The sequence below is a fragment of the Agrobacterium sp. 22-223-1 genome (assembly GCF_053522385.1).
On the sequence record NZ_JBNWCN010000001.1, the window covers coordinates 1,740,406 to 1,854,168 of the forward strand.

Annotated in this window: 109 protein-coding genes, 4 tRNA genes and 1 pseudogene (2 of these 114 cut by a window edge); 55 read left to right on the forward strand and 59 right to left on the reverse strand. The window is 58.1% G+C overall.

Features of this window, described 5'->3' with window-relative positions:
• A protein-coding gene (locus ACQZ60_RS08620; RefSeq protein WP_448735065.1) for a methylenetetrahydrofolate reductase crosses the window boundary here: on the forward strand, positions 1–371 show its 3' end. 550 nt of this gene lie to the left of the window's left edge; the window shows 371 of its 921 coding nt (coding positions 551–921); its start codon lies off the left edge, out of view; the stop codon is at positions 369–371.
• Between the two features lie 54 nt (positions 372–425).
• Here ACQZ60_RS08620 and ACQZ60_RS08625 read toward each other — a convergent pair whose 3' ends face one another.
• Positions 426–1,364 carry a LysR family transcriptional regulator gene (locus tag ACQZ60_RS08625; RefSeq protein WP_020810641.1) on the reverse strand — a complete coding sequence of 313 codons (939 nt, stop codon included), beginning with the start codon at positions 1,362–1,364 and terminating at the stop codon, positions 426–428.
• 126 nt (positions 1,365–1,490) lie between these two features.
• Here ACQZ60_RS08625 and ACQZ60_RS08630 point away from each other — a divergent pair, with 126 nt between their 5' ends.
• Together ACQZ60_RS08630 and ACQZ60_RS08635 are read left to right on the forward strand one after the other, a co-directional pair.
• On the forward strand, positions 1,491–1,709 hold the full coding sequence (locus ACQZ60_RS08630) for a hypothetical protein (protein ID WP_059760262.1): 219 nt from the start codon (positions 1,491–1,493) through the stop codon (positions 1,707–1,709).
• 271 nt (positions 1,710–1,980) lie between these two features.
• Positions 1,981–3,021, forward strand: a complete 1,041-nt coding sequence (locus ACQZ60_RS08635; protein ID WP_003523414.1) for a GlxA family transcriptional regulator — start codon at positions 1,981–1,983, stop codon at positions 3,019–3,021.
• Positions 3,022–3,281: 260 nt separating this feature from the next.
• Here ACQZ60_RS08635 and ACQZ60_RS08640 read toward each other — a convergent pair whose 3' ends face one another.
• Positions 3,282–4,757, reverse strand: a complete 1,476-nt coding sequence (locus ACQZ60_RS08640; protein ID WP_448735066.1) for an NAD(P)H-hydrate dehydratase — start codon at positions 4,755–4,757, stop codon at positions 3,282–3,284.
• 358 nt (positions 4,758–5,115) lie between these two features.
• Here ACQZ60_RS08640 and ACQZ60_RS08645 point away from each other — a divergent pair, with 358 nt between their 5' ends.
• From ACQZ60_RS08645 to hspQ, 4 genes are all read left to right on the forward strand, one after another.
• Positions 5,116–5,454, forward strand: a complete 339-nt coding sequence (locus ACQZ60_RS08645; RefSeq protein WP_003515720.1) for a P-II family nitrogen regulator — start codon at positions 5,116–5,118, stop codon at positions 5,452–5,454.
• Between the two features lie 71 nt (positions 5,455–5,525).
• Positions 5,526–6,935, forward strand: a complete 1,410-nt coding sequence (gene glnA / locus ACQZ60_RS08650) for a type I glutamate--ammonia ligase (RefSeq protein ID WP_003523416.1) — start codon at positions 5,526–5,528, stop codon at positions 6,933–6,935.
• A gap of 100 nt (positions 6,936–7,035) precedes the next feature.
• A complete protein-coding gene (locus tag ACQZ60_RS08655) occupies positions 7,036–7,956 on the forward strand; it encodes a DMT family transporter (RefSeq protein ID WP_448735067.1) in 921 nt (306 codons plus the stop codon).
• A gap of 88 nt (positions 7,957–8,044) precedes the next feature.
• Positions 8,045–8,374 carry a heat shock protein HspQ gene (hspQ, locus tag ACQZ60_RS08660; RefSeq protein ID WP_020809184.1) on the forward strand — a complete coding sequence of 110 codons (330 nt, stop codon included), beginning with the start codon at positions 8,045–8,047 and terminating at the stop codon, positions 8,372–8,374.
• A 92-nt stretch (positions 8,375–8,466) separates the two neighbouring features.
• Here the strand turns inward: hspQ and ACQZ60_RS08665 are convergent, their stop codons facing one another.
• Positions 8,467–9,123, reverse strand: a complete 657-nt coding sequence (locus ACQZ60_RS08665) for an invasion associated locus B family protein (protein WP_003523420.1) — start codon at positions 9,121–9,123, stop codon at positions 8,467–8,469.
• Between the two features lie 307 nt (positions 9,124–9,430).
• On the opposite strand from ACQZ60_RS08665, the gene ACQZ60_RS08670 reads away from it, so the two are divergent.
• The 5 genes from ACQZ60_RS08670 to ACQZ60_RS08690 all read left to right on the forward strand — a co-directional run bounded on the left by ACQZ60_RS08670 (position 9,431) and on the right by ACQZ60_RS08690 (position 14,939).
• Positions 9,431–11,278, forward strand: coding sequence for an extracellular solute-binding protein (locus ACQZ60_RS08670; protein WP_448735068.1), 1,848 nt, complete (start codon positions 9,431–9,433; stop codon positions 11,276–11,278).
• Between the two features lie 45 nt (positions 11,279–11,323).
• Complete coding sequence (locus tag ACQZ60_RS08675) at positions 11,324–11,992, forward strand: DsbA family oxidoreductase (RefSeq protein WP_003523423.1); 669 nt, start codon at positions 11,324–11,326, stop codon at positions 11,990–11,992.
• Positions 11,993–12,043: 51 nt separating this feature from the next.
• Positions 12,044–12,976 (forward strand): DMT family transporter, encoded by a 933-nt coding sequence (locus ACQZ60_RS08680; RefSeq protein WP_174056941.1) that lies wholly within the window; start codon positions 12,044–12,046, stop codon positions 12,974–12,976.
• 111 nt (positions 12,977–13,087) lie between these two features.
• Positions 13,088–13,915, forward strand: a complete 828-nt coding sequence (locus tag ACQZ60_RS08685; RefSeq protein WP_448735069.1) for an oxidoreductase — start codon at positions 13,088–13,090, stop codon at positions 13,913–13,915.
• Between the two features lie 85 nt (positions 13,916–14,000).
• Positions 14,001–14,939: an AraC family transcriptional regulator ligand-binding domain-containing protein gene (locus ACQZ60_RS08690; protein ID WP_448735325.1), complete on the forward strand. Its 939-nt coding sequence runs from the start codon at positions 14,001–14,003 to the stop codon at positions 14,937–14,939.
• Positions 14,940–15,273: 334 nt separating this feature from the next.
• Here ACQZ60_RS08690 and mfd read toward each other — a convergent pair whose 3' ends face one another.
• Both mfd and ACQZ60_RS08700 read right to left on the reverse strand, forming a co-directional pair.
• Positions 15,274–18,771 (reverse strand): transcription-repair coupling factor, encoded by a 3,498-nt coding sequence (gene mfd, locus ACQZ60_RS08695; protein ID WP_448735070.1) that lies wholly within the window; start codon positions 18,769–18,771, stop codon positions 15,274–15,276.
• 4 nt (positions 18,772–18,775) lie between these two features.
• A complete protein-coding gene (locus tag ACQZ60_RS08700; RefSeq protein ID WP_065115898.1) occupies positions 18,776–19,087 on the reverse strand; it encodes an FAD assembly factor SdhE in 312 nt (103 codons plus the stop codon).
• Between the two features lie 189 nt (positions 19,088–19,276).
• Here ACQZ60_RS08700 and recG point away from each other — a divergent pair, with 189 nt between their 5' ends.
• From recG to ACQZ60_RS08720, 4 genes are read left to right on the forward strand one after another with little or no spacing between them, the layout of a single operon-like run.
• Positions 19,277–21,382 carry an ATP-dependent DNA helicase RecG gene (recG, locus tag ACQZ60_RS08705; protein WP_448735071.1) on the forward strand — a complete coding sequence of 702 codons (2,106 nt, stop codon included), beginning with the start codon at positions 19,277–19,279 and terminating at the stop codon, positions 21,380–21,382.
• A 12-nt stretch (positions 21,383–21,394) separates the two neighbouring features.
• A complete protein-coding gene (locus ACQZ60_RS08710) occupies positions 21,395–21,667 on the forward strand; it encodes a hypothetical protein (RefSeq protein ID WP_020809193.1) in 273 nt (90 codons plus the stop codon).
• Positions 21,668–21,721: 54 nt separating this feature from the next.
• A complete protein-coding gene (locus tag ACQZ60_RS08715; protein WP_020809194.1) occupies positions 21,722–21,979 on the forward strand; it encodes a type II toxin-antitoxin system Phd/YefM family antitoxin in 258 nt (85 codons plus the stop codon).
• Positions 21,976–22,359, forward strand: coding sequence for a type II toxin-antitoxin system VapC family toxin (locus tag ACQZ60_RS08720; RefSeq protein WP_020809195.1), 384 nt, complete (start codon positions 21,976–21,978; stop codon positions 22,357–22,359). The genes ACQZ60_RS08715 and ACQZ60_RS08720 overlap by 4 nt, the downstream gene beginning before the upstream one ends.
• 1 nt (position 22,360) lies before the next feature.
• On the opposite strand, the gene ACQZ60_RS08725 is transcribed toward ACQZ60_RS08720, so the two are convergent.
• The 10 genes from ACQZ60_RS08725 to pcsA form a co-directional block, all read right to left on the reverse strand.
• Positions 22,361–23,029, reverse strand: a complete 669-nt coding sequence (locus ACQZ60_RS08725; RefSeq protein WP_020012801.1) for a DUF502 domain-containing protein — start codon at positions 23,027–23,029, stop codon at positions 22,361–22,363.
• 13 nt (positions 23,030–23,042) lie between these two features.
• Positions 23,043–23,546, reverse strand: a complete 504-nt coding sequence (locus tag ACQZ60_RS08730) for a GNAT family N-acetyltransferase (RefSeq protein WP_035263563.1) — start codon at positions 23,544–23,546, stop codon at positions 23,043–23,045.
• A complete protein-coding gene (glmS, locus tag ACQZ60_RS08735) occupies positions 23,543–25,369 on the reverse strand; it encodes a glutamine--fructose-6-phosphate transaminase (isomerizing) (RefSeq protein WP_448735072.1) in 1,827 nt (608 codons plus the stop codon). Before glmS ends, ACQZ60_RS08730 begins: the two co-directional genes overlap by 4 nt.
• A gap of 205 nt (positions 25,370–25,574) precedes the next feature.
• A complete protein-coding gene (glmU, locus tag ACQZ60_RS08740; RefSeq protein WP_448735073.1) occupies positions 25,575–26,936 on the reverse strand; it encodes a bifunctional UDP-N-acetylglucosamine diphosphorylase/glucosamine-1-phosphate N-acetyltransferase GlmU in 1,362 nt (453 codons plus the stop codon).
• A 223-nt stretch (positions 26,937–27,159) separates the two neighbouring features.
• Positions 27,160–27,897 (reverse strand): FadR/GntR family transcriptional regulator, encoded by a 738-nt coding sequence (locus tag ACQZ60_RS08745; protein ID WP_448735326.1) that lies wholly within the window; start codon positions 27,895–27,897, stop codon positions 27,160–27,162.
• 211 nt (positions 27,898–28,108) lie between these two features.
• Complete coding sequence (locus ACQZ60_RS08750; RefSeq protein WP_448735074.1) at positions 28,109–29,182, reverse strand: BMP family ABC transporter substrate-binding protein; 1,074 nt, start codon at positions 29,180–29,182, stop codon at positions 28,109–28,111.
• A gap of 35 nt (positions 29,183–29,217) precedes the next feature.
• Positions 29,218–30,138, reverse strand: coding sequence for an ABC transporter permease (locus ACQZ60_RS08755; protein WP_003523440.1), 921 nt, complete (start codon positions 30,136–30,138; stop codon positions 29,218–29,220).
• On the reverse strand, positions 30,138–31,229 hold the full coding sequence (locus ACQZ60_RS08760) for an ABC transporter permease (protein ID WP_448735075.1): 1,092 nt from the start codon (positions 31,227–31,229) through the stop codon (positions 30,138–30,140). Before ACQZ60_RS08760 ends, ACQZ60_RS08755 begins: the two co-directional genes overlap by 1 nt.
• On the reverse strand, positions 31,219–32,775 hold the full coding sequence (locus ACQZ60_RS08765; protein WP_020810305.1) for an ABC transporter ATP-binding protein: 1,557 nt from the start codon (positions 32,773–32,775) through the stop codon (positions 31,219–31,221). Before ACQZ60_RS08765 ends, ACQZ60_RS08760 begins: the two co-directional genes overlap by 11 nt.
• 211 nt (positions 32,776–32,986) lie before the next feature.
• A complete protein-coding gene (gene pcsA / locus ACQZ60_RS08770; RefSeq protein WP_269827566.1) occupies positions 32,987–33,712 on the reverse strand; it encodes a phosphatidylcholine synthase in 726 nt (241 codons plus the stop codon).
• A 209-nt stretch (positions 33,713–33,921) separates the two neighbouring features.
• Here pcsA and ACQZ60_RS08775 point away from each other — a divergent pair, with 209 nt between their 5' ends.
• Complete coding sequence (locus tag ACQZ60_RS08775) at positions 33,922–35,130, forward strand: UbiH/UbiF family hydroxylase (protein WP_196378656.1); 1,209 nt, start codon at positions 33,922–33,924, stop codon at positions 35,128–35,130.
• Here ACQZ60_RS08775 and ACQZ60_RS08780 read toward each other — a convergent pair.
• Positions 35,114–36,052 (reverse strand): AEC family transporter, encoded by a 939-nt coding sequence (locus ACQZ60_RS08780; RefSeq protein WP_269827565.1) that lies wholly within the window; start codon positions 36,050–36,052, stop codon positions 35,114–35,116. The two genes, ACQZ60_RS08775 and ACQZ60_RS08780, sit on opposite strands and share 17 nt — an antisense overlap.
• A 34-nt stretch (positions 36,053–36,086) precedes the next feature.
• Positions 36,087–36,833, reverse strand: a complete 747-nt coding sequence (locus ACQZ60_RS08785; protein ID WP_003523449.1) for a cytochrome c biogenesis CcdA family protein — start codon at positions 36,831–36,833, stop codon at positions 36,087–36,089.
• A 282-nt stretch (positions 36,834–37,115) separates the two neighbouring features.
• Here ACQZ60_RS08785 and ACQZ60_RS08790 point away from each other — a divergent pair.
• Positions 37,116–37,191, forward strand: a tRNA-Lys gene (locus ACQZ60_RS08790).
• A gap of 52 nt (positions 37,192–37,243) precedes the next feature.
• Here ACQZ60_RS08790 and ACQZ60_RS08795 read toward each other — a convergent pair.
• On the reverse strand, positions 37,244–37,435 hold the full coding sequence (locus ACQZ60_RS08795) for a hypothetical protein (RefSeq protein ID WP_448735076.1): 192 nt from the start codon (positions 37,433–37,435) through the stop codon (positions 37,244–37,246).
• Positions 37,436–37,640: 205 nt separating this feature from the next.
• Between ACQZ60_RS08795 and ACQZ60_RS08800 the strand changes: the two genes are divergently transcribed.
• From ACQZ60_RS08800 to ACQZ60_RS08815, 4 genes are all read left to right on the forward strand, one after another.
• Positions 37,641–38,045, forward strand: coding sequence for a hypothetical protein (locus ACQZ60_RS08800; RefSeq protein ID WP_448735077.1), 405 nt, complete (start codon positions 37,641–37,643; stop codon positions 38,043–38,045).
• Between the two features lie 57 nt (positions 38,046–38,102).
• On the forward strand, positions 38,103–38,363 hold the full coding sequence (locus tag ACQZ60_RS08805; RefSeq protein WP_059762697.1) for a hypothetical protein: 261 nt from the start codon (positions 38,103–38,105) through the stop codon (positions 38,361–38,363).
• A gap of 320 nt (positions 38,364–38,683) precedes the next feature.
• Positions 38,684–39,955, forward strand: a complete 1,272-nt coding sequence (locus tag ACQZ60_RS08810; RefSeq protein WP_448735078.1) for a hypothetical protein — start codon at positions 38,684–38,686, stop codon at positions 39,953–39,955.
• Between the two features lie 9 nt (positions 39,956–39,964).
• Positions 39,965–41,380 (forward strand): hypothetical protein, encoded by a 1,416-nt coding sequence (locus ACQZ60_RS08815; RefSeq protein WP_448735079.1) that lies wholly within the window; start codon positions 39,965–39,967, stop codon positions 41,378–41,380.
• A gap of 44 nt (positions 41,381–41,424) precedes the next feature.
• On the opposite strand, the gene ACQZ60_RS08820 is transcribed toward ACQZ60_RS08815, so the two are convergent.
• From ACQZ60_RS08820 to ACQZ60_RS08840, 5 genes are all read right to left on the reverse strand, one after another.
• On the reverse strand, positions 41,425–42,873 hold the full coding sequence (locus ACQZ60_RS08820; RefSeq protein ID WP_448735080.1) for a hypothetical protein: 1,449 nt from the start codon (positions 42,871–42,873) through the stop codon (positions 41,425–41,427).
• Between the two features lie 448 nt (positions 42,874–43,321).
• Positions 43,322–44,632, reverse strand: coding sequence for an HlyD family type I secretion periplasmic adaptor subunit (locus tag ACQZ60_RS08825; protein WP_236775682.1), 1,311 nt, complete (start codon positions 44,630–44,632; stop codon positions 43,322–43,324).
• Positions 44,629–46,359 (reverse strand): type I secretion system permease/ATPase, encoded by a 1,731-nt coding sequence (locus tag ACQZ60_RS08830; protein WP_448735081.1) that lies wholly within the window; start codon positions 46,357–46,359, stop codon positions 44,629–44,631. The genes ACQZ60_RS08825 and ACQZ60_RS08830 overlap by 4 nt, the downstream gene beginning before the upstream one ends.
• Before the next feature lie 96 nt (positions 46,360–46,455).
• The gene (locus ACQZ60_RS08835; protein WP_448735082.1) at positions 46,456–46,971 is read right to left on the reverse strand and encodes a toxin-activating lysine-acyltransferase; all 516 of its coding nucleotides are present in this window, start codon (positions 46,969–46,971) and stop codon (positions 46,456–46,458) included.
• Between the two features lie 79 nt (positions 46,972–47,050).
• Positions 47,051–53,230, reverse strand: a complete 6,180-nt coding sequence (locus ACQZ60_RS08840) for a M10 family metallopeptidase C-terminal domain-containing protein (RefSeq protein ID WP_448735083.1) — start codon at positions 53,228–53,230, stop codon at positions 47,051–47,053.
• A 511-nt stretch (positions 53,231–53,741) separates the two neighbouring features.
• On the opposite strand from ACQZ60_RS08840, the pseudogene ACQZ60_RS08845 reads away from it, so the two are divergent.
• Positions 53,742–54,156: pseudogene (locus ACQZ60_RS08845) on the forward strand (transposase family protein); the annotation flags it as partial.
• A gap of 57 nt (positions 54,157–54,213) precedes the next feature.
• Here the strand turns inward: ACQZ60_RS08845 and ACQZ60_RS08850 are convergent.
• The 3 genes from ACQZ60_RS08850 to ACQZ60_RS08860 all read right to left on the reverse strand — a co-directional run bounded on the left by ACQZ60_RS08850 (position 54,214) and on the right by ACQZ60_RS08860 (position 57,514).
• Positions 54,214–54,846: a hypothetical protein gene (locus ACQZ60_RS08850; protein ID WP_448735084.1), complete on the reverse strand. Its 633-nt coding sequence runs from the start codon at positions 54,844–54,846 to the stop codon at positions 54,214–54,216.
• A 796-nt stretch (positions 54,847–55,642) separates the two neighbouring features.
• Positions 55,643–56,917: a YcbK family protein gene (locus ACQZ60_RS08855; RefSeq protein ID WP_020810845.1), complete on the reverse strand. Its 1,275-nt coding sequence runs from the start codon at positions 56,915–56,917 to the stop codon at positions 55,643–55,645.
• A gap of 156 nt (positions 56,918–57,073) precedes the next feature.
• A complete protein-coding gene (locus ACQZ60_RS08860) occupies positions 57,074–57,514 on the reverse strand; it encodes a VOC family protein (protein WP_020810846.1) in 441 nt (146 codons plus the stop codon).
• Between the two features lie 192 nt (positions 57,515–57,706).
• On the opposite strand from ACQZ60_RS08860, the gene ACQZ60_RS08865 reads away from it, so the two are divergent.
• Positions 57,707–58,285 (forward strand): cold-shock protein, encoded by a 579-nt coding sequence (locus ACQZ60_RS08865; RefSeq protein ID WP_004442353.1) that lies wholly within the window; start codon positions 57,707–57,709, stop codon positions 58,283–58,285.
• Positions 58,285–58,767: a DUF192 domain-containing protein gene (locus ACQZ60_RS08870; RefSeq protein ID WP_448735085.1), complete on the forward strand. Its 483-nt coding sequence runs from the start codon at positions 58,285–58,287 to the stop codon at positions 58,765–58,767. Before ACQZ60_RS08865 ends, ACQZ60_RS08870 begins: the two co-directional genes overlap by 1 nt.
• A 60-nt stretch (positions 58,768–58,827) precedes the next feature.
• Here the strand turns inward: ACQZ60_RS08870 and ACQZ60_RS08875 are convergent, their stop codons facing one another.
• Positions 58,828–59,076: a BON domain-containing protein gene (locus ACQZ60_RS08875; RefSeq protein ID WP_003522642.1), complete on the reverse strand. Its 249-nt coding sequence runs from the start codon at positions 59,074–59,076 to the stop codon at positions 58,828–58,830.
• 213 nt (positions 59,077–59,289) lie between these two features.
• Between ACQZ60_RS08875 and ACQZ60_RS08880 the strand changes: the two genes are divergently transcribed.
• The 5 genes from ACQZ60_RS08880 to ACQZ60_RS08900 all read left to right on the forward strand — a co-directional run bounded on the left by ACQZ60_RS08880 (position 59,290) and on the right by ACQZ60_RS08900 (position 62,786).
• Positions 59,290–59,559, forward strand: a complete 270-nt coding sequence (locus tag ACQZ60_RS08880; protein WP_035262940.1) for a DUF982 domain-containing protein — start codon at positions 59,290–59,292, stop codon at positions 59,557–59,559.
• Between the two features lie 213 nt (positions 59,560–59,772).
• Positions 59,773–60,915, forward strand: a complete 1,143-nt coding sequence (locus tag ACQZ60_RS08885; RefSeq protein WP_035262967.1) for a ceramide glucosyltransferase — start codon at positions 59,773–59,775, stop codon at positions 60,913–60,915.
• A gap of 428 nt (positions 60,916–61,343) precedes the next feature.
• A complete protein-coding gene (locus tag ACQZ60_RS08890) occupies positions 61,344–61,781 on the forward strand; it encodes a hypothetical protein (protein WP_448735086.1) in 438 nt (145 codons plus the stop codon).
• Positions 61,774–62,262 (forward strand): helix-turn-helix domain-containing protein, encoded by a 489-nt coding sequence (locus ACQZ60_RS08895; protein WP_448735087.1) that lies wholly within the window; start codon positions 61,774–61,776, stop codon positions 62,260–62,262. The genes ACQZ60_RS08890 and ACQZ60_RS08895 overlap by 8 nt, the downstream gene beginning before the upstream one ends.
• Positions 62,262–62,786, forward strand: coding sequence for a hypothetical protein (locus ACQZ60_RS08900; protein ID WP_448735088.1), 525 nt, complete (start codon positions 62,262–62,264; stop codon positions 62,784–62,786). Before ACQZ60_RS08895 ends, ACQZ60_RS08900 begins: the two co-directional genes overlap by 1 nt.
• Positions 62,787–62,873: 87 nt before the next feature.
• Here the strand turns inward: ACQZ60_RS08900 and ACQZ60_RS08905 are convergent, their stop codons facing one another.
• The gene (locus ACQZ60_RS08905) at positions 62,874–63,200 is read right to left on the reverse strand and encodes a sunset domain-containing protein (protein WP_448735089.1); all 327 of its coding nucleotides are present in this window, start codon (positions 63,198–63,200) and stop codon (positions 62,874–62,876) included.
• Positions 63,201–63,349: 149 nt separating this feature from the next.
• Between ACQZ60_RS08905 and ACQZ60_RS08910 the strand changes: the two genes are divergently transcribed.
• Positions 63,350–63,844, forward strand: a complete 495-nt coding sequence (locus tag ACQZ60_RS08910; protein WP_421611426.1) for a hypothetical protein — start codon at positions 63,350–63,352, stop codon at positions 63,842–63,844.
• Positions 63,845–63,968: 124 nt separating this feature from the next.
• Here the strand turns inward: ACQZ60_RS08910 and ACQZ60_RS08915 are convergent, their stop codons facing one another.
• From ACQZ60_RS08915 to ACQZ60_RS08960, 10 genes are all read right to left on the reverse strand, one after another.
• Positions 63,969–64,733: a hypothetical protein gene (locus ACQZ60_RS08915; RefSeq protein WP_448735090.1), complete on the reverse strand. Its 765-nt coding sequence runs from the start codon at positions 64,731–64,733 to the stop codon at positions 63,969–63,971.
• A 44-nt stretch (positions 64,734–64,777) separates the two neighbouring features.
• Positions 64,778–65,209 carry a hypothetical protein gene (locus tag ACQZ60_RS08920; RefSeq protein ID WP_448735091.1) on the reverse strand — a complete coding sequence of 144 codons (432 nt, stop codon included), beginning with the start codon at positions 65,207–65,209 and terminating at the stop codon, positions 64,778–64,780.
• A 223-nt stretch (positions 65,210–65,432) separates the two neighbouring features.
• The gene (locus ACQZ60_RS08925; RefSeq protein WP_448735092.1) at positions 65,433–68,150 is read right to left on the reverse strand and encodes a D-alanyl-D-alanine carboxypeptidase family protein; all 2,718 of its coding nucleotides are present in this window, start codon (positions 68,148–68,150) and stop codon (positions 65,433–65,435) included.
• Between the two features lie 12 nt (positions 68,151–68,162).
• Entirely contained in the window at positions 68,163–69,791 is a 1,629-nt protein-coding gene (locus ACQZ60_RS08930; RefSeq protein WP_448735093.1) for a terminase large subunit, read from the reverse strand.
• The gene (locus ACQZ60_RS08935) at positions 69,791–70,183 is read right to left on the reverse strand and encodes a P27 family phage terminase small subunit (RefSeq protein WP_448735094.1); all 393 of its coding nucleotides are present in this window, start codon (positions 70,181–70,183) and stop codon (positions 69,791–69,793) included. The genes ACQZ60_RS08930 and ACQZ60_RS08935 overlap by 1 nt, the downstream gene beginning before the upstream one ends.
• Entirely contained in the window at positions 70,180–70,497 is a 318-nt protein-coding gene (locus ACQZ60_RS08940; protein WP_448735095.1) for a phage head closure protein, read from the reverse strand. Before ACQZ60_RS08940 ends, ACQZ60_RS08935 begins: the two co-directional genes overlap by 4 nt.
• A complete protein-coding gene (locus tag ACQZ60_RS08945) occupies positions 70,494–70,925 on the reverse strand; it encodes a DUF3168 domain-containing protein (protein ID WP_448735096.1) in 432 nt (143 codons plus the stop codon). Before ACQZ60_RS08945 ends, ACQZ60_RS08940 begins: the two co-directional genes overlap by 4 nt.
• On the reverse strand, positions 70,922–71,347 hold the full coding sequence (locus ACQZ60_RS08950) for an HK97-gp10 family putative phage morphogenesis protein (RefSeq protein WP_448735097.1): 426 nt from the start codon (positions 71,345–71,347) through the stop codon (positions 70,922–70,924). The genes ACQZ60_RS08945 and ACQZ60_RS08950 overlap by 4 nt, the downstream gene beginning before the upstream one ends.
• On the reverse strand, positions 71,337–71,639 hold the full coding sequence (locus ACQZ60_RS08955; RefSeq protein WP_448735098.1) for a head-tail connector protein: 303 nt from the start codon (positions 71,637–71,639) through the stop codon (positions 71,337–71,339). The genes ACQZ60_RS08950 and ACQZ60_RS08955 overlap by 11 nt, the downstream gene beginning before the upstream one ends.
• Entirely contained in the window at positions 71,636–72,160 is a 525-nt protein-coding gene (locus ACQZ60_RS08960) for a hypothetical protein (RefSeq protein WP_448735099.1), read from the reverse strand. The genes ACQZ60_RS08955 and ACQZ60_RS08960 overlap by 4 nt, the downstream gene beginning before the upstream one ends.
• 50 nt (positions 72,161–72,210) lie before the next feature.
• Between ACQZ60_RS08960 and ACQZ60_RS08965 the strand changes: the two genes are divergently transcribed.
• Positions 72,211–72,284 (forward strand) — tRNA-Thr (locus ACQZ60_RS08965).
• A gap of 45 nt (positions 72,285–72,329) precedes the next feature.
• Here ACQZ60_RS08965 and ACQZ60_RS08970 read toward each other — a convergent pair.
• From ACQZ60_RS08970 to ACQZ60_RS09000, 7 genes are all read right to left on the reverse strand, one after another.
• Positions 72,330–72,668: an HNH endonuclease gene (locus ACQZ60_RS08970; protein WP_142185263.1), complete on the reverse strand. Its 339-nt coding sequence runs from the start codon at positions 72,666–72,668 to the stop codon at positions 72,330–72,332.
• A complete protein-coding gene (locus tag ACQZ60_RS08975) occupies positions 72,665–73,282 on the reverse strand; it encodes a hypothetical protein (protein WP_448735100.1) in 618 nt (205 codons plus the stop codon). The genes ACQZ60_RS08970 and ACQZ60_RS08975 overlap by 4 nt, the downstream gene beginning before the upstream one ends.
• A 3-nt stretch (positions 73,283–73,285) precedes the next feature.
• Entirely contained in the window at positions 73,286–74,857 is a 1,572-nt protein-coding gene (locus tag ACQZ60_RS08980) for a phage major capsid protein (protein ID WP_448735101.1), read from the reverse strand.
• A complete protein-coding gene (locus ACQZ60_RS08985) occupies positions 74,854–75,192 on the reverse strand; it encodes a gene transfer agent family protein (RefSeq protein WP_448735102.1) in 339 nt (112 codons plus the stop codon). The genes ACQZ60_RS08980 and ACQZ60_RS08985 overlap by 4 nt, the downstream gene beginning before the upstream one ends.
• Positions 75,189–76,319 carry a phage portal protein gene (locus ACQZ60_RS08990; protein ID WP_448735103.1) on the reverse strand — a complete coding sequence of 377 codons (1,131 nt, stop codon included), beginning with the start codon at positions 76,317–76,319 and terminating at the stop codon, positions 75,189–75,191. The genes ACQZ60_RS08985 and ACQZ60_RS08990 overlap by 4 nt, the downstream gene beginning before the upstream one ends.
• A gap of 225 nt (positions 76,320–76,544) precedes the next feature.
• On the reverse strand, positions 76,545–78,098 hold the full coding sequence (locus ACQZ60_RS08995; RefSeq protein ID WP_448735104.1) for an integrase: 1,554 nt from the start codon (positions 78,096–78,098) through the stop codon (positions 76,545–76,547).
• A 91-nt stretch (positions 78,099–78,189) separates the two neighbouring features.
• Positions 78,190–78,266 (reverse strand) — tRNA-Pro (locus tag ACQZ60_RS09000).
• Between the two features lie 266 nt (positions 78,267–78,532).
• On the opposite strand from ACQZ60_RS09000, the gene ACQZ60_RS09005 reads away from it, so the two are divergent.
• Both ACQZ60_RS09005 and ACQZ60_RS09010 read left to right on the forward strand, forming a co-directional pair.
• Positions 78,533–78,838 carry an ETC complex I subunit gene (locus ACQZ60_RS09005; RefSeq protein WP_035262963.1) on the forward strand — a complete coding sequence of 102 codons (306 nt, stop codon included), beginning with the start codon at positions 78,533–78,535 and terminating at the stop codon, positions 78,836–78,838.
• 48 nt (positions 78,839–78,886) lie between these two features.
• Positions 78,887–78,963: transfer RNA gene (locus ACQZ60_RS09010), tRNA-Arg, on the forward strand.
• Between the two features lie 384 nt (positions 78,964–79,347).
• Here the strand turns inward: ACQZ60_RS09010 and ACQZ60_RS09015 are convergent.
• Entirely contained in the window at positions 79,348–79,986 is a 639-nt protein-coding gene (locus ACQZ60_RS09015; protein ID WP_448735105.1) for a hypothetical protein, read from the reverse strand.
• 74 nt (positions 79,987–80,060) lie between these two features.
• A complete protein-coding gene (locus ACQZ60_RS09020) occupies positions 80,061–80,216 on the reverse strand; it encodes a hypothetical protein (protein WP_080707327.1) in 156 nt (51 codons plus the stop codon).
• Positions 80,217–80,453: 237 nt separating this feature from the next.
• On the opposite strand from ACQZ60_RS09020, the gene ACQZ60_RS09025 reads away from it, so the two are divergent.
• Genes ACQZ60_RS09025 through ACQZ60_RS09035 form a run of 3 tightly spaced genes read left to right on the forward strand, consistent with a single transcriptional unit; the run spans position 80,454 to position 83,687 of the window.
• Positions 80,454–81,755, forward strand: coding sequence for an efflux RND transporter periplasmic adaptor subunit (locus ACQZ60_RS09025; protein ID WP_448735106.1), 1,302 nt, complete (start codon positions 80,454–80,456; stop codon positions 81,753–81,755).
• 14 nt (positions 81,756–81,769) lie between these two features.
• The gene (locus ACQZ60_RS09030; RefSeq protein WP_448735107.1) at positions 81,770–82,489 is read left to right on the forward strand and encodes an ABC transporter ATP-binding protein; all 720 of its coding nucleotides are present in this window, start codon (positions 81,770–81,772) and stop codon (positions 82,487–82,489) included.
• Positions 82,479–83,687, forward strand: a complete 1,209-nt coding sequence (locus tag ACQZ60_RS09035; protein WP_448735108.1) for an ABC transporter permease — start codon at positions 82,479–82,481, stop codon at positions 83,685–83,687. Before ACQZ60_RS09030 ends, ACQZ60_RS09035 begins: the two co-directional genes overlap by 11 nt.
• 68 nt (positions 83,688–83,755) lie before the next feature.
• Here the strand turns inward: ACQZ60_RS09035 and ACQZ60_RS09040 are convergent, their stop codons facing one another.
• A complete protein-coding gene (locus ACQZ60_RS09040) occupies positions 83,756–84,283 on the reverse strand; it encodes a DUF6714 family protein (RefSeq protein WP_448735109.1) in 528 nt (175 codons plus the stop codon).
• Between the two features lie 377 nt (positions 84,284–84,660).
• Here ACQZ60_RS09040 and ACQZ60_RS09045 point away from each other — a divergent pair, with 377 nt between their 5' ends.
• Positions 84,661–84,936: a hypothetical protein gene (locus ACQZ60_RS09045; RefSeq protein ID WP_448735110.1), complete on the forward strand. Its 276-nt coding sequence runs from the start codon at positions 84,661–84,663 to the stop codon at positions 84,934–84,936.
• 217 nt (positions 84,937–85,153) lie between these two features.
• On the opposite strand, the gene sufA is transcribed toward ACQZ60_RS09045, so the two are convergent.
• The 8 genes from sufA to ACQZ60_RS09085 form a co-directional block, all read right to left on the reverse strand.
• Positions 85,154–85,543: a Fe-S cluster assembly scaffold SufA gene (gene sufA, locus ACQZ60_RS09050; RefSeq protein WP_059760334.1), complete on the reverse strand. Its 390-nt coding sequence runs from the start codon at positions 85,541–85,543 to the stop codon at positions 85,154–85,156.
• 106 nt (positions 85,544–85,649) lie between these two features.
• Positions 85,650–86,033, reverse strand: coding sequence for an SUF system Fe-S cluster assembly protein (locus ACQZ60_RS09055; RefSeq protein WP_003522655.1), 384 nt, complete (start codon positions 86,031–86,033; stop codon positions 85,650–85,652).
• A 38-nt stretch (positions 86,034–86,071) separates the two neighbouring features.
• Complete coding sequence (locus ACQZ60_RS09060) at positions 86,072–87,322, reverse strand: cysteine desulfurase (RefSeq protein WP_425672459.1); 1,251 nt, start codon at positions 87,320–87,322, stop codon at positions 86,072–86,074.
• On the reverse strand, positions 87,315–88,586 hold the full coding sequence (gene sufD / locus ACQZ60_RS09065) for a Fe-S cluster assembly protein SufD (RefSeq protein WP_448735111.1): 1,272 nt from the start codon (positions 88,584–88,586) through the stop codon (positions 87,315–87,317). Before sufD ends, ACQZ60_RS09060 begins: the two co-directional genes overlap by 8 nt.
• Positions 88,587–88,608: 22 nt before the next feature.
• Positions 88,609–89,364 (reverse strand): Fe-S cluster assembly ATPase SufC, encoded by a 756-nt coding sequence (sufC, locus tag ACQZ60_RS09070; RefSeq protein ID WP_003522658.1) that lies wholly within the window; start codon positions 89,362–89,364, stop codon positions 88,609–88,611.
• A 114-nt stretch (positions 89,365–89,478) separates the two neighbouring features.
• Positions 89,479–89,820: a GIY-YIG nuclease family protein gene (locus ACQZ60_RS09075; RefSeq protein WP_448735112.1), complete on the reverse strand. Its 342-nt coding sequence runs from the start codon at positions 89,818–89,820 to the stop codon at positions 89,479–89,481.
• 58 nt (positions 89,821–89,878) lie between these two features.
• Entirely contained in the window at positions 89,879–91,348 is a 1,470-nt protein-coding gene (sufB, locus tag ACQZ60_RS09080; protein WP_448735113.1) for a Fe-S cluster assembly protein SufB, read from the reverse strand.
• A gap of 197 nt (positions 91,349–91,545) precedes the next feature.
• Positions 91,546–92,715, reverse strand: coding sequence for a cysteine desulfurase family protein (locus ACQZ60_RS09085; protein ID WP_448735114.1), 1,170 nt, complete (start codon positions 92,713–92,715; stop codon positions 91,546–91,548).
• Positions 92,716–92,926: 211 nt separating this feature from the next.
• On the opposite strand from ACQZ60_RS09085, the gene ACQZ60_RS09090 reads away from it, so the two are divergent.
• Entirely contained in the window at positions 92,927–93,604 is a 678-nt protein-coding gene (locus ACQZ60_RS09090) for an alpha/beta hydrolase (protein ID WP_035263309.1), read from the forward strand.
• Positions 93,605–93,837: 233 nt separating this feature from the next.
• Here ACQZ60_RS09090 and ACQZ60_RS09095 read toward each other — a convergent pair whose 3' ends face one another.
• The gene (locus ACQZ60_RS09095) at positions 93,838–94,965 is read right to left on the reverse strand and encodes an anhydro-N-acetylmuramic acid kinase (protein ID WP_448735115.1); all 1,128 of its coding nucleotides are present in this window, start codon (positions 94,963–94,965) and stop codon (positions 93,838–93,840) included.
• 148 nt (positions 94,966–95,113) lie between these two features.
• On the opposite strand from ACQZ60_RS09095, the gene tyrS reads away from it, so the two are divergent.
• Positions 95,114–96,367: a tyrosine--tRNA ligase gene (gene tyrS, locus ACQZ60_RS09100; RefSeq protein WP_269827537.1), complete on the forward strand. Its 1,254-nt coding sequence runs from the start codon at positions 95,114–95,116 to the stop codon at positions 96,365–96,367.
• Positions 96,368–96,606: 239 nt separating this feature from the next.
• Here the strand turns inward: tyrS and ACQZ60_RS09105 are convergent, their stop codons facing one another.
• Complete coding sequence (locus ACQZ60_RS09105) at positions 96,607–99,990, reverse strand: hypothetical protein (protein ID WP_448735116.1); 3,384 nt, start codon at positions 99,988–99,990, stop codon at positions 96,607–96,609.
• A 234-nt stretch (positions 99,991–100,224) separates the two neighbouring features.
• Here ACQZ60_RS09105 and ACQZ60_RS09110 point away from each other — a divergent pair, with 234 nt between their 5' ends.
• From ACQZ60_RS09110 to ACQZ60_RS09175, 14 genes are all read left to right on the forward strand, one after another.
• On the forward strand, positions 100,225–100,692 hold the full coding sequence (locus tag ACQZ60_RS09110; protein ID WP_020810868.1) for a peroxiredoxin: 468 nt from the start codon (positions 100,225–100,227) through the stop codon (positions 100,690–100,692).
• A 14-nt stretch (positions 100,693–100,706) separates the two neighbouring features.
• Entirely contained in the window at positions 100,707–101,531 is an 825-nt protein-coding gene (locus ACQZ60_RS09115; protein ID WP_003522668.1) for a ferritin-like domain-containing protein, read from the forward strand.
• A gap of 92 nt (positions 101,532–101,623) precedes the next feature.
• Positions 101,624–102,922: a M23 family metallopeptidase gene (locus ACQZ60_RS09120; protein ID WP_448735117.1), complete on the forward strand. Its 1,299-nt coding sequence runs from the start codon at positions 101,624–101,626 to the stop codon at positions 102,920–102,922.
• Positions 102,923–103,141: 219 nt separating this feature from the next.
• A complete protein-coding gene (locus ACQZ60_RS09125; RefSeq protein WP_003520451.1) occupies positions 103,142–104,638 on the forward strand; it encodes a DEAD/DEAH box helicase in 1,497 nt (498 codons plus the stop codon).
• A gap of 8 nt (positions 104,639–104,646) precedes the next feature.
• Positions 104,647–105,072, forward strand: coding sequence for an NUDIX domain-containing protein (locus ACQZ60_RS09130; protein ID WP_020810923.1), 426 nt, complete (start codon positions 104,647–104,649; stop codon positions 105,070–105,072).
• 771 nt (positions 105,073–105,843) lie between these two features.
• Positions 105,844–107,025 (forward strand): branched-chain amino acid ABC transporter substrate-binding protein, encoded by a 1,182-nt coding sequence (locus ACQZ60_RS09135; protein ID WP_448735118.1) that lies wholly within the window; start codon positions 105,844–105,846, stop codon positions 107,023–107,025.
• A 132-nt stretch (positions 107,026–107,157) separates the two neighbouring features.
• Positions 107,158–107,835 carry a ribulose-phosphate 3-epimerase gene (gene rpe, locus ACQZ60_RS09140; protein ID WP_448735119.1) on the forward strand — a complete coding sequence of 226 codons (678 nt, stop codon included), beginning with the start codon at positions 107,158–107,160 and terminating at the stop codon, positions 107,833–107,835.
• A 44-nt stretch (positions 107,836–107,879) separates the two neighbouring features.
• Complete coding sequence (locus ACQZ60_RS09145) at positions 107,880–108,377, forward strand: hypothetical protein (RefSeq protein ID WP_448735120.1); 498 nt, start codon at positions 107,880–107,882, stop codon at positions 108,375–108,377.
• Between the two features lie 90 nt (positions 108,378–108,467).
• Positions 108,468–109,775, forward strand: coding sequence for an adenylosuccinate lyase (gene purB, locus ACQZ60_RS09150; protein WP_020810926.1), 1,308 nt, complete (start codon positions 108,468–108,470; stop codon positions 109,773–109,775).
• Positions 109,776–109,856: 81 nt separating this feature from the next.
• Positions 109,857–110,420 carry an alpha/beta hydrolase gene (locus tag ACQZ60_RS09155; RefSeq protein ID WP_003520442.1) on the forward strand — a complete coding sequence of 188 codons (564 nt, stop codon included), beginning with the start codon at positions 109,857–109,859 and terminating at the stop codon, positions 110,418–110,420.
• Between the two features lie 203 nt (positions 110,421–110,623).
• Positions 110,624–111,388 carry a phosphoribosylaminoimidazolesuccinocarboxamide synthase gene (gene purC / locus ACQZ60_RS09160; protein WP_003520440.1) on the forward strand — a complete coding sequence of 255 codons (765 nt, stop codon included), beginning with the start codon at positions 110,624–110,626 and terminating at the stop codon, positions 111,386–111,388.
• A gap of 55 nt (positions 111,389–111,443) precedes the next feature.
• Positions 111,444–111,686 (forward strand): phosphoribosylformylglycinamidine synthase subunit PurS, encoded by a 243-nt coding sequence (gene purS / locus ACQZ60_RS09165; protein WP_003507918.1) that lies wholly within the window; start codon positions 111,444–111,446, stop codon positions 111,684–111,686.
• Positions 111,687–111,704: 18 nt separating this feature from the next.
• Entirely contained in the window at positions 111,705–112,376 is a 672-nt protein-coding gene (purQ, locus tag ACQZ60_RS09170) for a phosphoribosylformylglycinamidine synthase subunit PurQ (protein ID WP_003520438.1), read from the forward strand.
• Positions 112,377–112,453: 77 nt separating this feature from the next.
• Complete coding sequence (locus ACQZ60_RS09175) at positions 112,454–112,858, forward strand: hypothetical protein (protein WP_448735121.1); 405 nt, start codon at positions 112,454–112,456, stop codon at positions 112,856–112,858.
• A gap of 133 nt (positions 112,859–112,991) precedes the next feature.
• Here ACQZ60_RS09175 and ACQZ60_RS09180 read toward each other — a convergent pair whose 3' ends face one another.
• Positions 112,992–113,297 carry a DUF1127 domain-containing protein gene (locus ACQZ60_RS09180; RefSeq protein WP_020810369.1) on the reverse strand — a complete coding sequence of 102 codons (306 nt, stop codon included), beginning with the start codon at positions 113,295–113,297 and terminating at the stop codon, positions 112,992–112,994.
• Between the two features lie 93 nt (positions 113,298–113,390).
• Between ACQZ60_RS09180 and ACQZ60_RS09185 the strand changes: the two genes are divergently transcribed.
• Positions 113,391–113,763, forward strand: partial view of an aminotransferase-like domain-containing protein gene (locus tag ACQZ60_RS09185; protein WP_020810370.1) — the beginning only. The gene runs 1,046 nt beyond the window's last position; only the first 373 of its 1,419 coding nucleotides appear in the window; it begins with the start codon at positions 113,391–113,393; its stop codon lies off the right edge, out of view.

Genomic DNA, 113,763 nt, shown 5'->3' on the forward strand with positions numbered 1-113,763 from the left:
CACGTTTCATCGCCTGGGCGGAAGGACTTGCGGCGTCAGGCATCGAGCTTCCGGTGCATATCGGCGTTTCCGGCCCGGCCAAGATCACGACGCTCTTGAAATATGCCGCGCTTTGCGGCGTCGGCAATTCCATCGCCTATCTCAAAAAGAACGCGCTTTCGCTGACGACGCTTGCCAAGGGCCATTCGCCGGAAAGCATCGTCGGACCCATCGAGCGGCACTGGCAGGCCAATCCGCAAGGGCCGATCCGGCAAATTCACGTCTTCCCCTTCGGCGGATTGCAGAATTCGGCCGACTGGCTGGTCAAGCGTGGAAGCTGGCAAACCGGCGCAGCGGACCGTTCGGCATCGCCGGATTCGATGGCGGGCTAAAAACCGCGATTCTAACGGCGCGACGGTCCACGGCCGCCGCGCACTGCCAATATCTCAGGCCGCCTTGGCGACTTCGACAAAAGCGTTTCGAATGCTTTCAGCCACGGCAAGAACAGGGCGGGACGCCTTGTCACCCATGATCAGGCGGATATCGAAACAGCCGAGTTCCGGCAGTCCTTCCTTGTCGCCCAGAATGACCATGTCGTTCTGCACATAGGATCGCGGCAGCGGCGCGATGGCGAGATCGGCGGCAATCGCCGCGCGCTGCGCCATGGTATGGCCGCTGAGATAGGCGACGCGGAAATTGCGGCCGCGCTTTTCCAGCGAATGGATCGCTTCCGAGCGCCAGATGCAGCCCTCTTCCCAGATGGAGATCGGCAGCGGATCGCGCAGATAGGCGGTGCCGCATTTGGCGCCCGCCCAGACCAGACGCTCGCGCATCAGCACCTCGCCCGTATCCCGAAGGGGATGGGAGGCACAGTTGACGAGAGCAAGATCGAGCCTCTGCTCATCCATGCGCTTATAAAGATTGGAGCTGGAATCGATGGTGACGTCGATCATGATGCCGGGGAAAGCCTCGGCAAAACGCTTGAGAATGCCCGGCAGCAGGCCACGCTCGCCAATATCCTCCGGCGCGCCGAGCCGGACGACGCCGGAAAGCTCCGGCATGACGAAACGCGATACGGCCTCGTTGGACAGCGCAATCATGCGCCGCGCATAGGTCAGAAGCGTCTCCCCATGCGCCGTCAATGTCACCGAGCGGGCATCGCGCAGGAAAAGCGTCGTTTTCAGCTGCTCTTCAAGCTTCTTGATCTGCATGGAAACCGCAGACGGCGTTCTGAACACCACTTCTGCGGCGGTGGAGAAATTTCCCGTTTCCGCGATGGCGACGAAGGTTCTCAATATGTCGTTATCCAGCAACGGCAGCGGTTGGCGGAAAGTCACGGTCATGGCACGCACCTTCAAATATTTTGATTTATAGATGGATATCATTTCGTTTGATTGAATGTCAACAAGCGCGCACCATCCGGGACATCGATTGACGTGGCGGATTTAGCCTCGTCGGCAAGCGCATACCGAAGTCGCAAACAGGATCGTGGTTCAGGAAAGGATCAAGACATGACCATGATACATTATCTCCCCGTGGCGAACCGTTCCTCGCACCGTCCGTCATCCAGCGGCTGGCTTCATCGCCTGTCCGACCATGTTGCCGCCCGTTACGCCGCATGGCGCCGCGAAAAAATGCTTCGCGCACTGGAAGCATTGCCGCCTGAAACATTGAAGGATATCGGATGGCCGACGACGGACAACAGCCGCATAAACGTCATCCGCAGATGACATTCAACCGGTGGCTCGCAACGTTTCTGGACGTGCGAGCCATCCCTGCCCGTCCTTCGAATGGAAGGACAAGGGCGCAAAATAGCCTGCCTGTTTTACATGCGACACACCGCCTTTTTTAAAGGCTTGTCGCAAAATTTGCATATTTCAAAAGCTATTTTTTGACAGCCCCGATTCCACGGCGTATTTTTCGTTAAAGATGTCGTAAACAGGACATCCAGAAGACCAATTCCAAGGGAGGAATTGCGTATTCGCAACGGAGCACGGGCAAATGAGCAGAAACTCCCAGAAGAAGCGCTCAATCGTCTTTTTTCTCATTCCGCAATTTACCATGCTGCCATTCGCCGCAGCGGTTGAAACGCTTCGCATCGCCAACCGAATGTTGGGCTATCAGGCCTATGAGTGGCGCCTCTCCTCGCTCGATGGCCAGAAGGTCATGTCGTCAAGCGGCATCTGTCTTGAGCCCGACACCTGTCTTGCCGATGAGCGGCGCTATGTCAGCGGCGAAAACCGCCCTGAAATGGCGATCATCTGTTCGGGCATCGATGTGGATCAACACATCAACAAATCCGTCAATGCCTGGCTGCGCGAAGCCTATAATCGCGGCATCGCCATCGGCAGCCTCTGTACCGCCGCCCACATTCTCGCACAGGCGGGCCTTTTGAACGGCAAGCGCTGCGCGATCCACTGGGAAAACCTGCCCGGTTTTTCTGAAGCCTTCCCGCAGGTGGAAGTCTATGCCGACCTCTTCGAAGTCGACAGCAACATCTATACCTGCGCCGGCGGCACAGCCTCGCTCGACATGATGCTGAGCCTGATCGGCCAGGATTTCGGCGAAAACCTCGTCAACCGCGTCTGCGAACAGCAATTGACCGACCGGGTGCGCAGCCCCAATGACCGCCAGCGCCTGCCGCTGCGTGCGCGCCTCGGCGTGCAGAACAGCAAGGTCCTATCGATCATCGAATTGATGGAAGGCAATCTTGCCGAACCGCTGTCGCTGCTCGATATCGCCGACGCCGCCGATCTGTCGCGCCGGCAGGTGGAGCGTCTCTTCCGCCAGGAAATGGGCCGCTCGCCCGCCCGCTATTATCTCGAAATCCGCCTCGACCGCGCCCGCCACCTGCTGGTGCAATCGGCCATGCCGGTGGTCGAAGTCGCCGTCGCCTGCGGTTTCGTCTCCGCCTCGCATTTTTCCAAGTGTTATCGCGAAATCTACAATCGCACGCCGCAGCAGGAGCGCGCCGAACGCAAGCTGCTGATCAGTGCCTCACGGATGGCGACGGCGAGCCAGGCAGGCAAGGCCGCACATTGAATGCAGGCTCAATGCCGCAAACGCGACGGACTTGCTTCAGGGATAAACCTCTCCTCCATCATGCCGGACTTGATCCGGCATCCAGCCACGGCGCGTCTGCGCCGTGAGAAGAGTCTCTTGAGATCAGGGACGTGATCGCGCTGGATCCCGAAGCCCGGGGTGACGGGGTGCGGATGATAAAACTGTGGTAAGATCGCAGGTTCAGCGAGCGGCCAGCAAAGACCCGGTTCACAGGCCTGCCCCAACACAATCAGGCCAAGTCACCCAAACGGCCGAACCGCATGGGCAAGGTCTTCCGCCGTTAAGCCGTCTCCCGCCCGGTGGCCGGCCTCCCCATGCAGCCAGACCCCGGCTGCGGCCGCCTCGAAGGCGGGAGCTCCCTGCGCCAGCAGCGCGCCGATGATACCGGCCAGCACATCGCCTGATCCAGCCGTCGCAAGGCTCGCGGGAGCATTGGTGTTGACCAGCGCCCGGCCATCCGGCGCGGCAATCACCGTATCCGCGCCCTTGTAGACCAGTACAGCACCACTGCGCGCTGAGGCGACCTGCGCCTTCTCGATCTTGCTCAGCATCTTGTCGGCGGCAAGATCGGGAAACAGTCGTGCAAACTCGCCCTCATGCGGTGTCAGCACGAATTTGCCCGTGCCTGACGTGACATGCGCAAACAGGTCCTCCTTATGATCCCTGAAAGCGGTGATCGCATCGGCATCCAGCACGACCGCCTTATCTCCAAGCAGGGATACGAAGCGCCGCGCCTTTTCGAGATCGCCGAAACCCGGGCCGATAACGAAAGTGCCATGACGCCCATCGTCCAGCCACGACCGCAGATCGTCGGCATCGTCCACCGGTGCGTTCATCACCGCCGTCAGCGTGACGGAGAGCACGTCGAGCGCTTGCCTCGGCGCAGCGATGGTGACGATCCCCGCCCCCGCCTTCAGTGCCGAAAGCGCGGTCATGCGGCTTGCGCCCGTCGCATGGGCCGGGCCGGAAAAGACGGTCAGATGCCCGCGACGGAATTTATGGGTTTCCATATCGGCATGAGGCAAGGCATCCCGCCAGATCAGCGGATCATTTTCCGCCACCGATCCCGCATGGGCATCAAGGATGCGGGACGGAATGCCGATATCGAACACCTCGAGCGTTCCACAAAGCTCCCGCCCCGGCATCAGCAGATGACCCGGCTTGCGCGCCATGAAGGTCACCGTCCGCTCGGCCCTGAACGATGCCCCGAGAGGCACGCCCCGCCTGCCGCAGAGGCCCGAGGGCAGGTCGACGGCGAGAACCGGCACCTTCGCCCGCGTGACCGCCTCGATCACCCGTATGAGTTCCTGCGGAACATCGCGGGACAATCCGGCCCCGAACACCGCATCGATCACCACGTCGCCGGCAAGAGGCGAATAGCCCTCAAGCGGCAGCGGCGCCGCGCCGCTCCGCTCGAATGCCGTCCGTGCATCGCCCCTGAGTGCGCCGACATCGCCGAGATGATGAACCGCGACGACCGCCCCGCTCTGCAAAAGCGCCCGCGCCGCCACATAACCATCACCGCCATTGTTGCCGCCGCCGCAGAGCACGACGAAACGCTGCGCCTGCGGATAGTGACGCAGCACCGAGGCGGCGACCGCCTGCCCCGCCCGCTCCATCAGGTCATAAAGAGGAATGCCGGATTGCCCGGCCGCCGCATCGATGCGGGCCATGGCAACAGGGTCGATCAGGAAGAGGCGCCGGAGGGATTTCATGGCCCGATCATCCCTTCAAAACGCCGGAAAGGCAATCGATACAAAAATAAGCAAATAGCCATGTCTAAATAATAGACAAATGCATAAAATATAAACAAACAGCCATTGCTCTACTCACGCCTTTGCAAATATTCAAAAAAACTAAAATAATACAAATTCACAGAAATGCTGATGGATTTTTCGGGTTTCCGCGAGAAATTGGCTGGAAAAGCGCAAAAAGCGAATGCATTTTGTGTCGGAAAGCCGGGGGATCGAAGTTTTTTCTTCAAGCCCGCTTCCGATCTGGCACAATACGTGCATTCTTGTGGCAGAGCGGGAGTTACCTGCTTTAACGGGAGAAGCGGAGAGATATTTTCTCATGAAAAAGATCGAAGCGATCATTAAGCCTTTCAAGCTCGATGAAGTGAAGGAAGCCCTTCAGGAAGTCGGACTTCAGGGAATCACGGTCACGGAAGCAAAAGGCTTTGGTCGTCAGAAGGGCCACACGGAACTCTACCGCGGAGCAGAGTACGTCGTGGACTTTTTGCCGAAAGTGAAAGTCGAAGTCGTATTGGCGGATGAGAATGCGGAAGCCGTCATCGAGGCGATCCGCAATGCGGCGCAGACAGGACGTATCGGCGACGGAAAGATTTTCGTTTCCAATGTCGAGGAAGTCATCCGCATCCGTACCGGTGAAACAGGCGTGGACGCCATATAATCAAGAACGTCCCGAGCCGGGGAGGCTTGGGTTTTCACCTCGTCATCATCACACTCAAGGAAAACGTTTAAATGACGACCGCAAACGATATCTTGAAGCAGATCAAGGATAACGACATCAAGTTCGTGGACCTGCGCTTTACCGACCCCAAGGGCAAGCTGCAGCACGTCACCATGGATGTTGTCTGTGTGGACGAAGACATGTTCGCCGATGGCGTCATGTTCGACGGCTCCTCGATCGCCGGCTGGAAGGCCATCAACGAGTCCGACATGGTGCTGATGCCCGATCCGGCCACCGCCCACATCGACCCGTTCTTCGCCCAGTCCACCTTGGTCGTCCTTTGCGACATCCTCGACCCGGTTTCGGGCGAAGCCTATAACCGCGACCCGCGCGGCACCGCCAAGAAGGCCGAAGCCTACCTCAAGGCGTCGGGTATCGGCGACACCGTTTTCGTTGGCCCGGAGCCGGAATTCTTCGTCTTCGACGACGTGAAGTACAAGGCCGATCCCTATAACACCGGCTTCAAGCTGGATTCGTCCGAACTGCCGTCCAACGACGACACGGATTACGAGACCGGCAACCTCGGCCACCGCCCGCGCGTCAAGGGCGGTTATTTCCCGGTTCCGCCGATCGACAGCCTGCAGGACATGCGCTCCGAAATGCTGACGGTTCTGGCCGAAATGGGCGTGGTCGTCGAAAAGCACCACCACGAAGTGGCCGCCGCACAGCACGAGCTGGGTGTGAAGTTCGACACGCTGGTATCCAGCGCCGACAAGATGCAAATCTACAAGTACGTCGTGCACCAGGTCGCCAATGCCTATGGCAAGACGGCAACCTTCATGCCGAAGCCGATCTTCGGCGATAACGGCTCGGGCATGCACGTTCACCAGTCGATCTGGAAGGGCGGCAAGCCGACGTTTGCGGGCGACGAATATGCCGGCCTCTCCGAGACCTGCCTCTATTACATCGGCGGCATCATCAAGCACGCCAAGGCCATCAACGCCTTCACCAACCCCACCACCAACTCCTACAAGCGTCTGGTGCCGGGTTATGAAGCGCCGGTTCTGCTCGCCTACTCCGCGCGCAACCGTTCCGCATCGTGCCGTATTCCCTTCGGCTCCAACCCGAAGGCAAAGCGCGTCGAAGTCCGCTTCCCGGACCCGACCCAGAACCCCTATCTCGGTTTTGCGGCCATGCTGATGGCCGGCCTCGACGGCATCAAGAACAAGATCCACCCCGGCAAGCCGATGGACAAGGACCTTTACGACCTTCCCGCCAAGGAACTGAAAAAGATCCCGACCGTCTGCGGCTCGCTGCGCGAAGCGCTGGAAAGCCTCGACAAGGATCGCAAGTTCCTGACCGCCGGCGGCGTGTTCGACGACGACCAGATCGACTCGTTCATCGAGCTGAAGATGCAGGAAGTCATGCGTTTCGAAATGACCCCGCATCCGGTCGAATTCGACATGTACTACTCGGCCTGATCGGCCTTTGGAGCGCTCCCATCGGGGCGCTCCATCCATTCCGGCGGTTTTCCCTGGAAAGCCGCCGTTTTCTTTTGAAGCCCAGCCATCATTGCGAAGAATGTCGAACAAGCCAGCCTCTCAGCAAACCCGCCTTTCGGACTGGCTCATCTTTCTGGCGGTGCCGTTCTTTTTCTCCAGCAATGTCATTTTCGGCCGTGGCGTCGTCGGCGAAGTCTCGCCTTTCATCGCCGCCTTCATCCGCTGGATCGGCTCGACCCTCATCATCGCCCCCTTCATGATCGCCGACTGGCGCAACTGCCTTGCCTTCGTGCGGCGGAAAACGCTGCTCTGGCTCATCCTCGGCATTCTCGGCATGGGCATCTGCGGCGGCGTGGTCTATTGGGGGCTGACCATGACGACGGCCGCCAACGGCACGCTGATCTACACCACGTCCTCGCTGTTCATCATCCTGTTCCAGCGCGTCTTCCAGGGCCGCCCGATCCGGAAGCTGGAAGTGGCGGGCATGGTCATCGCCTTTGCCGGCGTGGCGGCCATCGTGCTCAAGGGCAATATGTCCGCTCTCTGGCACCTGAATTTCAACATTGGCGATTTCGCGATCCTGACGGCGGCCATTGCCTTTGCGGTCTATTCGCTGCTGCTGCGCGATCCCGCCGCACGGCAGATGGCCTCTTTCAGCCTTTTCGGCCTGATCGCCTTTTCCGGCGCGCTCGTGCTTCTGCCGCCGGCGGCGCTGGAACTGGCGCAGGGCGGCATGTTGCCTGCCACGCCAATGGCATGGGCCAAGATCGGCGGCATCATCCTGTTCGCCTCACTATTGGCCTTTTATTGCTTCACCCATACGGTGCGCGTCTTCGGTCCCGCCACGGCTGGCATCACGCTTTACATGATGCCGCCGGTCTCGATCCTCATGGCCACGCTGTTCCTGGGGGAGACTTTCGAGACCTATCACGCCATCGGCATCGTGCTGGTTACCGGCGGCGTCATCATCGCCACCGCGCCCATTGGCAGAAGGCGCTGAACGCTAACGGCAGACCGGCGCCAAAACCGCTAGGTCTTGATATTTCGCATTCCGATACCAACTAGTATTGGGAAAGGAAGTACATGCCATGAAACAAAGAAACGCAAAATTCACGCTTGGCGAAATCGTCCGCCACAAGGTGTTTCCGTTCCGCGGTGTGGTGATCGACGTGGACCCGGAATATGCCAATACCGAGGAATGGTGGAACGCCATCCCTGCGGAAATCAGGCCGGATCGCGACCAGCCCTTCTATCATCTTCTGGCTGAAAACGAGGAGACGGAATATGTCGCCTATGTTTCCGAACAGAACCTCGTCCACGACGAAAACGAGACGCCGCTTAGAAATCCCAATATCGGCCGCATCTTCGACAAGGCGCCGAACGGCGAATGGCGCCCGAAAATATCGACGGCGCATTGACGCCCGCCAACTTTCTCCCCTCCCTCCCAGGGGCATAAAAAAACCGGTCTGTCGCCAGACCGGTTTTCCTGTTTTTGGAGCTTACGCTGCGATCAGGGCTTCGGCGCGCCCTTGGCAGCGTCCTGTGCGGCTTCCAGCTTCTTGCGAGCCTCTTCAGCCTTCTTCTGCATGCCTTCCTGCAGGCTGCGCTGGCTTTCGGCAAGCTGCGACTGGGTGATCGCCGGGCCGTCATAGGCGCCGGTGAAGCCGGAGAGCGCGATCTTGATGGGGTTCGGCGCGCGGCGGAAGTTGATGGACGTGAAGACCACCTCGCTACCCTTCTTCAGGGAAGCAATCATGGCGTCCGTCAGCGGCACTTCGGCCGTGCACTTATCGGGAAGGCAAACGGCGTAATCGAGCTTCTGGCCCTTGCCGCCGTCGATCTGCATCATCACGCCCGGAGGAACGAGACGCGCGGTCGGAACGGAGACCTGCAGCAGCTTGCGGTTGACCTTGCCTTCAACGGTGATGAGGCCGACGGCGGTGATCATCTGGCCGTTCTGGGCAAGGACCACGTTCTGCACGACGCAGACATCGTTGTCTTCCTGCTTGGAGCAGGTCTTGAACCAGCCGAGCGGCGGAGCGCCAGCGCCCTGAGCGGCGGGCGCGGCATCCTGCGCCTGCGAGATGGCCGGAGCGGACATTGCGCCGAGAGAAAGGACCAGAGCGGACAGAGCCGTCCGGGTGAATGTGTTTGCCTTGTGCATCATAAGAGTTCCGTCTCCTGAATGTCTGCCAGAACAGAACCGCAAGATCCTGTTCGCCGATGGCGGTATCCTTCTGCCCGTTCAACTGTCGTTTAAATGAGGCAAATGCGTGACCCGTCTCTTCCGGTCCCCCTGTTACATGCCGATCGCGGCGATATCCAGCACTTCTTTAACTTTTTCTTGAGCTGACCCAAGATTTCCCGCCGTTGCATGGGTCATGCAATGTCCGTGTGCTACATATCTGCCAGAATCATGACGATAAACCGGTCAGGTCCACATATCGGACTGACCGTTGAGACAGGATAGTGACATGCGCAACCTTGCGGCCCTCATCCCCGCATTGTTCCTTCTGGGATCATCCCTGCTTCCCGCCGGAACCGCCCTGGCACAGCCGCTTCACGGCATTTCCATGCATGGCACGCCCGCCCTGCCGGCAGATTTCCGCCACCTCCCTTACGTCAATCCGGACGTGAAGAAAGGCGGCCGCATCTCCTATGGCGTCGTCGGCACCTTCGACAGCCTCAATCCCTTCGTTCTCAAGGGAATGCGCACCACCGCACGCGGCGTCTGGGACCCGGAATTCGGCAATCTTCTTTACGAACCGCTGATGCTGCGCTCCAGCGACGAGCCTTTCAGCCTTTACGGCCTGCTCGCCGAAACCGCGGAGTGGGATGAGGAGCGCAGCTTCGTCCAGTTCAACCTCAACCCGAAGGCAAAATGGTCCGACGGCGAGCCGGTGACCGCGGATGACGTGATCTTCACCTTCAATCTCCTGAAGGAAAAAGGCCGCCCACCCTTCAACACCCGCCTGGACGGTGTGGCGAAGCTGGAAAAAATCGGCGATCGCAGCGTGCGTTTCACCTTCAATGACAAGGCGAACCGCGAAACGCCGCTCATTCTCGCCTCCTCCACCCCGATCCTGCCGAAACATGCGATCGATCCGGAAAAATTCGAGCAAGCAGGGCTGGGGCCAGTTATCGGCTCCGGTCCATACCGAATCAAAACCCTGCGGCCGGGCGAACGAATCATCTGGGAGCGGAACCCGGACTATTGGGGCAAGGATATTCCGGGCAAGGTCGGCTTCGACAATTACGACGAGATCAGCGTCACCTATTTCCTTCAGGTCACCACCATGTTCGAGGCCTTCAAGAAGGGCGATATCGACATTTATCCTGAAGGCGACGCCATCAACGGCACTTCCGATACCTCCCACTGGGGACAGGCTTACAATTTCCCGGCCGTCCATCGCGGCGATATCGTCAAGGACGTCTTCCAGCCGCGCCTGCCCACCGGCATGTTCGGCCTCGTTTTCAACACCCGCCGCGCCGTCTTCGCCGACGAAAAGGTGCGCGAGGGCCTGTCCTATGCGCTCGATTTCGAATGGATGAACAAGAACATCCTCGGCGGCTCCTTCAAGCGCACGCAGAGTTACTGGCAGAACTCCCCGCTTGGCGCCTATGGCAATGCCGCCGACAAGCGCGAGCTTGCCCTGCTTGGCGACGCGGCGAAAACCATGCCGCCGGAACTGCTGGCGGGAACCTATGCCATGCCGACCACCGATAGCACCGGCGCGGACCGCAAAGTTCTGAAAATGGCCGTCGACAAGCTGAAAGAGGCTGGCTACAGCATCAAGAACGGCAGGATGTCCGACGCCAACGGCCGTCAGCTTGCCTTCGAAATCATGACGCAGAACCCGGCGCAGGAGCGCATCGCGCTTGCCTATCAGCGTTCGCTCAACCTGATCGGCGTCGCCATGGGCATCCGCTCGGTCGATGACGGGCAATATCAGGCCCGCTCGAACAGCTTCGACTATGATATGATCATCCGCTCCCTGCCCTCCTCGCTTTCGCCGGGGATGGAACAGCTCAACCGCTGGAGTTCGCTCTCGCGGGAAGCGCAGGGCAGCTTCAACTATGCGGGTGCCGCAAATCCCGATATAGACCGCATGATCGAGGCCCTGCTGCAGGCAAGGTCGACGGAGGATTTTCAGGCGGCGGTGCGCGGTTACGACCGCCTTCTCGTTGCCGGCCACTATGTCATTCCGCTCTATTATATCGGCGCGCAATGGGTGGCCCGCTGGAAATATATCGACCGCCCGGATATGACGCCGATATCCGGCAATCAGAAACAGACCTGGTGGGATGCGCGGGCGCAATAAACCGCACCGCACCCATCCCCGGCAGAGAAAAGGGAAGATAAAACCATGGAACGCATCGTTATCGACGTCGTATCGGATATGGTCTGCCCGTGGTGTTATCTCGGCAAGGCAAGGCTCGATCTCGCCATTGCCGAGGTGCAGGACGAAATCAGCGTCGACGTGAACTGGCGTCCTTACCGCCTCAACCCGGATTATCCGCCTGAAGGCGTCGACCAGAAAGCCGCTCTCGAGGAAAAGCTCGGCAAGGAACGCCTCGAACAGGCGCATGCCACGCTGGTACAGCTCGGCAGGGAAGTCGGCATCAATTACGATTTCGATGCGATCAAGATCGGCCCGAACACGCTCGACGCCCATCGGCTGTCGCTCTGGGCGCATTCCGAAGGCCGCGACGTTCAGGAAAAGGTCGTCACCGCCCTGTTCAAGGCCAATTTCGAGGAAGGGCGCAACATCGGCGATCACGCAGTGCTGACCGATGTGGCCGAAAAATCCGGCATGGACGCCAAGGTCGTAGCCCGGCTTCTGGCCTCGGATGCCGACAAGGATACCGTCATCGCCGAAATTGATGCGGCGCAGCAAATGGGCGTCGCCGGCGTGCCCTTCTTCATCATCGACCAGAAATACGCCATAAGCGGTGCACAAACGCCGGATGTATTGATTGCTGCACTGCGGGATATTGCAAAAATCAAGGCGGACGAGCATAGATCGATGAACTGACGGTCAAACCACCGGCGGTTTTCATCAACTCGATTTTTCGCCGGTGTTTCCGTGTCCGACCAGACCCTGAAAGGCATTCTGCTCGCCTTTGCCGCCTTCGCTGCCTACGCCTGGAGCGATGCAAGCGTTAAACTAATAGAAGGCCAGATTTCGCCGATCGAATCGGCCTTCTTCGGCGCCCTTTTCGGCTTTGCCGCCCTGCCCTTCATCCGCAAACGCAACGACCGCTGGGTGGATATCGTCAGAACGACGAACCGCCCTTTGTGGATCATCCGCTTTTTTGCCGCCGGTACCGGCGCAGTCGGCAGCGTGACCGCTTTCACCCATCTTTCCATGGCGGAAGCCTTCGCGCTGATCTTCCTGCTTCCTTCCTTCGTCACCATCATGTCGGTGGTGTTCCTGAAGGAACAGGTTGGCATCAAGCGCTGGTCGGCCGTCATCATCGGTTTCCTCGGCGTGCTGGTCATCCTGCGTCCGGGCTTCCGCGAACTGGGCGTCGGCCATCTCGGCGCCATCATCGGCGGCTTCAGCGGTGCACTAAGCATCGTCATCTTCCGCGCCATGGGACCGTCGGAAAAGAACGTCTCGCTTTATGGTGCCGGCGTACTCGGCTGTCTCACCATAAGCGGCATCGCCATGGTGCCGACTTTCGTCATGCCAGCCGGCGAGCAATGGCTGCTGCTGGCGGGATATGGCCTGCTCGGCGCGCTTGGCAACGTACTGGTCATGTATGCCGCCCAATATGCGCCCGCCGCCATGATCGGTCCGACCCAATATAGCCAGATGCTCTGGGCCATCCTGTTCGGTTACCTGATTTTCGGCGACCGTATCGACGGTTGGATGCTGGTCGGCATCGCCCTCATCGTCGGCTCCGGCCTGTTGACGCTGATCCGCGAGAAGCAGAGAAAAGTGCCGCTGCCCGCTTCGATCGCTGCCACCGACCAGAACGTTGCCGTCGGCATCACGCCGGAAAATCCCTCATAAGGTTGAAAGACGAGACCTGGCGGCTTGCACCATAAATATGGCGTGTTCCGCCACTGCGATGGCACGATGCGCGACCTATGTTGGCCCTATCCAAGAGCAAGAGGTGCCAACATGAACATACGAACCCAACCGACCGCCCTCGTTACCGGCGCATCATCCGGCATGGGCAAAAGCATCGCCAAACGCCTGATCGCCGATGGCTATCTCGTCTATGTCGCCGCGCGCAGCCTCGACAGGATGGCGGATCTGGAAAAGCTGGGCGCGATTGCGCTGCGCATGGACATCTCAAGCGACGAAGATATCGTCGCCACCGTTGCCGCGATTACCGCACGATCCGGTGGCGTCGATGTGCTCGTGAACAATGCCGGCTACGGGCTCTACGGCCCCGTCGAGGAGATTCCGCTCGACGAGGCGCGCTACCAGTTCGAGGTCAACGTCTTCGGCACCGCGCGCCTGACACAGCTCCTTATGCCGGCCATGCGCGCAAGGGGCAAAGGCACGATCGTCAACATCACCTCGATGGGCGGTAAAATCTACACCGTTCTGGGTGCCTGGTATCATGCGACCAAACACGCGCTGGAAGGCTGGTCGGACAGTCTGCGGCTGGAAGCCGAGCCATTCGGCATCCGCGTCGTGGTGATCGAACCGGGCCTGATCGAGACCGGTTTCGGCACGGCCGCAGCGCAGGGTCTCCTCGAACGCTCGGCAAACGGCCCTTATGCGAAGATGGCGCAGAGCGTTGCGGCTTCCATGGACCGAAGCTACGGTAAGGGTATGGGCACCGATCCCGAGGTCATTGCCGACGTGGTGAGCAAGGCGGTCAGGTCCGCCCGCCCGAAGACACGTTATGCGGCCGGCAAATACGCCCGGCTGATGATCAGCGTGCGCAAATGGTTCGGCGACCGGGCCTTCGACAGGCTGATCAGAAGTCAGATGTAGAAAAAAGGCCGGAGGTCGGATCATGAGCAGGGATTTGAGCGACAGGTGCAGGCTGCCCCAGGCTTTCTGGCGGGCGGCGGAGCGTATGGGGCTGCCTGCCCCGGCCCTGCTGCGGCAGGCGAAGCTTCCCGCAACGCTGCACATCGCCCCGGACGCATGGTTGACCACGGCGCAATATTTCGACCTGTGGCGGGCGGTCGAGGACCTGTCGCAGGATCCGGCCATCGGCCTCCGGATGACGGTCGAGACAGACACGGCGATGCATCCACCCGCCACCATGTCAGCCTTCTTCGCCCGCGACTATCGCGACGGGCTGCACCGGCTGGCCCGCTTCAAGCGGCTGTGCACCCCGGAAGAGCTTTCGGTAACGGAAAGCGGCGGCGAAGCCCGGATTGCCGTAAGATGGTTGCACACTGACGAGGCCGAGCCGGATGCTGCGGCCGACGTCACTTTCGCCGCCCTTCTCGAACTGGGGCGGCGGGGCACCGGCAGACATGTCACCCCGGTTCGAGTGGAGATGATTCGCCGTGGACCTGTTTCCGACGTCCATCGGAGTTATTTCAACGCACCCATCCGCACCGGCTGTCCGCAGAATGCCATGGTGCTGAAACGCGACGATCTCGATCTTCCATTCGCCGGGCATAATCCCGAACTGTTGGCCATACTGGAACCTGCACTTGCGGCCTCCCTTGGGGAGATCGAGGCGCAATCCTCGCTGCCGGAGCAGGTCAAGATTCTGATCAAACGCCGCATCGCAAGCGGCAAGCCGGAGATTTCCGAGGTGGCGCGCGAACTCGGCATGAGCGAAAGAACCCTGCAGCGTCGTATCACGGAACAGGGATCGAACTATCGAGCGCTCATTGAGCAGGCGCGGCAGGAACTCGGCCGCGACCTGCTTTCAGACAAACGCAACGGAATTGAAGAGATAGCCTTCCTGCTGGGTTTCCAGGACACAGGCTCGTTCTATCGGGCGTTTCGAACCTGGGAAGGCGTGACACCAGCCCAGTGGCGAGGGATGCACTGACATTGGACAGAGCGCCGCCAGCGACCCGGCCGAAGGCCGGAAGCTGCGTTTTGCTTTCCGCGTCGGTGTTGGCTTTGGGGAGGTTGTCCATTGACAGCGGACTGAGGCGCGTGGGGCTTTACCCCCCCTCTGCCCTGCCGGGCATCTCCCCCTCAAGGGGGGAGATCGATCTGCGGCAAAGTCTCGCACATCTCGAAGCTTGCAAATGAAGCGATGAAAGAGCCTCTTGCCGATCTCCCCCCTTGAGGGGGAGATGCCCGGCAGGGCAGAGGGGGGGGTAAAGCCCCACGCGCCTCAGTCCGCTGTCAATGGACAACCTCCCCAAAGCTCACATCTAGGACCGCGCCAGCTCCGCCAGCTGTGTCATGACCATCGCCGCGCCCGCCAGCCGCTTTTCCGGCGTCGGCAGGTCACGGGTCAGGAACAGGCTGTGATCCGGGCGGATCTTCGCCATCGTGCCCTGCTTGCCGATATAGGCGACAAGCGCTGCGGGGTTCGGGAATTCCTTGTTGCGGAACTGCACGACCACGCCCTTCGGCCCGGCATCCACCTTCTCGACATTGGCGGTGCGGCAGAGCGACTTGATGTAGACGATCTTGAGGAGATGCTGCACCTCTTTCGGCAGCGGGCCGAAACGGTCGATCATTTCCGCACCGAAACCATCGATCTCGCTGATATCCGCAAGCTCACCGAGACGGCGGTAAAGACCCATGCGCAGATGCAGATCGGGAACATAATCCTCCGGGATCATGACAGAGGTGCCGACCGAGATTTGCGGCGACCAGCCGCTATCCTGCACCTGCTCGTCGCCCTTCACTTCGGCCACCGCCTCTTCCAGCATCTGCTGGTAAAGCTCGAAGCCGACTTCCTTGATATGGCCGGACTGTTCCTCGCCGAGCAGATTGCCCGCACCGCGAATATCGAGGTCGTGGCTGGCCAGCTGGAAGCCGGCGCCCAGCGTATCGAGCGATTGCAGCACCTTCAGCCGCCGCTCAGCCATGGTCGTCAGCACCTTGTTGACCGGCAGGGTGAAGAGCGCGAAAGCGCGCACCTTGGAACGGCCGACACGACCGCGCAGCTGGTAAAGCTGGGCAAGGCCGAACATATCGGCGCGGTGCACGATCAGCGTATTGGCGGTCGGCACATCGAGGCCGGATTCGACAATGGTGGTCGACAGCAGCACATCATATTTGCCGTCATAAAAGGCATTCATGATGTCTTCCAGTTCGCCCGCCGGCATCTGCCCATGCGCCACCGCCACCTTCAGTTCCGGCACATCCGATTGTAGGAAGGCGTGAATATCGGCGAGATCGGCAAGGCGCGGGCAGACATAGAAGCTCTGGCCGCCACGATAATGTTCGCGCATCAGCGTTTCGCGGATCACCAGCGGATCAAACGGTGAAATGAAGGTGCGCACTGCCATGCGGTCCACCGGCGGCGTGGTGATGAGCGACAATTCGCGAACACCGGTCATGGCCAGCTGCAAGGTGCGCGGAATGGGCGTCGCAGAGAGCGTCAGCACATGCACGTCGCTCTTCAGCTCCTTCAGCCGCTCCTTGTGCTTCACACCGAAATGCTGCTCTTCGTCGATGATGAGCAGGCCGAGATTGGCGAAACTGATGCCCGCGCCGAGCAGCGCATGGGTGCCGACGACGATATCCGTCTTGCCATCGGCAACTTCCTTTTTCGTCAGCGTCAATTCCTTGGAGCCGACAAGGCGCGAAGCCTGCTGCACCCGGATCGGCAACCCACGGAAACGTTCCGAGAAGGTGCGGAAATGCTGGCGGGAAAGCAGCGTGGTCGGCACCACCACCGCCACCTGTACGCCGTTCATGGCGGCAAGGAACGCGGCGCGAAGCGCCACTTCCGTCTTGCCGAAACCGACATCGCCGCAGATGAGCCGATCCATCGGCCGGCCGGCACCCAGATCCTCGCGAATGGACTCAATCGCGTTCAGCTGGTCTTCCGTCTCGTCATAGGGGAAACGGGCGGCGAATTCGTCGTAAAGCCCATCCGGCGCCGTCAGCACCGGCGCATGGCGCACCAGGCGCGCGGCCGCGATGCGGATAAGCTCGTCTGCCATGTCCAGCAGGCGTTTCTTGAGCTTGGCCTTGCGCATCTGCCATGCGCCGCCACCAAGCTTGTCCAGCTGCGCTTCCGCCGCATCCGAACCATAACGGGACAGAAGGTCGATGTTTTCAACCGGCAGGAACAGCTTGGCGTCATCGGCATAGTGCAGTTCCAGACAGGCCCGCGGCGCGCCCGCCGCCTCGATTGTCCGCAGGCCGACGAAGCGGCCGATGCCATGTTCGGCATGGACGACCAGCGAGCCCTCATCCAGCCCCGCCACTTCCGAGATGAAATCCGCGCCGCGCTTGCGGCGCTTGGAGCGGCGCACCATGCGGTCGCCGAGAATATCCTGCTCGCCGATAACGGCCAGCGTTCCGGTCTCGAATCCCGCCTCAAGGCTCAGAACCGCCGAGGCCGCCTCGCCCTTGCCGAGTTTCTCCACCTCTTTCAGCGAGGTAACCGGCTTGATCTTCTCAAGCCCGTGCTCGTTCAGTACCTGCAACAGCCGGTCGAGCGAACCTTCCGACCAGCCTGTTATCAGCACCTTCCAGCCCTTGGCGCGGCGCTCGGCAATGTGCTTCACCGCCAGATCGAAAACATTGACCCGCTCCTCGCTCTCGCCTTCGGTTGGCGGGCGCGCCCAGCGCGGCCCGACATGGGCATCGAGCGTCGCGACCGGGCGACCTTCGCTGTCCTGTTCGTTGAAAGGGGTCAGACGCACGGCGTTAACGGCGGCGAGTGCGGCATCGAAGCTCTTGCCATCGAGATAAAGCTGGCCGGGGGAAACTGGTTTATAGGGCGCGCCCTGCGTCGAGCCCTTGGTTTCGCCGGAGCTGCGGCGCGCATCGTAATAATCGAGCACCAGCTTGGAGCGTTCTTTCGCCGCCTCCCGCGCCGTGTGATCGGTGACGATGCGGAAATCCTTCAGATAATCGAAGGCGGTCTCCAGCTGCTCGTAAAACAGCGGCAGCCAGTGCTCCATGCCGGCATAACGGCGGCCTTCGGAGACGGCCTGATAAAGCGCATCGTCTCGCGTCGCCGCGCCGAACAGCGACAGGTAATTCTTGCGGAAACGGCTGATCGTATCCGGCGTCAGCGTCACTTCGCTCATCGGGTTCAGATCGAGCGAGCGCGCCTGACCTATGGTGCGCTGGCTGGCCGGATCGAAGGTGCGGATGCTTTCCAGCGTATCGCCGAAGAAATCGAGCCGCACCGGCTCTTCCGTGCCCGGCACGAAGACATCGAGAATACCGCCGCGCACGGCGAATTCACCCACTTCACGCACCGTCGCCACCCGGTCGAAACCGTTGCGCTCCAGCCGCGCGGCAATCTCCTCCATGCGGATCTGGTTGCCGGGCTTCGCCGAAAAGCCGAGGCTTTCGATAATGTCGCGCGGCGCCATCTTCTGCAGCATGGCGTTGACGGTGACCAGCACGATGGCCGGATGCGGTTTCTTCGCATGGGCGATCAGACCCGAGAGCGCCGCCAGCCGGCGCGCCGAGGTATCGGCACTCGGTGACACGCGATCATAGGGCAGGCAGTCCCAGGCGGGCAGCGTCATCACCGGAATGTCAGGCGCGACGAAACCGAGGATCTGTTCGAGATCGGCGACCCGCTGGCCATCCGACATCACATAGGCGACCGACGTGCCCGCCCGCGCCATATCGGCAAGCAAAAGGGCTTCCATGCCGGAAGGCACGTTTCCGATGGTCAGCGGCGTATCGGCCGACGACACCAGCTTTGCATCGAATCCGGCTATCATATTCTCAGGCTTTCAGGGTGTCAGTGGTGACGAGATCGAAATCGGGACGGTAGGAGGCGATCTTCTCGAACAGCGGGGTCTGGAATTTTTCCGGTATGGCAAGCGCGCCCGTCACCATCTTGACGAGGTCGTTATCCTCTTCCGCCATGATGATCTCAAGCTCGTCGAGCTGGTCATCGGAAAGCCCGGCAATATTGTCTTCCGCGAATTGCCCGAGCACCAGATCCATCTCGCGAATGCCCCGGTGCCAGCAGCGGTAAAGAATCCGCCGGCGTCTCGGATCGAGGTCGGCACTCGTGCGCACCAGTCCAGTCATCGCATTCACCTTTCGGTTGGCTATTCAACAGGATGTTGACTGCGACCTCCTATAGAACAGGAGGCGAACGCTTGGGAACCGGTTTTTATCGAAATAATGCCACGGCGGTGAAAATCTGCCGGTGATAACCCGCCTTTGTGACCAGCGAAGTCTTGCATAAGCCGTCCCCTTCCCCGATTTTGCTGACCCATGCGCCCGGCCATTCTCGATCCGCTGTTTGCCTCCGTCTCCACCCTTGCCGGTGTGGGGCCGAAACTTGCCGATCTTCTGGCCAAGCTCTTGAGCCGGGAAAGCGCCGACGACACCCGCGTGATCGATCTCCTGTTCCACGCGCCATCCAACGTCATCGACCGCCGCAACCGCCCCGGCATTGCGCTGGCCGCACCCGGCGCCATTGTCACCATTCAGGGACGCGTCGACCGGCACCAGCCGCCACCGCCGGGAAACCGCAACGCGCCCTATCGCGTCTTCCTGCATGACGAGACCGGCGAACTGGCGCTAACCTTCTTCCGCGCCAAGGGCGACTGGCTGTCCAAGGCCCTACCCGTCGACGAAGAGGTTCTCGTCAGCGGCAAGGTGGACTGGTTCAACGGCCGCGCCTCCATGGTTCATCCGGATTTCATGGTGAAGCTTTCCGAGGCGGAAAACCTGCCTTTGGTGGAAGCGGTCTATCCCATGACCGCCGGTCTATCGCCCAAGGTGCTGCGGCGGGCAATCGAAGGCGGGTTGTCGAAGCTGCCGGTCTTTCCGGAATGGATCGATGAGACGCTCAAGACCCGGCAGGGTTTCGGCGATGTTGCCTCGAGCTTCCGCGAATTGCACGACCCGCGCGACAGCGCCGATATCGAGCCGCAGGCCCCGGCGCGCAGACGGCTCGCCTATGACGAATTCCTCGCCGGGCAGCTCTCACTGGCGCTGGTGCGCCAGCGGCTGCGCAAGGTGGCGGGCCAGCCGATCCGCGCCAAGGGTGACGTCGTCGCAAAAATCCTGTCGCAGCTGCCCTTCTCGCTGACGGCAAGCCAGAGCGCTGCGGTCAAGGATATCCTGACAGATATGGCCGGCGAAGACCGCATGTTGCGGCTGCTGCAGGGCGATGTCGGCGCGGGCAAGACGCTGGTGGCGCTGATGGCCATGGCAACGGCAGTGGAGGCCGGCGGACAGGCGGTGCTGATGGCCCCGACCGAAATCCTCGCCCGCCAGCATTACGCCACCATATCCAAACTCGCTCAGGCAGCGGGCATCACCGTCGAAGTGCTGACCGGCCGCACCAAGGGCAAGGAGCGCCGCGAGATCGAGGAATGCGTCGCTTCCGGCGAAGCGCAGATCGTCATCGGCACCCATGCGCTGTTTCAGGACAGCGTGAGTTACAGGAACCTCGTGCTGGCAGTGGTGGACGAGCAGCATCGCTTCGGCGTTCACCAACGCCTGCGCCTCACCGCAAAGGGCATCACGCCGCATATGCTGGTCATGACCGCCACGCCCATTCCACGCACATTGGTTCTGGCCGCCTTCGGTGACATGGATGTCTCCAAGCTCACCGAAAAGCCGGCCGGCCGCAAACCCATCCAGACGGTGACGATCCCCACCGAACGGATCGGCGATATTGTCGAGCGACTTCGTGCGGCACTGAAGGAGGGCAAGAAGGCCTACTGGATCTGCCCGCTGGTGGAGGAAACGGAAGAATCCGACCTGATGTCGGCGGAGGAGCGGCACGCGGTTCTCTCGCAGATGCTCGGCGCCAATATCGGCCTCATCCACGGCCGCATGAGCGGCCCGGAGAAGGATGCCGCCATGCTGGCCTTCAAGAATGGCGAAACCCGACTGCTAGTAGCGACGACGGTGGTGGAAGTGGGCGTCGATGTGCCGGATGCAACCATCATGGTCATCGAACATGCCGAACGTTTCGGCCTCGCCCAGCTTCACCAGCTGCGCGGCCGTGTGGGCCGCGGCGACGAGGCCTCCACCTGCATCCTGCTCTATAAAGGCCCACTCAGCGAAAACGGCCGTGCCCGGCTCTCCATCCTGCGTGACAGCGAGGACGGCTTCCTAATCGCCGAGGAGGATTTGAAGCTGCGCGGCGAAGGCGAGCTGCTCGGCACCCGGCAATCGGGCACGCCAGGCTTCCGCATCGCCAGCCTCGAGGCCCATGCCGACCTTCTGGAAATCGCCCGCAAGGACGCGGCTTACGTCATCGAACGTGACCCCGAACTGACAGGCCCGCGCGGCAATGCGCTGCGCACCCTGCTCTACCTGCACCGCCGCGACGAAGCGATCCGCTTCCTGCACGCCGGCTGAAAGTGAACGCCCATGAACATGATCGACCCGCGCCGCCCACCACCCGCCTTCCGCAAAGGTTATGCGCTGTGTTCGCCTCAGAATATCCTGCAACCGGAGACGTTCGCGAAAAGCGAAAAAAAGGCCATCGGCAAGGCGTTCAAGAAGCCCGGACGCAAGAAGGCCTGGAGCCAAGCGCTGGAAGAAGGCTGGAGCGTGCGGCTGGTCTATATGCGGCTTTTCGTTCCCGTTTTCCACGCGACCAATACGGGCACGGACGTGGATGATCTGGATGACGAGGATTGATATGGTCCATTGAATGGACTAATATAATGCTAACTTTAACGCCCGAGGTTAGCCGTGCAGATATCCGTGACGGATGCAAAAAGTCAGCTTACCGAACTGGTGCGCCGCGCCGAAGCCGGTGATGAGGTCATTCTCACCCGTCATGGCCACGCAGCCGTACGGCTGGTTCCGGTCACCGCCGTGGCGGATAAAACATCCCGCAGGGCCGCGCTCGCAAAAGTGCGCGCGACTGTCGCCAACAAAGCCGATGATGGCCCGGATGCCGCGCATAGTCAGGATTTTCTCTATGACGAGCACGGCCTTCCGAAATGATCGTTATCGATACGTCGGCTCTGATGGCGATCCTGCTTGATGAACCCAAAGCGGATGCCTGCGCTGCAGCTCTCGAAACGGATGAGCCTCTGCTCATTTCCGCCGGTACGCTTGCGGAAACCATGATCGTGGCGCAGCGGCGCGACCGCAGCCGGGAATTAGAGATGCTGATCGAAGGTCTGAGCGCCGAAATCAGACCCGTCACCCCCAAATCGGCGCATGGCGTTTCCGAAGCTTACCGCATCTGGGGCAAGGGCATTCATCCCGCCGGACTGAATTTCGGCGACTGTTTTGCCTACGAGCTGGCGAAAACCGAGGGTTGCCCCTTGCTTTATGTCGGCAACGACTTTTCGCAGACGGACATCCTCGGCGTTATCTAGCTCAAACCGGCGCGATCATTTTCGGCGGCGTGAAATCCGGGGCCACCAGACCGCCGGATATCAGCAGTTTCGCCGCATCTTCCGGCGTCATGTCCAGCATCACGATCTTGTCTTTCGGCACGAACAGCAGGAAGCCGGCTGTCGGCACCGGTGTCGGCGGCAGGAAGACGGCGACCATCTGCTGGCCCATTTCATTGAAACGATGGGCAAGCTCGCCCTTGGCCTCGGAGGCAACGAAAACCATCGCCCAGGTGCCGGATGACGGAAACTCGATCAGGCCGACCTTCTTGAAGGAGTTCGAATGCTCTTTCAGGACGGATTCGAACAGCTGCTTAATGCTCTTGTAGATCGGCCGCACCAGCGGCATGCGGTTGAGGATGGATTCGCCGACGCCGAAAATCCATTTGCCGATGAGGTTATTGCCGAGAAAGCCGATGAGCGTGATGCCGATAACGGCGATCAGCAGGCCGAAACCGGGAATAGCCACATCGAAATATTGCTCGGGATCGTAACGGGCCGGAATATAGGGCTTCACCCAGCTATCGGCCCATTGCAGGAAGCTCCACACCAGCCACATGGTGATGGTGACGGGCGCGAGGATCAGAACGCCCGTGAGGAAACTATTGCGCAGCCGGGCTGCGAATGAAATTTTGACTGGAATATCGGTCATTTACCGTTCGGAATTAAGCGTTGTCGCCATCGAAACCCGGATGAAAACCGACAATGCCGGATGGAGTTCCACCATGCAAGCGAAGAACTGTGAAATATTCGTCAGGAATCCCTTGCGCATTCACCCCTTCGACATGGCGAAAACCGAAGCGGCCATAGTAGTCCGGATCGCCCGCGACAACCGCACCGGAAGCATTCAGACGCTCCAGAACGGCAAGCCCGTCCTGCACCAGCTTTGAACCGACGCCCTGCCCCTGCCGTTCCGGTGTCACGGAAAGCGGCGCGAGGCAGAACCAGCCGGTCTCGCCGCTGGTAAGCGTCACCGGCGAAAAACCGACATGGCCGATAATGCCTTCGCTATCCTCGGCAACCAGTGAAACGGTGAGCGCGCCCGCCCTGCGCAACCGCTCGACGATCAGATGTTCCGTCTTGTCGCTATAATCGACGTTACGGAAAGCATCTTCCGTAACGCGAGCGATCGCCTCTTCATCGCCCTGACGCTCCGGCCGGATGATCATTCCACCGTTACCGATTTCGCCAGATTGCGCGGCTGGTCCACATCCGTGCCCATGAACACGGCGGTGTGATAGGCGAGCAGCTGGATCGGCAGCGAGAAGACCATCGGCGCGATCAGCTCGTCGACATTGGGCAGCGTGATCGTCGCCATAGTGTCGAGCTTGGAAGCGGCGGCCCCCTTCTCATCGGTGATGAAGATGATGCGGCCGCCGCGCGCGGCGACCTCCTGCATGTTCGAAACGGTCTTTTCAAAGAAACGATCATGCGGCGCGATGACGATGACCGGCATGTTCTCGTCGATCAGCGCGATAGGCCCATGCTTCAGCTCACCCGCAGCATAACCTTCGGCGTGGATATAGGAGATTTCCTTGAGCTTCAGCGCGCCTTCCAGCGCCAGCGGGAAGCTGGTGCCGCGGCCGAGATAAAGCACATCCTTGAAACGCGACAGATCGCGCGACAGCGCTTCGATCTGCGGCTGGATGCTGTTGAGAACCTTGCTCATGATGCGCGGCATCTCGGTGAGATGGCGAACCAGTTCGGTTTCCTGCTGGGGCGTGATTGTACCGCGCGCTTTTCCGGCGGCAACGGCAAGCGAAGCGAGCACGGCAAGCTGGCAGGTGAAGGCCTTGGTGGAGGCGACGCCGATTTCCGGACCGGCAAGGATCGGGAAGATCGCATCGGATTCGCGCGCCATGGTGGATTCACGCGTGTTGACCACCGCGCCGATCTTCAGCCCCTCCTGCTGGCAATAACGCAGGGCCGCCAGCGTATCGGCGGTTTCGCCGGATTGCGAGATGAACAGTGCGGCCTGCGTGGGAACGAGCGGGATTTCGCGGTAACGGAATTCCGAGGCGACATCGATTTCCACCGGCAGACGGGCATAACGCTCGAACCAGTATTTGCCGATCAGGCCGGACAGATAGGCCGTGCCGCAGGCGGAAATGGCAAGGCCGGAAAGCTTGGCGAAGTCGATGGCCGTGTCGGCCTTCTTCACGGTCTTGGAGGCAAAATCCACATAGTGGCTGAGCGCATGGGAAATGACTTCCGGCTGCTCGTAGATTTCCTTTTCCATGAAGTGGCGATGGTTGCCCTTGTCGACCACATAGGCCGTCGCCTGCGAAATCTGACGCTCGCGCTTCACCGGCTTGCCGGAGAAATCGATGATTTCCGCACCCTGCCGGGTCACGATGGCGCAATCGCCATCCACCAGATAGGTGATCTCGTTGGTGAAGGGCGACAGAGCGATGGCGTCGGACCCGAGGAACATTTCGCCCCGACCGTAACCGACGGCAAGCGGCGGGCCGGAGCGCGCCGAAAGCAGCGTGCCGGGATCGTCCTTGAACATGACGACCAGCGCATAGGCGCCCGTCACGCGGTTCAGCATCTTCAGCATCGCCTCGCGATGGCCAAGACCCTCGCGGGTATATTTCGCCAGAAGCTGCGCCACCACTTCGGTATCGGTCTGGGTGGTGAAGCTCGCGCCTCCGGCGGTCAGCTCCTCGCGCAGTTCGGCGAAATTTTCGATGATGCCATTATGGACGACGGCGACGCCGTCGACGAAATGCGGATGGGCATTGGTTTCGTTCGGAACGCCATGGGTCGCCCAGCGGGTGTGAGCGATGCCGACCACGCCCGGCAGCGGCTCTTCCGAAAGTCTCTTCTCCAGGTTGAAGAGCTTTCCTTCCGCCCGGCGGCGGTCCATCGCGCCATTGTCGATGGTGGCGACACCAGCCGAATCGTAACCGCGATATTCGAGACGCTTCAGCGCATCGACAAGCCGTTCAGCAACGGGCTGGGTTCCGACAATTCCGACAATTCCGCACATATATTTCTCCAGACGGCGATCTCTTCGCCGAAACTTTCAGAGCATTTTCGCATTTCCCTGAAATGCAAAAATACTCCACCTTTTTTGTACTGACGCATTTCCGGACGTAAAACCGCTGCACACTTTTACTGGAAATGCTTTAACCGTTTCCCTGAAATCGGCAATTACGCCGCCGGTCACTTTCGGTATCGCTCGGTAACGTCTTTCAAGAGGACTTTTTCTTCGCTTCTTTCAGCGCTTTCGCCCGCTCGCGCACCACGGTCGCCCGGCCCGGCTTCACCTCCTGACGCGCCCGCCCGAACGCCAGCGCATCGGCCGGCACATCGTCGGTAATCACGCTGCCGGAGGCGATATAGGCCCCTTCCCCGATCGTCACCGGCGCAACGAGCGCCGAGTTCGAGCCGATGAAGCTGTTCGCACCGATCCGCGTTTCGGCCTTGTTGTAGCCGTCGTAATTGCAGGTGATGGTGCCCGCACCGATATTGCTGCCCGCGCCGATGAATGCGTCGCCGATATAGGTCAGATGGTTGACCTTGGCGCCCTCGCCGATCTCCGCCTTCTTGACCTCGCAGAAATTGCCCACCTTGGCGTTAGCGTGCAGGTTCGCGCCCGGACGCAGCCGCGCATAGGGACCGACGGCCGCACCTTCGGCGACATGCGCCCCTTCCAGATGCGAAAACGCATGGATGACGGCGCCCGGCTCGATGGTGACGCCGGGACCGATGACGACATTCGGTTCGATCAAAACGTCCTGACCGATCTTCGTGTCATAGGAGAGGAAGACGGTTTCGGGCGCAATCATCGAAACGCCGTCCACCATCAATTCGTGGCGGCGGCGCTCCTGCCAGAGCTTCTCGATAAAGGCCAGTTCGGCGCGGTTGTTGCAGCCGACCAGTTCCGTTTCGGGCGCATCGATGGCGACGGCGCGGCGGCCGAGGGAACGGGCGATCTCGACCACATCGGTCAGATAATATTCGCCCTTCACATTGCTGTTGCCGATCCGGTCGAGCAGGTCCAGCGCGTTGCGGCCGTTGATGGCCATCAATCCGCTATTGCACCAGGTAACCTTACGCTCCGCATCGGTCGCGTCCTTCTCCTCGCGGATAGCGACAAGTTCGCCATCCTTGACCAGAAGCCGGCCGTAACCGGTCGGGCGGTCGGTATGGAAACCGATGACAGCGACATCGGCGCCGGCGGCAATCGCCTCACGCGCCCGGTCGAGCGTTGCGGAAGTGATGAGCGGTACATCGCCATAGGCAACGATGAGATCGTCGAAACCGCGCTCGATGGCTGCGCGTGCGGCAAGAACCGCATGGCCGGTGCCCTTGCGTTCCGTCTGCAGGAAAGCTTCGACCTGAAGGCCCTTCATGCTTGCGGCGGCAGCGACATTGTCGGCATCGCGCCCGACCACCAGCGCCACCGTGCCGACGCCAGATCCAGCCACCGCCTCAACCACATGGCTGATCATCGGACGCCCGGCGACCGGATGCAGCACCTTGGATTTCGACGATTTCATGCGCGTGCTGTCGCCCGCTGCGAGAATAACGGCTAGAGAGCTGCGCTCCATAAGACCTCCAACACCCAGTCACCGGCCGCAGTGCGGCCAGGACGGCGGCATATGTTTGACTTCACGCCGTCCGGCAAAACGAACGGGCGCATCGGTAATTTCATTCCGGAATTGCTATAACGGCGGCCCACTTAAGAAACCATGCAAATCTGCACCAAATTTCCGCACCGTTTTTCATCAAACGTGATTGGAACGGGATCGCATCCCGCTCCCGCGGTGTGATTTATCGCCGGGGGTTGCGGGCCGTGAATTCCAGCACCTGCTGGCGGCCGTTTTCGATCAGCCTTTCCATCTCGCGGCGCGCTGCGGCCTCATCGCGCAGGCGAAACGCCTCCACGAGCCGCAGGTGGGAGGCGGACACGTCGGAAATCTCATTGGGATCGGTTTCCGGGTTGCTCATCCGGAAAATGCCCACCAGAGCCGCCTTTATCAGCGAACCGACGGTGCGCATGAACGGATTGCCGGACATTTCAGTGATGAGGACATGGAAATTCATATCCGCAAGCGCGCGCTTTTCCTTGGAATAGGCCGTATTGCCCATCTCGTTGGCATAAGCGGCGAGCTTGGCGATATCCGCGTCCTTTGCCCGCGTCGCGGCAAGACCAGCGCCATAGGGCTCGAAAGCCTGACGGATATCGTAAAGATGCAGCAGAAACTCGTCGCTGACGCCCGCCTCGAAATGCCAGAGCAGCACTTCGCTGTCGAACATGTTCCAGCTTTCGCGCTCCGTCACCCGGGTGCCGATACGCGCCTTGGGGGAAATCATGCCCTTGGCGGTCAGCGTCTTCATCGCTTCGCGCAGCACTGTGCGCGACACTTTCAGCCGGTCCATCAGCTCGGCATCGCCCGGCAGGATATCGCCCGTCTTGAAGGTGCCGGACACGATATCGAGACCGAGCTTGTGAACGACCTGTGCATGATTTGTCCGCAGCTTTCGAAAACCGATAGCCGCATCGAGCATTCCGCGCTGCAAGTGCCATGTCCTTCCGTTCGGTTGGCGATCTTAAAAATCGCGCCAGACGTGTATATCTCAAGTCAGAATATAGTGAAAAACATCAAGTCGCCTGAAAAGCAAAGGCAAACTTCGTCCACGGCGTAAAACATATGAAAATAACAAAGGCCGCACATGAATTTCATGCGCGGCCTGTTATCGGCGGGAATGGAAAGTCCCGTTATTGCGGCAGCTTGTCGTCCACGCCGGCGACGTAGAAGTTGAGGCCAAGCAGAACGCCGTCCTCGGCCTTTTCACCCGCCTTCAGCCATTCCGAACCGTCCTGCTTCTTCACCGGGCCGGTGAAGGGGTGCAGCTCGCCCGACTTGATCTTGGCTTCGGTATCCTCGGCCATCTTCTTCACGTCATCAGGCATGTTGGTATAGGGCGCCATGGTCAGGATGCCGTCCTTCAGGCCGTCCCAGACGGATTCGGACTTCCAGGTGCCATCGAGAAGAGCCTGCGTGCGCTTGATGTAATAGGCGCCCCAGGTGTCCTTGATGGCGGTAAGCTGCGTCTGCGGACCGGCCGCGATCATGTCGGACGCCTGACCGAAGGCCTTGATGCCGCGTTCGGCCGCAACCTGCATCGGCGCGGTGGTGTCGGTGTGCTGGGTCAGGATGTCGACGCCCTGGTCGATCAGCGCCTTGGCGGCATCGGCTTCCTTGCCGGGGTCGAACCAGGTGTTGGCCCAGACGACCTTCACCTTGAAGTCGGGATTGACCGACTGCGCGCCGAGCACGAAGGCGTCGATGCCCATCACCACTTCCGGGATCGGGAAGGAGGCGATGTAACCGGCGAGACCCTTCTGCGACATCTTCGCGGCGATCTGGCCCTGAATGTAGCGGCCTTCATAGAAGCGCGAATTGTAGGTCGCGACGTTTTCGGCGGTCTTGAAGCCGGTGGCGTGTTCGAACTTCACCTTGGGGAACTTCTGGGCGACCTTCACGGTCGCATCCATGAAGCCGAAGGAGGTGGTGAACACCAGTTCGCAGCCCGAACGGGCCATGCGCTCGATGGCGCGCTCGGCATCCGGGCCTTCCGGAACGCTTTCGAGGAACGGCGTTTCGATCTTGTCGCCGAAATGCGCCTGCAGTTCCTGACGGCCGATATCGTGCGCCTGCGTCCAGCCGCCGTCGGTCTTTGAACCGACATAGATGAAGCAGACCTTCTTGGCGTCGGCGGCTTCCGCCGAGGAAACGACGCCGCCGAGAGCCGCAACCGAAGCGGCGAGTGCGATGACCAGTTTTTTCATTTTTACCCCTGTTGGTTTGGAGACTTGAGACTTCTTCACCTGTCCGGCACGAAGGATTTGCCAAGCGACGCCGGAGTATTGATCAAGGTCGTGCGGCGATTATGCGAGATGATGACCAGCACGACAATAGTTGCGAGATAGGGCAGCGCCGAAAGCAATTGCGACGGCACCCCGATGCCGAAGGCCTGCGCGTGCAATTGGCCGATGGTGACGGCGCCGAACAGGTAACCGCCCGCCAGCACCCGCCATGGGCGCCACGAAGCGAAGACGACGAGCGCCAGCGCAATCCAGCCGCGCCCGGCCGACATGTTTTCCACCCATTGCGGCGTATAGACCAGCGACAGCTGCGCACCGGCAAGCCCCGCGCAGGCGCCGCCGAACATGACGGCGAGATAACGGGTGCGGATGACATTGATGCCGAGCGCATGGGCCGAAGCGTGACTGTCGCCGATGGCGCGGATTTTGAGGCCCGTGCGGCTCTTGAACAGAAACCAGCCAATGCCGGCGACAAGCGCGATGGAGAGGTAGAAGATCAAATCCTGCCGGAACAGCAGCGGACCGAAGAAGGGAATGTCCGACAGCAGCGGAAAGACGATGGGCTGCAGTTTCACACCCGGCAGGCCCACGAAACTTTCACCCAGCATGCCGGAGACGCCGAGGCCGAGAATGGTAAGCGCAAGACCCGTCGCCACCTGATTGGCAACGAGCGTCAGCGTCAGGAAACCGAAGAGCAGCGAGAAAACCGCACCCGAGGCAATGCCGGCCAGAATGCCGAGATAGGGAGACCCGGTCATATGCGCGGCCGCGAAAGCGCAGACCGCACCCATGATCATCATGCCCTCGACACCGAGATTGAGCACACCGGAGCGCTCCGTCACCAGCTCGCCGGAAGCGGCGATGACGAGCGGCGTGGCGGCGGTGATGACGGTGAGGAGAATGGCCTGAAGCATATCCATCATGCCGCTCCTTCTTTACGATGCGCCTTGCCGGAAAAGACCACCCTGATGCGATAGAAGATCAGCGTATCGCAGGAGAGCACGAAGAACAGCATCAGCCCCTGAAACACGCGCGTCACCTTGTCGGAGACGCCGATGGAAAGCTGGGCCGCCTCGCCGCCGAGATAGGTCAGCGCCAGCACCAGCCCGGAAAGGATGATACCGAGAGGGTTAAGACGGCCGAGAAAGGCGACGATGATGGCGGTAAAGCCGTAACCCGGCGAGATGCTGGGCTGCAAATGGCCGATGGAGCCGGAGGCTTCCGAAATGCCCGCAAGCCCCGCCAGCGCACCGGAAAGCAGCAGCGAAAACCACACCATGCGGCTGGAGGAAAAACCGGCGAAGCGCCCTGCCCGCGCCGATTGGCCGAGCACGGTGACCTCGAAGCCCTTCAGCATGTAGCGCATCATGAACCACAGCGCGACGGCTGCGACGATGGCGAAAACGAAACCCCAATGCGCCCGGCCCGAAGCCAGCATTTCCGGCAAAACGGCGCTGTCGTTGAAGGGCTTGGTCTGCGGGAAATTGTAGCCGCCGGGATCGCGCCAGATGCCGCGCGTCAGCCAGTCGAGGAAAAGCTGCGCGACATAGACCAACATCAGGCTGACGAGGATTTCGTTGGTATTGAACTTCGTCTTCAAAAGTGCGGGAATACCGGCATAAAGCGCGCCGCCCACGGCGCCCATCACCAGCATCAAAGGCAAAAGCAGCGGCGAATGCCAGTCGGGATAAAGCACCGGCAGAATGGAGCCGGTGATCGCGCCGATGGTGAACTGCCCCTCCGCGCCGATGTTCCAGTTATTGGAGCGATAACAGATCGACAGGCCGACACCGATCAGGATCAGCGGTGCGGCCTTGATCGCCAGCTCGTGCAGCGACCAGACTTCCAGCAGCGGCTCGACGAAAAAGGCGTAGAGCGCGTCCAGCGGGTTCTTGCCGAGCATGGCGAACATGATGGCGCCGACGAGCAGCGTCAGCGTGAGCGCCAGAAGCGGCGAAAGCAGCGTGAAAAGCCTCGAGACTCCTGCCCGTTTTTCAAGCTCAATGCGCATGCTGGGCGGCTCCCGAATGTGTGTGGATGCCGCCCATCAGCAGGCCGATCTTTTCAAGCGTCATGTCTTCCACGGGATGGGTCTCTGACAGCTTGCCGTCGGAAATGACAGCGATATTGGTGGCGACTTCGAAGATTTCATCGAGATCCTGGCTGATGACGATGACGGCCGAGCCCGCTTTGGCAAGATCGACAAGCGCCTGGCGAATGCGGCTCGCCGCACCCGCATCCACGCCCCAGGTCGGCTGATTGACCACCAGCACGGCAGGCTGGCGGTCAAGCTCGCGCCCGACGATGAATTTCTGCAGGTTGCCGCCCGACAGCGACCCGGCCAGCGGGTCTGCCCCGCTTTTGCGTACATCCATGGTTTCCGAGATGCGCCGCGCCGCCGCCTTAATGGCGGAACCACGCACGATGCGCAGGAAACCGCCGGTCAGAAACGCCTTGCGGTCGGAGCGCGCCCGCGCCAGCAACAGATTGTCGGAAAGGCTCATGCCGGGAACCGCAGCATGGCCGTGGCGCTCTTCTGGTACGAAACCCGCGCCCATCAGCCGGCGGCCATTGATGCCGATGCGGCCGACCGGCTTGCCGCGCAGATGGATCGCATCGTTATTATAGACCGGATATTCGCCCGAAAGCGCATCGAACAGCTCGCCCTGCCCGTTCCCGGCAACGCCGGCAATCGCCAGCACCTCGCCGGCGCGCACGGTCATGGAAATCGATTTCAGCGCCACGGCAAAAGGCGTGCGTGGCGCGACCGAAAGCCCCATGACCTCGATCTGCGGCGCACCCAGCGCCTCGCCCGTGGCGCGCGAAACGCTTGCGACATCGCTGCCGACCATCATGCGCGCCAGCGATGCCGGCGTTTCCCTGCGCGGATCGCAGGCGCCCGTCACCTTGCCATGACGCAGAACGGTGGCGCGGTCGCAGATGCGCTGCACCTCTTCGAGACGATGGCTGATATAAAGCACGGAGCGGCCTTCGGCCTTCAGCTTCTCCAGCGTCTCAAACAGCTTGTCGGCCTCCTGCGGCGTCAGCACCGAGGTCGGCTCGTCGAGAATGATGAGGCGCGGATTCTGTAGAAGCGCTCGGACGATTTCGATGCGCTGTCGCTCGCCGACCGAAAGATCGGCCACATGCGCATTGGGATCGAGCGGCAGACCGTAGGCGCGCGACAGCGTTTCCGCTTGCCCGGCGATTTCCTTCAATGAAATTTTCGGATCGAGCGACAGTGCGATGTTCTCAGCGACCGTCAGCGCCTCGAACAGCGAAAAATGCTGGAAGACCATGCCGATGCCGAGCCTGCGGGCCTCACTGGGTGAGCCTACGGAAACCGGCTGGCCCTGCCAGATAATATCGCCCTCGGTCGGTGCGAGAACGCCGAACAGCATCTTGACGAGCGTGGATTTGCCCGCGCCGTTTTCCCCCAGAAGCGCGTGGATTTCACCCGGCGCAATATCGAGATCGATGCCGTTGCAGGCGGCGAAATTGCCGAACAGCTTGGTCAGCTTGCGAACGGACAGGAGAGGCACGGCCTCCGGCGCCAAAGTTCCAGTCACGAGTTCCCTCTCTCACCAACCGTCACGCCTTCTTCGAGGCGTTTCAAACGGTTGCGGTAATTGTTCCCAATCCCGCACCAAAAAGTATGCAATGATACGCGATCAGAACTTATTGATAACGGTTTTGCTGCTGCGCACAACTGAAAAAGAAGCCGCTTAAATGCAATTTGCACAAGCAATAAACGGCTTTACCCTTTTCTTATTTCGCGCCGAGCGAGGGGAAAAACTGCAATATTCCACCGATGCAATAAAGATAGATGCCGCTCGCCACAAAGCCGATCACGGCCCAGGTCGGGGTTTCGAAATGCATCAGCAGCGAATAACCGCCAAGCGCGCACCAGATGAACACGACAGCGAGATTAAGCGGCCGCAATCGCTTCACCCGCACCGGATGCAGGAAGTTGATCGGCAGGAATGTCAGGAACACCGAAAACGTAACGACGGCCATGGCCGTTGTGGCGCTGGCGTCCATGACGAACAGGGTGAACACCACCATGTTCCACACCACCGGAAAGCCGGAGAAGAAATATTCGTCCGTCTTCATGCCCATGTCGGCATAATAAATGGCGCTAGACACCACGATCATGCCGGCCGCCACGAAGGATAGCGGCTCGCCGATCATGCCACTCTGGTAAAGCGCAAAGGCGGGCAAAAGCACATAGGTAACATAGTCGATGATATTATCGAGCGTATCGCCCGACCAGTTGGGCAGCACTTCCTTCACCCTGACCTTGCGGGCAATCGGGCCGTCGATGCCATCCACCAGAAGCGCAAGCCCCAGCCACCAGAACATGTCGACGAAACGGTGTTCGGCTGCGGCGACCACGCCGAGAAAAGCCAGGAACGAACCGGAGGCCGTGAGCATATGGACGGAAAAGGCGCGGATTTCCGCGTAGGGAACACGCTTATAGTTGAAAATTTTCATAGTCAGCGTCTGTGCCCCGTTTTTTCATCCGCCTGTTCATTCCGGTATGCGGCCATTCACCACGCTTTGCAACCGGCTCAATCCGCTTATCCTAAGACTAATATCGCGGCACAACCAACGAATCTTCGCAACCGGATGTTCCGGGACCGAAGTGGATTTACCCGACCAAAGCCTTTATGATGCTTTGGAAATAACAACGGATCAGGACCATGAGACACTTCGATATCGCCATCACCGGTGCGGGACTTGCGGGCCAGATCGCGGCCATCGCGCTGGCGCGGGCGGGCCGCCACGTGGCGCTCATTGCACCTTCCAGCGACAGGAAGGACCAGCGCACCACGGCGCTGATGGACCAGTCCATCCGCTTCATGGACCGTCTCGGCCTGTGGTCGCGCATCGCGCCTTCGGCCGCACGCCTTTCCACCATGCAGATCATCGACGGCACCGACCGCCTGCTGCGTGCACCCACCGTGCAGTTCCGTTCCTCCGAAATCGGGCTGGATGCCTTTGGCTGGAACATCCCCAACGAGGCTTTGCTCGGCGTTCTGAGCGAAGCGGTCGGGCAGGAACACAATATTACCCGCCTCGACACGTCCGCCGAGACAATCGACATCGGCAACGACCGCGTGACGGTAACGCTTGCGAATGGCGAAACCCTCTCCGCCGATTTCCTCATCGGTGCGGATGGCCGCAAATCGATGGTGCGCGATGCTGCCGGCATCGGCGTCAAATCCTGGTCCTATCCGCAGACGGCCATTGTTTTGAACTTCGGCCATAGCCGGTCGCATGGCAATGTCTCGACGGAATTCCACACACCCACCGGCCCTTTCACGCAGGTTCCCCTGCCCGGCAACCGCTCCAGCCTCGTTTGGGTCGTCACCCCGCAACAGGCGGAGGAATTGACGGCGCTGCCGCTGGAAGCGCTTAGCCTCCGGGTCGAGGAGCGCATGCAATCCATGCTGGGAGCCGTCACCGTCGAGGACAGTGTGCAGGCATGGCCGCTCTCTTCCATGACGGCGCACCGCTTCGGCAAGGGCCGCGTCGCCCTGATCGGCGAGGCCGCACATGGGTTTCCGCCCATCGGTGCGCAGGGGCTGAACCTCAGCCTGCGCGACATCATCGCGCTGACGGAATTGCTGAGCGCCGTCTCCGACCGGCCGATTGCGGCCGATGCCGGCAGCAGCTTCGACCGCCGGCGGCGGGCGGATGTCTACAGCCGCACGCTGAGCGTCGATCTCCTGAACCGCTCGCTGCTTTCCGATCTCCTGCCGGTGCAGATGGCGCGCGCGGCGGGCCTTCACGTGCTTTCCGGCATCGGCACGCTTAGAAGCATGGTCATGCGCGAGGGTATCGAACCGGGCCGCGGGCTGAAGGCCCTGCCCTCCCTGCTGTTCGGCAGCTTCAAAAAGGCTGGATGAAATACACCACGCCGGTCAGCGTGAGGACCGACAGCACCGTCGAGATCAGGATCGTTGCCGACGCCCGCTCCTGCCAGACGTGATATTGCTGGCCGATGACGAAGACATTCGTCGCGGTCGGCAGCGCGGCCAAAAGCACGGCCGAATAGATCCACACCGGCTCGAACCGCCCGAGCGACGAGAGCAAGAGATAAGCGGCGAGCGGATGCAGGATCAGCTTTGCCGGCACGATATAGCTGATTTCCACCGGCACCCGTTTCATCGGCCGAAGCGCCAGCGTGACGCCCATGGCAAACAGTGCGCAGGGCGCTGCCGATTGCGCCAGATAGTCCACCAGCCGCTGCACCGCCTCCGGCGGTTGCCATGACAGCGAAGCGGCGAGAAAGCCGGCGATGACGGAGACGATGAAGGGGTGGGTGATGACCTTGCGCGCCACGTCCAGCGCAAGTCTTGCCGGAGAGCGCTTGTCTCCGCCCGCAACCGCCATCATCGCCGGGGCGACGATGAAGTGGGCGGCATTTTCCAGACAGACGATCAGCGCCACCGGCACCGCCGCCTTTTCGCCAAGCGCCAGAAGCGCAAGCCCCGGTCCCATATAGCCGATATTGCCGTAGCTTGCCGCGAAACTCTGGATCGTGGTTTCGGCAAGGCTGTTTTTCCGCACGAACCGGCCGATCAGGAACACAGCCAAGAAAATGCCATAGGTGCAGGCGAGACTGGCCGCGACGAAATCCATCCGCGCCAGTTCTTCCACCGGCGTTTTCGACACCAGCTTGAAAAACAGCGCCGGAAGCGCCGCATAGATGATGAAGGTGTTCAGCCAGCCCATCGCCTCGACCGGCTGCTTCGTGATGCGCGCCGCCCCGTAGCCGATGAATATCAGGCCGAAAAACGGTAACAGCAATCCGACGATATCCGTCACTATGTTTCCCCCGCAAGCAACTCCAGCGGGAGGCTTAGCCGATTTGCATCAGGATCGGAAAGGTCTCCTGGAACCAGATCGCCACATTGGTGATAAAACCGGACATGAAAGCGAGACCGGTCAGCACCAGCAATACGCCGAGCAGCTTTTCCACGAGGCCGAGATGGCGGCGGAAGCGGACGAGGAAACGCATGAAGGAGCCGGAAAACGCCGCCGCGATCCAGAACGGTACCGCAAGGCCAAGAGAATAGACCGCAAGCAGCGCCGCACCGTCGCCAACCGTATCGCGCGCGGCGGCGACGCCGAGAATAGCCCCCAGAACCGGGCCAATGCAGGGCGTCCAACCGAAGGCGAAGGCAAGACCCATGACATAGGCCCCGGACAGCGTGGCAGGCTTGCCCGCCCCCTGAAACCGCGCCTCGCGCGAAAACAGGCCGATGCGGAACACGCCGAGGAAATTCAGGCCCATCAGAATGATGATGAAACCGCCGATCTTGGCGAGAATATCGAGATTCTGGCGCAGAAGCGTGCCGATCGTCGAGGCGCCCGCCCCCAGCGCCACGAAGACCGTGGCGAAACCGAGCGTGAAGAAGAAGGCCGAAAACAGCACGGCCCTGCGAATCTCCGGCCGCGGCGCGGTATCTTCCGTCCTGAACTGCTCGACCGAAACACCCGCCATATAACAGAGATAAGGCGGCACCAACGGCAGAACGCAGGGCGACAGAAACGAAAGAGCGCCGGCCAGAAGCGCGCTGAACAGGGAAATATCGGCAATCGACAAGAAAGAACTCCGCATTCCGCAAAGCCGCCGCGATTCTCGAGCTTCGCCGGCACTTCACGCTTCATTTTCGTGCATGTCATTGCTGCAAAAGGATTTCACCCGTCCGGCCGACATGTCTGAAGCCGGTTTTATCCCCAGCCGCCCCCTCTCTCCAATCACCTTTTCGGGGGTGCGACAAAAAAAACCGGATTGATTGTCGAAACCGCTTTTTTTGGGTTGACCGAACGGATCGCTCTACATATGTTCCGCGCACTTCCGAAGGGCAGCCAAGCCCCGACACGGGAGAGCGTAGCTCAGCCGGTAGAGCAACTGACTTTTAATCAGTAGGTCCAGGGTTCGAATCCCTGCGCTCTCACCAACGGAATCAAGCACTTACATTTGATTTCAGCCCAAAATCGATAGAATCACCCTCACACATGTCTCGCACAGTTTGACTGGGTGAAACGACCTCGCATGCCGTCTTCGGTGACAAGGTTCGCGTTTACCGCCGCGCCAACAGCACGCTGTGGCAATGCGCCACTTACTTTGAGGGCAAAGAGTGGCGCATCGGCACAAAAACCGATGTCTTTGCTCTTGCTAAAGAGTTTGCCGAAGGCTGGCATCTGGAGCTTCGCGGCAAGAGCCAAGATCAGTTAAAGACCGAACGCACCTTTGCCGACGCAGCCAAACAGTGTCCCGCTCACCAAAGACAAGCGCAATCCGCGCTATTCAAAATCATGAAGCACCTAATAACAGCCACCTCTTCCCGTACTTCGACAAGCTGGCCCTGAACGCCGTCACAGCGGCAAGGCGAAGGAATTCATCGTCATGCTGCTCCAGCGGCATCTCGATACCGACAAGGTGCCGACACGCAACACCCTTCACCATGAAACGATCACGCTGCGGCAGATCATGAAAATTGCCCTGCGCCACGGCTGGATCAGCCACCTTCCCGACTTCTTCGCCCCCTACAAAGCGTCAGGCAAGATCACCCACCGTGCGCGGTTCTCATCGGAAGAGCACAAACAGCTTTACACCTACACCCGTCAGCGCGCCAAATCCGCCACTGGGCTCAACTCGAAATACGCCGCCAAGCAGTTCCATGACTACGTCCTGTTCATGGCCAATACCGGCCTGCGGCCCGACGAGTTCAGCAGGCTCGAATATCGCGACGTGACCACCGAGAAGGATGAGGAAGGCGACGAGCGCATCCTGTTGATCGAGGTGCGCTGAAAACGTGTTGGGTACTGCAAAGCGCCACCGGCGCTGTGCACCCGTTCAAGCGGGCTGGTGAAGCGGAACAACCCCAAGCCGAATGATCTTGTATTCCCGCAGAATTACAAGAAGCAGTTCAATCGCGCCATGACCGATTGTGGGTACAAGCTCGACCGCGAGGGCAACCGACGTTTGGTCTACAACCTCCGCCGCACCTATCTCTGCCTGCGCCTGTTGGAAGGTGCCAACATCTACCAGATCGCCGAGAGCTGCCAGACAAGAGCGGAGATTATCGAGAATCACCATACCGTGAAACACATGAGCATTCTGGACTAAAAGGGTAAAATATAAATAAAATTTAATACCATTAAAAAAATAAATATTGCCTAATTATATCACTATTTATTCATTAATAAATTCACAATTATATATTCTATATTATTAGCAAATTTATCTAAAAAAATACTCATATAATCTAAGCGTGGCGTAAAATTTTCGAAAAAGCAGCTACGAAGTTGAGTTGATTTAAAAAATCGAATCTAAGTTGTGGAAAAATCACCTCACGCGTGTAAGACCTCTATTAAAAAATGCCTAAGGCGCTAAATTGAGAAAGTAAAATTTGGATTCTATCAATAAATTTATTTAATGAGGCGAAAATGATACTTCGCTGCATGTTTCTCTTGTTGTGCATCGGCCTCGCTGCCTGCCAACCCAATGCTGCGCCAAACTTGGTGAGGGGCGCAGGGTTGGAGCTATCCGCCAGTCGCGCTCAACGTCACGTCACAAACTTGGATGCCTACATAGATACCATGTGTGTAGCCGCTGGTTTAGCGGTTAAATCCGGAGGTATGACGCGGTGCACTTCCAATCCCGATGAGACGCAATATCAAGCTTTGCTTCAGGCCGGTTTCGGAGAAATTAGCTTGGGCTGCCGAGGCTACATCCAGTTCGTGTTCGAGGAAAGGTTGCGCGACGACCAGTTTCGAAAGGCGAGTAGTTCAGTTGAGTCATTCATTTCAGGAATCTTGACGCTGGAAGGCGCTGGCTCGAAGCTCTTTTCCTATCTCATCCTTGGATCAGGGGCCGCAAATACATTCTACGACGTTACGCGCCTAGATCCACTTCGCGGCATGTCGACGGAGAACATTCTTCGTATCGTAACGCAACGTCAGTCGGCGTTCGAAGCAGCGGCCGTTGGCAGGAGGTTGTCAAGCAGATCGCAGCTCGTTCGTCTCTGGCATGAATATCAGTGGATATGCTCGCCGCTCTCCATTAGTTCGGACTTCAACACCCTAGCAATTGCGACACTTGAGAATCGTAAGGTTGACTTCGCTCAAGATGCCTCGAAGCTTGTGTCCGGCATCGCGCAGACACAAGCTGGGGTACAGAAATTCGATCCGAATAAAGGCCTTTTAGGCCCAAAAAAGAGCGCGCCAGATCAAAACGCACTAGGACTTAACGAGCGAGCGCTCGGTGGTGACGATATCGGAACGCTTCAAGAAGCACTTTGTCAAAAACCAACTCGGCGCTTTGACAGCGAAACTCGAAAAGCGATTACAGCCTGGCGTACGACCGTCACACCGAATCTCATCGCAGTTCAGCTCAATGAAGGCCTAAGTTACAAAGAAATTCAGCAGCTTCTTGATAGTGGCAACTGCACCTCGCTTGGATACAAGACTGTATTTGAACGTGCATACTTGCATGACGCGCCAGCTTTAACGAATGGCGGAGTCTACAAGACGGTTGAAGCGGAGCGAACGACCCGTTTTGATTATCTCATGAAAATTCTCAATATTTCATCTGAAAACCGCGACAGCAACCGATTGACCAAGGCAATCCGCCTGAAGATTGAAGAAAAACGCAAGGAATTTGGCCTTCCCCCCGGCGACGTTGTGGACGCAGATCTTTTGAAGAAACACCCACAATAGAGGCAGATCATGTATACTTACAGAAATTGCAGACCCTATGTGGACGTTTACGCCAATTCTACGACCGATACCGTTCTCGAGGTACTTACTACCGGCGTGTACACTTTTATCGGTGACGGGACGGTGGAAAATAGCCGCCTCAAAGTAAAAAGGGAACACGATGCCCAGGATTTGTGGATCAAAGAAGTCGACCTACGTCGACTTGAACCGGGGGAGCTGAGCATTGAACTGGAACCGATCAGTCTGATCGATCTCTACAGAGATTCTTCTCGCGCGGCACAAGTAGTGTCGGAATATCGCGGTGCCGGCGGTATGAGCGTGGAATACCTTCTTCTCCTCGCTTGGGTAGAAAGCAAATGGACGAACACGGATAGCGACAATAGGACAACCTCACCGCTTAACTTGGCGGGGCCGATTGGCCCGTTCAAATTTACGGCGGAGGCGTGGAAGGAATCGCTCGCCGACAGTGATTACGCTGAAATCCTTCGGGGCTTCACCGAAGCGGATCGCTTTGTGCCCAAGTACCAGCCCCTTTTGGCAGCCGTCTTGGCGAACAGGATACAATTCGAACTTAAAAATCACCACGGCATGCTAGACCCGCCGGCATGGCTATTGAGGTTAGGCCACCGCATAGGACTGGATGCTGTTACGCGTTTTGCTGCTTTAGACGAAAAAACTCCAGTCTCGGCCAAAGTCAATGGAGTAGAAGCGGTATCCTCCAGCTTGATTAATTCAGAGCGATTTCTTTTTCCACAAGGAGCTGACACCTTAAAATCGACGGTCTACGAGGCTGTTTTGCGGGAGTTTGGCGACGCAAAGGCACCAGTTGTCGAGAAATTGGGAGCACTGGTCGACGGTTTAAAACTGGAAATGGCTGTCCAATCTCAGCTTGCGTTTCGTAACGGCGTCCTTGGGTTCCTTGACTTCATCGGAAAATACGAAGCCGCCGGCAACTACAATGCAGTCTTCGGCCGGTCGGACAATATAGACAATCCACGACTTGTCGATATGACGATAGGAGAAGTCCTTTCCTTCCAAAAAGACCACATGGGCAATCATACACCATGTGGAAAATACCAAGTGACTCATAGGACACTGCGCACAAATTACCAGGAGGCGGGCCTATCGAAAAAAGATTTGTTCGATGAACAAGCGCAGGACCGGATCGGCGAACATCTGCTCATGGTCGTTCGCAAAGGAAACGATTTTCTAGCAGATCCAAAAGAATACTTTGACACGTTCACCCTAGGTGTCGCTCAAGAATGGGCGGCTCTCCCCGTGCTCCGCCAGCGCCAAGGTGATAAACGCATGGTGCAACGAGGCGAAACATTTTACGCGGGAGACGACGTCAATGCCGCGGGTGCATCGCCAGAACTACTCGAAGCAGCGGTCGATAAATTCCTACGTGAGGCGAGTTCGGGTTGATCAGATTACAGCCATATGATCGATGGCGCTGTCGACAGCTAGAGCTAGTCGACTAATTTGGTCAGGCCCAGTGTCCTTTCCACCTGTTTGCAGAGATTTTTTAAACCTCTGCCATCACTTGGCGTCTTCGGTAAAGTGATGGCTTCGAGACCTTCAAATCCTTTAAGAGCTTCCAAGCGAATATGCTTATTATCTGCCTTTTCGAAGTATCCATGCCTAGCCAAAAGAGAAACTAGTGCGCTCGCTACGCGCTTTGAATCCTTTGTAGCCCTGGAAAGATCTAGTAGGAGTTCGTTAAGCGCAGGAGAAACAGGCAACTTATCGATGATTTTATGAAAAATAACCCTAGATCTTTCATCAAGCCCAACTTGATCCGCAACATTTAGTCCCAGTTTCATGGCTAATCGTATGCGATCTGAAATCTCTCCAGAATAGATCTCCGGTCCAATAAGCTGAACTAAATTATCATCAGAAAACTCGCTGTCACTCGCACTTATGATGCCGATTGAACTAACTTGGATTTCAAGCTGCCTAATTTTGTCCTGAAGGTTCGCAATCTCCTCATCATAGAGTTGAGCCATGTCATCAGCACTTAACCTACTTCTGTCACGTTCACGCTGCGCGCGTAACGCTTGCTCTTGCAGATCAGTCCAGTCCCAGCCGAGTACCGGCATCTGACTACGCACGGACATAGCAGCCAGCTTCAATATTTCTTTTAGATCTTTGCTATTTTGAATGTCCCAGCCGACGTGATATCGCCTAATGATACCTTGACCCGGCATCGAGAGACCCATGGCGCCGCCATATGCGTTACGACCCTCTGTGATACTGCGCAGCTTATAAGAGAACGCTCGATTGGGTTCCACGAAAACGTGCGCAATGCCTCCTAGATCATAAGCCAAGCCCTCGATGTCGTTTCGAGACAGCTGCCAAGAGCTTCTTCCATTTGCAGACACATAAACAATAGGTAACCACCTACTGGCGCCGCCGAGAGTAATGGCATGGGCAAGTTCAAGACCATCGTCTGAGTCTGTTACCCATACCGGCTGATCGGACACCGGGATACTACCGTCGATACCGCCCCACGTATTGCTCAATAAAGATTTGATTAGATATGGTTTTCGTGGGCTATCAATCCGTGCGCCTGCTACCTTCGCAAAACACTGGGTACGAAACCGCACAAGTCCATCATCTGCATCGCCGGATACTCGTTTCAAAACACCTTCAGTTCGCCAAAGTCTACCTTCGGCATCCGGCAGGTCATGTCTGAAGCCTATAGCCTCCCAAACGTCATTCTCGACCAATTCGCGGAAACGTAACTCTTCGCCAGTAGCAGCTCTAAGGTGAGCGTTTTCCCGGTCCAACACCTGGCCGGACCCTTCATTCAGTACGGTGCTGCTTGAGATACCCTTTAACCAAGCGATTACCTCCGCGACAAAAACGGCGCGGTTACCTGGCAACTTAATGGGGAACTCGGTCGAAAACGGAAGCATAACGTGAAAATGTTCGAAAATCCTAACATGTCAACGACTCCAGACGATAAAGTCATTTTACCAACAGCTTTGATTGAGAGATTGGTGGATTTATACCCGTGCGAAGAAATTAACGTCGAGAAGAAGCAGGGAATGACTTACTGTCGGCCCGGACAGCGCAACCTCACTTGCGACGTAGACGGAATGCGCAAGCGGACGCAGTCGGTCCCGCCTTCTCCTTCGGACCACATTGTTGAGGCTCTTGCGGCTGCGCATATTCCGCCATTTGTATAACAAAAATGCCCGAAATCCCGCTTAGGGCTGCGCTACGCTTATTTCTCTGATCTCTTCATTGCCATGAGCAAGCCTGCGCGCACTGCATTGCGCGCATGGCCTGTCCGAGGGACGTGTGTGGTAGCCTTATCCGCCAAATCACTCGATCTGTGCGAGCAGCCTCTCATCGTTGACGCTAATCCTCTCGCATAGCCTTTGCGATCTGGTCCGCGAGCGGTTTGACGAGATAAGACAACGCCGTTCTATCGCCAGTCTTGATATAGGCTTCGACCGGCATACCTGCCAACAGGCTGAGGTTGTCAAGTTTCGCCAGATCTTCCGGCTTGATCTCAATGCGCGCTGCGTACCAGCTTTCACCCGTCTGTGGATTGCTGATGAGATCGGCAGCGACTGTCTTCACGTACCCGGCGACTTCCGGGGTCGTGCGTTGGTTGAAAGCTGAGAAGCGCAGGATCGCCTGCTGGCCGACATGCATCTGGTCTATGTCGAACGGCTGGATTTTCGTTTCCACCACCAGCCGGTCATTGATGGGGACGATCTGCATCATGGTTTCGCCGGCGGCGATGACCCCGCCAATGGTGTGGACTGCAAGTTCGTGTACGATACCGTCCTGCGGCGAGCGGATATCGATGCGTTTTAATTGGTCTTCAGCAGTGACCTTCTGTTCCGATAGCTCTGCGAGCTTGTTGTCGACGTCGCGAAGTTCCATCAGAACCTCCGCCAACCGGTCCTGATAGAGCTGAAGGATTTGCAGTTCGGTTTCAGTGATACGCGTCGCTGCCCTGGCGATCTCCGCAATCAGCTGGCCGCGCTCGCCATCAAGCTGGGCTCGCAGCCGCTCCAGCTCCGCCAGCCGGTTGAATTGGATCAGCTGCTGCTCGTTAAGATTTCTGACGCGAACGAGTTCCTGTCCGGTCCACGACAGTTCCTCTTCCTTGGCCCTCTTGCGAACGACCAATCCCTCGTTTTCCTGCCGTATCTGGTCGATTCGCTGGGCGAGCTGCGCTTTCTGGCCATCGAGGGTGCGTTTCCTGGCGGCGAAAAGCGAGGTTTCCGCCGCGATATATTCAGCGACGTCCGCTTCATCGGTTTCATCAGGCAGCCGTGTCGGACCCGCGAGTTTGCCAACATTGTCGCGTTCCGCCACAAGCCGCATTCTCCTGGCGCCCAGTTGAGCCATCTGTTTCGAAACGATAGCAAGATTGGCGCGCATGACTGTCGCATCAAGGCGGATGAGTAGTTCATCCGCTTTGACGATCACCCCGTTTCGCACGCGGATTTCCCCGACGATGCCGCCTTCACGATGCTGAATACGTTTGACGTTTCCCTCAACGACGACCGTTCCCGCACCAATCACTGCGCCCGATAGATTAGTCGTTGCGGCCCAGCCGCCCACGCATAAGACCATAACGGCGAGAGTGCCGACACCCATCACCGTATAGAGCCGTATGGAACGGCCCGCAGGAGTTTGCTTGTTCGGGATCATGCTTTTTCCGATATTGCTCGCATTGTCGTCTTACGGAGAACTTCATCGCGTGGCCCAAAACCAACCATCGCGCCCTGTGTGAGAACGAGGACATGGTCCACCGCCGACAGCGCATTCGGCCTGTGCGCCACAATCACCACGATCGCGCCGCGTTGCCTTGCCATGGCAATCGCATTTGTGAGTGCCACTTCCCCTTCCGCATCAAGGCTGGCATTGGGCTCATCGAGAACGATCAGGAAGGGTTTGCCGAATAGGGCGCGGGCGAGGCCTATTCGTTGGCGCTGACCGGAAGAAAGGACGGCGCCGCTATTCCCGATCCTGGTATCATACCCCTCAGGCATAGAAAGGATCAGGTTATGCACATCCGCCAGCTTCGCTGCCTCGATAATATTGGAAGGATCAGCAGCGCTGGAGAACCGGCTGATGTTTTCCGCAATGGTGCCGTCGAAAAGCTCTACACCCTGCGGCAAGTAACCGATCGACGGCCCCAGTGCTTCAGGATGCCATTGGTCGAGTTCAGCTCCGTCCAGTTTGACAGTTCCACGCGCAGCCGGCCATATGCCCACCAAAGCACGAACAAGCGTGGACTTACCCGAACCACTTGGGCCGATAATCCCCAAACCCTGTCCAGCTAATAGCGAAAAGCTGACGTCGCGCACGGTGGGAGCCCGATTGCCTGGAGCTGCTACGGCAAGATTGGAAGTAGACAGCATTTTTGCCGGCGCGGGCAGCGACATCTTTTCCCTATCGGCCCCGATCTTCTCAAAAAGTTGAGTGAGGCGGGTCTTGGCTTGTCGAAAATTAACGAATCCCCGCCACTGACCGATCGCCTGTTCAATCGGCGCAAGTGCCTTCGAGGTGATGATCGAGGCCGCGATCATTGCGCCTGGAGACGCTAGTTGTTTGATCGCAAGCCATGCGCCCAAGGCGAGCACGGCCGATTGCAGCGCTAACCGAAAGATTTTCGAAAAGGTCGAGAAGCTCGCTATCGCATCGCTAACCCGTCGCTGTTCGTCGATGTAGGCACCATTGGTATAACCCCAGTCGCGCGCATAAGCGTTCTTCATCCCCATGGCGTGCAAAGCCTCGGCATTGCGGCGTCCTGATTCGATGAAATCGGCACGGGTTGAGGCCAGCAGCGCCATCCGCTTGCTAGGCGCGCGTAGAATAGCCTCGCTCCAGAGCGTCATCGCTATGAGAACAATAGCTCCGGCGATAGCTAGCCATCCCAGATAAGCGTGAAACAAAAACAATACCCCGACGTAGATCGGCAACCAGGGCATGTCGCAAATGGCGACAGGACCTGGCCCGCTCATAAACTGGCGCATCTGTTCAAGATCCCTAACCGGTTGCGAGACGACATCCCGTTTCGACATTTTCAGCGGAAGCAGCATTACCGCATCGAATGTCGGTCCACTAAGCTGCTCTTCGATCCGCTCGCCGATACGCGATAAGATACGTGCCCGGATCAGTTCCAGCACGCCGAGAAATACGTAAAGAGCGATTGCCAGCACCGACAGGGCAACGAGCGTCGGCACGCTGCGGCTAGCGAGCACCCGGTCGTAGATTTGCATCATATAAAGCGGACTGGTCAGCATCAGGATGTTGGTGAAAGCGCTGAGCAAAGCTACGGAGAAAAAAGCGCTTCGGGTCGCGGCAAGGGCAGCGGCGACCGCAGGCCGCCGCCCTTCATAGTGCAAATGTTTTGGCAAAGGTGAAATCCACACGGGTAGCTTCGCGTGAAAACGAGCGCTCGATGAACAGCGTTTCTCAGCGAAGCAGAAACAAGTTAGTGAAAAATGGCTTCAGTTTTGGCAGGCTGATCACGTAGCGTTCTGTTGTACAAATTCACGTTTGATCCGCCCGTAATTGATCCCGTGAAGATGGCGGACACGAGGTTTGCTGTCTCGCCGGACGCGGAACGATCGCGCCGCAATATCAGGAAAGACGTTTTTTCTGAGGTCTCGCACAATGTTTTTGCCGTCGCCGAAAGGCGCAATGAGATCCATGAACAATATCCGGTCGCCGCTCCCCCAATCGTCGGGGCGCAGGATATAATTCGTGTTGAGGTACCGGTCTTCGATCTCTTTGCTCAGTGAGGCCCAAGTCACAAATCCGACAGGACCGCCATTTCTGTGATAGATTCGAAACTGGTTGAGATCGATCGGTGGGAAGAACACGGACCCGATGTCGTTGATGAAATACTTTCGGTGCAGATCCGAAGCCAACATCAGATAGACCAGCTCGCCAAGAAGCTTGTTTAGCCGTGTTGGGCTGACCATACCCAAAATTCCGCCGCCAGCTTTTTCAGAGGTTAATTTTTTGTGTTCCAAAGTCATGTTCTGATTTCTCAAACTCAGTTCACATATCCGCATTCCGGCACGATTTATCGAGCCGGAATGCGACACTCAGGGCCGCTCAGAGCAAGAAATGGGATTGGTCGAGCTTATGGCCAGATCCCAAAAGCCTGATCGAGAAATCGTTGTCACGATCCGCGAGGATATCGGTATGACTGGAGCTTTCGACGACAACGATATTGGCGTAGCTCAACTCGAGTGCCCTGAAGTCAAACTTATCCTGTGTGCGATCAAAATCGATTATGACATCCGTCGTCACGCGTCGGCTGTCTGATAGGCTGGTGAACCTGAACAGGTCCGCGCCTTGTCCTCCGGCAAGAACATCGCCACCTGCTCCTCCTTCCAGCACATCATCATCCGCACCGCCGTCGAGGAAGTCAGCGCCATGTCCGCCAATGAGATGGTCGCGGCCTTGCCCTCCAAAGATCTGGTCGTTTTGGTTCCCACCATCCAAGACATCGTCGCCGATGTCCCCAATCAGCCTGTCCTTGCCGTCATTGCCGTGGATAACGTCATTGCCGGAACCGCCATCGACGTAGTCTTCACCGAAGCCACCGCTCATTCGATCGTTTCCAGCGCCTCCGAACAATCGATCATTGCCACTTCCGCCATTCACAATATCGTTGTTAACGCCGCCGAAGATGAGATCGCTGCCATCGCCGCCGTCGATCATGTCGGAACCAGACCCGCCATAAATTATCTCATGGCCGGCGCCGCCATAAATAACATCAACACCGCTTCCGCCATGGATCCAGTGATTGCCTCCGTTGCCGTAAATGAGATCGTTGCCATCCTCGCCGACAAGGTAGTCCCAGCCTGGACCGCCTCTCAGGACGTCCGCGCCAGGCCCACCATAGAGACGATTGTTTCCGTCACCACCGTCGAGATCGTCGGATCCGGCGCCACCGTGCAATGCATCATGCCCAGACCCGCCCATCAAGCGATCGTCACCCCAATCGCCTATCAAAGTGTCGTCACCATCGTCTCCGTACATGGTGTCGTTATGGCCACCGCCATTCATCCAGTCATTTTGAGCGCCGCCTGTCAGAATGTCGTACCCATCGTCGCCGTACAATGTGTCGTGGCCGTTTCCACCGTCGAGATAATCCTCGCCCCAGCCACCGACCAGCTGATCATTGTCGTCGTCACCCCTTAGCGTATCGTTGTGGCCACCTCCATTGAGAACGTCGTGGCCGCTACCTCCGTGAAGAATGTCGAAGCCATCCTCGCCATGAAGTTGGTCGTCGCCGTTCCCGCCGTCAAGCAGGTCTTCCCCCCATCCTCCTATGAGAGTGTCGTGACCATCCTCTCCGTAAAGTCTGTCGCTATGGCCGCCGCCATGAATCCAGTCTTCGTTCGCGCCACCGATGAGATGGTCGAACCCATCTTCTCCGTGGATCGTGTCATTGCCATCCATGCCATTAACGTAATCGTTGCCGGTACCCGCCCATATCTGATCGTCACCAGAGTTTGCGTGGATTGCGTCATTGCCGCCAAATGACCAGATGCGTTCAGACCACCAGTTACCATGCATCTCGTCACTAGAGTTGTTGGGTTGATCGCTCGGAAGATCGTAATACCAGATAAACTCCTCTACTTTGAAATCGGCATCGCGAACGAGTGCATGCTTTTTTTTCCCAGCCCCCACCCAGTATTCATTATTGTGGAAAACTGCGTTGGGGCCTGTTTTGAAGATATTATCAAATGTGTCGAATGACGGATCATGATGCCAAATGCCCGCACCAGCTGAACCCTTAGGAATGTCAACGTTCCTCTGAACCGAAGCAAAGACCGAGTCGTCTGCGTCCCATTCAGTTATCTCGTCTCTTCCAAAATCGTGATCGATATGCCCGCTGAATCTTTGAGCTTCCATCGTCCGATCAACGAAGACATCAAAATAGAAGTGTTCATCCTTGAGAGTACTTGCTTGGACATTTTCTAACAGAAGATGCTGATTGTCGCCTATGACGATAATGGAATCGTTTCCGATCTGGGTGATTTTCAGTTGCGCGATGGAAATCCGGTCACCAAAGCCTGAGAGATCGATGCGATCCTCCCAAACATTGAAATCTGTAATGGTGTCAATGTCTCCATGGCGTGCAGTGATCTTAAAGACGTCACCGCCAGCGCCGCCCGTCAGGACATCGAGGCCGCTACCGTCATTGATAACATCGCTCCCGTCGGTGCCCACGATAATGTCGTTCCCACTGGTACCGTTAGTACCTCCAATCCTGTTGAGGTTGAACAGAAAGTCGCTTTCGGTAAGAAAAGAGGAATCAATATCTTCAATCAACACGGACTGACTGGTCGCGAACTTCAACGTCGCGTCTGGGCCCACCTGCTCGATAGCTGAGCCGAAGTATTTGATCTGCTTTAGAGATACGAAGCGATTTCCGAAGCCGGTCAGATCGATGCGATCTTGACCTCTTTCGAAATCAGCGATCGTCTCACGGTTGCCGTCCTCGATGTTGATGACAAAAGTGTCCCGACCTTGCCCGCCGATCAACATGTCATTGCCAGCTCCACCAACGATTACGTCGTTCCCTTCATCGCCGGAAAGAATGTCGTCTTCGCCGGAACCTTGGATAGTATCGTTGCCCCGGCCCCCGAAAATTGCATCTTTGCCTGCGCCACCGTCCAGGAAGTCGTCGCCGCCCAGGCCCAGGATGCTATCGTTGCCTCCCAAGCCTAGAATTCCATCATTACCCTCAGTGCCGATGAGCGTGTTGTCTCCGTCGTCACCGATTATCAGATTACTCAGATTGATGATGTAGCCATCGGAGAACTGAAGGGCCTCGACTTTGCGTGTCCCAGCAGCGAATTGCCCCTGAATTCGGATCGCGTTGGAATTATTTTGGATGTTATATATGACGAGATCGTCACCCTCCCGCGTCAATGAAACGTGTTTAGGTTCGACACCACCGGTCAGCTTTAAAACATCCGAACCTTCGATTTCAGATATCGTTACCGACCCGCCGAACAGATCTGCCTCGTAGATGTCGTTTCCGCTCCCGCCAGATAGACTATCGTGTCCCGAGCCCGCGATTAGCCTGTCATCGCCCGAGCCCCCACTAAGGACGTCATTTCCTTCGCCTCCGTCCAGTAAGTCAGCGTCGTCCCCTCCATTGAGAGTATCGTTGCCGTAACCCGCGACGAGCCTATCGGCACCTATCCCGCCGGTCAGCGTGTCATCTCCGACGCCGCCCGTCAGTACATCGTCGCCGGAGCCGCCGTCGAGAACATCGTTTCCAGCATCGCCATGCAACGTATCGCTCTCGGTTCCACCTTCAATAACGTCGTTCCCTTCGCCGCCATAGAGCAGGTCCGCGCCGGCGCCACCTGACAAAGTATCGTTACCGGCTTCACCGTTGACAACGTCGTTGCCGATTTCGCCTAGCAGCCGGTCGTTGCCTTCTCCGCCATTGAGAACATCGTCACCTATGCCGCCGAGCAGAAGATCGTCACCAGCGCCACCGAACATCTGATCATTGCCAAGATTTCCGTTGAGGATATCATTGCCGTTACCGCCATCGATGAGGTCATAACCTATACCACCATCGATACTGTCTCGTCCTGCTTCGCCGTACAGACGATCATCACCATCCCCGCCGTCGAGCGTGTCGTCGCCATTGCCGCCATAAGCGAGGTCGTGACCGGCACCTGAAAGAATGGAATCGTTGCCATTCTCACCCCAAATAACATCGTTGCCGTCCATGCCATTCAGGATGTCGTTTCCGTCAAATCCCCAAACCGTATCGTTTCCGCCACCAGCATAAACGGTGTCGTTTCCAGGACTTGCGTAAATGAAATCATTGCCGGCGCCTGAAAACGTCATGTTGCCCGCAGCATCTATAACGACCACATCGCCAAACAGCGTGTCGTCACCGGTTCCCCCCGACAACACGTCATCACCCAGTCCACCTATGACGACATCCGCATCATCGCCGCCATAGAGGCGGTCATTGCCTTCGCCGCCATCGACAAAGTCCGTGTTACCTCCAGCGTGGATGTAATCATTCCCACTCCCACCCGTAATAGTATCCTTGCCGCCTGGGCCGGTGCTTGCGTATGCGGTTTTTCCATCCCACTCCTGATCACCATAGAGCTTGTCGTCGCCGTTCCCGCCTGAAATGCGATCATCACCATTTCCGCCTAAAACGTAATCGTTTCCGTCGCCGCCTATTAGGGTATCATTCCCGTCCTTACCGTGGAGAACATCGTTCCCGCCATTCCCGTGTATTTCGTTATCTCCGTTGGACCCGACCAACGTATCCGGTCCATGATTTCCGATTAGCTTGTCATTCTGGCCGTCACGCGCCGAAACGCCGTAACCGCTTGATTGTGCGGTAACGTATGTGGTTTGCGAACCATCGGCATTATATTCGATTTTGATCAGAGGTGGTGGCGGTGGCAACTTGCGGCCGCCGAACAGGCTGCCGAACAAACCACCCAATATCCCTCCCAAGATAGGGCCCAGAGGCCCCAAAACCGGTGCAAGAGCTGCTCCTAGCGTCTGCCCAATATAGGTGGTGCCAGCAGCGACGGCCGTCTGGATTATGGTTTTATCAAAATCCTTGAAGCCATGGTCAACTAGGTTGCCAAAAAACGTCACAGCAGCAGCCACGGCGGCCCCACCAGCCGGCGTCAATTTCGGCGTTATGAGGATAGTACCCTTGTCAGCGATCATTGCGACGGGGACACTGGAGGCTGCCCAGTCGAACTGTTTTACGACTTCCGTGACCGCATAGCGAATAGACGTGTTAGCGGCCAACTTCGCCCAGTCGCTTCCCTTCATCTCACTACCGCGCAAGGCAGCAACTACCGCAAACTGTATAACGGCGCCCTTAACAGCTTGGCCAGCCTGCGTGTCGAAGAACTTCGCACTGTTTATAACCGGAAGCCCGCCGGTCTTAGTGAAGCCGATTTTATCGCCAGTGAGGCCGAACGTGTCCGCGAGAAAATCGACCCCAAGATTTATGGCCAATTGAATGGCATAGTTTTCAGCAACTTTTTCTAGGTCACCACCCATCACGAGATCAGCGATGATCTGGGGAGCGAAGCTCATAAGATAGCCGGGGACGCTGCCAACCGTATCGGCTAAAGCATCCCTAACAGCTGCTGCACCCTCGAGCGCCATAGGTACATAATCACCTAGTTTAACGCGAGTGCCATCAAGTTGGACAATCTCAACATTTTTGTCGAGAAAATATAGAAAATTGCCATCTTGCTTTTCAATAAACCCGACTTGCGTCGCCGGAAACATGTCACGCAACAGATCAGCATCTTGCCGAGAAATTGTGTGGTCCGCGATTGTGCTTTCGTTATGTACACGTATTCCGCCAGCCACGTACGTATGGGTACCCTCAACCTCGAAATTATAGGTGGACCAATTTCGATCGGCAGTGAGATCGGAATTCTCTTCTTTGCGCAAGATGCGCACATTCCAAATGGACGGCTCTCCGTTGCACATCACAACGGCGGCGCTTCGCTCATCGACATCAAGGAGCTGGCTAAGCGGCACAAATGTGCCATCTTGCCTGAGAAACTCATGTCCAGGGGTTGCTAAGAGGGTATCGCCGTCTAGTCCGTTCTTCAGTTCCACCCACTCGTCAGTTTTATTGCGAAAAAGACGCGTAACCTTTCGTGGCTCAAGTTCACCCATAGCAGCGAATGATGCGACAATATCTCCGACAACTATATCCTCAATCGGCTTCGAGGCACCATCGAACATCAAAATAGGTGTACCTTGGGCAAAGCAATGAAGTGGCCCAATATCTCGCTTAAACCAGTCCCTTATCGCGTCATCTCCGCCTTGCTTTAGCACATATCCTATTATTGAATTCGAATTTTGTGTCCAAAGGGGATTTGCGATAGCATCGTTGAAAATGTCCACAATGTTAAGGAAGTCGTTTTGCGCTGAGCCGACTCCCCACGTTTTAACTACGTAGTAGCCGTTCTCAACGGTCACCATCCTGTGGACGGCACCAGAATGAAAAATATGATTGCTCATCGTGACATTTGAGACGAGGTGAATCTCTGGTCTTAGGAAGTGTATGACTTGGTTGCCGCCAATAAGATTTGATATTTCTCCGTCGTGGATTCGTTGGCTCACGCCTGGAGCAGGATAACGGAGAAGCCCCTCATATATAGTATCGATATTGACATTCGGAGTTTCAATAGAGACAATACGATTTGTTACCATGTATTCATGGTCAATATCAGGAATTGTAAAATTGTCCATCTGTATCTCTTCATAAATTACAAGGATTTAATATTGCATAAAAGTAGACAATTTTGGACAACTAAGCTAGCGAAAAATATTATTCTAGGAATATTTATCGGTAACTTATTGATTACAAGTGAATTTAAGGAATATATTATATTCTCATTATTTGGAAGCGTTTTTATTTATCTACCTGTATTCGTTGCCTTCTTGGCATTTTATTATTTCAATTGCTACCATGTGAACAGTAATTCTGTAATTTATGCTTTTTTCGCATTTTTTATTCTGTGTATATTCAGTTACCTTGTATTTCTAAGAGAAATCGTTCATTTAAAGCAGCTGTTTGAGGATCCATATTACACGATGATATTACTTTTCCTTATGTCATCGGCTTTTTCGATTATCTTATTCTTGTATGATGTACGGAAGTTTAGCAAATAGCCAAATTAGTTACCTTCGTTTATTTCTCAGCGCCGCCTAAATAGAAAAGATGCCGCCCTCGCCAGAAATGTGGCCGTTTCGCGTGCAGCCAAAGATGAAGAAGCTCAGGCAGCTCGAAGACGAGAATGCGCGGTTGAAGAAGATCGTCGCGGACCTGACCCTTGATCGCGAGATGATTGAGGATGTTATCCGCCGAAAACTCTAAGTCCTGCTCGGAAGCGGCGGATGGTGAGAGGCATGCATCAGGATTGGGATATAGATCCCGCGCGCCTGTGGGGCATTGGACTTTGATCGGCCCATCTATCGCTACACCTCCCGCATTCCCGATTAGGCCGTTCTCGAACGACGCATCCGCGAGATTTGTGAAATGCGCGTGCGTTGTCGCTATCGGCGTACGCAAGTACTACTGGGAGCGCAAGGATTGCGGGACCAACATCAAGCGAATATACCGCATTTACAGGCACTTGGGCCTGCGATTGCGGAACAAGACCCCGAAGCGTAAGCCGCTTTAGCTATGAGCGCGGCGCTATAAATATCAGCTGCTTCCGACTTATTACTGGTCATTGTAATTCCCTTAAAATGCGCCAATCAACGACCCTAATCGGCAAAAGGGCTTCGCCGATGGGATTGGGCGGAAATCCATAAAAGTTCTTGATTGATAAGACAGAATAGACGAATTGCCCTCTGTAACTACAAATACTCAAATGTAATGGCAGAAGAAAAATATTATTACTTTCAATTCTCAATAAATCGCAGTCGAACGACATTTTTAAATTGCTGTTGTATTCGGGAATATCCACAGGCTGCGCTTCGAGATCGCCTATCGCAGAAAGCCCAAAAAGTGCTCGGGTGGGAAACGTGGTCGAGCCCGCTTGGTCTCGGGCGTCGTTATCCATATCCGCCAATACTTGAGACGCAAATCTTTCCGACAGTATAATAGATGCCTCTTCTTGCACGTCACCACAACCGAACGCGTGGTAGAACGTTCTATCAGGCAAACAAAACATTGGTAAAATATCAATTTTTTCATTGAAATGGAGTTTTGGCCTCGCAGTTCTCACCAACTTCAAGACATCCAATTTATTGTATGACGACATATAAATAAAAACCGCAGTAACAAATGCAAAAAATATCAATGTAGCAATAATTAAGAAAAAAATAATAAACTTTATTATTGGATTTCCAATGATCATTCACTTCTATTCCGACTAATTATAAAAATATAAATTTAGTTAGAAATATTATAGATATTATCAACATGCGACAGAGTTATTTACCAAAAGCAACCTAGTCAATATTAAAACAAAAATATCTACGATTTCACCAAATTCAGTTCGAATGTAAAACCAGCTGTAACCCTAACAGGGCACACTAATAAGCATGCAGAGCCTCGCAGCTACTTAATTAGTTCTTCCATCGAAAACCTCCAAATCCACATTGCTTTTCGAACGGTGGCCTAACTAATGATTTCAGTCTTCGGACAGCCGCAGACGACAAGAGATATCGTTTTTCAAGTGCAGGTGCGTCATAACGCTAAGCGCACTCCAACGGGTTCGGAAAATCACGAGGAAGCGAACTTCAGGCAGCGATCAAGCTCTCGTCCACGGGCTACGACTCATGAACTCTTTAAGTCGGCGTACACGCGTCACATGGAAAAGACTACGGCCATCACTCGGCTCCAGAACTATGCTGACACGCTGAGAGAAATCGGTAACACAGGCGCCGACGAAGTCACGAAGTTCAACGAGCTCGTGCGTATCGAGCTTCAAGGTGAGTAATGCTTTGTTTGCCCCCTATTAGTTGAGCACACGAAAGTCTTTCTATTTTTCTACAAGGGAATTCCGGCTTTCGGCGAGTAAAGCAACGCAATAACGCTCACGAATGAGCTTTTGCAGGGTGACGGAGAATCCGCTTTTAAACCCTAGAGAAATCTGCAAGCCAAAGGTTTACGCATTGGGTTCGATGGCCCGATGAAACCCAATCAGGAGATCATTTGCGCGCGGCAGTACGGCGGCAGCGCCAGTTCCAGTCTCTTGGCTCACCCGTGTCCATATGGACCGATTCGGTGTGGCAATAGGTGCCGACGCCACCGCGTTCCGGCAGGGAACGCAGATAGGTGGCAAGCTCCCATTTGGAGACGCCCTTGATCTGGATGTCGGCGGCATCGCAGGTATAATGCTTGGAGCCCTGCCTTATGCCCTTCGGCGGACGATAGCCCGAGGTGACGATCGCCGGGCTGTTGTAGTGGCGCTCCACATCCTTGATCATCCGCACCAGTTCCGGCTTGAAACAGCCGACTTCGACACGGTCCGTCTGCAGGAAAAGCCCGTTCGGGGCGACGCGGGTGAGGCCGGAGAGCGAAGCGAGCTTCATCAGGCCGGTCGGCTGGTCATCCTCCTCATCGAGATGGGCGTCGTCGAATTCGTCGGACATCATCGAGCGGCCGGAAAGGGCGATGCCCATCGTCCCGTCCGAAACTCCGGGCAATGCGGCGACCTGCGTATTGCCGGCCGTGCCGCTTTCAATCATTTTCGGCAGGCGCTTTTTGGCCGCACCGGCGAAAAATGCCGCAAGCGTCACGCCCTTACCCTCGCTTTCATGCCCCTCGCCGGTCGCCCTGGCGTCCACGGCTGGTTGCGCGGCAACGGCCGCGAGTTGTTCCGATGCCGACTGCGGCACGGGTACGGGAACCGGCTGACGATTTTCGCTGTGCTGTTCCGCCGGCGCCTGTGCGGCTGGCGGGACCTGAGCCGGCGCTGCCACCGGTTGCGGCTGCGCCGCCTGCACCGGCGCCGAATAGACGCTGCTGACGGCCGGAACGATTCTCTGGGAAGAAGCGCCCGCAGCAGTGGCCGTGCCCGGCGCCCCTGCGGCACCGGCAGGCGCTGCTGCTGCGGATGCGGTGGAATAAATGCTTGTCGTCCCTGCGGAGATCGCCGTTGGCTGCGTCGTCAATCCGCCGATATCGGGGGCGCCGCCATAGGCCTGCGCCGGGCCGCCCGATGCCTGCGGCTGGGCTGGCGTGGCCGCTCCGGCCGCCGATGCCACGGCCGGATCCACATAATGTCCCTGTTGCGCGCCGGCCGCGGCAGTTGAAGCGGCGGTCTGCGGCTTCTGTTGTGCGGAAATTTCCGGCTTTTTGGTCGCCGCCGCCATCTCATCGTCGGTCACCGCTGAAACGCATCCGGAAAGCCCGAGCAGCGAAACCGCGATGACGAGACGCTGACGGACCAGACGTCCTTTCGCGCTCTCGACAGTTTTCATGGGTGGCCTCCGTATCTTGCATTTCCAACAGCAGCACGGGAACGGGCGCGTGTGCTTCCCCAAAACGGAACTGGCCGTTTCGATTCGCGGACTATGCCTCATCCCCTCGGGACAAGGCAAGAGCACCCGAAAACGCCGCTGCTCACCGGAAAATCCCTACCAGGAACCGGTATTCTGCATAGATATCCACGGTTCGGCTGGTGCGAGGCTTTCGCCCTTCTGCAGAATTTCGAAGGAAATACCATCCGGCGAGCGCACGAAGGCCATGTGCCCGTCGCGCGGCGGCCGGTTGATGACGATGCCGTTCTGCTGAAGCCGGGCGCAGAAATCGTAGATATTGTCGACCTCGTAAGCCAGATGGCCGAAGTTGCGGCCGCCGGTATAATCCTCGGTATCCCAGTTATAGGTGAGTTCGAGGCACGGCGCCTTGTTTTCCTTCGCCGCAGCAATGTCGTCGCGCGCCGCAAGAAACACCAGAGTGAATCGGCCTTTTTCGTTCTCGATTCGGCGTATTTCCTCAAGACCCAGCAGGTCGTTATAGAATTTCAGTGATTCGCCAAGGTCTTTGACGCGAACCATTGTGTGCAGATACCGCATTTTCTTCCTCTCCATTACACGGGTCCGGAGCCGTTAAACGCATGATGGCAAGCCCCGGACAAGGACGGCGACATAAAAGCAGCTGCGTAAATCAAAAACTAGGGCTTGCGTGAAACCGTTACCAAGATGTTAATCTGGCGCACAGGAATCAGTTGACCGGTGTATGGCGCGTAATCGAGGGGTTGGCAGGATATGGCTGATAGGATGTCATCGAAAACGATAGTCGATGTCGAGGACCTTTCGGGCGATGCCGTGGACCTGACCGAAATTACCGGCGTCGTGAAGTGGTTCGATGTCGCCAAGGGTTTCGGCTTCATCGTGCCCGACAACGGCACGCAGGATGTGCTGCTGCACGTCTCCTGCCTGCGCCGCGACGGTTACCAGACAATTCTTGAAGGCACGCGCATCGTCGCCCTTATCCAGCGGCGCGACCGCGGTTTCCAGGCGTTCCGCATCCTGTCCATGGACCAGTCGACCGCCGTTCACCCCTCGCAACTGCCGCCGGTGCGCACCCATGTGCAGGTAACGCCTTCGAGCGGACTTGAGCGCGCCATCGTCAAGTGGTTCAACCGCACCAAGGGTTTCGGCTTCCTGACGCGCGGCGAAGGAACGGAAGATATTTTCGTGCATATGGAAACCCTGCGCCGTTTCGGCCTGACGGAGCTTCGCCCCGGCCAGGTGGTTCTGGTGCGTTACGGCGATGGCGACAAGGGCCTGATGGCGGCGGAAATCCACCCCGACAACCCGGTTTCCATCGGGATGTCGCATTGATGTCCGCCCTGCCCCATATGGTGAAAAGCGCCGTTATGGCGCTTCTTTTTTTCACGCTGGCCGCCACCGCCCAGGCTCAGCAGCAGCAGACATTCACCTCCGAAGCGCTGCAGATTGAAACCGCCGGCGGAAAGAGCCACGATTTCACTGCCGAACTGGCGCTGAACAACGCCCAGCGCGAACAGGGCCTGATGTTCCGCAAGAGCATGCCGCTTGAAAACGGCATGCTGTTCGACTTCGGTGAACCGCGTGACGTCGCCATGTGGATGCGGAACACGCTTATTCCGCTCGACATGCTTTTCATTGGCCGTGACGGCCGCATTACCCATATTCATGAAAACGCGGTTCCGCATTCGGAAGCGATCATCAGCTCCCGCGGGCCAGTAAAATTTGTGCTTGAACTGAATGGCGGCACTGCGAAGCGCTATGGCATCAAGCCGGGCGACATGGTTCGCAGCGCGCAAATCGGCAACCGGAAATGACGTTGCCGCGTTATTGCGTCTGAATGAGCCGGACGAGCTTTCGCCCGGCTGGCGCAATATTCAGTAGACCGGCTCGATATGGCTCAGAATCCGGCAATTGGAAATGGAAGCGGCAAGGTTGATGGCGATGTCGATCGCCTCGACCGAATCGGCCGTGCCTTCCAGATAGATCACATCATTTTCGACGGTTGCGGAAATGCGCGACTTTTCGAGCCCCGATTCGAAGGCCAGAGCCGACGTGATTGCCTGGCAAACGCCGGCCATGCGGTCTCCGAAGAAGCTTTCCTGAATGCCTGACAAATTGAACATATGCGTTCTCCTTCTTATGGACATAACAACGCCCTGAGGGCGGTTTTGTTCATCTCCGGTTCATCTATTTGTTCATCTTCCATTCATCTTGGAAAATTGGAACCCCCTGATCGATCACATTTTAGGTGATCGGGAACCATTTCGTGAGGCGGGCATTTCGCGCATGGGAGAATGAAAGACCTTCAAGGCAGGTAAAACAGGGAGGAGAATGACATGCTGATTAACAGAACGGAGCCGTGTCACCACGCCTCGTGGATGAAACCGGTGGCGATCCACCTGCCGCTGTGCGTCGCCGTGGAAATCTACAGCCCGCTGGTGGCGCTGGACATGCTGATGTACCGTTGGCCCGAGGAACACGGGCCGGAATATGAAGAGGCGCGCAGGAACTGCCTCGATGCCATCGCCGGCAGATGCGACATCGAGAAAGCGCGGGAATCGTTTCTCGTCGCAAGCAGTCATGCCCATATCCTGAACGTCCACTAAAATTCATCGACCGTCATGACGATTGGGCCCTTCTATGCGGAGGGCTTTTTCTTTTGCACGCGGCTTCTGCGACGCCTCCATGCACGGCGCAGCCTGCACACCAGCCGATGATGACATGTAACTGTCACGCAAACGTTATAATCGGCAGAGACGAATTCCATGGAATCGATTGGCGCGCAGACCGCCAAAAGCTTGGGAGTGGAACTGGCCAGCATGGAAACTGTCTTTGCCCTTTGCGCAATTCTGCTCCTCGGCTTCAATCTTCTCGGCATCGTTCTGGCCGGCTGGCGACTGACGAGACGGGACGCGGAAAACGATCTCGTCCGGCAAAAGCCGCCTGTCTCGCTCGTGGTCCCGCTGCGTGGCGTGGAGAACTTCACGCCCCTGACGCTGTCGCGCGCCTTCGAACTCAACTGGCCCGATTATGAGTTGCTGTTCTGCGTCGCCGACGAATTCGATCCGGTGATCGAGGCAGTTCGCAAAGCGCAAGCCGCCTTCCCCTCGGTTTCCATGCAATTGCTCATTGGCGATGACCGCATCAGCGCCAATCCGAAACTGAACAATTGCGTCAAGGGCTGGCGGGCCGCCCGGCATGAATGGGTGATTCTGGCCGATTCGAACGTGTTGATGCCGAAATCCTATATTGCGACCATGATGTCGGCCTGGCGGCAGGATAGCGGGCTCGTCTGCTCGCCGCCGCTCGGGTCAAGGCCTGCGGGTTTCTGGGCGCATGTGGAATGCGCCTTCCTCAACGGCTCGCAGGGCCGCTGGCAATATGCGGCGGAAGCCATCGGCATGGGTTTCGCACAGGGCAAGTCGATGTTGTGGAACAAGCCATTTCTGGAGGACAATGGCGGCATTCGCGCGCTGGCTGCTGAAATCGCAGAAGACGCCGCCTCGACGAAGCTGGTGCGAAGCGCCGGCCGCAAGGTGCATCTGGTCTGCGCCCCCTTCGAACAGCCGCTCGGCCAGCGCCATGCCGGCGAGATCTGGTCGCGCCAGACCCGCTGGGCGCGGCTGCGACGCGTGACCTTCCCGCAATACTTCGCGCCTGAAATCCTCACCGGCGCGCTTCCCCCGCTTCTCTTCGCGCTCGCCGCCGCCGCCATGATGGATGTAAACCTCGCCGCAACCGCCTCTGCCGTCCTTGCCCTCATGTACGTGCCGGAACTTGCGCTCGCGGCCCTCAACCGCTGGCCGATATCGCTCCATACACTGCCGGCGATGATCGTCCGCGACATGATCATGCCCGTCGTCTGGGCGCGAAGCTGGATCGGCAGCGCGGTGGCATGGCGCGGCAATGTCATGACGATCGGCACGGCGGAGAGCACTCTGGCCGGTCCGTCCGCGGAATAAATCACTGCTATTTGGAAGAAGTTACGCCGGAAAGCTGATGTTTTGCTTTAAAATGGTCGGAGTGGAGAGATTCGAAATCGCCATCTCTCCACTTTTTTACGATATAACAAATTGATTTTAATATATAAAATAAAAATTAGTAAATTCTAATTTGTGACACTGGGATGGTGCATTTTTTGTGACGCAGAACCGCCCAAAATCCACACCTCCTTTCTCATATTGTTTTAATGCGTTGTGTGTTCTGTTCAGAGAATTGAATTCAACTCGACGGCTCCTATATGAACTTCGGCTTGGCAGGCCCCTCACAATATCTAATCTAAGTTGTGTCGAATAAGTGTCACCCGCTTGACATATCGTCGCAAGGAACGGAATCTCGCCGTGCAACGCTTGATTCCTGTTTATGTATAACTTAACTTTTATAGCGCAATATGAGCCGTAAGACACCGAAGAAGCCATCAGACAATAATGACGACGGTCTTCTTGTGGGACGCGGCGACTTTGCTGACGTGCTGTTGTTCGGCGAGGCCAAGGAAGAATATGAGGCGCTGCAAAATCGAAGCGACCAGACGAGCATGCGGGAGTATCGAACAATTTCGCGATATTTTCAGCGATATGCAGACATGGGACCACAGCACCTTGATGACACCATGTTCAAGAAGCAGAGCCGCCGTAACTGCGGCGGAACTGCCGTGATGGTCTACGAGTTTAAAGCATACCAATTTCGAATCTATGGTGTGGTTGGCGAGCGAGACAGCAAACGATGTTTCAGGGGGACCGCTTGTGACCCCTCAAAGAAAAAAGATAAAGCAGATCCGCAAAAGCTCCAAAAGGCAGCGGATGAGTATGTGAGGATTACCAATGGTTAAGGACCTTAAGGAACTGACCCGTGAACAGGTGGACGCTGAAGAAGACGCGCTGATTGATTTTCAGTTTGCGTTGATGGATGCGATGAAACTGCAAGGAATGACCAAAGCAGAGCTTGCGGAGGTTCTTGGGGTTTCCCGCGCGCGTATCAGCCAACTGTTTTCGCCTAGCGCCAATCCTACGCTCAAACTTGCGGCTCGTGCGCTCCACGCCGTCGGCCTCAAAAATTGCTACCAAGCGCCTGGCAACAACAGCGAGAGCAAAGGCCGGGATGACTCGGAAGGTTCCTATGCCTTGATCGATACGGAATCGTTCTGGCTTGGCGAGGTAGTGATGGAGTCGCCGAAGCGGAAGGAAGATGTAGACGTGAATACTATGAAGTGGTTCGCTTGCCAGCGTCAAAGCCGCAAATCCGGTGCTTGGCACCAAAAAGAGGCAAGAGTTGCCAATTCTAACGGCACTCACGCGATGGAAGCGGCGTGATGGCGAAAGCTTCCAAGGATGCTTTGGATAATAAAGTTAAAGAGCAAGACGAACGACGCGATAACTACAATAGAGTAGTCGCCGCAGCGGAGCTGGGCGCTATTCAGTTGGTTAAGCTCGACTTCGATGTCTCTCCGGACTACTATATTGAGCAAGCCGATGCAGAGCTGGGTTACGTCGTTAAAGCCGAGTCCAGCGAGTATGATGAAGAATCTCGTTTGGCGGCTTGCATCATTAGCTTCCAAGTCAATGCACTGCGTGGTGATGAACCTCTTTTGCAGTGCAATGCGACATATACGGTAATGTATGAGATCGCGGATGATTGCGACATCGATGCCGTAAAAACCTTTGTCGAGCGGGTCGGCGTTTTCGCGTGCTATCCGTATTTCAGGGGAGTTTTTGCGAGCCTCGATTGGGCGGCAAACACTCGCCTTCCACCGCTGCCCGTTCATAAAGAAGAGACTAAAAAGAAAGCGAAATCTAAAGCTCGGAAAAAAGCAGTTAAGGCCCTCCCGGAACATTAGTAACCTGAAAAATCACATGTCAGCATGTGAGTATTTAAGGATTTACTAAAATTTTGTTCTTCCAATTTACCATATAGGAAGACCAAATCACTTTTGGGCCTTACGCCAGCCAGCAGCGCGGGCTTCCTCCTCCGAACAAAACCAACGCTCCCCGTATTGCGGGCTGATTTTGGTGGAGGCGTAATATTCTTGGCCGGGAACGTGATATATGCGCTCCCGGCTGTTGATGCTGATATTACCCTTAATATTGCAATCTTTTTCGGGCGGCGCGACCTCTGCCACTAGATCGCCAGCGCTGTAATAGCCAACCGCACCGATCATGAGCGCGCCCGCCATAAGGCTGGGAACAGCTTTTATGGTCGAGTTGATGCGATTTCGCTTTTTTGGCTTTAGATACTTGCGAGGGTTGCGCATAAATTTCCTCCTGTTCACGCATGGGTAGCAGTAAGTGATTTATGCGATATTTCGCTAAATGCTAAAATGCTTGCCGTCTTATGATAGTTAAAGCTGCAGGCTCTATTTGTTTGTCGCACACTGCTAGTTGCGAATGCCGGAGTAATGTCTTGTATCGATTGAAACGAAACGCGCCCTTATCATCCTCACTTGAGGCAGAATTTGAAAAGGAGGGGCAGAAGGCGCTACTTTTCTCGTTGGTGGCCGCACTCCTGAGCATTGTTGACTCTGCTGACAGGAAGATCGCTTTAGCTGGCATCAGCATCGACCTTAAAGAACAATTTCTTCTCAATGGTGCGTTCTGCGGCCTTGCTTTGGTTTACGGTGTTTCGATGCTCACGGTCGGCCTCAGGCTCTATGGCGTCGGATGGCCGAGGCAGTATGAAGCTTTTTATAAGCGCTACATCTATAGGAGAAGAAACCGGGCCGGTGTTCGATATCGTCCAACTTGGGTGAAGCGCGAAGCGAGAGCCATTTGCGCTTTTTTCAACATTGCTTACATATTCACCGGTCTCTTGATAATACCGATCTATGCCTATGGTATCATAGCGACGTGGCCGGATTTGTTTCGTTTAGTAACGTTATTATTTTCGAAACTATTTTAGACAGCCGAATAGCAAAAGCAGATTTGACTCATAGAGGGCCACCGGGGGCGTTCATCTCATCGGGCTGCCCACCACTCACCGACACCCTAATGCCCGTTGGTGAGTCTGTGTGTGGCGATACGGCCTAGCCTTTTGCCAACCGGACCAGATCAGTGGAAATGAAGCTGATTTTCTCTGTTCCAAGATGGCGGCTCGTCGCGCTGCGCGCCTTAGAAAGATACTTCGCCCAGCCTTCTCCATCATGAAGATGATCGAGGTAGCTTTGCGTCTGCCGGACAATCCTTGCCGCTTTCAGCTTACCACCTGCCCTGCCAAGGGCTTTGTCGATGGTGAGAATGCGCTCTTCGTCCAGATCGTCACCAACCACCACAACACCATGCGCATGAAGCTTTCCTGTCCGGGAGACTTCAAGGGTGAAAAGGTGTGGAAGCGAGTGGCCTAGCGCTTTTCGAAGCTCCCTGCCGATGTAACCGGAAATGAGCCGGGTAGGATCACCGGAAGCTTTGAGGGTGGCTTGAAGGCGGTCGCTGAAGTTGATCGTGAAAGCAAGCGCGCCAGAATTTTCGGCAGCCATATGGGCCTGAAGCAGCTTCTGCCCTTCAGACAAGTAACGCCATTGCTTAGGAGCCTGAAGGGGGGACGCCGTGACAGCCGCTTCTGTTTCTGAGGTGTGTGAGGTGGTTTCTTGAGGGGGTGTTGTAAGGTGTTGGGGTGCTACTAGCCTAGCGTCCTGTGGAGTTACGGCCAACCCTTGCGCCGTAAGGGTTTCAGCGCTGTCAGCCGTTTCGCTTTTTGTCGCAATTTTGCTGGTCTGCCCGTCAGCCGGAACGTCATTGACGAGGCGGCGGAACAATGGCGACTGGCCGGAATATCGGGGAGCGTTGGACAAGGGCGACGAGCCTCAAATGTTGATGCGAGCGACGGCAGGCGGGTTTAGTTTTGGGCGTGATGGCGCAAGAGCGCCACCAATTCACGGGCAACAGACGACGCGAACGTGCGCTCGTGTCCGGTGTTGAGATTTTTCAGCCGGACCGAAACCCCGACACGCGCCACCTCGATTTCGGCGTCCACGTCCAGCGTGCTACCCTTCCGGGCAAGCGCGTTTTCGATGGCCTGCGCGATGTCGAGCGTCTGCTCCGGGGTCCAGATATGAACGCCAGCGCCGTAATCAAGGTGGATAGTGCCATCTTCAAGATTGGCGATGTCGATATTGCCAAGGCCGATCTGCTGGCCGAGTCCAAGGCGCTTGATTTCATCGGTGATGAGGCCGCCGACGAGATCGGCAAGGTTGACACCCTTATGGGCTGCGAGTTGTCGAGCCTGTTCGGCACGCTCTTCGGGAAGGCGGATTGCTGCGGTAGCCAATGTGATAACTCCATTTTTAGTGCATTTAATGCGTTAGATGCACTAATATAACGCTGACCCGAGAATCATTCAAGGAATCGCGTGGTGAAAATCAAATAAATCAATGAAATTTTTGATTTAAATACATGGAATGCATATATTCCTTAGGCTGCAAGCGACGGCAGCTAAACGCTACAAGGGGAGCCGCCGACGAGCCGCTCCCCTTTTATTTTTCATATCATTGTCAACGGGATCGCGAGTTTAGAAAGTTGCCGGGACGTGATTGCGCTTGGACCTCTTTTGCGATCAGGCCGCGCACCGTTCCCTCAAACTCCCGCGAAATCCGTTTCGCAAGATCAGCATTTTGCTCTGGCGTGCCTGCGCTACCATTGACCGTGATCGTTGGCGCAATTGAAATATTCTGCGTCTGGCTTGCGCTAACGCCACCGGAAAAGCCACCTGAGAGCGTCGGCGTTTCCGTGACAAGACCGCCTTCAGCATAGCCGCGCTTGGCGGCTTCATGCATAGCGTCAAGATTTCTCACGCCAAGCGCACGGGTCGCCTGTTTGGAGAAAACGAACTCATCGGCATGCACGACGCCTGCGGGCTGATGCTTGCTACCGGGACCAGTCCAACCGCCTTCGCTGAAGCCGAAGAGGCCACCGAGAAGCGCGCCAAAGATACCGCCGAAGCCGCCACCAGATGAGGATTTGCCGCCCATACCGAACAGACCGGCAAGCGGGCCGTCGCCCATGAGCACGGCCTGAAGACCGACTTTGATCAGGGTTTGCAACATAGATTGAAGCGCCTGCTCCGCCGTCATTGTGCCGGAGAGAAGGCCAGCAAGGGCATCGGTCATCTGCTGGCCGAAGAAATTCCCGGCTTCCGCCAAGCCGTCCTGTTTCTCCCGGAGACGGTCGGTTGCCATTTCTGCTTGCGCCATTCCCCCCGCAAGCTGAGCGATTTCTGACCGCTGCTGTGGTGACAGGGCGATACCTGCCCGCTGCGCTTCGGCAAGCATCTGCTGCTCATACCGGAGCGCCGCTGCCGCTTGCTCGGTCATGCCAAGCGCTTGCTGTTCGGTGCGCTGTGCGTCGGTGTATTCCCGTGCGCCCGCCGTGATCTGGGAATAGGCGTCCGCCTGCCGGGTTGCGGCATGCGTCAACCGTTCGATTTCGGCGGTGGTATCCTTGCTTCGGGCGCTGGCGTCTTCAATGTGCCAGTTCTCATTCGAAAGCGGGAACGCAAGGCCATAGTTGCTGGCGTTCGCATGCACCCATTGCCGGGAAGCATCCGACTTATAGCCGAGATCGGCGGCGTTTCCCCGATTGTGCTGTGAATTGCCCGGAGGGGCGACCCACTTCCGGGCAGCTTCAGGGGAGCCATATTTCTTCAGCGCCTCAAGCCAAAGCTCTTGCTGGCGCTGCACCGAACGGAAGCCGGAGTTGATCGTCACCGAACCTTGAAGCTCTTTCGGCATGGACGCGATCATAGAGGCAAGCCGCTTCTGGAAATCAGCCTGCATGCCGGTGATGTGCGATTGCGATTTGCCGGAACCAAGGATTGCCGAAAGGTAACTGGCCGGGTCGTCGGTCGCGGATTTGATGTTGAGCGATGCCAGCGCCTTGCCGCGCATTTCGCTAGCCAAGGCCACTTCGCGCCCGCCCTGCGCTTTCGAAAGCGCCGCCTGATAAACGGCTTCAATCTGGGCCTTCTTGTCGAGGTTCTGAAGCTCTTTTGCAAGTTCCGGCACTTCATTCTTGAGCGCCCGGATCGCGTCGGCAAAGTTCTTGATATTGGCCGTTGCCTTCGCGGCGGCGCTGTCGGTGCCGCTCATGGCAGCGTTAAGGTCGGTGATCGGCGGTTTTGCGCCCGCCGCTTCCTCGCCGGTCTTGTAAATGAAGCCTTCGCTGTAACCGTTGCGGCGGTCGAGAACGTCACGCAAGCGCATGGCTTCCGTGGTGAGTTCTTCGATCTTCTGTTTCTGCTTGTCGATATTCTGGCCGGTGATCGGGTCATCGGGATCAAGCAATGCCTGTGACTGGAGATCGGCCAGAACAGCTTTCGCTTCCTGAAGGTCATCGTAAACGGCGGTCAGGCCGCGTTGCACATTGCGGCTTGTCTGTTCTTCGACCCTGTTCCATCTATCGAGAAAATCATCCATCGCACCGACAAGGCCGACAACGGCCTGTTTGGTGAAGGTCGAAACGGTGGTGCCGATCTTGTTAAACTTCCGGTCCAGTTCATCGGCACGGGCGATCATTTCGTCGCTCATCACAGCGCCCAGCTTGTGTGCTTCCGCAATGGTTTCCCGGATGCCGTCAGCGCCACGAGACAGAAGTTCAACGAAGCGCTCACCCCCGGTTCCGCCGAACAGTTCGTCAGCGATGCGGATTTGCGCCGCCCTGTCGAGTTGCTGCAATCGCCCGATGATTTCGACAAGCAGGGCGGAAGGGTCTTTGAGTTTTTCCTTGAGGTCGCTGGCGCTGAAGCCCAGCCGCTGGAACGCTTCGGCAGCAGACCCCTTGCCGGTATAGATAAATTCATCTGCCCGGAGCGAAAGCTCCTTCATGCCGTCCGTCAGTGCGTCAACGGGAATGCGCGCCTGTTCCGCGACATAGGCAAGCTCTTGAAACGCCTGATTAGACAAACCGGCACGCTTCGCCTCGCTTCCGATATTGGCGATGCCCTTTGTCAGTTCCCCCACGCGCCCGATGATCGTATCAAGCCCACCGATGGCAAGCCCGCCGATGATGCCACCGGCCAAGCCTTTGCCGAAAGCACCAACTGTCTTCATGGCGCTACCCATGGCCTTTTCAATACCGGAACCGGCCTTCTCGGCGTCGGTCTGCATTTGTTTAAAGCCGGTTCGGGAACGCTGTTTCTGGCGCTCCATATCCCGCTCATACCGGTCAAAACGCGCCGCGAGCGTAATAAGCAACTGCTGACCTTCATCTGCCATTTTCAAAACACCTTATGCTGCTTCGGCCATCAGGGCCGCAAATTCGTCTTCGGGAAGGTTATAAATCGACCTGCTGTTATCGCTCTGGATGGCGCGGGAAACGGCCATGGCGGCGGCAACAGCGCCGTCAATGCGATCTGTGCGCTTGTCTTTGTGCATTCGAACAAGGCCGGTATCGCCACGGCTGGCGACAACGGAATTAAAATGGTGCCTAAGCACCGGGTGGGCATTGTGGCGGATCATGCGCCCGTTGACGGTGCGCTCAAGGTCGCCAATCGCCGGTCCCATGGTGAGCGGTGCCTGTCGCATTTCGATAGCTGGCAAGCCGTCATCGTGGAGGCGCTGCATAGTCTTGCGGGCAAGATACGGATCGAAGGCGATCTCACGCACGTCAAACGTGCCGCAAAGATCGCGAATATGCTGTTCGATGGCTTCCGGTTCGATGATCGGGCCATCAATGGCGATCACATGACCGTCAGCCGCCCATTGCTCATACGGCACGGCGTCTTTCACGGCGCGGGCTTTGAGATCATCACCGGGGAGAAAGAACCACGGATGAATGAAGATACGGCCATCGCCATGCTTCCAAGCGGCAACAATGGCCGTCAGGTCGCCATTAACCGACATGTCCACGCCGATGTAGCAAGGCAGGGTTTCAAGCTCGGCCAGATCGAAATTAGGGTCATGGCCTTGATCATAGATACCCATATCGAACAAGGGTTCGCGGGAAGCGCCCTGCCAGAGATTCAAGTTGAATTGCATGAAGGCGAACCGCTCCTGCGGCCTGTCTCTGGCGTCGGTGACAAGGTTTTCAAATTCCTCAATCGACACGAAGCCGTCAGCAAGGCCGGGGTTTGCCTTGTGCCACGTTGCCGGGTCATCCCATGCATCGTCCGGGTCGGCCATGAACAAGATGGGCAGATATGACGGATTGAATTTCTCACCTGTCGCAATCTTGCAGGCGTTGACATACTCATCATAGAGCAGGTTTTCGTTACCCGCGCCCGCCGTGCTTGCAATTATTGTCAGGGGCCGCTTTTTCACGCGCGAGCTTTTGAGCGCTTCCCATAATTCCCGATTTTTCCAAACATGCAGTTCATCGGCAAGAATGAAGGTGGGGGAAAGGCCGTGCGCTTTGCCGCCGTCTGAAGACAGGACTTCAAGGCCGCTCTTTTTCAGGTCGCAATTGATCAGACGCTTGCCGGTCTTGCTGCCGTAAATCTTCGTGGCACGAACCAGCCGCTTATCCTCACGGATGATGCCAGCGGCTTCATTGAAGGCGATCTTGGCTTGATCGCTGTCTTTGGCTGCGAAGATGGCTTGTCCACCGGGAACGGCTTCAGGGCCGATGCTATGAAGCAGCGCGAGGGCGGCTGCAAGCGTGGTCTTCCGGTTCCCTCTCGGCATCAAAAGCAAAACCGATTTCACGATCATCTGGCCGTCTGGCGTGCGTGGGCCATAGATGCGTCGCACGATGCGCTCTTGCCAGCGGGTGAGCGTGAAGGCGCGTTTGGGCGCGCTGCTGGATGGATGGCGAAGCATGCGAAGGAAGCGCACAGCACGCTCCCCGTAACCGAACGGATCAGGAATCGGGGAATTGTCAAACACCCAAGCCGGATAAGTAGACGCGCCCTTTGCCATCACGTTACCGCCAAGGGGTTATCGTCGTCATCGTCGGCGGGGCCAGCGTCACCAATGCGCGAACGGCTGGCAGGCATCAAACCATATTCGGCGGCAAGCTGGCGGGCCGTCTGCATGTAACGGATTTGCAGACCGCCAAGCTTCATGTCGGGAACGGCCATACCAGCCATCTGTTCTGTGATCTGGGCGACGAAGCCGACTGCCGTGCAATAGCTTTCGATGCCAGCAAGATCGCCGGTCGTGACGACGCCACGTTTGATCAGCACCGGAAACACGCGCCGCCATTCGGCTTTGGCGTGCGGTGAAAGGCGCTTAGGCGGCGCTGGCATTTTGGTGATGGCGGTGCTGTCGCGCTGGATGGCCGGTTTGACGCCGCGATTGTGGATGCTCATTTCAGCACCTCACCACGCAACTCAAGGGCTTCGTATCTGCCGATTTCCTTGATCTCCTTCAGGCCGTAGGCGTTGCCGTTATAGGTGACGCGATCTGCCGTTGTGATGCCCGGCATATATCTGACACGGAAAATGATGCTGCCGGTTTCCGCCTCGCCAAGGGCGGTGAAAAACTCCGTGGCCGACTGCTGGATGATTTCGGCCCAAACGACGGCGACGGTAGCCCATGACTTCACGACGTCACCGGACGGTTTCACAGTTTCGGTCTGGCGTTCGATGGTAATACGCCTATCCATTTTGCCCGCGTTGATCATTTAAACCACCTTATCAAAGCTTCAACGGACAGAATGGAATGGCCGTATTGAGGATCGGGGTCGCGTGGGTGCCGGATGGTCGTGACCGCGAAATGATCACAATAGGCTCCTGCGATCTCCATTTCGGCAGACAGATTGTATTTGGACAGGGCATCATTCACGGCGGCGGCAATCTCTTTGGATGCATCCTGCCCGGCGTCCAGCGTCCAAACATGCAGGTCGAGATACACCCACGCGGCGGTCTGGGCGCGATAATCATTGCCATGCAATTCGGTGTTGCCGTCTGCGATCACGATGCAGGGTGTCTTGTCGGGCCGTGTGCTGCCTGCCCGGATATGGGTCGGCGGCACAAGGGCGGCGACTTCCGGTTTGTTGATCAGCCGGTTGCGGATGGCGGTCTGAAGGGTGAGAACAGGTTCGATACTCATTCGCTGGTCTTTCTATTCCACGCTTGGCGGATTGCCTTTCGGCCTGCCCGGTCAATGCGTTGCTGCGCCCGTTTTCGCTGAAGCCGGAAGCCCGGCCAAAAGAAGGGCTGTGCGTCGGATTTGCTGGTCCCGTATTCGACCAGATGCGGGTAGCGCGTGTCGGTGTCGCCCACGGTGATGATGACTTCGTTGTCACCGGCAACACGGTTGCCGCCGGGCTGGCTATACGGCGGGGTGGACTGGCCGGGCAGCGTGACGGTGATGGAGTCCCGCAACGCACCTGTATCTTCCGGCGCAAGGGCGCGCTGCGTGGATGCGATTGACTCTGCGGAGGTCGTCAGGGCTTTAAGCACAGCATCACGCGGGGCTTTCTTCACCCGGTCGAATGCTTTCATGAGATCGTCCAACCCGTCATTCGCCATCGTGGAACCACCTTTCCCGGTAGTTATCGAGCGTCTGCGTGACGGTCTGCGGTGCGATCTGGCTGGAAATCCCGAACGTTGCGAGATTCCGGCACTCATAATAGAAGCTTACGAGCCGGAGGATCGCGACTTTCAGATCAGACGGTAACGGGTCAAGCTCATCAAGCGGCCTGCCGATATAGTTTGCGACATACTCACACGCCCCTTCGATGAGAAGCATGATCAATGCATCTTCCTCGCTGTGATCAATGCGCAGATATTGCTTTGCGAGATCAGGTGTGATGAGCGTCATTCCGCTGCTTCCTTGTGAAAGATTATTTCAGGACTTTTTCGAAGAGACCTCCCCGCGCCGGTCCCTTCGAAGGGGTGCAAATCGTCAGACACCCCCGGAGGGCTATTCGCGTCCTGTCGATCAGCGTCCGCACAAGCCCGTTCGTTCGGTTGCTTCTTTTGGGTCTTGTTTGGCGTCGTGAGCGCTTCTTCGAGCGGGATACCTTTGGTCAAACGCAGTTGGAGGGAACTGACACTCAAGTTCAGTCCTTCCGCCCATTTCTGTAGGGTTTTGGTGATGCCATTCACCGTATAGGTGGGTGTCAGGACATGGCGCGACCGACTGTTAACCTGCTCATTACAGAAGACGGGCAAGCGCTGGCGTGGATAACCGATCTTCATCGGTGTGGTGATTGCGTCAGCAATAGACAGGCCACGCTCAAGACGGGCGATGATGATGCCCGGTGTGATGCCGTAATCCAGCGCCCATTCGATAATGGATTGCTGGATGCCGTCGTGTTCAAGGATGGTGGCTGGTGTCATGACCGCCTCTTGACAAGTTGGTTGCGACCCACCAAATTACAACCCGTTGACCTTTCGTAGCTCAACTGGATAGAGCGCCAGTCTTGTAAACTGGGGGTTGTAGGTTCGAGTCCTACCGGGAGATCAGAAGGGCGTCCTCGTGGCGCCCTTCGCCATTTCTGCACCATAGTCATGCCTGTCGCTCCTGCCGCTGTTTCGTGGAGCTATGGCAAGGCGTGCAGAGGGATTGCCAGTTGCCGCGAAACCAGAAGAGGCGCTTATCGCCGCGATGGGGAATGACATGATCGACAACGGTGGCGGCGCTTCCGCACATCCGGCAAGATGGGTGCGCACGAAGATATTCACCCCGGGCCTTACGCCACTCATGGTTATAACCGCGAAGGGCTGCTGAAGGGCGGCGGGCATCATGGCGCGCGTTGCGTTTGCGCTTGGCCTTCTCCTGGCACTGGCAAAGCTGGCCGTGGGGAACGATGGTGCCACATGCACAAATCCGTGGGGGCTTGCTCATTTGCGCTTCCCGGAAGATTTGAGTGCCTGAAGTCCTGCACGGTCAAATTCAGGGTCAAGGCCAGCGGCAATGTTGCGCTCTGCCTGTTCCGGGTCTGGTTCTTTCTCGTCGGAACCGCCGCCGTGAATGGCTTTAAGCTTCTCAAGATGCGCTCTATAGGCCCGGTCGATTTCGGTAGGTGTAGCGTTCCAAGCCTGTTCAGGCGTCCAGCCAAGCCAGCCGGTCGCACGGTCATAGAGGGCCGCGAACACTTCAGCCCATGTCACCTGCTTGCCGGTCGTGTGCAACGGTTGCACACGCTTTTCCGGTGCTGGCGTCAGCATGGACACATGCTCGAACAACGGCGCACGAACAGCAAGAAAGAAAGGGAAAAGCGGCCTTCGCTGCACGGCAGTCAGGAAGGCCGCTGCATTCGGGGTGCCGCTGCTTATTTCGGAGGCCCGAATGATCTCACAAATAACTGTGTAGTTCAGGTCTTCCAAGGCAGCATGAAGCGCCGGAAGGCCGAAACGTTCTTCAAGGATGGTGGCAGCCCGCAACGAAGGGCGAAGGGTCACGGCGATACCGCCATGACTGATTTCCACCTGTTCGAAAGATGCGCGCTGCTTTCTCATGGCTTAGGCCGTGATCTTGAGCTTGGCGAGAGCTTCGCCCATGATCACGCGGCCACCGACACGGCGGCGTGCATGCAGCTTCACCACGCCGTTACCAGCGCCGGTAATGTCGTCGCGGATGATGTCGAAGCCGACACGATCAGCGATGGCGTAGCCGCTGGCGAAATCACCGAAGATAATCGGGGTTTTACCGGCTGCGATGTCCGGCGCGTCCACGGCTTCATAAACCGGACGGCCCAAAAGCAGCGAAGGCTGACCTGCGGTAATACCGGGCTGCCAGATATAGGTTCCGTCGCTATCCTTGAGTTTGCGAACAACGCTCATGGTCTTCCGGTTCATCAGCCACGAGCCGTTGACCGAATAGCTCGTCTTGATGTGGTAATAGAGGTCGATCAGGGCTTCGGCATTGAAGCCTGCGGCAGTGGCAACGTCGATTTCTTCCACGTCATCCGAGTTGAGAACGCCTTCTGCCTGCGTCGTGCCGTTGCCGTTGACGAACCACGATGCTTCGATCTGGCCGAACCTGCGGGCAATGTGATTGGACAGGAAAGCTGCAAGGTCGATCTGCGCGTCTTCCAGCAGAATACGAGTAACCGGGACAGTCACGGCCATTTCGAACGGCTTGAGGTCGATCTGTTCGAACGAAGGCTCATCTTCGGCAGCGGTGGCGGTTTCGGCGCGGGGTGCCGGGGTGACTTCATCGACAAGGCGCGGAAGCTGAAGCAGCGGGCCGGACATGGCGATGGTCTGGGCAAGACCGCGAACCGGGGAGTATTCGGCCACCTTTTCGAGAATGGTCGTGGCGACGGCTTCCGGTGCGAGAATGCCGCCCGTGGAGGAACCGCCATAAGCGAGTGCCTTCACTTCAGATGCATCGCCCGTGCGAACGAAGTCCGAGAAGGCTTTGACTTCGTTGCCGTTGTCATTCGAAGCCTTGGGGTGATTGTTGTTGTCGGCGGCAGGGCGGCGGTTAAGCTTGGCCTGCATCGTCGCGATATCGTCCTTGAGCGCCTTGATTTCTTCGGCGCTCACAACCGGGTCGGCATTCGCCACCGGCTTGTTCTGCTCTGCATTTTCCATTTTGGGGTTTTCCTGTTCAACGTTGAGGGGGTGAGACTTTGTCTCGGTAATGCGAGCGTCTGGATGGACAGGCCGCTTGCAAAGGGAGATTTCATTGATTGTGAGGGCCGTCAGAACGCGGCCACCTGCCGGACGTGCCTTTGCTTCATGAAGGCGATATCCGATGGACAGGCCGGACATGGTGCCACGCTGAAGGGCAAGCCGGGCCTGCCGGGCAGGTTCGATGCCTTCAACGAACAGACGGCCTTTGACCTCAAGTCCCTTGTCGGTGACAGAATAGGACTCCCAGACGCCCACGACGCTTTTCTGCTCGTGCTCCACGATCATCGGGACACGCGGGGCGAAGCTGAAGGCGGATGGCTCAATAAGATCGCCGTAGCTGTCAGGCTGGCCGAACGGCCAAGCGATTCCGGTCACGGTGCCGGTGTCGTCAATCGAGACTTCGGCCTTGATTTCGAGATTGCCTGTTTCGATGGCGCTGGCGGCGGCTGTCATTCTGCCACCTGCGAGATTGCGTCATTCACGGCTTCAACGCCGAAGAATAGGCTGGTGATAACTCCGTCTGCAACGGCAAAAACTTCGGCCAGCGGCCTGCCGATGACATAGACAGACATGAGCCGGTGGGCTTCTTCGGGGGCAGTGCCGCCGCCGATCAAGCCAAGCCGGATGATCTCGGAAACGTCTGTGAAGCTGTAACTGGTATCGCGGAAACGGCGGAAAAGCGCACCGACACCATGGCCTGTTTTCGTTTCAAGCTCGATGATCAGGTCTCGGGTCGGGAAGGCAAAGGCTTTTTCGCCGTCGCCAAAGAAGGCGCGGTGTTCCGTCATTTGGCGGGTTCCTTTTCGAGGGCCGCAACAGGCGTTGCGCCGGAGGTGGTATGGGGATTGATCAACTCGTCGCCACCGGGAAGCGGCGGCATATTGAGGATGGCGCGGGCTTCGTTGGGTGACATGACGCGATTGGTGACGAGCGCCGTAATATTCGCTGTGCGCGATGCCATGTCAGCGCGCATGAGGTCATCGACAACAAATTCAAACCAATGGTCGTTCTGTTCGATCTCGGTCAGAAGGACAGTTGCAAGGGCTTCCTGCCACTTGTCGAGCCATGGCCGGAGGCAAAGCTGAAGGAAGCTTGCACCCATCTGTTCGGCGTTGGACCACGTCGCCCGCTCAAGCTGGAAAAGCAGGTGCGGTGGAACGCCGAAGACGCGGGAGATTTCGTTGATCTGTTCCAGACGGTTTTCGACATACTGGCTATCGGTGGAGGTGAGCGCCGGGGCTTCATACTTCCAACCGCCGTCAAGAATGAGCGGATCGGCTGAAGCGCCGCGCATCCATTCCCGGAAGCTCTTGCGCATGTTGGAAATGATGGTTGCGCCAGCTTCCCCGCCCTGTGCCTTCTCATTGGAAATGATTGCGTTTGGACGTGCGCCGGAGGTGAAGAACGTTGCGCCGTGCTTTTCCAGAACGGATGCAAGGCCAATGGCTTCACGGCCAAATGAGATCGGGGAGCGATTGAGGAAAGAAGGAATATGAAGGATTTCGCTGTGCGGATAGTCGCGGGAGCCGCCGTTCTCGGAAACACGATAGAATGGCGGGGCTGCGCCAAGGCTGTCTTCCATGACGGACACGGTGCCGGGCAGAAGCCGAATAAGCTCAAACGGGCGTCCATCGGGATATCGCACAACGCGGGCAAAGCCGTTGCCGTAGATCAGAGCGTCGGATGTAAGCTGTGTGCGAATTGCGCCCGCGCCCGTCCATTCGTTCGCACGCTTATGGACGATCTTATGGGCGGTGTGCTTGTTGGCGATTTCCTTGGCTTCCGCCTGTTCCCGGTAGAGTTTTACCGGCAGGGAGCCAATAGATTCAGAAATCAGGCGCACGGCTTGAAGAACAGCCGGAGTGTTGAGCGCCGACAAACCGCCGATGCTCACACCGCTGGAAGCAGTGCGCACGCCAAAGAGTTCTGAAACAGCAGGATCGGACAGGAGATGAGCTTTACGCTCCCCTATTCCAATCCTGTTTTTGACTTCGCTCCAAAAACCCATCTGGATAACATTCCTATTTAACTTAGGAATATTATCTCACGACAGGATTCGAATGTGAATCCCGATAAGTTAAAAAACTTCAGAAAATATGATATAATATCGATTTTGAATCAGAAAAATTGATGCATCGTCTTAGGGGATGATGTCGCGCACGGTTTTCATCTGTTTCGCGATCTCGACAAGTTTCACGTCGCTGCCGCCATAGTCGTCAGCGGATGACCCGGAAGACCTCCCCATGATGTAGAGGGCGGCCCGTTCAGACACGCCTCCTGTTAGTGCGTCTTCGAACAGATGGCGGAAACCGTGGTTCGGCGGGGGCAAATCGGTGCGCTTCGGGAAGACCTTTTCATGTATCCATTCGCGCAAGCGCTGGTCTTCATTCTTGCCACCGGGAAAGAGCTTGCCGTCTGGTTGTGCTTTCACCCATTCGATGAAGCCTTCCTTGATCAATCCGGGGTGCACCGGCACCTTTCGCGCCTTGTGCGTCTTTGTCTTTCGCCCGTCGCCAACACGGATATGAATGAACCAGAAGCCTTCTACTTCGAAGATATCGCGCTTTTCCAGCACTGTGATTTCATTCACTCGCGCACCGGTATGGGCAATGATCCATGGTATCCAGCGAAAGCTTGCTCGTGTTGCGCTCCGGGCAAATTCGAGGAAATGACGGGCATCTTTGAGTGAATAGGTCCGTTCGGCACTGTCGCCCTTTTGAACAACCGGAAGCTCCAAAGCCGCCCACGGTTCCCCTTGTGGAAACATCTGGTTTTCGGCCTGCTTGTTTGCCTCACCCATCAGGGTTCGGATGATGGTGATTTTGTCGTGCACGGTCTTACGGGACAGCTTGCCATCGACAAGCATGTGATCACGCCACGCCCTGCCCTCTGCGAGTGTTACCGTCGCAACGGCCTTATCTTTTCGGAAAGCCTCAAAATCGTCTTTCGCGTTCCGATATTTCTCTAAGGTCGCTTCCGATTTCGGACGGCTGAGACCGATGGAAGCTAGTCGCTCCTGTTCCTTAATAACGTCCTCAAAGGTTATGCCCGCAAAAGGCGAGGCTACAGGCTGACTTGCCTCCTGTCTCACGGCGTCGACAAGCATGGGGTGAGAGGGTTCTCCGTTGAAATCCCCATCGTTGCGCTCGTAGCGCCGTGCAACAGCCTCGTAGGACGCGATGCAAAGCGCCTGCGCTAATGCGCGCCACTCCGGCGTTCCCTTCACGGCGTCGGTGTTTCCTGCGAGACGTGCGCGCTCGATACGGGAACCGACGAGTTCTTCTAGTTCGTCGTCGGATAGTTTGCCCGCAAAGCCGTCGCGGAATGGATGAGCGTCATATTCCGGATCGGGGTCAATCTGCGCATAGCGAGGGTCATGCGCACGAATCTCGGAATCGAAGCTGATCTGGCTCTGGTAGTCACGTAGGGCGATTTGTTGGGCGGTGAGTGGATGGGCCGCTGGCTTCGGCTGCTGGCCGGTCGCGGCTTCATGCTTCAGTCGGGCAATGCCAATCTGCCTCTGCATCGAAGCAACGGCGGCGGCATGGTTGCGAAGGGCGCTTCGCCGGTCGCAACCCAGCTGAATTTCGAGTTCTGCCCGATTATCAAGATATGGCCGGAGCGATGAAGGTATGACGATCCTTGCGGAATACCGCCCGTTACGCTCTTTCCAATGTTGAGGTTTGCCCGCCATTCGGACCCCATTTTGTGACGTGATTTGTGACGTCAATATGGGGGAAAAGCCTTGCTATGCAAGGGGTTCTAATCATTTCAAATAGATGAAATGGTCGGAGTGGAGAGATTCGAACTCCCGACCCTCTGGTCCCAAACCAGATGCGCTACCAGACTGCGCTACACTCCGCCGAGGCGATGGCTGGGGAATACACGGTTCACCCGCAGTCCGCAACAGGGAAATTCATCTTTGTTCAGCCACGGCCCCGATGAGCAAAACGTAATCTCGAAACGGCAGCGCACGATCGGACGGCAAGGGGATAATCGTCTTGACTCTCACCTGAAGTCAGTCCATTTCAAATTCAACGTTCCTGACACGATTTGGTTATTCTATTCAGGTACGTGATGAATAATTCGGGGCGTTTCGCCCCGCTGTCCAACCGGAGCAGTTTCGACATGTCTGCGAAGATTTACCGCCCTGCAAAAACCGCCATGCAATCCGGCAAGGCGAAAACCAATGTCTGGGTTCTGGAATTCGACGCCGAGGTTCCGCGCAAGATCGATCCGATCATGGGCTACACCTCCAGTTCCGACATGAAGCAGCAGCTCAAGCTGACATTCGAGACGCAGGAACAGGCCGAAGCCTATGCCCAGCGCAAGGACATCGAATATCGCGTCATCCAGCCGAAGGAAGCGACCCGCAAGGTGGTTTCCTACACCGACAATTTCCGTTTCAACCGCACCCAGCCCTGGACGCACTGAAACACGACGATCAAAGTTATTGCCGGAGTATCGATTGCCCGGCATGACGGCCCCTTAGCTCAACTGGATAGAGCAACTGCCTTCTAAGCAGTAGGTCGCAGGTTCGAGTCCTGCAGGGGTCGCCACCTTCCCTTTTGTCAATGAAGAATGGTTGGGTCTGATAGCAGCGCGCGATCGGTCTACGTTGGCATCTCTGCTATTCTTCATCTTTCTCCATTTCACGAGATAACCGAAACCCGGTCCGATCAGCTACCGCCGACAACCTATTCAACAAGGGTCAGAGGTCGCTCGTTCAGATCGTGGCCAGTCACGTAGAGAAAGAGAAAAACGCGACCACACCGCCGATCAAGAGGGTGATTGGAAAAAACACACTGTCGCTAAAGCTTTCATTCGATCCACTCTCTTGGCCTTGTTGATAAGGTATTGGGTATGATCCCGTTGGCAAACGCTTTTACAGCGGCGACGGCAAGTCGATTGGACAGTATTACGCCGACAGCGGCCATTGAAAGTCAGCCGTCGAAGCGCTCCTGCAACAACTGCCTGCCACGCGCTAGTGCGCTTTCGATTGTGTCTCCATCCCACGAGAACTCCAAAAGTCTCTGCTGAGAATCTTTCGTAACGCTCATGTTGACAACACCGGGCTTAATCCTTGTGGAGGCCCAATCGTACTTATAGCCATCGTCCGTCACTTTGCCTGAAAACATCGCATCAAGGTGACGCTCGACGGTCCTGTTTAGAGGTTCCCAAGTATAATCCTTGATCAGAAGGCAGACCTGATGGTCATAATGTTCCGCTTCGAAAACTACAGTTGTCCGGTTGTGAGATGACCACTCCACCGACGTCGACGTCCTCTTTACGTCGACATTCAGATCATCGCATCCCATGCAACCGCACCCGCAGCGGCCTATGGTGAGATGACCTTCGTGCCCTTCGGTGAGCTGGCGAATAAGGTCGGAGGGATCGAGACCCAGGTGATCTTTTCCAATCCAGTCCGTGCCATCAACGGTAAACCTCACTTCGTAAGTGTTGTCTTCGTGATTAGGGAGGATTTGATAACACAGGCTGCTCATAATAACTTGACGGTACAGACATGTTTCCATGTCCGCAATGGGCCAATAGCCATCATCAGAATCAGCGACGGCGGCCACACGCTTTAGCCAATTTGCATACTTGCGCCGTCCACCCTCCCCCAAGCAAGAACGCCAGCGCCAGCCCCTTTACCTTACCCCTGCCCCATCAACGTGAAATACCCCCACACCGCCACGAAAAACGCAATGACAGCCGCAATCGTCAGAGCCTTCTTCGCTTTCGGCCCCAGCGGTTCGCGTGGTTTTTTCGGCGGCACCGGTTTGCGGAACTTCACCACATTGTCGTTCATTCTATCTTCGTCCTGACTATCGCTGCTGAAAGCTCAGCCGCGTTTATGGCATCGATCTTCCCGGATTTATCTCTAGCAGACCAGAACTATCATAAATATTACCAAGTTTTCACTTCACCCTTGGGGCAAGCTATGTCACTTCCCACAATCAGAGGAATACAGCGGCGACAGATGGACGGACAAACCGGAGAGCGGCGACAACCCTCTGTGGTATTTTGAACTTTGCGGGTGACGAGAATGAATGACGCCAATAAGAGTGGCCGCGATACCGACAACAGCCAGCCCGATCTGCGCGAGATTCTGGGAACGAACAGAAACGGCCGCAAGAAAAAGTCGCGTCGGTATCTTTATGCCGCAGCAGCCCTTGTGCTGATTGGCGGGGGCCTCGGTTATTATTATCAGTCACGCGCGGCAGGTGTCGCCTATAGCTATACCACAGAAGCGGCGCGTCAGGGCGATCTCTCGGTCATCGTCACCTCCACCGGCTCGGTTCAGCCGACGGATCAGGTCGATATATCGAGCGAACTGTCCGGCACCGTGCGCAAGGTCAACGTCACCTATAATAGCCCGGTCAAGGCCGGAGACGTATTGGCGGAGCTGGATACCAACAAGCTCGAAGCCGACGTGCAAAGCGCCCGCGCCAAGCTTGCCTCCGCCAAGGCCAATGTGCTGAAGGCGCACGCCGATCTCGGCTCGGCCAAAACCTCCATGGAGCGCCTGAAATCGCTGGTGCAGAACCGGGTCTCCAGCCAGCAGGATCTGGACGCCGCGCAGTTCACCCATGATGCGGCTGCCGCGACGCTCGAAGTCAACGAGGCGACCGTGCTTTCGGCGGAAGCGGATCTGAGGCTCGCCGAGGTCAATCTCGGCAAGGCCAAGATCGTCTCGCCCATCGATGGCGTCATCCTCACCCGCAGCGTCGATCCCGGCGCCACCGTCGCCTCCTCGCTCAATGCCCCTGTTCTCTTCACCATCGCCGGCGATCTGCGCCACATGGAATTGCAGGTCTCGGTGGATGAGGCCGATGTCGGTAAGGTCGAGACCGGTCAGAAGGCCAATTTTAACGTCGATGCCTATCCCGACCGCAGCTTTCCGGCCGAGATCGAGACCGTGCGCTTCGCCTCCGAAACCGTATCCAACGTCGTGACCTACAAGGGCATATTGACCGTCGATAATGAGGAACTGCTGCTGCGCCCCGGCATGACGGCGACCGCCAATATCATCGTCGAAGAGATCAAGGATACGCTGCTGGTGCCGAATTCCGCGCTTCGTTATACGCCCCCGCGCGAATCCGCCTCCCGTGGCGGCGGGTTGATGAGCCTGTTCCGCCCGCCGCGCATGGGCCGCTCGCAGAACCGCGATGCCGGCCAGGCGGCTGCGGCCGGCAAAAGGACGGTCTGGGTGTTGCGCAACAACGCGCCAGTCTCCGTCGCTATCGAAACCGGTTCCACCGACGGCCAGCATACCGTGGTAAAATCGGGCGAGTTGAAAGCCGACGATCAGGTGATTACCGACGCAACGGCCCGCAACGCCGGCTGACGGAGGACAAGCCCATGCAACAGCCGCCGCTCATCGAATTCCGCGATGTCGTCAAGCAATATGGCCGCGGCGAAGCGACCATCCGCGCGCTCGATGGCGTCAGCCTCTCCATTCATGAGAAGGAATTCGTCGCCATCATGGGGCCGTCCGGCTCCGGCAAATCCACCTCGATGAATATCATCGGCTGTCTGGATGTGCCGACATCAGGCGAATATCTGTTCCAGGGCGTGCCGACCAGCGGCTTCGACAACGAACATCTGACGCTGCTGCGCCGGCACATGCTGGGCTTCGTGTTTCAGGGCTTCAACCTTCTCTCGCGTACCTCGGCGGTGGAAAATGTCGAGCTGCCGCTGATCTATCGCGGTATGAAGGCCTCGGAGCGGCGCGCGCGCGCCATGGAGGCGCTGGCGCAGGTGGGCCTGAAAGGCCGCGAGGACCACACCACGCAGGAGCTTTCCGGCGGCCAGCAGCAGCGCGTGGCTATTGCCCGTGCCATCGTCACCCGCCCCGCTTTGCTTCTGGCCGACGAGCCGACCGGCAATCTCGATACGAAGACCAGCATCGAAATCATGGAATTGATTACCGCGCTCAACCGCGACAGAGGCATCACGGTCGTCATGGTCACCCATGAAGAAGATATCGCCGCCCATGCCGGACGCCTCCTGCGTTTCGTCGATGGCCACCTCGCCTCCGACAGCGCCGCGGACGAACAGGAGACATCGGATGTTCTTTGAAACGTCGCGTCTTGCGCTGCGCGCCATCAGCCGCAACCTCCTGCGCTCCTTCCTCACCGTGCTCGGCGTCGTCATCGGCGTGGCCGCTGTCATCGCCATGGTCACCATCGGCAACGGCACGACCGAACAGGTGAAATCGGAACTGTCGCGGCTCGGCACCAACATGCTCTTCGTGCGCCCCGGCCAGTTCGGCCCCGGAAGGGCCAGCACCGAAGCCAAGCGCTTCGATGACCGCGATGTCGAGGCCATCCGCAACCAGATATCAGGCATCCGCGCCGTCGCTCCGCAGAACCGCAGCTCCGCCGCAACCGTCATTTTCGGCGGCAAGAACCACCAGACAAGCGTCATCGGCACCACCAACGACTATCTGATCGCGCAGGACTGGACCATCGCGCTCGGCCGCGATTTCCAGCCCGCCGAAGATCGCGGCGGCCAGATCGGCTGCATCGTCGGCGAGACGGTGCGGCAGGAACTCTTCGGTGCGGAAAACCCGGTGGGGCAGACGATCCGCGTCAGCAACATCTCCTGCCCCGTCATCGGTGTGCTGGGCAGGAAAGGCCAGTCCGGCCTCGGCGACGACCAGGATGACACGGTCATCATGCCGCTGAAAATCCATCAGCGGCGCATCGGCGGCACCACCACCATTTCCTCGATCATGGTCTCTGCGCAGGACGGCGTATCGACTGCCAAGGTGCAGAGCGACCTGCAGAACCTGCTGCGCGAGCGCCGCCGCATCGGCATCGGCCGTGAGGATGATTTCACCGTCAACGACATGACGCAGATCGCCTCGGCCATGACCGGCACGACGACGCTGCTGACCGGGCTTCTCGGTGCGGTCGCGGCCGTCAGCCTTCTGGTCGGCGGTATCGGTATCATGAACATCATGCTGGTTTCGGTGACGGAACGCACCCGCGAGATCGGCATTCGCCTTGCCATCGGCGCACTGGAAAAACAGGTGCTGACGCAGTTTCTGGTGGAAGCCGTCATGCTGTCGGCCTTCGGCGGCCTTGTCGGCATCCTCACCGGCCTCGGCCTCGCTTATGCTGTCGTCGGGTATCTCAACGTGCCCTTCGTCACCAGCCCGTCGATCATCTTCCTCGCCTTCGCCTTTTCGGCGGCCATCGGGGTGATTTTCGGCTACTTCCCGGCACGGCGGGCGGCGAGCCTGAGCCCGATAGAAGCCTTGCGGCATGAATGAAAGCCGGCGTTCAAACCGCAACCGGCTTTATGTAACAACCTCTTCCCGGGGATTGACCCGATCCGCTTTTAATCGCTCACCAGGAAGCGTGCACTATCCACCCACTCTTCGAGCGCGCGCTCTATGTCGTCCTGACAGGACGGCAGGTTCTCCTTCTCACTGATGGCGCGGAGATACATTTCCACGGCATTCCGTTGCAAAGGGGTCAGTAAGGAAAACGTCTCCTGGCATCCGCACAAATAGGGTGCGAATTCGTGCCTGTAGTCGCCATCGAGATCGGCGATCATATAGGCGGGCAGATGAAATCGCATTCCTTCAGCATCAAGGAAGGCGGGGCTGCCGGAATGTCTGTTGAGGTCCTTCAGCGGGATTACCGCCCAATCATTCTTCTCATCGCCAGCACGACATGCGGCGCGAACCTCATTGCTCGCATAATCATCAAGCGCCTGCGCCTCGGAGAGGCCGACGCCGCCACCCAGGGTAACACCCGCAAATGCCTCTCGCACCGCGGCTTTCGCATTCGCAATATCGTCGGGTTCCGGCTGCATCAAATCGTCTGCCTGTTCAATGATGGGCTCCCCCACTCCCGTCACCATGCACTGTCGGCCAGTCTCCACCCTCGGTCCGTTCGAGCGCGGGACTATTCAACGCGTCACCCCTGGATGCCCCAGATCCCTTTATCTCCTCCCAATAAAACGCAAGGCAAACAATACCGGCAATCAGCGTCAGGCCAGCCACGACGCTGGCGACGATCAGCCCTATCGTCCAGATATCAATCGAGGCGCTACTGATGTCCATCCCGGTTCACTCCCCACGATCAATCCTGCCAGCGGTCCGAAACGCCTTCCAGCATGGTCGGCAGGCGGTTCCGCACCTACCGCCAAACCTCGCAGAATATCCGATATCCTTGCTGATCTTGCGTCAGGGCGTCAATCGGATAGGCTCGCCCTCAAGTTTACCGGATGGAGTTTGGATGTTCAAATCGGTATCGGACAGCGCCGCTGCCGCAGACGGTGGTTCGCTCGCCCTCTTCGTCGAACGGATTGACGGACAGACGGAGCTGTTTGTGATCAATCGCTCCCTCGCGTCACGCGGGACGCCCGACTATAACAAAGTCAGCTCAAGCCTTAGGCCGCTTGCCGAGGAGGATTGCGCAATGATCGCGGCGGCTCTCGAACCGCTGTTGATAACGACGCCATCAATTCATCCGCTGGCGGATTTTATCGATACGCTGAAACAGCAGTCATAATCCTTCGAAAGCTGATTTGCGCGGGGCGCAGTCTGCGGAAAAAGAATCTGAAACCTCTCATCCGTCATTCTCGGGTTTGACCCGAGGATCTACAAACGTCTCAAGGGATTTGACGGGGATGGATCCTCGGGTCAAGCCCGAGGATGACGTCGCGTTTGTAAGAACGCTGTGTGCATAAGAAAGGTCTGTCTCTCCATCGCAGAGATAGCGTAACCAATCAAACGCTAGCTTCAGCCTCACGCTGCTTCGCCAGCGCCGCCAGATCGGCCGGCTTCAGCTCAACCGATTCACCGCAGCCGCAGGCGGATGTCTGGTTCGGATTGTTGAAGGTGAAACCGGAGCGCATCTTGGTCACTTCGAAATCCATCTGGGTGCCGAGCAGATAAAGCACGGCGGAAGGCTGAACCCACACCTTTGCCCCTTCGAATTCAACCAGATCGTCCTTCGCATCCGGTTCGGTCACGAGGTCGATGGTATATTCCATGCCCGCGCAGCCGCCCTTCTTGATGCCGACGCGCACGCCCCTGGCATCCGGTCCGGAATTTTCGACGATTGCTTTAACGCGCGAGGCAGCAGCCCCGGTCATGGTCATGATCGCAAAGCCCATGGGCTTAATTCTCCTTCGACAATCGAGTTCAAGGCTCGATGCTTATGGATTTCAATCTAATAGCGCCTGAGAGTGTCATCAAGAGATGACACCCGTCAAAATCACGTCAATACCAGCCGACGGCAACCTGTGCCTCTTCCGACATGCGATCCGGCGTCCATGGCGGATCGAAGGTCATTTCGACCACGACACCGGAAACACCCTCGACGGCGCCAACAGCATTTTCCACCCAGCCCGGCATTTCACCGGCCACCGGGCAACCGGGCGCCGTCAGCGTCATGACAATCTTGACCATCCGGTCGTCTTCGATGTCGATCTTGTAAACGAGACCGAGTTCGAAGATATCGGCCGGAATTTCCGGATCGTAGACGGTCTTCAGCGCCGCAATCACATCGTCGCTGAGGCGTGCCAGCTCATCCGGCGGAATGGTGGACACCTTTTCCTGAGCTTCGGTCGCATCCTGGGTCTTTGCAGTGGCTTCGGCAGTCATGGTCTTAAACCTCAATCCTGATCTCTCAAATCCCGACATCAGGCGAAAAATTTGCGCGCATATTCCAGCGCCTCAACAAGAGAGTCTACTTCGGCGCGGGTATTGTAAAGGCCGAACGATGCCCGGCATGTGGAGGTAACGCCAAAGCGTTTCAAGAGCGGCATGGCGCAATGGGTGCCCGCACGTACCGCAACGCCGCGCCGGTCGATCACCATCGAGACATCATGGGCGTGAATGCCCTCAAGCTCGAAGGAGAAGATGCCGCCCTTGTCAGGCGCATTGCCGATGATGCGCAGCGAATTGATCTCTCGCAGACGCTCGGCGGCGTAAGCCGCAAGATCGGCCTCATGCGCGGCAATCGCCGCCCGGCCGAGATTGTCCATGTAGTCAAGCGCGTAACCGAGGCCGATCGCCTGCACGATAGGCGGCGTGCCGGCTTCGAAACGGTGCGGCGGCTCGTTGTAGGTGACATTGTCTTCGGAAACGTCGAGGATCATCTCGCCGCCGCCCTGGAACGGCCGCATCTCGCGCAGGCGATCCGCCTTGCCATAGAGCACGCCGATGCCCGAGGGGCCGTAAAGCTTGTGGCCGGTCATCACATACCAGTCGCAATCGATATCGCGCACATCGACCGGCATGTGAACCGCGCCCTGCGAACCGTCGACCAACACCGGAATGCCGCGCTCATGCGCAATGCGGCAAATTTCCTTGACCGGCACGATGGTGCCGAGCGCATTCGACATATGGGTGATGGCAACGAGCTTGGTGCGCTCCGTCAGGCTCTTTTCGAAAGCCTCGATATGAAACGCCCCGTCATCATCCACAGGCACCCAGACGAGCTTCGCACCCTGCCGCTCGCGGATGAAGTGCCACGGCACGATATTGGAATGATGCTCCATGATCGAAATGACGATCTCGTCGCCCTCGCCGATCTTCGGCATGCCATAACCGTAAGCGACCGTATTGATCGCTTCCGTTGAGGATTTGGTGAAGACGATTTCGTCCACCGAACCGGCGTTCAGGAAACGGCGCACCTTTTCGCGCGCCGCCTCATAGGCGTCGGTTGCGGCGTTGGAGAGGAAATGCAGGCCGCGATGCACATTCGCATACTCATTGGCATAGGCATGCGAAACGGCGTCGATCACCACCTGCGGTTTTTGAGCGGACGCGCCGTTGTCGAGATAGACCAGCGGCTTGCCATAGACCTCGCGCGACAGGATCGGAAAATCCTTCCGCACGGCTTCGATGTCATAAGGGGCCGCCAATGCGGCGCGTTCGCTCTCAGGCATGATGTTCCAGCCAGCCGGAGATGATCGTCTCCAGCGCCTCTACCAGATTTTCTTCTTCCAGTTCCTCGACGATCTCGGCAACGAAGGCGTTGACGAGCATCGCCCGCGCCTTGGCCCGCGGCACGCCGCGCGCCATCAGGTAATAGAGATGATTGTCGCTGATATCGGCAACCGTCGCGCCATGGCCGCACTGAACATCGTCAGCAAAGATTTCCAGTTCCGGCTTTGCCGAGAACTCGCCATCGTCGGACATCAGCAGCGTATTGCACGCCATCTTCGCATCGGTCTTCTGGGCATCGGGCGCCACCCGGATCATGCCCTGGAAAATGCCCTTTGCGCGGTCGAACACCACGTTGCGGAATACTTCCGTCGAGGTCGTATTCGGCACGTTGTGGCCGAGAACCATCGTCACGTCGGTATGGGTTTCGCCACCAAGGAGGTTGACGCCGCGAACGATGAGGTCAGTGCCCTCGCCTTCCACATCGATGCGCAGTTCCTGACGCACCAGCTTGCCGCCGGCATTGACAATGAACAGGCGAATCTTGGCGTCCGCGCCGATTTTCATGCGCAGCTGGCCAAGATGGATATCGGCAGCGCCCTGTTGCTGCAGGATGATCCAGGTCACTTCCGCGCCATCCTCGACCACGATGTCGCTGACGGAGGAAACGAAAGCCGCATCCGAAGTCACCGAAAGGTGACGCTCGATGACGGTTGCCTTGGAACCCTTGCCGAAGCGGACCGGGAAGCGGCTGTGAACCTGGCCTGCGCCATGGACCGCCTGCAATTCGATCGGCTTCTCGATCTCGGCATCGGCCGGGATCTCGAGCACCAGACCGTCGCGCACGAAGCTGCCATTGATGCGGCCAATCGCGTCATCCTTGCTGGCTTCAGCGAGGCCAGCGGCAGCGGAACCATCGAGCAGGCTTTCGGCAAAGCGCGAAACACGGACATCCTCAATCTTGCCGATATCGGCCGTGCCATGCTGCAGATAGGCAACCAGCGAGCCGGCAACCGTCGGCGCCAACTTCTCGATAACAGGCGCGGGCCGGTCTTCCGGAACGGCGCGCAGCAGGCTTTTCAGATCGGTATAGTGCCACGCCTCGATGCGGCGGGTCGGAAGACCGCCGGTCTTCAGATCGTCGAACAGCACGTCACGCGCGGCAACAACAGCGCCGTCGCCCGGCAATTCGCTGAACTTGGCGGTGTAAGCGTCGACCAGCGCGGTTTCCGCTGGCGTCAGCCGGTTGGTAGCTTGAATGTTCATGGACATCACCTCCTGGCCCGACTTAGGCCGCTTCACCGATGATGTCGGCGTAACCGTTGTTTTCCAGTTCCAGCGCCAGCGCCTTGTCACCCGAGCGGATGATCTTGCCCTTGTAGAGAACGTGAACGCTGTCAGGCACAATGTAATCAAGCAGGCGCTGATAGTGGGTGATGACGACAGTGGCGCGATCCGGCGACTTCAGCGCGTTAACGCCGTCAGCCACGATCTTCAGCGCGTCGATGTCGAGGCCGCTATCGGTTTCGTCGAGAACGCAGAGCTTCGGCTCCAAGAGCGCCATCTGCAGGATTTCAGCGCGCTTCTTCTCACCGCCGGAGAAGCCGACGTTCAGCGGACGCTTCAGCATTTCCATGTCGATCTTCAGATCGCCGGCCGCTTCCTTGACACGGCGGATGAAGTCCGGCGTCGTCAGCTCGGACTCGCCGCGCGCCTTGCGCTGCTCGTTCATCGCAACCTTCAGAAACTGCATGGTGGCGACGCCGGGAATTTCGACCGGGTACTGGAAGGCAAGGAAAATACCCTTGGCCGCACGCTCGGCGGCGTCCAGTTCCAGAATGCTCTCGCCGTTGTAAAGAATGTCACCGGAGGTAACTTCATAATCTTCGCGGCCCGACAGGATGTAGGACAGCGTCGACTTGCCGGAACCGTTCGGGCCCATGATGGCAGCGACTTCACCAGCGGCAACCTTCAGGTTGAGACCCTTGATGATTTCGGTTTCGGTATCGGCGATCTTTGCGTGCAGGTCGATGATTTCAAGCATGGTATGGTTCCTGTTCATGGTGCGGTTTCAAGGACCGCCTCGAAGACCCTGTTTGCGGGTCGCTCTCAATTCTCACATCCGTCATCCTCGGGCTTGTCCCGAGGATCTAATCCGTTAATTGTAGTCGCCCCACTTCCGCGTATTTTCGTGCGGCCGATAGGCGTTGTCGATTTCGTTGATGCGCTCGTAAAGGTCCATCCAGGTTGGATTTAGTTCTTCTATCAACCGAATTTTCCATTCGCGCACGTAACGCTTCAACGATTTCTCCCGCTGGATAGCCAGCACGATATTTGGATGGGTTTCGAACCAGACGAGGTTCTTTGCCCTGTATTTCTCGGTATAACCCTTCTGCGACGCGGTACGATGTTCATATATCCTTCCCGGCAGGTCGCTGGTGACACCGGTGTAGATCACACCTCGCGGCTTTTCGTACATCATGTAGACGAAACCGCTCATCGCCGCATCCCACGTAGCAGATCCTCGGGACAAGCCCGAGGATGACGTCGAGCAAGAGTTAACCCACGGACCCTTCCAGCGAAATGCCGATCAGCTTCTGCGCTTCCACGGCAAACTCCATCGGCAGTTCCTGAATGACTTCCTTGACGAAGCCGTTGACGATCAGCGCGATCGCCGCTTCTTCGGGAATGCCGCGCTGCAGGCAATAGAACAGCTGGTCTTCGGAAATCTTCGACGTCGTCGCCTCGTGCTCGAAATGCGCGGACGAGTTCTTCGCCTCGATATAGGGCACGGTATGCGCGCCGCACTTGTCGCCGATCAGGAGCGAGTCGCACTGCGTGAAGTTACGCGTGTTGGTCGCCTTGCGGTGGGCCGAAACCTGGCCGCGATAGACGTTTTCCGAAAAGCCGGCGGCGATGCCCTTTGCGATGATGCGGCTCGACGTGTTCTTGCCGAGATGGATCATCTTGGTGCCGCTATCGATCTGCTGATGGCCATTGGAGACCGCGATCGAATAGAACTCGCCACGGCTGTCATCGCCGCGCAGGATGCAGGACGGGTATTTCCAGGTGATGGCCGAGCCGGTTTCCACCTGCGTCCACGAAATCTTCGAACGGTCGCCGCGGCAATCGCCACGCTTGGTCACGAAGTTGTAGATGCCGCCCTTGCCTTCCTTGTCGCCCGGATACCAGTTCTGGACGGTGGAATATTTGATTTCGGCATCGTCGAGCGCCACCAGTTCGACCACGGCGGCGTGAAGCTGGTTCTCGTCGCGCTGCGGTGCGGTGCAGCCTTCCAGATAGGAGACGTAGGCACCCTCTTCGGCGATGATCAGCGTGCGCTCGAACTGGCCGGTGTTCTTCTCGTTGATGCGGAAATAGGTGGAAAGCTCCATCGGGCACCGCACGCCCTTCGGCACGAAGACGAAGGAACCGTCGGTGAAGACGGCCGAGTTCAGCGTCGCGTAGAAATTGTCCGTCGTCGGAACGACAGAGCCGAGATATTTCTTCACCAGTTCCGGATGCTCGCGCACGGCTTCCGAAATCGACATGAAGATGACGCCGGCTTTCGCCAGTTCCGCCTTGAAGGTGGTGACGACCGAGACGCTGTCGAACACGGCATCCACGGCGACCGGGCGCTTTTCGACGCCGGCGAGGATTTCCTGTTCCTTCAGCGGAATGCCGAGCTTCTCATAGACCTTCAGAAGCTCCGGATCGACTTCATCGAGCGACTTCGGGCCGGGCGTGCTTTTCGGCGCCGCGTAATAATAGAGATCGTTGAAGTCGATCTTGGGGTAGCTGACGCGTGCCCATGTCGGCTCTTCCATCGTCAGCCAGCGCTTGTAAGCCTCAAGACGCCATTCCAGCATCCATTCCGGCTCCTGCTTCTTGGCCGAGATGAAACGGATCACCTCTTCCGAAAGGCCCTTCGGGGCCTTGTCGACTTCGATATTGGTTTCGAAGCCATATTTATACTGGTCCACATCGATCTGGCGGACCTGATCGATCGTTTCCTGAACCGCTGCCATGTCGTTCTCCAATCTCGCCGGAGCCAAGGTCCGGTGGCTTGTCAACGTATCAAGGCGGAAAGCCGCCTTATCCATCTTCGGGCAATGTCACCGCGCCGTTAAGCGGGGCGGAGCTTATACCCATGTAAGTGCGGGATGGCGCTTTTCACACATCCCGGCAAGCGGAAAATTGCTATTCCGCAATTCTTTGCCGCATTTTAAGCGGCCTGACCGGAAAGCCTGCGCCGCCCGGCAATTTTCGTGAACGCCGCAAGCGTCCGTTCTATATCGGCCTCATCAGTTGCATGGCCAAGGGAAATCCTGAGTGCGCCAAGCTTGGGATCACGCCCCATCGCCGTCAGCACATGGCTTTCCCCCACCTTGCCGGATGAGCAGGCCGAACCGGCAGAGAGCGCAATGCCTTCAATATCGAAAGCGATCTGCCCCGTTTCCGCCTTCAGGCCCGGCAGGGTGAAAAACGTGGTATTGCCAACGCGGGCAACGTCCTCGCCGTGGATGATCACATCCGGCGCACTCACCCGCATACCGTCTTCCAGCCGTGTGCGCAGAGCGGCAAGACGCGCCGCTTCAATCTCGAGATTCCGGGCAGCAACAGCGGCAGCGGCGCCAAAACCGATGACCGACAGGGTATTCTCCGTGCCGGAACGATGCCCCTTCTCCTGCCCGCCGCCATGAATAAGCGGCTTCGGCATCATCACCTCGCCGCGAGAGACCAGCGCGCCAGCCCCCTTGGGGCCACCGAGCTTGTGGGACGAGACAACAAGGAAATCGGCATCGAGCGCATTGATATCGAGCGGGACACGACCTGCCGCCTGCACGGCGTCGACCACCATCAATCCGCCCGCCGCATGCACCAGCCGCGCCGCTTCCGCCACTGGCTGGAGGATGCCGGTTTCGTTATTCACCATCATGCAGGCAACCATCGGCAGGCCGGTGGAAGCATCATGCGACGACAGCAGCGCCTCAAGCGCGGCAAGATCGATGACGCCCGCTGACGTAACGGGAATTTCCGTAACGTCAGCCTTGCCGAACCGGCCGCCTTCGCGGAAAGCGGGGTGCTCGATGGCTGAAACATAAAGATGGCCATAGCGCACTGGAGCGCGCCCCATCCTGAAATCCGGTGTCAGCACCAGATTGGCGGCTTCCGTCGCACCGCTGGTAAAGGTGACATGGGCGGCCTGCGCACCGGCAAGCGCTGCAACCTCGCGGCGGGCGGCCTCGACGGCAGCGCGGGCGGCACGCCCTTCCCGGTGGACGGAAGACGGATTGCCGGCAAGATCGAGCGCCGACACAAGGACATCGCGCACGGCGGGCAAAAGCGGCGCCGTGGCGTTCCAGTCCATATATGTCCGCGTCAAAACCGTCATGACGATGAGGCTTCATCCAATCTTCAATGCGCCAAAACGCATTTTTCTTGAAATTACAGTTGCGCTTGCCTTATGACACCACCCGAGTGCTTTAGCACACGCAAAGTTTCGAATTATTCTAAACTGCGTTCTAGAAAAGATGACAGAGTTCGTCAAGTCTTCTCATCGGAAGAATGCGGTTGGAGAATGAAAAAACACGACCGGAGTACCAATGCCCGAAGTCATCTTTAACGGCCCTGCGGGTCGCCTCGAAGGCCGTTATCAACCCTCCAAGGAAAAGAGCGCGCCGATAGCGATCATCCTTCATCCGCACCCGCAGTTCGGCGGCACGATGAACAACCAGATCGTCTATCAGCTCTTCTATCTTTTCCAGAAGCGCGGCTTCACGACGCTCCGGTTCAATTTCCGCTCCATCGGCCGCAGCCAGGGCGAATTCGACCACGGCGCCGGCGAGCTTTCCGATGCCGCTTCCGCTCTCGACTGGGTGCAGAGCCTGCATCCCGATTCGAAGAGCTGCTGGGTGGCCGGTTATTCCTTCGGCGCCTGGATCGGCATGCAGCTCCTGATGCGCCGCCCGGAAATCGAAGGTTTCATGTCGATTGCGCCGCAGCCCAATACCTACGACTTCTCCTTCCTCGCTCCCTGCCCGTCGTCGGGCCTCATCATCAACGGCGATAGCGACAAGGTCGCGCCTGAGAAGGATGTGAACGGCCTGGTGGAGAAGCTGAAGACCCAGAAGGGCATCCTCATCACCCACCGCACCGTTCCCGGCGCCAACCACTTCTTCAACGGCAAGGTGGACGACCTGATGGGCGAATGCGAGGACTATCTCGACCGCCGCCTCAACGGCGAACTGGTGCCGGAGCCGGCGGCCAAGCGTATTCGGTGATTGGCTGCGTATTTAAAGCAGGCCTTGATCGACCTATTATGATCCCGGCGGGCTTGGCTTACCCCCCTCTGCCCTGCCGGGCATCTCCCCCTCAAGGGGGGAGATCGAATCGTAGCACAGCCTTTCGGCCATCTTGAACGTCCCAGCTGAGGCGAAGAGTAAGCCTCCTGCTGATCTCCCCCCTTGAGGGGGAGATGCCCGGCAGGGCAGAGGGGGGTGAGCCACACCCACCGTCACCCCTTATGCCGCACCAAAACCCCACCCGTCACCGGCTCCCTCACCCCCGTCGTACCGGGATAGGTCAGCGGCAAACCCTTCAGCGAGCGCACGGCCAGATACGCCCAGGCCTCCGCCTCCATCGCCCCGCCATCGAAACCCGCCTCTTCCGCCGCGATCACCCGCGCTCCGGACTTTGCGGCAAGGTCTGCAAACTCCGCCATGATCACCGGATTGAGCCGCCCGCCGCCACAAACCACATAGGTTTTCGCAGCCTCCGGCAGATAGCTCGCCGACTTCAGAATGGCGGCACCCGTCAGATGCGCCAGCGTCCGCGCCCCATCCGCCAGCGAGACTTCCCCTTTTTTCGGCGGCACGAAATCGCCGCGGTCCAGCGACCGGCGGATATTGGCTGAAAAAAACGGGCTTTCCATATAACGCGCCACCAGCGACGCGACGACGCTGCCGCCAGCCGCCGTCCGACCGCCCTTGTCGAAGGCTTTCCCCGTATGCGCCTCGATCCACTGGTCGATCAGCATATTGCCGGGGCCACTATCGAAAGCGGCAAGCCGCCCCGCCTCGCCTATATAGGTGAGATTGGAGATGCCGCCGATATTGACGAAGACGGCCGGTGTTTCGAACCCATCGGGCAGATTGGCGGAAAGCGCCATGTGATAGGCCGGGATCAGCGGCGCGCCCTGCCCGCCATGCACCATGTCATTGGCCCGCATGTCGTAAACCACATCGATGCCGGTTTCGGAGGCCAAAAGCACGCCATCGCCGATCTGCACGGTCAGCGCCTCATCCGGCCGGTGCAGCACCGTCTGGCCATGAAAACCGATCACATCGATATCGCCGGGCTGGAGCCGGTGACGATGGAGAAAGGATTTGACCGCCGCCGCATGGGCGAGCGTCAGCTTGCGCTCGGCCTCCGCCAGATCGCCGGGACGTTCACGCCGTTCCCGAATAGCTTTGGCCGTGACCAATGCCTTCTGCCAGATGGCGCGCAGGCCCGGATCATAGGGGAAATATCCACTCGGCCCATGCCGCACCACGCTTTCGCCATCCGTGCGCAAAAGGGCGATATCGATGCCGTCCATCGATGTGCCGCTCATCAGCCCGATTGCCGTTTTGACCTCGCCCACCTGCCGCTCCCCTGCAATCACGAATCATCATGGAGTGAATCCCGACATTCATGGCCGAAACGGGTGCACATTTCAAAAAACAATGATAAAGCCGCGACGGTCATTGGTTTTCGATGGCCGCAAAGATCAAACCAGAAAGTAAAAGGTTATGTCCAGGTTCAAGTCCGATTTCCTCCGCACGCTCGATGAGCGCGGCTTCATTCACCAGATCTCCGATGAGGCAGGTCTCGACGAACTGTTCGCCAAGGAAACCGTGACCGCCTATATCGGCTATGACCCGACGGCTTCGAGTTTGCATGTCGGCCACCTCACCCAGATCATGATGCTGCACTGGATGCAGAAGACCGGCCACCAGCCGATCTCGCTGATGGGTGGCGGCACCGGCATGGTCGGCGACCCCTCCTTCAAAGAAGAAGCCCGCAAGCTGATGACGATCGACATGATCGAGGACAACATCACCTCGCTCAAGCATGTCTTCGCCAACTACCTCGACTACGACCGCACGGAAAATCCGGCGCTGATGATCAACAATGCCGACTGGCTGCGCGGTCTGAACTACCTCGAATTCCTGCGCGATGTCGGCCGCCATTTCTCGGTCAACCGCATGCTGTCCTTCGACAGCGTGAAGACGCGCCTCGACCGCGAGCAGTCGCTGTCCTTCCTCGAATTCAACTACATGATCCTGCAGGCCTACGATTTCGTGGAGTTGAACCAGCGCACCGGCTGCCGCCTGCAGATGGGCGGCTCGGACCAGTGGGGCAACATCATCAACGGCATCGATCTCGGTCACCGCATGGGGACACCGCAGCTCTACGCGCTGACCTCGCCGCTGCTCACCACCTCTTCCGGTGCGAAAATGGGCAAGTCCGCTTCCGGCGCGGTATGGCTGAACAAGGACCTGCTGCCGGTCTATGATTTCTGGCAATACTGGCGCAACACGGAAGATGCGGACGTCGTTCGTTTTGCGAAACTCTTCACCACGCTGCCGATGGATGAGATCGCCCGTATTGCCGCCCTTGGCGGATCGGAGATCAACGAGGCGAAGAAAATCCTCGCGACCGAAGTGACCGCGATCCTGCATGGCCGTGCCGCTGCCGAAGAAGCTGCCGAGACGGCGCGCAAGACCTTCGAGGAAGGCGCACTCGCCGAAAACCTGCCCTCCATCGAGGTTCCGACATCCGAACTCGATGCCGGCCTCGGCGTTCTCTCGCTCATCGTCCGCGCCGGCCTCGCCGGCTCGAACGGCGAGGCCCGCCGCCACGTCCAAGGCGGTGCGGTGAAGATCAACGACGTCAGCGTTTCGGATGAGCGCCAGACGGTCGGTTCCGGTGAAATCACCGGTGACGGCGTCATCAAGCTGTCGGTCGGCAAGAAGAAGCACGTTCTGGTTCGCCCGGCGTAAGACTTACAAAAACATCGTGCCGAGGACTGCGAAAGCGGTCCTCGATGCGCCGATACCCCCACTTCCGTCATGCCGGACTAGATCCGGCATCCAGCCGCGGTGCGTCTGCGCCGTGAAAGGGCTCCCGCGCGATCAAGGACTTGATCGCACTGGACCCCGGATCAGGTCCGGGGTGACGGAGTGCGGATGCACCCGTTCTCGCCAAACAGCCGCTTGCGCCAAGCTTTGCGACGCTCCATTCACTGAAATTCGAAAATCTGCCGGAAGACGCCCGGCGCGATCAGAGACAGCGGATTGATCGTCAGCTTCGGCTGGTCCGTCTGGCCGGAGAGCTTGAAGGTGATGCCGAGCAAGCCCCGGTCGCGGCCATTGCCGAGGAAGATGCCGATGAAGGGCAGCTCGCCGAACAGCCGGTTCAACCCATAGGCGGGCATGAAGGTGCCGGTCATATCCATGCGGCCGCTCTGGTCCTTCAGCAGCCCCTGGAAGGTCGCGCCGATCTGTTCGCCGCGCACGACGCCGTTTTCCACCGCCACCGAACCGTTGACATAAACCAGCCGGGCAAAGCCGCGCTGGAATTTTTCCGAGCTGACATCGATATTGCGGCGCACCGCATTGTTGAGGCTTCTGCCGTCCTCGCCGGTTGGCGTGGCGACGATATCCTGAAGCTTGGCTTCGTTGACGACGGCAAAATTGCGCAGGTCGAGCGATCCGCTCCAGTCGCTGCCATTGGAGGTCGTCAGCGCAAGGTTGAGAAGGCCGCCGCGAATGCGGCTGTAGATATTGGCGAAACGGGCGAGCGACCCCGCATCGCTGCTGGTCAGCGTCACGGTTCCCGTCGCCCCGCGATTGACGGTCTGCGCCACCACCGCCTGGCCGTTGCCGGTGACGCCTCGGAAATCGATCGAGCGGACCTTGCCGTCCCGCACGCTGACATCGGAACTGACATTGGCAAGGATTTCATCGTTGAACCCATAGACCTTGTCGAATTGCGTCTTGATGGCAAGGGATGGCTGCGAACGCGACGTCCCGTCGCCGCTACCGGAAGAGCTGCGAAGCTTCGAGAGGAAAGGCCTGACATCGGCGGATTTCCCCGATGCATTGATGATATAGCCGTTCTTCGAAGCGGCGACCGAAACGGCGTAATTATCGGAGGGCGAAAGCTGCACGCGACTGAGATCGGCTGAAATCAGCCCGTTCTTGCTGAAGGCGATATCGCCGGCAGCGCCGAAGCCGTCGCCGTCGAGCGAGAAGTCGCTGATCGTCGTGCGCCCGTCTCCCATTTCCATGGTGAAGGTTGCGCTGGCGGGAATGCCGATGCCCTTGCTCCAGCCGAGCCCCGGCAGAATGATCGACGCCTTGGTCAGATCGAGCCGGATATCCTGGCGTTTCGGGTCGGCGCCGTCGATTTCAATCGCCGTCGTGCCGCCGAGGACCGTGGAGAGTTCCGGAGCGAGCTTGGCAACCTGCGTTTCGTTCAGGCTTGCCTTCAGCGACAGCGTCGGTGCGATATCGCTGTTCTTGCGCACCGGCTCCGTCATCACGATATCCATCGGCACGTCGTCCACGCGGCCCCTGCCCCCCAGTTTGAGCTGGCGGTCGTCCAGCGTCATGAAACCGTCGAGCGCAGTCACCTTGTGGCCCGCAAAGGGTTTGGTCAGCGACAGGTTCTTCAGATCGAGATCGGCCGTCCACACCGGCGGAGGCGGATTATGGCTGGAAAGCAGGCCAACGGTCAGGTTAGCATGGGCTTTGACATCGCCGGTGAAATCCTCCGGCTTGAACTGCGTATCCTTGAGCGCATTGATGGGTTTGAGCGCCGCAAGCTCGGCCACGGCATCGGCCGAGCCCGAAACGTTCAGTTCGAGATTTCCAAGCAGCGGCTTGTCGTAAACAGCGGAAATGAGAAAACGGCTGTTTTCCAGCGCGAGTGACCGGTTCGACGGGAAATAGGATGTCCCCCGCTTGATATCGACGGCCATCTTGCCGCCGACGAGATCGAAATGCGCATCGACATCGCGCAACGGCGGAATGTCGCCGGTGGTATTGAGACGCGTATCGTCGATATCGAAACGGATCTGCATCTCGCTTTCGCCGAGCACCAGCGGGCAGCCGGGGCCGCACATCCGTCCCTGCGGGATGAAGATCGCGATTGAACCATTGGTGACGGTGCCGCCGTAGAGATTGGACACCACCCAGTCGCGCGGCTTGTGCGCCATCCAGAACGGCCAGAGCTGCTTGACCGCCGTGGCCTCCATCTTCGGAATCTGCCCGCCGAAACTGATTTCCGGCGACCCCTGGCCGAACCGGATTTTCAGCGATCCCGCCATGTCTCCAAGCGGGCCTGTCACGTAAAGCGAGGGAACGTCGAGCTGCTTCGTCGCCGCCGTAAAATGCCCGTCCGCCTTCAGGCTGAAAGGAACCGGGGCCTCGCCCGAAGCTTCGGACGAAGCAACGGCGTTGTCGATCCGCAGCGAAAGGCCGAAACCGTCTTCCGTATCGCTGATTTCACCGGCGACCGGAAGAATTGTCCGCCCGAGCTCCAGCCGCGAATTGTCGATGACAAGGGTACTTTTGGCAAAGTCATAACGCGCATGGACATTGCCAGCCGTAAAGGTCTGGGACTCGCCGCCGATCATCAGCGTTCCATTGCCGAGGCCGAGCGAGATCTCCAGCCGTGGCTCCTGCTCTTCCATGGCGCGCCGAGCGACAATATTGATACCCGTCTTGACGTTCAGGCCTTCATGGAGATTTCCGTCGGGATCGTATTTCTCAAGAAACGGGCCGATATCGAAACCATCGATGCGGGCTTCAAAACCGTCTATCTGGCCACCCGATCCGGAAGTCTGCAGCGACACGCTGGCAATTTCACCGTTAAACAGCGTTTCTCCATCGAGCGAATATCCGCCCTGCTGATCGGGCGTCAGCGACAATTCACGCACTTCGACGGTGCGCGGCTTGCCCAACTCTCCGGGCGGCAGGTGAACCGAAACGCTGGAAATATCGATTTCCTCGGTTCCGCTGCTCAGAAAAGCCTGAGCGAGCTTGTCGAGCTGCCCGAAGGCCTCCTGCAATTGCTGCGGCACGGCGTCGAGCTTGACGCTGGCGAGATCGAACCCGTTACCCTTGGGCAAAAGCGCCGTATCGAGCTCCATCCCGTCGGCCTCGAGGCTCTCCACCGAGACGCGGCCTGTAAGAAGCGCAAGCGGATCGAGCGCCATGCCGATTGCCCGCGCCCGGCTCATATGCTGGCCGGATTCCTTCTCGATGATATCCACGTCCTCCGCCACCAGCGCAAGGCGCAGCCCGGTGGAAAACCTGATCGCCGAGGAACCGATCCGCGCGCTGTAATGGGGGCCGAGCGCCCTTTCCAGCGCCTGCTGCGCCTGGCTGGAAAGCGTCGCATCGATCGATCCGGTCTCGACGGAAAGAATGATGCCGCCGATGGACAGGAAGGCCAGCACGAAAAGCGCTGCGAAAATCTTGATGAAGGCGCGCACCATGGAGCGCGGCGCCGGGCAATGCACGATGATGGGATCTTCGGCCTGCGCCGAAGGAAGATCGTGCAGCGCAATGATATCGCGTCTGCCGAACTTGACCTTTTCACCCCTTACTTCAGCCATACGCCCGTGTTTGCCCCTGAATAGCTTTTGTTTCGCCGCAACACCGGAGCGGATGGCGAAAAGTGTAAGCGGTTTTCCTCCGGAATGCCGCTCTAATTCTTTAGTCCAGATCACGATTGAGATTTAAGGTCGAAACCATCTGAAATCTCAATCGTGATCTGGACGACGCGCAGTTTCGCTATATATCGAATGTGGCGACTTTCCCTCAACATCCCGGCGAAAGAAAGGTAGATTATGACAGACTTGACGATTGGCGGCCCGGCTCCCGATTTTACTTTGCCCCGCAACGGTGAAGGGACGGTGACATTGTCCAAACTGCAAGGCAAGGCCGTCATCCTCTATTTCTACCCGAAGGACGATACTTCCGGCTGCACCGCAGAGGCCATCGACTTCAGCGCGCTGGGCGGCGAATTCGAGGCAGCCAACGCCGTCGTCATCGGCATTTCGCCCGACAGCGTCAAAAGCCACGACAAGTTTGCGGCAAAACATTCCCTTTCCGTCATGCTCGCTTCCGACGAGGAGAGGAAGGTTCTGGAAGCCTATGGCGTCTGGAAGGAAAAAAGCATGTATGGGAAAAAATACATGGGTGTCGAACGCACGACCGTCCTCGTTGCCCCGGATGGAAAAATCGCGGAAATCTGGAACAAGGTGAAAGTCGCGGGCCACGCCCAGGCCGTTCTCGAGGCTGTGAAGAAGCTCTGAGGGACCAACCCGTCGTGACGCCCCCGTTCAAAATCATCTCGCTGCGAGGCGGCGCGACGGATGCCATCGTGAGCGCCGATCTCGACAGAAAGACCGCGCTCGCGCAGGAAACGGCGACACGCTGGTTCGAGCGCCGCCTGTCGCTGCGCTCGCCGCTCGACCCGCCGCTGCCTGAGCGGCCGGGCAGGCCCGAGAAGCCGGAACTCGTGCCGCCGACCGCGGTGGAACGCCGCTCCCTTCACAGCATCAAGGGCCGCATCGCGCTGCTGCACGCCATAGCCCATATCGAACTCAACGCCGTCGATCTCGCGCTCGATATCGTCGCCCGTTATGCCAGCGAGCCGGTGCCGCATTCCTTTTTCGACGGCTGGATGCAGGTCGCCTTCGAGGAGGCGAAACATTTCCGGCTGGTGCGGGACAGGCTGAGAAGCCTCGGCGCCGACTATGGCGATCTGCCGGCCCATGACGGGCTCTGGCAGGCCGCGCATTCCACCCGCAACGATCTCACCGCACGGCTCGCCGTCGTGCCGCTCATCCTGGAAGCGCGCGGACTGGACGTCACCCCTTCCCTGCAGGCGAAGATGCGCGAGACCGGCGATCTTGAAAGCGCCGCCGTTCTCGATGTCATCTATAATGACGAAAAGGGCCATGTCGCCATCGGCGCGAAATGGTTCCGGTTCCTGTGCGCGCGTGAAAAGAAGGACCCGGCGGCAACCTTCAGGCAGCTGGTGCGCGCCAATTTCCGCGGCCCTTTGAAACCGCCCTTCAACGACATTGCCCGCGCCGAAGCCGGCCTGACGCCTTCCTTTTACCGCTCGCTCACATCCGTCAGCCAATAGCCGACACCGCCGAAAGGCCTTTCCGGCAAAACTTCGTTAACCTTAACGAATTATGATTTCCCTTAAGAAATCGGCCAGTCCGGAGAGAGATTGTGACTGATACGGCGGAAAACCGGGTATTCGGCAAGAAGCGTGAGCCGCACGTGCTCATTCTCGCGCGCGGCGACAGGGTGCGGCATATGACCATCCGTCCGTGGATGGCGGCGCTTGCCGGCTGCACGATCGGCCTTTTCTCGCTCGGTTATCTCGGAGCCACAGGCTATCTCATTTTGCGTGACGACCTGATCGGCGCGACCATGGCCCGTCAGACCCGCATGCAGAACGACTATGAAGACCGCATCGCAGCGCTGAGAGCCCAGGTGGACCGCGTCACCTCCCGGCAGTTGCTCGATCAGCAGGTCGTTGAAAAGAAAGTGGAAAAGCTGCTGGAACAGCAGGCGGCGCTGACCTCGCGGCACGGCCGCATGAGCGAATTGCTAGAGCGCGCCGAGAACTCCGGCATCGCCGCCTCTCCGGCCGCGCCCTCGTCTCTTTCGAACGCCATGGCGCCGGAAAAACGCACCGATCTCTCCGGCGGCCTTTCGGCCATTGAAAAGCTGATGACGCCACGCAAGCCGCAGGCGGAAAAGCCCGCCACACCGGACAGACGCGCCGCCTATGTACCCGAAGCCGGCGAAACGCCATCCGACCGGGCCGACCGGGTGTTTTCCAAGGTGACACTGTCGCTGAAGGATATCGAACGCCAGCAGATATCGCGCATCGCCAGATTGACCAGCGACGCGGAGGAAAAGGCGAATGCGATGCAGGACATCATCCGGCAGGCGGGCCTGAAAATCGAAGAGAACGGCAATGACGACATAGGCGGCCCCTATGCCGACCCCGAGCGCGGTGACACCGATCCTTTCAACCTGTCGCTCACCAATCTCGACAATGCGTTGAACCGGCTCGACATCGTCAAGGAAACCGCGACCACCCTGCCCTTCGGCAACCCGGCCCCCGGCCGGGCGATCACCAGCCGATTCGGCAACCGGATGGATCCGTTTCTCGGCCGCCCGGCCCTTCATACCGGCATCGATTTTCGCGCCGAAACCGGGGCTGACGTCAAATCCACCGGCGCGGGCAAGGTGACGGTCGCGGAAAATTCCGGCGGCTACGGCAATATGGTCGAGATCGATCACGGCCAGGGCGTGTCGACGCGATTCGGCCATCTCTCCGCCATTCTGGTGAAAGCCGGCGACAGGGTCGAGGCCGGTGACGTCATCGGCCGCGCCGGCAGCACCGGTCGCTCCACCGGTCCGCATGTGCATTACGAGGTGCGCCGCAACGATACGCCGGTCGATCCGATGCGGTTCCTGATCGCCGGAACGGAACTCAAAACCTATTTAAAATAGCAGCCCGATTTTAATGCTTTTTTTGCGCTTTTTACGATAAATCGCTGAAATTTGCACCAAAGGCCCAGATGCCCCGCCCGAACCCCGCTGTTTCGCGCGCTTTTCCCGTTGTTTCCTTGACTTTCCGGCAATTTGGGCATATCCCCGCGCCAAGTCTTTGCAAGTGCCGTCGCGGCACGCAGGTGTTCTTACCGAACCAGAACGGAAAAAGTTCTTCCTTTGACAACATTCTCTGATCTTGGCCTGAGCCAAAAAGTTCTTTCCGCTATTGCAGATGCCGGCTACACGACGCCGACACCCATTCAGGCTGGCGCCATTCCGCCGGCGCTGGAAAAGCGTGATATCTGCGGTATCGCACAGACCGGCACGGGCAAAACCGCGTCCTTCGTTCTGCCGATGCTCACCCTGCTCGAAAAGGGCCGTGCGCGCGCCAGAATGCCGCGCACGCTGATCCTCGAGCCAACCCGTGAGCTGGCAGCGCAGGTGGCGGAGAACTTCGAGAAATACGGCAAGAATCACAAGCTGAACGTCGCCCTTCTCATCGGCGGCGTTTCCTTCGAAGACCAGGACCGCAAGCTTGAGCGCGGCGCCGATGTGCTGATCTGCACCCCCGGCCGCCTTCTCGACCATTGCGAGCGCGGCAAGCTTTTGATGACCGGCGTGGAAATCCTCGTCATCGACGAAGCCGACCGTATGCTGGATATGGGCTTCATTCCCGATATCGAGCGCATCGCCAAGATGATCCCGTTTACCCGGCAGACGCTGTTCTTCTCGGCCACCATGCCGCCTGAAATCCAGAAGCTGGCCGACCGGTTCCTGCAGAACCCCGTCCGTGTCGAGGTCGCCAAGCCCTCCTCCACGGCAAAGACCGTTGCCCAGCGCATCGTCGCCGCGCACAACAAGGACTATGAAAAGCGCGCCGTGCTGCGCGATCTCGTCCGCGCCGAAGAAGCCGAACTGAAGAACGCCATCATCTTCTGCAACCGCAAGAAGGATGTGGCCGACCTGTTCCGCTCGCTCGACCGTCACGGTTTTTCCGTCGGCGCGCTGCATGGCGACATGGACCAGCGTTCGCGCACCACGATGCTGCAGAACTTCAAGGACGGCAATCTGAAGCTGCTCGTCGCCTCCGACGTTGCCGCACGCGGCCTGGACATCCCCGATGTCAGCCACGTCTTCAACTTCGATATTCCCATTCATTCGGAAGACTATGTCCACCGCATCGGCCGTACCGGTCGTGCCGGCCGCTCGGGCAAGGCCTTCACCATCGTCACCAGGAGCGACACGAAGTATCTCGACGCGATCGAAAAGCTGATCGGCGAAAAGATCGAGTGGCAGAACGGTGACCTCTCCACCCTTCCCGCGCCGATGGAAAGCTTTGAAAGCAATTCCGGCCGCCGGGGCAAGGAACGGGGCGGCAGGGGCCGCGACCGCAACCGTCGCGACGCAGCGCCGGTCGAAAACATCAATCAGGGTGCACAATCCGCTGCGGACACGGACATCGCGGCTCATGGAGACGACAAGGTGAAAGCAGAACGCAAGCAGGAAAAGACCCCGCGCAATTCCGACCGCAACAGCCGCAACCCGCTGCACGCCAATGACGACAACCGCGACCGCCGCCGCCATTATCGCGACCACGACGATGGCCCGACACCGGTTGGTTTCGGCGACGACATCCCCGCTTTCATGCTGATCGTGGCCAACGCCAAGGCCTGACCGCGGGAATGGACAGCATGACGCCGACCGCCAGGCCAGGTCTCGATTTTCCGGGTGTCGGCGTCGGCCTCGCCATCATGCGTGATGGCCGCGTGCTTTTATGCCGGCGCCTGAAGGCGCCGGAAGCCGGATACTGGAGCATTCCGGGCGGCAAGGTCGATCACCTTGAAACTTCCCTCGCCGCAGCACGCCGCGAGGCCGAAGAGGAAACCGGGCTCAAGATCGGCACCGTCGAATTTCTCTGCCATAGCGAATTCATCGATACGGAAGATCGTCACCACTGGGTTTCGTTGATCTTCGTCACCCGCGATGCGCAGGGTGAGCCGGCACTGACCGAACCCGACAAGCTTTCCGCCATCGGCTGGTTCGATCCGGATAAACTTCCCGAACCCATCTCTGCCTTTGCCAGGGACGCTCTGGCCGCCCTTAAATAAAGCCGCACAAGCGGCCGACCGAACTCGCTCGCGGGCGATAATGGCCGTCAACGGGCATTTTCAAGCAGTTATGTTGATGTGTACATCGGAGCCGGCTTCGCCCCCTCCGCGCGATATCTTTTCCATAAATTCGAAAATGAAAGAACGTCTTTGCGCAGGGCTTTTCTAATTCAATTTTAAATTGCTTAATTTAGCTTCATGTAAAAAACCGCCCCAGTTTCCCGAAGCGGTTTATACGTAATGAAAAAAATAGAATATGAAATGCAATATAGTCTGGCAGTGCTTATAACCGGAACACTTTCCGAGGCCTGTTACAGCCAATTTCAGTCGTCCCCTGAAACAGTTACATCTAAGCTAATCATTTACTTTCCGTCAAGCAAATCTTCTCGCAAATGCGAAAAAACATGGCGGAAAAGAGGTGAATGATGGGAAGGTTTATATATTTACGTTATATATCAATAAATTACAAATATGAAAATAAAATGTGCATCTTTTTGTGTTGCACTTTAAAAAGCAGAATCGCGGACAGGATTTTTCTAAACTGTGCTTATACGCGCCACATGTAATGGATTTATGAAGTAACGCCCGCCGCGACAATGATGTGAAATACTTCCCCACCCATCCGGCGCGGGAGCGAATTGCTCGTCGGCAAAAATAATCCTTCAATAAAAACATGGTGCGCAATTATATCGAACAGCAACAACTACAAGCTGCGACGACGATCCGCCCTCTCGAATCGGACAACTTCAGAGCAAATCCGCCGTCCCGCGGATGGCGATATGCGAATATGATGGAGCATCGGCGATTTTTCCTTTGGAAAACCGGTTGTTGCCGATAAACATCAAGCCGGGACAACAGGATTTCTATCACGTCATGCTTTCACTTCGCCTGCTAACGATCATCGCCGGTTTTGCCCTTGCGGGCTCAGCAAGCGCGGCATCGATTGGCATCGTTGCGCCCCAGAGCGGTCCTTACGAACTTCTGGGACAGCAGGTACGGCAGGGTGCGAAGGCGGCGGCGGCGAAGCTCGGGCTGGATGTCGTCGAAATCCATGAAAGCTGCGAAGATGGCAGCGGCGGCGCCATTGCTGATGGCCTCGTGGCCGCCAAGGTCAGCGCCGCAATCGGTTTCTTGTGCACCGAAACGCTTCAGGATGTCCTGCCGCCGCTGAAAGCGGCCGCCATTCCCGCCATCACGCTTTCCAGCCGCGCGCCGATCCTGATGGAAGACGCCCTGAAATACGGCTGGCCGCTCTTTCGCCTCGCCCCGTCAGACAGGGCCGAATCGGACAGGATCGCGGAGATCATCCTGCGCGACTGGAAGGGACATTCCATCGGACTTGTGGATGACGGCACGATCTACAGCCGCGAACTGGTCGACCGCATCCGCTCGTCGCTCGAGGAAAACGGCCTGAAGCCCACCCTTGCCGATACGATGCGTCCCAACCAGGAACAGCAGGTGGCGCTGGTGCGCCGGCTGGCGCGCACCGGCATTTCCCATGTCTTCGTGGGCGCGGAACGCAACGACGTCGCCATCATTGCCAGAGATGCCGGGTCGGAGAACATTCCCCTCACCGTCATGGGCGGCGATGCCATGAATGCGGCCAACAATCCGGTCCCCTTGGCCGCGAATGTGCTGGCGGTCACCCGCCCGGCCTATGATACCCTGCCATCGGCCCAGGCGGTTGCTGGCGAACTGCGCGGCGCCGGCATCGAGCCGGAAGGTTACGTCCTGCCGGCCTATGCGGCGGCGGAACTCACCGCCGCCCTTGCGGAAGCCACGCAGGCGCAGTCGAAACCCGCGCCGGAGATACTGGCGGGCGGCACCGTTTTCAAAACCGTGCTCGGCGACCTCGGCTTCAGCCCGACGCATGACCTTTCGGACAATCCCTATCGCCTGCAGCGGTGGAACGGCCAGCGCTTCGAACCGGCGGACAAGGCCGAAAGACAATAGGCGAAACCCGCGCCGCCGAAAATTCGAGGAAACGCAGCTGAAAACCGTCCGCAACCGCGCCGCCAGCCGTTTCAAACCCCGATACTTGGTGTTAAAGGCAGCTTACGCAACGCGTCGAGAGGAGTTTGCCCCATGTCCCTGCCCATCCGCATAGCCCCGTCCATTCTGGCTGCCGATTTCGCCAAGCTCGGACAGGAAGTCGCCGATGTCACGGAAGCGGGCGCGGACTGGATTCATCTCGATGTGATGGATGGCCATTTCGTCCCCAACATTTCCTTCGGGCCGGATGTCATCAAGGCGCTGCGGCCGCACAGCATGGCCTTCTTCGACTGCCATCTGATGATCGCACCCGTCGACCCCTATCTCGAAGCCTTCGCCAAGGCGGGCTGCGACAGCATCACCGTGCATGCCGAAGCCGGGCCTCACCTGCACCGCTCGCTGCAGACGATCCGCGGGCTGGGCAGAAAGGCCGGCGTGACGCTTAACCCCGCAACACCGCTTTCGGTCATCGAAAACGTGCTTGATGACGTCGATCTCGTCCTGATCATGAGCGTCAACCCCGGTTTCGGCGGGCAGAAGTTCATTCCGGCCATGCTGGACAAGATCCGCGCGGCAAAGGCCATGATCGGCGACCGGCCGATCGAACTCGAAGTGGATGGCGGCGTGACGGCGGAAACCGCAGGCGCGATCATTGCCGCCGGTGCGAATGCGCTGGTGGCCGGCTCGGCCATCTTCAAGGGCGACGGCGTTGCCGACTACCGCAAGACGGTCGCGCAACTGCGCCACGCAGCGGAAGCCGCGCGGACATAACCGCCGCCGCCGAAGGGGGCACGGCAAGGCGTTGGGGGATCGGCATGGAAAGCGACAGGCGGGGTTTCCGTGACACGGCTTCGGCAGCGCTGTTTCCGCTGCTCGGCGCGCTTGTCTGGGCCGTCTGTTCCAGCGCCGCCGCCGCCATCGGCCTCTATGTCAGGAACCGGCTGGAAACCGACCATGCCGTCGACATCATCATGCTTTTCTTCGCGGGCGGCCTTTTCGGCTGGCTGCTGGCCATGGCGGCGCTGCACTTCCTCCCTGCTTCCGCCGCCCTGCCGCTGCGTTTTGCGGCGGCCTGTCTTGCCATCGCTTTTTTCACGCTGGCAGTTGCGGCGGCGTTTTTCGCCTTCGAATACCGTATTTTCTATGCGCAATGGCACGCGCCGGCATTCTCCCGCATCTGGTTTTTCCAGCAGCTCTTCACATCGCTCGGCGCGATTTACCAGTTCTGCATTCTCGGCCTTGGCTTATATTTCCCCTTTGCCATCGTTCCGCTCCTGCCTGCGGGCGCAATCCTCTGCCGACGTGCACAATGAGCAACAGAGGCATGTAGCTTGATAGATTGAGATTACCGGAACACTTTGCTAAACGGGCAGCAAAATTCCTCCACAAAGAAAGTCATTGCCATGATCCCTCGTTACTCCCGGCCGGAAATGGTCGCCATCTGGTCGCCGGAAACAAAGTTCCGCATCTGGTTCGAGATCGAGGCATATGCCTGTGACGCGCTTGCCGAACTCGGCGTTATCCCGAAGTCCGCTGCCCAGACGATCTGGGAAAAGGGCGGCAGCGCCACCTTCGACGTCGCCCGCATCGATGAGATCGAGGCCGTCACCAAGCATGACGTTATCGCCTTCCTCACTCATCTTGCCGAATTTGTCGGTCCCGACAGCCGTTTCGTGCATCAGGGCATGACCTCGTCGGACGTGCTCGACACCACGCTCAACATCCAGCTCGTGCGCGCCGCCGATCTGCTGCTCGCCGATATGGACCGGGTGCTGGCCGCGCTGAAGACCCGCGCCTTCGAACACAAGAACACGGTGCGCATCGGCCGCAGCCACGGCATCCATGCCGAGCCGACCACCATGGGCCTGACCTTCGCCCGCTTCTATGCCGAGATGCACCGCAACCGCGAACGTCTCGTCAATGCCCGTGCGGAAATCGCCACTGGCGCGATCTCCGGCGCCGTCGGCACCTTCGCCAATATCGACCCGCGCGTTGAGGAGCATGTCTGTGCCAAGCTCGGTCTCATCCCCGAGCCGGTCTCCACGCAGGTCATCCCGCGCGACCGTCACGCCATGTTCTTTGCGACGCTCGGCGTCATTGCCTCGTCGATCGAAAACGTCGCCATCGAAATCCGCCACATGCAGCGCACCGAGGTTCTGGAAGCGGAAGAGTTCTTCTCGCCGGGCCAGAAGGGCTCGTCCGCCATGCCACACAAGCGCAACCCGGTTCTGACCGAAAACCTCACCGGCCTTGCCCGTCTCGTGCGCATGTCGGTGGTTCCGGCCATGGAAAACGTTGCGCTCTGGCATGAGCGCGATATCAGCCACTCCTCCGTCGAGCGCGCCATCGGCCCCGATACCACTGTCACCCTCGATTTCGCGCTGAACCGTCTGGCCGGTGTCATCGAAAAGCTGGTGATCTATCCGGACAACATGCTGAAGAACATGAACAAGTTCCGCGGCCTCGTGCATTCGCAGCGCGTTCTCCTGGCGCTGACGCAGGCCGGCGTATCGCGTGAAGACGCCTACCGTCTGGTACAGCGCAACGCCATGAAGGTCTGGGAACAGGGCGCCGATTTCCTTGAGGAACTGCTGGGCGACGAGGAAGTGCGCGCCGCCCTTCCGGAAGAGGTGATCCGCGAAAAGTTCGACCTCGGCTACCACACCAAGCATGTCGACACGATCTTCACCCGCGTCTTCGGCAACGCCTGAGACTTGAGCTGAGTTTGAGACCTTGAAGTTAATGTCGCCGCGACCTTGATCGCGGCGGCATCACAACACAGATATGGGCGCATGAAAGTTTCAGAAGCAGATATCCTGATCGTCCCCGGTTATACCAATTCCGGCCCCGACCACTGGCAGAGCCGCTGGGAGCGCAAGCTTTCCACCGCACGCCGCGTCGAGCAGGCCGAATGGTCCAAACCCGTGAAGGAAGACTGGGTCGCCCGGCTGGTGGAAGAGGTCAATGCCTCCACCAGACCCATCGTCCTCGTCGCCCATTCGCTTGGCGTGCCGACCGTCATCCATGCCTTGCCGGAAATCGGCAAGAAAGTGTCCGGCGCGCTGTTCGTCGCGCCGCCCGATGTCGCCAATCCCGATATCCGGCCGAAGCACCTGATGACCTTCGGGCCTTACCCGCGCGACCCGCTGCCTTTCCCGGCGATCACCATCGCCAGCCGCAACGATCCTTTCGGCTCCTATGAACATGCCGATGACATCGCCGCCGCCTGGGGTTCGCTTTTGATCGACGCCGGCATGTCCGGCCATATCAACACCGAGTCGGGCCATGGTCCGTGGCCGGAAGGCGGTATGGTCTTCGCGCAGTTTTTGAGCCGGCTGAAGGCTGTCGAGCCCTGACGGCGTAGGCCGTGCGAACCGCCTCCCCTTCGATCAGCCCCGGAAGCCAAGTTTCGGGGCGCAGCGGTTTCCCCGGCCTGTCACAAGAATTGAAGGGAAATATGCGAGCCGCATTGTAGAATGCACTCTTTTCCTTTATGGGACCGCTTCAAAGACCAAACGCAACGCCACCAGAATCGGCGTCAACCAAGAGACCTGCAATTATGAACCGTCGCCGCCGTATTTACGAAGGCAAGGCCAAGATCCTCTACGAGGGTCCGGAGCCAGGCACGCTTATCCAGTTCTTCAAGGACGATGCGACCGCCTTCAACAAGAAGAAGCATGAAGTTATTGACGGCAAGGGCGTGCTGAACAACCGTATCTGCGAATACGTCTTCACGCATCTGAACAAGATCGGCATTCCCACGCACTTCATCCGCCGCCTCAACATGCGCGAGCAGTTGATCAAGGAAGTGGAGATGATCCCGCTCGAAGTCGTCGTGCGCAATGTCGCTGCCGGCTCGTTATCGAAGCGCCTCGGCATCGAGGAAGGCGTGGTTCTGCCGCGCTCCATCATCGAGTTCTATTACAAGTCCGACGAGCTCGAAGACCCGATGGTCTCCGAAGAGCACATCACGGCTTTCGGCTGGGCCAACCCCGCCGAGCTCGACGACATCATGGCGCTCGCCATCCGCGTCAACGACTTCCTCTCCGGCCTGTTCCTCGGCGTCGGCATCCAGCTCGTCGATTTCAAGATCGAATGCGGCCGTCTTTTCGAAGGCGACATGATGCGCATCATCCTCGCCGACGAGATTTCGCCCGATAGCTGCCGGCTGTGGGACATCGAAACCCAGAAAAAGATGGACAAGGACCTGTTCCGCCGCGACATGGGCGGGCTTCTCGAAGCCTATTCCGAAGTGGCGCGCCGTCTCGGCATCATCAATGAAAACGAACCGATCCGCGGCACCGGTCCAGTCCTGGTAAAGTAATATCGGCCTCGTGAAGTAATATTGGCCTAACAAGGTAAAATCAGGAGAAGATCAGGTGATCAAGGCACGGGTGACTGTTACGCTGAAGAACGGCGTTCTCGATCCGCAGGGCAAGGCAATCGAAGGCGCGCTCGGCAGCCTCGGTTTCGGTGGCGTCGGCCATGTCCGTCAGGGCAAGGTCTTCGACCTGGAGCTGGAAGGCGCCGACAAGGCCAAGGCCGAGACCGACCTGAAGGCAATGTGCGAAAAGCTTCTGGCCAATACGGTCATCGAAAACTACGCCATCGCCATCCTCTGAAGCCCAGGAGCCGCTCCGATGAAATCCGCTGTCGTCCAACTTCCCGGCCTCAACCGCGACCGCGACATGATCGCGGCGCTGACGAAAATCTCTGGAAGCGCGCCCGTCACCATCTGGCAGACGGAAACGGATATTCCCGACGTCGACCTGATCGTCATCCCGGGCGGCTTCTCCTATGGTGACTATCTGCGTTGCGGCGCCATCGCCGCCCGCATGCCGGTCATGCAGGCCATTCGCGAAAAGGCCGAAAAGGGCGTCAAGGTTCTCGGCGTCTGCAACGGCTTCCAGATTCTGGTCGAGGCGGGCATGCTGCCGGGCGCGCTGATGCGCAACGCTTCGCTGAAATTCGTCTGCCGCGAAGTGAAGCTCGAAGTCGCCAACAACGACACGGATTTCACCCGCGCTTACGACAAGGGCCAGATTCTGCGCTGCCCCGTCGCCCATCACGACGGCAACTACTTCGTCGAAGCCGACGAGCTGAAGGCGATGGAAGACAACGGCCAGGTGGTGTTCCGTTATGCCGACGGCACCAACCCCAACGGTTCGCTGAACGACATCGCCGGCGTCATCAACGCCAGGGGCAATGTCCTCGGCATGATGCCGCATCCGGAAAACCTGATCGAAGCCGCCCATGGCGGCAATGACGGTCGCGGCCTCTTCGCTTCGGCGCTCGGCGTCGTCGCAGCCTGATAGACCGGGCGGGCCTCGAGCCCGCCTTTTTTGATGCCGGTTTCGGCGCCGTTTCGGCCTCTCTTCTGGATGACCTGATGCCCTGTCTTCTTCGACACAATGCCTACAAGGCCGCCGGACTGATCCTCGCGGCAGCGGCGCTCGCCGCCTGCCAGCCGAAACCGCAGCCTTCCTCCTCCTTCTCCCGCGCGGCCCTGCCGACCATGGAACGGATCGCGCTTGGCGCGAATGCCTGCTGGTTCAAATCGGGCGACGCGGCGTTCAAGGCCTATCGCCTGGCGCCGGAACTCAACTCCTTCTCCGGCCGTCCGCGCATCCTGCTCGTGCCGCGCAACAGCCCGGAATCGCGCCCCATGCTGGTGGTTCAGGCCGAAGGCAACCCGGCAAAGCTCGATGCTTTCGGCCCCGTGATGAACGAAACCCTTTCAGGCCGCATCGCAACGGATGTCAAACGCTGGGCGAATGGCGGCAAGGGCTGCTGATCGACAGGCACCGGCACCCGTGAGAACGCGGTCGGCATAAAAAAACCCGCCAGCGCCGGTTGGGATTGGCGTGGCGGGTTGCCGAATGGCTGCTTGGCGCCGGGGAAAGAAGGCGCCGCTCTCCGACAAAAAATCAAAGCGGCCGCGGCGGCCAGGAAAACAGCCGGGATTTCGCCGCCTCCTTCAAGGCTTCATCCCGCGTAACGCCGATATCGTCCAGCAGATCGTCCGAAAGTTCCCGCAGGGCGAAACGTCCCTGGCGTTTCCGCTGCCATGAGGATACGCCCGCAATCAGGCGACCAATAAGCGTGCGGGCGATCTTGGCCGGAAAGGGCGCCGGTGCGACCATGTCGCCGGCATCGCGGAACACGCGTTCCCGTTCGTAGCCATCAGGATAGAGTGTATCCGCTGTCGAAAGGTATTGATCCATCTTGCGCATATTGCACCTATTGTCTCCGTGCGTTTAGCCTCATTCAATGCAGACAATAAATACAATTGACTTGGGGATGGATACAATGCATAAATTGTCACCATGACAAATTGGCTTCCTGACATTACCGAGGGCGACGGCCCGATTTACCTGCGCCTCGCCGACAGTATCGAAGGCGCGATTTCCGACGGCATCCTGCAGGCCGGCTCGAAATTGCCGCCGCAGCGCAATCTTGCTTACGATCTCGGTGTGACAATCGGCACAATCAGCCGGGCCTATGCGCTCATCCATGAGCGCGGCCTCGTCAGCGGTGAGGTCGGACGCGGAACCTATGTCAATGAGCGCAAGACCCCTGCCCCGTCATTGCCCATGGAGCCGGCAACGGCCGCCTTCGGCAGCACGCGCCATGCCGTCGACACCAGCGCCGAATTCCGGTTGAACACCACCGCTGCGCCGGATGTCGGCCAGAGCGTGC

What these genes read in the sequence shown, in the direction of transcription:
- ACQZ60_RS08975 (WP_448735100.1), bottom strand. Translation starts at nt 73,282, where the DNA reads ATGAGAAAGCAGCGCGCATCTTTCGAACAGGTGGAAATCAGTCATGGC.
- ACQZ60_RS08850 (WP_448735084.1), bottom strand. Translation starts at nt 54,846, where the DNA reads ATGATCATTGGAAATCCAATAATAAAGTTTATTATTTTTTTCTTAATT.
- ACQZ60_RS08675 (WP_003523423.1), top strand. Translation starts at nt 11,324, where the DNA reads ATGGAACGCATCGTTATCGACGTCGTATCGGATATGGTCTGCCCGTGG.
- mfd (WP_448735070.1), bottom strand. Translation starts at nt 18,771, where the DNA reads ATGATAGCCGGATTCGATGCAAAGCTGGTGTCGTCGGCCGATACGCCG.
- ACQZ60_RS08985 (WP_448735102.1), bottom strand. Translation starts at nt 75,192, where the DNA reads ATGACGGAACACCGCGCCTTCTTTGGCGACGGCGAAAAAGCCTTTGCC.
- ACQZ60_RS08670 (WP_448735068.1), top strand. Translation starts at nt 9,431, where the DNA reads ATGCGCAACCTTGCGGCCCTCATCCCCGCATTGTTCCTTCTGGGATCA.
- ACQZ60_RS09035 (WP_448735108.1), top strand. Translation starts at nt 82,479, where the DNA reads ATGTTCTTTGAAACGTCGCGTCTTGCGCTGCGCGCCATCAGCCGCAAC.
- ACQZ60_RS08750 (WP_448735074.1), bottom strand. Translation starts at nt 29,182, where the DNA reads ATGAAAAAACTGGTCATCGCACTCGCCGCTTCGGTTGCGGCTCTCGGC.
- sufB (WP_448735113.1), bottom strand. Translation starts at nt 91,348, where the DNA reads ATGGCAGCGGTTCAGGAAACGATCGATCAGGTCCGCCAGATCGATGTG.
- ACQZ60_RS08835 (WP_448735082.1), bottom strand. Translation starts at nt 46,971, where the DNA reads ATGACTTTGGAACACAAAAAATTAACCTCTGAAAAAGCTGGCGGCGGA.
- sufD (WP_448735111.1), bottom strand. Translation starts at nt 88,586, where the DNA reads ATGAACATTCAAGCTACCAACCGGCTGACGCCAGCGGAAACCGCGCTG.
- ACQZ60_RS09045 (WP_448735110.1), top strand. Translation starts at nt 84,661, where the DNA reads ATGTTCAAATCGGTATCGGACAGCGCCGCTGCCGCAGACGGTGGTTCG.
- ACQZ60_RS08645 (WP_003515720.1), top strand. Translation starts at nt 5,116, where the DNA reads ATGAAAAAGATCGAAGCGATCATTAAGCCTTTCAAGCTCGATGAAGTG.
- hspQ (WP_020809184.1), top strand. Translation starts at nt 8,045, where the DNA reads ATGAAACAAAGAAACGCAAAATTCACGCTTGGCGAAATCGTCCGCCAC.
- recG (WP_448735071.1), top strand. Translation starts at nt 19,277, where the DNA reads ATGCGCCCGGCCATTCTCGATCCGCTGTTTGCCTCCGTCTCCACCCTT.
- tyrS (WP_269827537.1), top strand. Translation starts at nt 95,114, where the DNA reads ATGTCCAGGTTCAAGTCCGATTTCCTCCGCACGCTCGATGAGCGCGGC.
- ACQZ60_RS08815 (WP_448735079.1), top strand. Translation starts at nt 39,965, where the DNA reads ATGTATACTTACAGAAATTGCAGACCCTATGTGGACGTTTACGCCAAT.
- purC (WP_003520440.1), top strand. Translation starts at nt 110,624, where the DNA reads ATGAACCGTCGCCGCCGTATTTACGAAGGCAAGGCCAAGATCCTCTAC.
- ACQZ60_RS09155 (WP_003520442.1), top strand. Translation starts at nt 109,857, where the DNA reads ATGAAAGTTTCAGAAGCAGATATCCTGATCGTCCCCGGTTATACCAAT.
- ACQZ60_RS08745 (WP_448735326.1), bottom strand. Translation starts at nt 27,897, where the DNA reads ATGCTCGATGCGGCTATCGGTTTTCGAAAGCTGCGGACAAATCATGCA.
- ACQZ60_RS08840 (WP_448735083.1), bottom strand. Translation starts at nt 53,230, where the DNA reads ATGGACAATTTTACAATTCCTGATATTGACCATGAATACATGGTAACA.
- pcsA (WP_269827566.1), bottom strand. Translation starts at nt 33,712, where the DNA reads ATGAAAATTTTCAACTATAAGCGTGTTCCCTACGCGGAAATCCGCGCC.
- ACQZ60_RS08720 (WP_020809195.1), top strand. Translation starts at nt 21,976, where the DNA reads ATGATCGTTATCGATACGTCGGCTCTGATGGCGATCCTGCTTGATGAA.
- ACQZ60_RS08700 (WP_065115898.1), bottom strand. Translation starts at nt 19,087, where the DNA reads ATGACTGGACTGGTGCGCACGAGTGCCGACCTCGATCCGAGACGCCGG.
- ACQZ60_RS08950 (WP_448735097.1), bottom strand. Translation starts at nt 71,347, where the DNA reads ATGGCGAATGACGGGTTGGACGATCTCATGAAAGCATTCGACCGGGTG.
- ACQZ60_RS08760 (WP_448735075.1), bottom strand. Translation starts at nt 31,229, where the DNA reads ATGCGCATTGAGCTTGAAAAACGGGCAGGAGTCTCGAGGCTTTTCACG.
- ACQZ60_RS08655 (WP_448735067.1), top strand. Translation starts at nt 7,036, where the DNA reads ATGTCGAACAAGCCAGCCTCTCAGCAAACCCGCCTTTCGGACTGGCTC.
- ACQZ60_RS09130 (WP_020810923.1), top strand. Translation starts at nt 104,647, where the DNA reads ATGGACAGCATGACGCCGACCGCCAGGCCAGGTCTCGATTTTCCGGGT.
- ACQZ60_RS08955 (WP_448735098.1), bottom strand. Translation starts at nt 71,639, where the DNA reads ATGACGCTCATCACACCTGATCTCGCAAAGCAATATCTGCGCATTGAT.
- ACQZ60_RS09005 (WP_035262963.1), top strand. Translation starts at nt 78,533, where the DNA reads ATGTCTGCGAAGATTTACCGCCCTGCAAAAACCGCCATGCAATCCGGC.
- ACQZ60_RS08730 (WP_035263563.1), bottom strand. Translation starts at nt 23,546, where the DNA reads ATGATCATCCGGCCGGAGCGTCAGGGCGATGAAGAGGCGATCGCTCGC.
- sufA (WP_059760334.1), bottom strand. Translation starts at nt 85,543, where the DNA reads ATGGGCTTTGCGATCATGACCATGACCGGGGCTGCTGCCTCGCGCGTT.
- rpe (WP_448735119.1), top strand. Translation starts at nt 107,158, where the DNA reads ATGTCCCTGCCCATCCGCATAGCCCCGTCCATTCTGGCTGCCGATTTC.
- ACQZ60_RS08635 (WP_003523414.1), top strand. Translation starts at nt 1,981, where the DNA reads ATGAGCAGAAACTCCCAGAAGAAGCGCTCAATCGTCTTTTTTCTCATT.
- ACQZ60_RS08885 (WP_035262967.1), top strand. Translation starts at nt 59,773, where the DNA reads ATGGAAACTGTCTTTGCCCTTTGCGCAATTCTGCTCCTCGGCTTCAAT.
- ACQZ60_RS09090 (WP_035263309.1), top strand. Translation starts at nt 92,927, where the DNA reads ATGCCCGAAGTCATCTTTAACGGCCCTGCGGGTCGCCTCGAAGGCCGT.
- purB (WP_020810926.1), top strand. Translation starts at nt 108,468, where the DNA reads ATGATCCCTCGTTACTCCCGGCCGGAAATGGTCGCCATCTGGTCGCCG.
- ACQZ60_RS08640 (WP_448735066.1), bottom strand. Translation starts at nt 4,757, where the DNA reads ATGAAATCCCTCCGGCGCCTCTTCCTGATCGACCCTGTTGCCATGGCC.
- ACQZ60_RS08690 (WP_448735325.1), top strand. Translation starts at nt 14,001, where the DNA reads ATGGGGCTGCCTGCCCCGGCCCTGCTGCGGCAGGCGAAGCTTCCCGCA.
- ACQZ60_RS08810 (WP_448735078.1), top strand. Translation starts at nt 38,684, where the DNA reads ATGATACTTCGCTGCATGTTTCTCTTGTTGTGCATCGGCCTCGCTGCC.
- ACQZ60_RS08940 (WP_448735095.1), bottom strand. Translation starts at nt 70,497, where the DNA reads ATGATCAACGCGGGCAAAATGGATAGGCGTATTACCATCGAACGCCAG.
- ACQZ60_RS09040 (WP_448735109.1), bottom strand. Translation starts at nt 84,283, where the DNA reads ATGGTGACGGGAGTGGGGGAGCCCATCATTGAACAGGCAGACGATTTG.
- ACQZ60_RS09030 (WP_448735107.1), top strand. Translation starts at nt 81,770, where the DNA reads ATGCAACAGCCGCCGCTCATCGAATTCCGCGATGTCGTCAAGCAATAT.
- ACQZ60_RS08630 (WP_059760262.1), top strand. Translation starts at nt 1,491, where the DNA reads ATGACCATGATACATTATCTCCCCGTGGCGAACCGTTCCTCGCACCGT.
- sufC (WP_003522658.1), bottom strand. Translation starts at nt 89,364, where the DNA reads ATGCTTGAAATCATCGACCTGCACGCAAAGATCGCCGATACCGAAACC.
- ACQZ60_RS08665 (WP_003523420.1), bottom strand. Translation starts at nt 9,123, where the DNA reads ATGATGCACAAGGCAAACACATTCACCCGGACGGCTCTGTCCGCTCTG.
- ACQZ60_RS08895 (WP_448735087.1), top strand. Translation starts at nt 61,774, where the DNA reads ATGGTTAAGGACCTTAAGGAACTGACCCGTGAACAGGTGGACGCTGAA.
- ACQZ60_RS08930 (WP_448735093.1), bottom strand. Translation starts at nt 69,791, where the DNA reads ATGGCAAAGGGCGCGTCTACTTATCCGGCTTGGGTGTTTGACAATTCC.
- ACQZ60_RS09135 (WP_448735118.1), top strand. Translation starts at nt 105,844, where the DNA reads ATGGCGATATGCGAATATGATGGAGCATCGGCGATTTTTCCTTTGGAA.
- glmU (WP_448735073.1), bottom strand. Translation starts at nt 26,936, where the DNA reads ATGGAGCGCAGCTCTCTAGCCGTTATTCTCGCAGCGGGCGACAGCACG.
- ACQZ60_RS08960 (WP_448735099.1), bottom strand. Translation starts at nt 72,160, where the DNA reads ATGACACCAGCCACCATCCTTGAACACGACGGCATCCAGCAATCCATT.
- ACQZ60_RS08825 (WP_236775682.1), bottom strand. Translation starts at nt 44,632, where the DNA reads ATGATCCCGAACAAGCAAACTCCTGCGGGCCGTTCCATACGGCTCTAT.
- ACQZ60_RS08945 (WP_448735096.1), bottom strand. Translation starts at nt 70,925, where the DNA reads ATGAGTATCGAACCTGTTCTCACCCTTCAGACCGCCATCCGCAACCGG.
- ACQZ60_RS09060 (WP_425672459.1), bottom strand. Translation starts at nt 87,322, where the DNA reads ATGCCTGAGAGCGAACGCGCCGCATTGGCGGCCCCTTATGACATCGAA.
- glmS (WP_448735072.1), bottom strand. Translation starts at nt 25,369, where the DNA reads ATGTGCGGAATTGTCGGAATTGTCGGAACCCAGCCCGTTGCTGAACGG.
- ACQZ60_RS08995 (WP_448735104.1), bottom strand. Translation starts at nt 78,098, where the DNA reads ATGGCGGGCAAACCTCAACATTGGAAAGAGCGTAACGGGCGGTATTCC.
- ACQZ60_RS08880 (WP_035262940.1), top strand. Translation starts at nt 59,290, where the DNA reads ATGCTGATTAACAGAACGGAGCCGTGTCACCACGCCTCGTGGATGAAA.
- ACQZ60_RS09020 (WP_080707327.1), bottom strand. Translation starts at nt 80,216, where the DNA reads ATGAACGACAATGTGGTGAAGTTCCGCAAACCGGTGCCGCCGAAAAAA.
- ACQZ60_RS08800 (WP_448735077.1), top strand. Translation starts at nt 37,641, where the DNA reads ATGCTGCTCCAGCGGCATCTCGATACCGACAAGGTGCCGACACGCAAC.
- ACQZ60_RS08875 (WP_003522642.1), bottom strand. Translation starts at nt 59,076, where the DNA reads ATGTTCAATTTGTCAGGCATTCAGGAAAGCTTCTTCGGAGACCGCATG.
- ACQZ60_RS09180 (WP_020810369.1), bottom strand. Translation starts at nt 113,297, where the DNA reads ATGCGCAAGATGGATCAATACCTTTCGACAGCGGATACACTCTATCCT.
- ACQZ60_RS09105 (WP_448735116.1), bottom strand. Translation starts at nt 99,990, where the DNA reads ATGGCTGAAGTAAGGGGTGAAAAGGTCAAGTTCGGCAGACGCGATATC.
- ACQZ60_RS08755 (WP_003523440.1), bottom strand. Translation starts at nt 30,138, where the DNA reads ATGGATATGCTTCAGGCCATTCTCCTCACCGTCATCACCGCCGCCACG.
- ACQZ60_RS08855 (WP_020810845.1), bottom strand. Translation starts at nt 56,917, where the DNA reads ATGAAAACTGTCGAGAGCGCGAAAGGACGTCTGGTCCGTCAGCGTCTC.
- ACQZ60_RS08870 (WP_448735085.1), top strand. Translation starts at nt 58,285, where the DNA reads ATGTCCGCCCTGCCCCATATGGTGAAAAGCGCCGTTATGGCGCTTCTT.
- ACQZ60_RS08685 (WP_448735069.1), top strand. Translation starts at nt 13,088, where the DNA reads ATGAACATACGAACCCAACCGACCGCCCTCGTTACCGGCGCATCATCC.
- ACQZ60_RS08935 (WP_448735094.1), bottom strand. Translation starts at nt 70,183, where the DNA reads ATGAGCATCCACAATCGCGGCGTCAAACCGGCCATCCAGCGCGACAGC.
- ACQZ60_RS08625 (WP_020810641.1), bottom strand. Translation starts at nt 1,364, where the DNA reads ATGATATCCATCTATAAATCAAAATATTTGAAGGTGCGTGCCATGACC.
- ACQZ60_RS09075 (WP_448735112.1), bottom strand. Translation starts at nt 89,820, where the DNA reads ATGAGCGGTTTCGTCTACATGATGTACGAAAAGCCGCGAGGTGTGATC.
- ACQZ60_RS08925 (WP_448735092.1), bottom strand. Translation starts at nt 68,150, where the DNA reads ATGGCAGATGAAGGTCAGCAGTTGCTTATTACGCTCGCGGCGCGTTTT.
- ACQZ60_RS08795 (WP_448735076.1), bottom strand. Translation starts at nt 37,435, where the DNA reads ATGCCAGCCTTCGGCAAACTCTTTAGCAAGAGCAAAGACATCGGTTTT.
- ACQZ60_RS08865 (WP_004442353.1), top strand. Translation starts at nt 57,707, where the DNA reads ATGGCTGATAGGATGTCATCGAAAACGATAGTCGATGTCGAGGACCTT.
- ACQZ60_RS08725 (WP_020012801.1), bottom strand. Translation starts at nt 23,029, where the DNA reads ATGACCGATATTCCAGTCAAAATTTCATTCGCAGCCCGGCTGCGCAAT.
- ACQZ60_RS08775 (WP_196378656.1), top strand. Translation starts at nt 33,922, where the DNA reads ATGAGACACTTCGATATCGCCATCACCGGTGCGGGACTTGCGGGCCAG.
- ACQZ60_RS08710 (WP_020809193.1), top strand. Translation starts at nt 21,395, where the DNA reads ATGAACATGATCGACCCGCGCCGCCCACCACCCGCCTTCCGCAAAGGT.
- ACQZ60_RS08980 (WP_448735101.1), bottom strand. Translation starts at nt 74,857, where the DNA reads ATGACAGCCGCCGCCAGCGCCATCGAAACAGGCAATCTCGAAATCAAG.
- purQ (WP_003520438.1), top strand. Translation starts at nt 111,705, where the DNA reads ATGAAATCCGCTGTCGTCCAACTTCCCGGCCTCAACCGCGACCGCGAC.
- ACQZ60_RS09025 (WP_448735106.1), top strand. Translation starts at nt 80,454, where the DNA reads ATGAATGACGCCAATAAGAGTGGCCGCGATACCGACAACAGCCAGCCC.
- glnA (WP_003523416.1), top strand. Translation starts at nt 5,526, where the DNA reads ATGACGACCGCAAACGATATCTTGAAGCAGATCAAGGATAACGACATC.
- ACQZ60_RS09085 (WP_448735114.1), bottom strand. Translation starts at nt 92,715, where the DNA reads ATGACGGTTTTGACGCGGACATATATGGACTGGAACGCCACGGCGCCG.
- ACQZ60_RS08900 (WP_448735088.1), top strand. Translation starts at nt 62,262, where the DNA reads ATGGCGAAAGCTTCCAAGGATGCTTTGGATAATAAAGTTAAAGAGCAA.
- ACQZ60_RS09175 (WP_448735121.1), top strand. Translation starts at nt 112,454, where the DNA reads ATGCCCTGTCTTCTTCGACACAATGCCTACAAGGCCGCCGGACTGATC.
- ACQZ60_RS08820 (WP_448735080.1), bottom strand. Translation starts at nt 42,873, where the DNA reads ATGCTTCCGTTTTCGACCGAGTTCCCCATTAAGTTGCCAGGTAACCGC.
- ACQZ60_RS08890 (WP_448735086.1), top strand. Translation starts at nt 61,344, where the DNA reads ATGAGCCGTAAGACACCGAAGAAGCCATCAGACAATAATGACGACGGT.
- ACQZ60_RS09055 (WP_003522655.1), bottom strand. Translation starts at nt 86,033, where the DNA reads ATGACTGCCGAAGCCACTGCAAAGACCCAGGATGCGACCGAAGCTCAG.
- ACQZ60_RS09145 (WP_448735120.1), top strand. Translation starts at nt 107,880, where the DNA reads ATGGAAAGCGACAGGCGGGGTTTCCGTGACACGGCTTCGGCAGCGCTG.
- ACQZ60_RS09110 (WP_020810868.1), top strand. Translation starts at nt 100,225, where the DNA reads ATGACAGACTTGACGATTGGCGGCCCGGCTCCCGATTTTACTTTGCCC.
- ACQZ60_RS08860 (WP_020810846.1), bottom strand. Translation starts at nt 57,514, where the DNA reads ATGCGGTATCTGCACACAATGGTTCGCGTCAAAGACCTTGGCGAATCA.
- ACQZ60_RS08970 (WP_142185263.1), bottom strand. Translation starts at nt 72,668, where the DNA reads ATGAGCAAGCCCCCACGGATTTGTGCATGTGGCACCATCGTTCCCCAC.
- ACQZ60_RS08905 (WP_448735089.1), bottom strand. Translation starts at nt 63,200, where the DNA reads ATGCGCAACCCTCGCAAGTATCTAAAGCCAAAAAAGCGAAATCGCATC.